Origin of the sequence: Flavobacterium sp. ASV13, assembly GCF_000745775.1 — a bacterium.
Classification (GTDB): domain Bacteria; phylum Bacteroidota; class Bacteroidia; order Flavobacteriales; family Flavobacteriaceae; genus Flavobacterium.
Genome location: NZ_JQJY01000002.1, coordinates 115,343 through 230,685, shown reverse-complemented (window position 1 = coordinate 230,685; position 115,343 = coordinate 115,343). Strand labels below are relative to the sequence as shown.

The 115,343-nt window shown below is 34.0% G+C and carries 91 protein-coding genes and 2 riboswitches (2 of these 93 running past the window's edge); of the genes, 54 read left to right on the top strand and 37 right to left on the bottom strand.

Annotated features, from left to right (window positions below):
• Together fbaA and GQ47_RS04755 are read right to left on the bottom strand one after the other, a co-directional pair.
• Positions 1 to 268, bottom strand: the 5' end (the start) of a protein-coding gene (gene fbaA / locus GQ47_RS04760; protein ID WP_035645669.1) for a class II fructose-bisphosphate aldolase. Its footprint begins 800 nt before the window's first position; only the first 268 of its 1,068 coding nucleotides appear in the window; the start codon lies at positions 266 to 268; its stop codon lies off the left edge, out of view.
• A gap of 60 nt (positions 269 to 328) precedes the next feature.
• Complete coding sequence (locus GQ47_RS04755) at positions 329 to 2,902, bottom strand: translocation and assembly module lipoprotein TamL (RefSeq protein ID WP_051951362.1); 2,574 nt, start codon at positions 2,900 to 2,902, stop codon at positions 329 to 331.
• Positions 2,903 to 2,939: 37 nt separating this feature from the next.
• Here GQ47_RS04755 and GQ47_RS04750 point away from each other — a divergent pair, with 37 nt between their 5' ends.
• Entirely contained in the window at positions 2,940 to 3,668 is a 729-nt protein-coding gene (locus GQ47_RS04750) for a TrmH family RNA methyltransferase (RefSeq protein ID WP_035645666.1), read from the top strand.
• 9 nt (positions 3,669 to 3,677) lie between these two features.
• Here the strand turns inward: GQ47_RS04750 and GQ47_RS04745 are convergent, their stop codons facing one another.
• The 4 genes from GQ47_RS04745 to GQ47_RS04730 all read right to left on the bottom strand — a co-directional run bounded on the left by GQ47_RS04745 (position 3,678) and on the right by GQ47_RS04730 (position 6,544).
• Positions 3,678 to 4,385, bottom strand: a complete 708-nt coding sequence (locus GQ47_RS04745) for a type IX secretion/gliding motility protein PorT/SprT (RefSeq protein ID WP_035645664.1) — start codon at positions 4,383 to 4,385, stop codon at positions 3,678 to 3,680.
• Between the two features lies 1 nt (position 4,386).
• Positions 4,387 to 5,118: a bifunctional demethylmenaquinone methyltransferase/2-methoxy-6-polyprenyl-1,4-benzoquinol methylase UbiE gene (gene ubiE / locus GQ47_RS04740; protein ID WP_035645663.1), complete on the bottom strand. Its 732-nt coding sequence runs from the start codon at positions 5,116 to 5,118 to the stop codon at positions 4,387 to 4,389.
• Between the two features lie 586 nt (positions 5,119 to 5,704).
• On the bottom strand, positions 5,705 to 6,187 hold the full coding sequence (locus tag GQ47_RS04735; protein WP_035645661.1) for a dihydrofolate reductase: 483 nt from the start codon (positions 6,185 to 6,187) through the stop codon (positions 5,705 to 5,707).
• An 18-nt stretch (positions 6,188 to 6,205) separates the two neighbouring features.
• Positions 6,206 to 6,544 (bottom strand): 2TM domain-containing protein, encoded by a 339-nt coding sequence (locus GQ47_RS04730; protein ID WP_035645659.1) that lies wholly within the window; start codon positions 6,542 to 6,544, stop codon positions 6,206 to 6,208.
• A 245-nt stretch (positions 6,545 to 6,789) separates the two neighbouring features.
• Here GQ47_RS04730 and GQ47_RS04725 point away from each other — a divergent pair, with 245 nt between their 5' ends.
• The gene (locus GQ47_RS04725) at positions 6,790 to 7,086 is read left to right on the top strand and encodes an isoamylase early set domain-containing protein (protein WP_035645657.1); all 297 of its coding nucleotides are present in this window, start codon (positions 6,790 to 6,792) and stop codon (positions 7,084 to 7,086) included.
• 41 nt (positions 7,087 to 7,127) lie between these two features.
• Here GQ47_RS04725 and GQ47_RS04720 read toward each other — a convergent pair whose 3' ends face one another.
• From GQ47_RS04720 to GQ47_RS04705, 4 genes are all read right to left on the bottom strand, one after another.
• Entirely contained in the window at positions 7,128 to 7,979 is an 852-nt protein-coding gene (locus tag GQ47_RS04720) for a thymidylate synthase (RefSeq protein ID WP_035645656.1), read from the bottom strand.
• An 82-nt stretch (positions 7,980 to 8,061) separates the two neighbouring features.
• Positions 8,062 to 8,685: a bifunctional nuclease family protein gene (locus GQ47_RS04715; RefSeq protein WP_035645654.1), complete on the bottom strand. Its 624-nt coding sequence runs from the start codon at positions 8,683 to 8,685 to the stop codon at positions 8,062 to 8,064.
• Between the two features lie 162 nt (positions 8,686 to 8,847).
• Complete coding sequence (locus GQ47_RS04710) at positions 8,848 to 9,816, bottom strand: electron transfer flavoprotein subunit alpha/FixB family protein (RefSeq protein WP_035645652.1); 969 nt, start codon at positions 9,814 to 9,816, stop codon at positions 8,848 to 8,850.
• Positions 9,817 to 9,891: 75 nt separating this feature from the next.
• A complete protein-coding gene (locus tag GQ47_RS04705) occupies positions 9,892 to 10,638 on the bottom strand; it encodes an electron transfer flavoprotein subunit beta/FixA family protein (protein WP_035645648.1) in 747 nt (248 codons plus the stop codon).
• 491 nt (positions 10,639 to 11,129) lie between these two features.
• On the opposite strand from GQ47_RS04705, the gene GQ47_RS04700 reads away from it, so the two are divergent.
• The 5 genes from GQ47_RS04700 to GQ47_RS04680 all read left to right on the top strand — a co-directional run bounded on the left by GQ47_RS04700 (position 11,130) and on the right by GQ47_RS04680 (position 18,711).
• Positions 11,130 to 12,107, top strand: a complete 978-nt coding sequence (locus GQ47_RS04700; protein ID WP_035645643.1) for a pyruvate dehydrogenase complex E1 component subunit beta — start codon at positions 11,130 to 11,132, stop codon at positions 12,105 to 12,107.
• Between the two features lie 65 nt (positions 12,108 to 12,172).
• Positions 12,173 to 14,677, top strand: a complete 2,505-nt coding sequence (locus tag GQ47_RS04695; RefSeq protein ID WP_371199616.1) for a DUF5686 family protein — start codon at positions 12,173 to 12,175, stop codon at positions 14,675 to 14,677.
• Positions 14,678 to 14,804: 127 nt separating this feature from the next.
• Positions 14,805 to 15,404 (top strand): DNA-3-methyladenine glycosylase family protein, encoded by a 600-nt coding sequence (locus GQ47_RS04690; protein ID WP_035645641.1) that lies wholly within the window; start codon positions 14,805 to 14,807, stop codon positions 15,402 to 15,404.
• A 111-nt stretch (positions 15,405 to 15,515) separates the two neighbouring features.
• On the top strand, positions 15,516 to 16,046 hold the full coding sequence (locus GQ47_RS04685; RefSeq protein WP_035645638.1) for an inorganic diphosphatase: 531 nt from the start codon (positions 15,516 to 15,518) through the stop codon (positions 16,044 to 16,046).
• A gap of 112 nt (positions 16,047 to 16,158) precedes the next feature.
• Entirely contained in the window at positions 16,159 to 18,711 is a 2,553-nt protein-coding gene (locus tag GQ47_RS04680; RefSeq protein ID WP_035645635.1) for a sodium-translocating pyrophosphatase, read from the top strand.
• Positions 18,712 to 18,798: 87 nt separating this feature from the next.
• Here the strand turns inward: GQ47_RS04680 and GQ47_RS04675 are convergent, their stop codons facing one another.
• The 4 genes from GQ47_RS04675 to GQ47_RS04660 form a co-directional block, all read right to left on the bottom strand.
• Positions 18,799 to 19,167: a helix-turn-helix domain-containing protein gene (locus tag GQ47_RS04675; RefSeq protein WP_035645633.1), complete on the bottom strand. Its 369-nt coding sequence runs from the start codon at positions 19,165 to 19,167 to the stop codon at positions 18,799 to 18,801.
• 1 nt (position 19,168) lies between these two features.
• Complete coding sequence (locus GQ47_RS04670; RefSeq protein ID WP_035645630.1) at positions 19,169 to 19,465, bottom strand: type II toxin-antitoxin system HigB family toxin; 297 nt, start codon at positions 19,463 to 19,465, stop codon at positions 19,169 to 19,171.
• Between the two features lie 144 nt (positions 19,466 to 19,609).
• Positions 19,610 to 20,224: a deoxynucleoside kinase gene (locus GQ47_RS04665; RefSeq protein WP_035645628.1), complete on the bottom strand. Its 615-nt coding sequence runs from the start codon at positions 20,222 to 20,224 to the stop codon at positions 19,610 to 19,612.
• The gene (locus tag GQ47_RS04660; protein ID WP_035645626.1) at positions 20,224 to 21,039 is read right to left on the bottom strand and encodes a hypothetical protein; all 816 of its coding nucleotides are present in this window, start codon (positions 21,037 to 21,039) and stop codon (positions 20,224 to 20,226) included. The genes GQ47_RS04665 and GQ47_RS04660 overlap by 1 nt, the downstream gene beginning before the upstream one ends.
• A 235-nt stretch (positions 21,040 to 21,274) precedes the next feature.
• On the opposite strand from GQ47_RS04660, the gene GQ47_RS04655 reads away from it, so the two are divergent.
• The 4 genes from GQ47_RS04655 to GQ47_RS04640 all read left to right on the top strand — a co-directional run bounded on the left by GQ47_RS04655 (position 21,275) and on the right by GQ47_RS04640 (position 28,984).
• Positions 21,275 to 22,189, top strand: a complete 915-nt coding sequence (locus tag GQ47_RS04655) for a GLPGLI family protein (RefSeq protein ID WP_035646805.1) — start codon at positions 21,275 to 21,277, stop codon at positions 22,187 to 22,189.
• A 64-nt stretch (positions 22,190 to 22,253) separates the two neighbouring features.
• Positions 22,254 to 24,908 (top strand): carboxypeptidase-like regulatory domain-containing protein, encoded by a 2,655-nt coding sequence (locus GQ47_RS04650; RefSeq protein WP_035646803.1) that lies wholly within the window; start codon positions 22,254 to 22,256, stop codon positions 24,906 to 24,908.
• 92 nt (positions 24,909 to 25,000) lie between these two features.
• Entirely contained in the window at positions 25,001 to 27,250 is a 2,250-nt protein-coding gene (locus GQ47_RS04645) for a hypothetical protein (RefSeq protein ID WP_035645624.1), read from the top strand.
• Positions 27,251 to 27,517: 267 nt separating this feature from the next.
• The gene (locus GQ47_RS04640; RefSeq protein WP_035645623.1) at positions 27,518 to 28,984 is read left to right on the top strand and encodes a M28 family metallopeptidase; all 1,467 of its coding nucleotides are present in this window, start codon (positions 27,518 to 27,520) and stop codon (positions 28,982 to 28,984) included.
• A 72-nt stretch (positions 28,985 to 29,056) separates the two neighbouring features.
• On the opposite strand, the gene metK is transcribed toward GQ47_RS04640, so the two are convergent.
• Positions 29,057 to 30,307: a methionine adenosyltransferase gene (gene metK / locus GQ47_RS04635; protein WP_035645622.1), complete on the bottom strand. Its 1,251-nt coding sequence runs from the start codon at positions 30,305 to 30,307 to the stop codon at positions 29,057 to 29,059.
• A 530-nt stretch (positions 30,308 to 30,837) separates the two neighbouring features.
• On the opposite strand from metK, the gene GQ47_RS04630 reads away from it, so the two are divergent.
• From GQ47_RS04630 to GQ47_RS04575, 12 genes are all read left to right on the top strand, one after another.
• Positions 30,838 to 33,684: a TonB-dependent receptor plug domain-containing protein gene (locus GQ47_RS04630; protein WP_035645619.1), complete on the top strand. Its 2,847-nt coding sequence runs from the start codon at positions 30,838 to 30,840 to the stop codon at positions 33,682 to 33,684.
• 525 nt (positions 33,685 to 34,209) lie between these two features.
• Positions 34,210 to 34,395, top strand: coding sequence for a hypothetical protein (locus GQ47_RS04625; RefSeq protein ID WP_035645618.1), 186 nt, complete (start codon positions 34,210 to 34,212; stop codon positions 34,393 to 34,395).
• Positions 34,396 to 34,474: 79 nt separating this feature from the next.
• Positions 34,475 to 35,779, top strand: a complete 1,305-nt coding sequence (locus tag GQ47_RS04620; RefSeq protein WP_035645616.1) for an O-acetylhomoserine aminocarboxypropyltransferase/cysteine synthase family protein — start codon at positions 34,475 to 34,477, stop codon at positions 35,777 to 35,779.
• 184 nt (positions 35,780 to 35,963) lie between these two features.
• The gene (locus GQ47_RS04615) at positions 35,964 to 37,052 is read left to right on the top strand and encodes a homoserine dehydrogenase family protein (RefSeq protein ID WP_035646801.1); all 1,089 of its coding nucleotides are present in this window, start codon (positions 35,964 to 35,966) and stop codon (positions 37,050 to 37,052) included.
• A 560-nt stretch (positions 37,053 to 37,612) separates the two neighbouring features.
• Positions 37,613 to 37,816, top strand: coding sequence for a hypothetical protein (locus GQ47_RS04610; protein WP_035645613.1), 204 nt, complete (start codon positions 37,613 to 37,615; stop codon positions 37,814 to 37,816).
• Between the two features lie 260 nt (positions 37,817 to 38,076).
• Positions 38,077 to 38,185, top strand: a riboswitch (SAM riboswitch).
• 79 nt (positions 38,186 to 38,264) lie between these two features.
• The gene (locus GQ47_RS04605; RefSeq protein WP_238567945.1) at positions 38,265 to 39,248 is read left to right on the top strand and encodes an alpha/beta fold hydrolase; all 984 of its coding nucleotides are present in this window, start codon (positions 38,265 to 38,267) and stop codon (positions 39,246 to 39,248) included.
• A gap of 1 nt (position 39,249) precedes the next feature.
• Entirely contained in the window at positions 39,250 to 41,664 is a 2,415-nt protein-coding gene (gene thrA, locus GQ47_RS04600; RefSeq protein ID WP_035645610.1) for a bifunctional aspartate kinase/homoserine dehydrogenase I, read from the top strand.
• An 82-nt stretch (positions 41,665 to 41,746) separates the two neighbouring features.
• Positions 41,747 to 42,172: an OsmC family protein gene (locus GQ47_RS04595; protein ID WP_035645609.1), complete on the top strand. Its 426-nt coding sequence runs from the start codon at positions 41,747 to 41,749 to the stop codon at positions 42,170 to 42,172.
• Positions 42,173 to 42,308: 136 nt separating this feature from the next.
• Positions 42,309 to 43,481, top strand: a complete 1,173-nt coding sequence (locus GQ47_RS04590; RefSeq protein WP_035645608.1) for a trans-sulfuration enzyme family protein — start codon at positions 42,309 to 42,311, stop codon at positions 43,479 to 43,481.
• Between the two features lie 94 nt (positions 43,482 to 43,575).
• On the top strand, positions 43,576 to 44,088 hold the full coding sequence (locus GQ47_RS04585; protein ID WP_051951359.1) for a hypothetical protein: 513 nt from the start codon (positions 43,576 to 43,578) through the stop codon (positions 44,086 to 44,088).
• A 71-nt stretch (positions 44,089 to 44,159) separates the two neighbouring features.
• Positions 44,160 to 44,660, top strand: a complete 501-nt coding sequence (locus GQ47_RS04580) for an RDD family protein (protein WP_035645604.1) — start codon at positions 44,160 to 44,162, stop codon at positions 44,658 to 44,660.
• Between the two features lie 133 nt (positions 44,661 to 44,793).
• Positions 44,794 to 45,204: an RrF2 family transcriptional regulator gene (locus tag GQ47_RS04575; RefSeq protein ID WP_035645602.1), complete on the top strand. Its 411-nt coding sequence runs from the start codon at positions 44,794 to 44,796 to the stop codon at positions 45,202 to 45,204.
• Between the two features lie 57 nt (positions 45,205 to 45,261).
• Here GQ47_RS04575 and GQ47_RS04570 read toward each other — a convergent pair whose 3' ends face one another.
• Positions 45,262 to 46,044: a sulfite exporter TauE/SafE family protein gene (locus GQ47_RS04570; RefSeq protein ID WP_035645600.1), complete on the bottom strand. Its 783-nt coding sequence runs from the start codon at positions 46,042 to 46,044 to the stop codon at positions 45,262 to 45,264.
• A 310-nt stretch (positions 46,045 to 46,354) separates the two neighbouring features.
• Here GQ47_RS04570 and GQ47_RS04565 point away from each other — a divergent pair, with 310 nt between their 5' ends.
• The 15 genes from GQ47_RS04565 to GQ47_RS04490 all read left to right on the top strand — a co-directional run bounded on the left by GQ47_RS04565 (position 46,355) and on the right by GQ47_RS04490 (position 65,793).
• Positions 46,355 to 47,242 (top strand): sulfite exporter TauE/SafE family protein, encoded by an 888-nt coding sequence (locus tag GQ47_RS04565; RefSeq protein WP_051951357.1) that lies wholly within the window; start codon positions 46,355 to 46,357, stop codon positions 47,240 to 47,242.
• Positions 47,243 to 47,268: 26 nt separating this feature from the next.
• Positions 47,269 to 47,979: a phosphoadenylyl-sulfate reductase gene (locus GQ47_RS04560; RefSeq protein ID WP_035645598.1), complete on the top strand. Its 711-nt coding sequence runs from the start codon at positions 47,269 to 47,271 to the stop codon at positions 47,977 to 47,979.
• Positions 47,980 to 48,118: 139 nt separating this feature from the next.
• Positions 48,119 to 49,018, top strand: a complete 900-nt coding sequence (cysD, locus tag GQ47_RS04555) for a sulfate adenylyltransferase subunit CysD (RefSeq protein WP_035645595.1) — start codon at positions 48,119 to 48,121, stop codon at positions 49,016 to 49,018.
• 143 nt (positions 49,019 to 49,161) lie between these two features.
• Complete coding sequence (locus GQ47_RS04550; protein WP_035645592.1) at positions 49,162 to 50,406, top strand: sulfate adenylyltransferase subunit 1; 1,245 nt, start codon at positions 49,162 to 49,164, stop codon at positions 50,404 to 50,406.
• Positions 50,407 to 50,569: 163 nt separating this feature from the next.
• Positions 50,570 to 52,660 (top strand): HEPN domain-containing protein, encoded by a 2,091-nt coding sequence (locus tag GQ47_RS04545; protein ID WP_035645589.1) that lies wholly within the window; start codon positions 50,570 to 50,572, stop codon positions 52,658 to 52,660.
• A complete protein-coding gene (gene cobA, locus GQ47_RS04540) occupies positions 52,653 to 53,426 on the top strand; it encodes a uroporphyrinogen-III C-methyltransferase (protein WP_035645586.1) in 774 nt (257 codons plus the stop codon). The genes GQ47_RS04545 and cobA overlap by 8 nt, the downstream gene beginning before the upstream one ends.
• 227 nt (positions 53,427 to 53,653) lie before the next feature.
• Positions 53,654 to 54,235, top strand: coding sequence for a precorrin-2 dehydrogenase/sirohydrochlorin ferrochelatase family protein (locus tag GQ47_RS04535; protein WP_035645585.1), 582 nt, complete (start codon positions 53,654 to 53,656; stop codon positions 54,233 to 54,235).
• A 93-nt stretch (positions 54,236 to 54,328) separates the two neighbouring features.
• Positions 54,329 to 55,381, top strand: coding sequence for an NAD(P)/FAD-dependent oxidoreductase (locus GQ47_RS04530; protein WP_035645583.1), 1,053 nt, complete (start codon positions 54,329 to 54,331; stop codon positions 55,379 to 55,381).
• Between the two features lie 341 nt (positions 55,382 to 55,722).
• Positions 55,723 to 55,837: riboswitch (SAM riboswitch) on the top strand.
• 338 nt (positions 55,838 to 56,175) lie between these two features.
• Positions 56,176 to 57,180 carry a homocysteine S-methyltransferase family protein gene (locus GQ47_RS04525; protein ID WP_035645580.1) on the top strand — a complete coding sequence of 335 codons (1,005 nt, stop codon included), beginning with the start codon at positions 56,176 to 56,178 and terminating at the stop codon, positions 57,178 to 57,180.
• Between the two features lie 51 nt (positions 57,181 to 57,231).
• The gene (locus tag GQ47_RS04520) at positions 57,232 to 58,152 is read left to right on the top strand and encodes an FRG domain-containing protein (RefSeq protein WP_035645577.1); all 921 of its coding nucleotides are present in this window, start codon (positions 57,232 to 57,234) and stop codon (positions 58,150 to 58,152) included.
• 233 nt (positions 58,153 to 58,385) lie between these two features.
• Positions 58,386 to 61,061: a methionine synthase gene (metH, locus tag GQ47_RS04515; protein ID WP_081909315.1), complete on the top strand. Its 2,676-nt coding sequence runs from the start codon at positions 58,386 to 58,388 to the stop codon at positions 61,059 to 61,061.
• A 90-nt stretch (positions 61,062 to 61,151) separates the two neighbouring features.
• A complete protein-coding gene (gene metF, locus GQ47_RS04510; RefSeq protein WP_035645574.1) occupies positions 61,152 to 62,108 on the top strand; it encodes a methylenetetrahydrofolate reductase [NAD(P)H] in 957 nt (318 codons plus the stop codon).
• A 232-nt stretch (positions 62,109 to 62,340) separates the two neighbouring features.
• Positions 62,341 to 62,994: a class I SAM-dependent methyltransferase gene (locus tag GQ47_RS04500; protein ID WP_035645567.1), complete on the top strand. Its 654-nt coding sequence runs from the start codon at positions 62,341 to 62,343 to the stop codon at positions 62,992 to 62,994.
• A 78-nt stretch (positions 62,995 to 63,072) separates the two neighbouring features.
• Positions 63,073 to 64,296, top strand: a complete 1,224-nt coding sequence (locus tag GQ47_RS04495; protein ID WP_035645564.1) for a dicarboxylate/amino acid:cation symporter — start codon at positions 63,073 to 63,075, stop codon at positions 64,294 to 64,296.
• 87 nt (positions 64,297 to 64,383) lie between these two features.
• On the top strand, positions 64,384 to 65,793 hold the full coding sequence (locus GQ47_RS04490) for a pyridoxal phosphate-dependent decarboxylase family protein (protein ID WP_035645561.1): 1,410 nt from the start codon (positions 64,384 to 64,386) through the stop codon (positions 65,791 to 65,793).
• Positions 65,794 to 66,118: 325 nt separating this feature from the next.
• Here the strand turns inward: GQ47_RS04490 and gldA are convergent, their stop codons facing one another.
• Positions 66,119 to 67,015, bottom strand: a complete 897-nt coding sequence (gene gldA / locus GQ47_RS04485) for a gliding motility-associated ABC transporter ATP-binding subunit GldA (protein WP_035645558.1) — start codon at positions 67,013 to 67,015, stop codon at positions 66,119 to 66,121.
• A 146-nt stretch (positions 67,016 to 67,161) separates the two neighbouring features.
• On the opposite strand from gldA, the gene GQ47_RS04480 reads away from it, so the two are divergent.
• From GQ47_RS04480 to GQ47_RS04465, 4 genes are all read left to right on the top strand, one after another.
• Positions 67,162 to 67,743: an outer membrane beta-barrel protein gene (locus GQ47_RS04480; RefSeq protein ID WP_035645555.1), complete on the top strand. Its 582-nt coding sequence runs from the start codon at positions 67,162 to 67,164 to the stop codon at positions 67,741 to 67,743.
• A gap of 189 nt (positions 67,744 to 67,932) precedes the next feature.
• A complete protein-coding gene (locus GQ47_RS04475) occupies positions 67,933 to 68,523 on the top strand; it encodes an outer membrane beta-barrel protein (protein ID WP_035645553.1) in 591 nt (196 codons plus the stop codon).
• Positions 68,524 to 68,704: 181 nt separating this feature from the next.
• Complete coding sequence (locus tag GQ47_RS04470; RefSeq protein WP_035645551.1) at positions 68,705 to 69,301, top strand: outer membrane beta-barrel protein; 597 nt, start codon at positions 68,705 to 68,707, stop codon at positions 69,299 to 69,301.
• Positions 69,302 to 69,706: 405 nt separating this feature from the next.
• Complete coding sequence (locus tag GQ47_RS04465) at positions 69,707 to 71,053, top strand: deoxyguanosinetriphosphate triphosphohydrolase (RefSeq protein ID WP_035645548.1); 1,347 nt, start codon at positions 69,707 to 69,709, stop codon at positions 71,051 to 71,053.
• A 77-nt stretch (positions 71,054 to 71,130) separates the two neighbouring features.
• Here GQ47_RS04465 and GQ47_RS04460 read toward each other — a convergent pair whose 3' ends face one another.
• The 4 genes from GQ47_RS04460 to GQ47_RS22795 are packed head-to-tail and all read right to left on the bottom strand — an operon-like array spanning position 71,131 to position 75,707.
• The gene (locus tag GQ47_RS04460; protein ID WP_035645545.1) at positions 71,131 to 72,132 is read right to left on the bottom strand and encodes a DUF3078 domain-containing protein; all 1,002 of its coding nucleotides are present in this window, start codon (positions 72,130 to 72,132) and stop codon (positions 71,131 to 71,133) included.
• Between the two features lie 39 nt (positions 72,133 to 72,171).
• The gene (locus tag GQ47_RS04455; RefSeq protein ID WP_035645542.1) at positions 72,172 to 73,959 is read right to left on the bottom strand and encodes a 1-deoxy-D-xylulose-5-phosphate synthase; all 1,788 of its coding nucleotides are present in this window, start codon (positions 73,957 to 73,959) and stop codon (positions 72,172 to 72,174) included.
• Positions 73,960 to 74,010: 51 nt separating this feature from the next.
• Entirely contained in the window at positions 74,011 to 74,874 is an 864-nt protein-coding gene (locus GQ47_RS04450) for an energy transducer TonB (RefSeq protein ID WP_238567944.1), read from the bottom strand.
• Positions 74,874 to 75,707, bottom strand: coding sequence for an energy transducer TonB (locus tag GQ47_RS22795; RefSeq protein WP_051951355.1), 834 nt, complete (start codon positions 75,705 to 75,707; stop codon positions 74,874 to 74,876). The genes GQ47_RS04450 and GQ47_RS22795 overlap by 1 nt, the downstream gene beginning before the upstream one ends.
• Before the next feature lie 61 nt (positions 75,708 to 75,768).
• Here GQ47_RS22795 and GQ47_RS04440 point away from each other — a divergent pair, with 61 nt between their 5' ends.
• The 3 genes from GQ47_RS04440 to pbpC all read left to right on the top strand — a co-directional run bounded on the left by GQ47_RS04440 (position 75,769) and on the right by pbpC (position 84,605).
• Entirely contained in the window at positions 75,769 to 76,212 is a 444-nt protein-coding gene (locus tag GQ47_RS04440; protein WP_035645540.1) for a nucleoside deaminase, read from the top strand.
• A 217-nt stretch (positions 76,213 to 76,429) separates the two neighbouring features.
• A complete protein-coding gene (locus GQ47_RS04435) occupies positions 76,430 to 82,099 on the top strand; it encodes an alpha-2-macroglobulin family protein (protein ID WP_035645538.1) in 5,670 nt (1,889 codons plus the stop codon).
• A 130-nt stretch (positions 82,100 to 82,229) separates the two neighbouring features.
• Positions 82,230 to 84,605, top strand: a complete 2,376-nt coding sequence (gene pbpC, locus GQ47_RS04430) for a penicillin-binding protein 1C (RefSeq protein WP_035645535.1) — start codon at positions 82,230 to 82,232, stop codon at positions 84,603 to 84,605.
• A gap of 213 nt (positions 84,606 to 84,818) precedes the next feature.
• Here pbpC and GQ47_RS04420 read toward each other — a convergent pair whose 3' ends face one another.
• Together GQ47_RS04420 and GQ47_RS04415 are read right to left on the bottom strand one after the other, a co-directional pair.
• Positions 84,819 to 86,363 (bottom strand): Rne/Rng family ribonuclease, encoded by a 1,545-nt coding sequence (locus GQ47_RS04420; RefSeq protein WP_035645529.1) that lies wholly within the window; start codon positions 86,361 to 86,363, stop codon positions 84,819 to 84,821.
• A 392-nt stretch (positions 86,364 to 86,755) separates the two neighbouring features.
• Complete coding sequence (locus tag GQ47_RS04415) at positions 86,756 to 87,046, bottom strand: HU family DNA-binding protein (protein WP_007805026.1); 291 nt, start codon at positions 87,044 to 87,046, stop codon at positions 86,756 to 86,758.
• Positions 87,047 to 87,186: 140 nt separating this feature from the next.
• Here GQ47_RS04415 and mutY point away from each other — a divergent pair, with 140 nt between their 5' ends.
• Genes mutY through gldD form a run of 4 tightly spaced genes read left to right on the top strand, consistent with a single transcriptional unit; the run spans position 87,187 to position 90,591 of the window.
• A complete protein-coding gene (gene mutY / locus GQ47_RS04410; RefSeq protein WP_035645528.1) occupies positions 87,187 to 88,233 on the top strand; it encodes an A/G-specific adenine glycosylase in 1,047 nt (348 codons plus the stop codon).
• 36 nt (positions 88,234 to 88,269) lie between these two features.
• Positions 88,270 to 88,710: a single-stranded DNA-binding protein gene (locus tag GQ47_RS04405; protein WP_026983816.1), complete on the top strand. Its 441-nt coding sequence runs from the start codon at positions 88,270 to 88,272 to the stop codon at positions 88,708 to 88,710.
• A 23-nt stretch (positions 88,711 to 88,733) separates the two neighbouring features.
• The gene (locus tag GQ47_RS04400) at positions 88,734 to 90,029 is read left to right on the top strand and encodes a gliding motility-associated protein GldE (protein ID WP_035645526.1); all 1,296 of its coding nucleotides are present in this window, start codon (positions 88,734 to 88,736) and stop codon (positions 90,027 to 90,029) included.
• Between the two features lies 1 nt (position 90,030).
• Positions 90,031 to 90,591, top strand: a complete 561-nt coding sequence (gene gldD / locus GQ47_RS04395; RefSeq protein WP_035645524.1) for a gliding motility lipoprotein GldD — start codon at positions 90,031 to 90,033, stop codon at positions 90,589 to 90,591.
• 59 nt (positions 90,592 to 90,650) lie between these two features.
• Here the strand turns inward: gldD and GQ47_RS04390 are convergent, their stop codons facing one another.
• Complete coding sequence (locus GQ47_RS04390; RefSeq protein ID WP_035645522.1) at positions 90,651 to 91,028, bottom strand: heavy-metal-associated domain-containing protein; 378 nt, start codon at positions 91,026 to 91,028, stop codon at positions 90,651 to 90,653.
• A gap of 100 nt (positions 91,029 to 91,128) precedes the next feature.
• On the opposite strand from GQ47_RS04390, the gene GQ47_RS04385 reads away from it, so the two are divergent.
• Complete coding sequence (locus tag GQ47_RS04385) at positions 91,129 to 91,995, top strand: DMT family transporter (RefSeq protein ID WP_035645519.1); 867 nt, start codon at positions 91,129 to 91,131, stop codon at positions 91,993 to 91,995.
• A gap of 241 nt (positions 91,996 to 92,236) precedes the next feature.
• Here GQ47_RS04385 and GQ47_RS04380 read toward each other — a convergent pair whose 3' ends face one another.
• Together GQ47_RS04380 and GQ47_RS04375 are read right to left on the bottom strand one after the other, a co-directional pair.
• Positions 92,237 to 94,285: an insulinase family protein gene (locus GQ47_RS04380; protein WP_051951353.1), complete on the bottom strand. Its 2,049-nt coding sequence runs from the start codon at positions 94,283 to 94,285 to the stop codon at positions 92,237 to 92,239.
• Positions 94,286 to 94,298: 13 nt separating this feature from the next.
• Complete coding sequence (locus GQ47_RS04375; protein WP_035645514.1) at positions 94,299 to 95,621, bottom strand: M16 family metallopeptidase; 1,323 nt, start codon at positions 95,619 to 95,621, stop codon at positions 94,299 to 94,301.
• A 276-nt stretch (positions 95,622 to 95,897) separates the two neighbouring features.
• On the opposite strand from GQ47_RS04375, the gene rplU reads away from it, so the two are divergent.
• Both rplU and rpmA read left to right on the top strand, forming a co-directional pair.
• Complete coding sequence (gene rplU, locus GQ47_RS04370; protein ID WP_026728576.1) at positions 95,898 to 96,335, top strand: 50S ribosomal protein L21; 438 nt, start codon at positions 95,898 to 95,900, stop codon at positions 96,333 to 96,335.
• Positions 96,336 to 96,359: 24 nt separating this feature from the next.
• Positions 96,360 to 96,620 carry a 50S ribosomal protein L27 gene (rpmA, locus tag GQ47_RS04365; protein WP_012023622.1) on the top strand — a complete coding sequence of 87 codons (261 nt, stop codon included), beginning with the start codon at positions 96,360 to 96,362 and terminating at the stop codon, positions 96,618 to 96,620.
• A 273-nt stretch (positions 96,621 to 96,893) separates the two neighbouring features.
• Here rpmA and GQ47_RS04360 read toward each other — a convergent pair whose 3' ends face one another.
• Together GQ47_RS04360 and GQ47_RS04355 are read right to left on the bottom strand one after the other, a co-directional pair.
• Positions 96,894 to 99,653 (bottom strand): AsmA family protein, encoded by a 2,760-nt coding sequence (locus GQ47_RS04360; protein WP_035645509.1) that lies wholly within the window; start codon positions 99,651 to 99,653, stop codon positions 96,894 to 96,896.
• Between the two features lie 53 nt (positions 99,654 to 99,706).
• Entirely contained in the window at positions 99,707 to 100,288 is a 582-nt protein-coding gene (locus GQ47_RS04355) for a MiaE family protein (RefSeq protein WP_035645506.1), read from the bottom strand.
• Positions 100,289 to 100,401: 113 nt separating this feature from the next.
• On the opposite strand from GQ47_RS04355, the gene GQ47_RS04350 reads away from it, so the two are divergent.
• Entirely contained in the window at positions 100,402 to 101,646 is a 1,245-nt protein-coding gene (locus GQ47_RS04350) for a glycosyltransferase (RefSeq protein ID WP_035645503.1), read from the top strand.
• On the opposite strand, the gene GQ47_RS04345 is transcribed toward GQ47_RS04350, so the two are convergent.
• From GQ47_RS04345 to porU, 9 genes are all read right to left on the bottom strand, one after another.
• Positions 101,643 to 102,521 carry a helix-turn-helix domain-containing protein gene (locus GQ47_RS04345; RefSeq protein WP_035645500.1) on the bottom strand — a complete coding sequence of 293 codons (879 nt, stop codon included), beginning with the start codon at positions 102,519 to 102,521 and terminating at the stop codon, positions 101,643 to 101,645. The two genes, GQ47_RS04350 and GQ47_RS04345, sit on opposite strands and share 4 nt — an antisense overlap.
• A gap of 11 nt (positions 102,522 to 102,532) precedes the next feature.
• On the bottom strand, positions 102,533 to 102,946 hold the full coding sequence (locus tag GQ47_RS04340; protein WP_035645497.1) for a nuclear transport factor 2 family protein: 414 nt from the start codon (positions 102,944 to 102,946) through the stop codon (positions 102,533 to 102,535).
• Positions 102,947 to 103,037: 91 nt separating this feature from the next.
• Positions 103,038 to 103,568 (bottom strand): carboxymuconolactone decarboxylase family protein, encoded by a 531-nt coding sequence (locus GQ47_RS04335; RefSeq protein WP_035645494.1) that lies wholly within the window; start codon positions 103,566 to 103,568, stop codon positions 103,038 to 103,040.
• A gap of 523 nt (positions 103,569 to 104,091) precedes the next feature.
• Complete coding sequence (locus tag GQ47_RS04330; protein ID WP_035645491.1) at positions 104,092 to 105,939, bottom strand: hydrolase/aminopeptidase; 1,848 nt, start codon at positions 105,937 to 105,939, stop codon at positions 104,092 to 104,094.
• A gap of 92 nt (positions 105,940 to 106,031) precedes the next feature.
• On the bottom strand, positions 106,032 to 107,678 hold the full coding sequence (locus tag GQ47_RS04325; RefSeq protein ID WP_035645488.1) for a pyruvate dehydrogenase complex dihydrolipoamide acetyltransferase: 1,647 nt from the start codon (positions 107,676 to 107,678) through the stop codon (positions 106,032 to 106,034).
• Between the two features lie 4 nt (positions 107,679 to 107,682).
• Positions 107,683 to 108,681: a pyruvate dehydrogenase (acetyl-transferring) E1 component subunit alpha gene (gene pdhA / locus GQ47_RS04320; protein ID WP_035645485.1), complete on the bottom strand. Its 999-nt coding sequence runs from the start codon at positions 108,679 to 108,681 to the stop codon at positions 107,683 to 107,685.
• Positions 108,682 to 108,839: 158 nt separating this feature from the next.
• Positions 108,840 to 109,322: a cytidine deaminase gene (cdd, locus tag GQ47_RS04315; protein WP_035645480.1), complete on the bottom strand. Its 483-nt coding sequence runs from the start codon at positions 109,320 to 109,322 to the stop codon at positions 108,840 to 108,842.
• 76 nt (positions 109,323 to 109,398) lie between these two features.
• Complete coding sequence (porV, locus tag GQ47_RS04310) at positions 109,399 to 110,601, bottom strand: type IX secretion system outer membrane channel protein PorV (protein WP_035645477.1); 1,203 nt, start codon at positions 110,599 to 110,601, stop codon at positions 109,399 to 109,401.
• A 43-nt stretch (positions 110,602 to 110,644) separates the two neighbouring features.
• On the bottom strand, positions 110,645 to 114,481 hold the full coding sequence (gene porU / locus GQ47_RS04305) for a type IX secretion system sortase PorU (protein WP_035645474.1): 3,837 nt from the start codon (positions 114,479 to 114,481) through the stop codon (positions 110,645 to 110,647).
• Between the two features lie 214 nt (positions 114,482 to 114,695).
• Between porU and gldJ the strand changes: the two genes are divergently transcribed.
• Positions 114,696 to 115,343: the beginning of a gliding motility lipoprotein GldJ gene (gene gldJ, locus GQ47_RS04300; protein ID WP_035645473.1), read on the top strand. It continues 1,038 nt past the right edge of the window; the window shows 648 of its 1,686 coding nt (coding positions 1-648); it begins with the start codon at positions 114,696 to 114,698; the stop codon falls past the right edge of the window.

Sequence of the window (115,343 nt, the reverse complement as noted above, 5' to 3'; positions counted from 1 at the left end):
TATGTTTTGCTCCAGCGATTCCTCCAGCGATAGCCGCTTTTTCACCTGCGTTAGATAATCCTTTTCCAGCGTTGAATTGTGCTCCTCCGTTAGAAAATTGAATAATAACTGGTGCGTTAAGTTTTGCTGCAGTTTCAAGTACACCGTTGATTGTGCTTGATCCAGTAACGTTTACTGCAGGAAGTGCAAATCCTTTTTCTTTTGCATAGTTAAAAATCTCCTGAACTTGGTCTCCTGTAGCAACTCCTGGTTTGATATTGTGTGCCATTGTAATTTTTTTTATAGTTGTTTTTAGTTTTTAGGTTGCAAAAATAAGAATTAATTAGCATTAGAATGGATAATTTATTCCAAAATTTAAAACCGAGTGACCAAAATTGTATTCTTTAAACCATCTGTCTCCCTTCTCATGTGCCGGATTATAGGTCTTGAAGCCTAAATCTAATCGAACAACAAAGAAGCTTAAATCGTATCGTAATCCAAATCCTGAGCCCAAAGCGATTTCAGCTAAATCGTTTACGCCAGAAAATTTTGCCTTCTCATCGATGACATTATCGAGCACATTCCAGATATTTCCGGCGTCTGCAAAAACGGCTCCTTTAACATCTCCAAGAATTTTAAAACGATATTCGGCACTAAAAGCAATCTTCATATTCGCCTCATTAAAATCATCCATTGCGTCTGTACTTCCCGGACCCAATGAGTAAGGTTGCCACGCACGGTTGTCATTTGAACCTCCTGAATAATAACTTCGTGAAAACGGAATATAATTAGAGTTTCCAAAAGGAATTGCAATCCCAAAGAAGCTTCGTACCGCAAGCACATTTTCTTTTCCAAAATCCCAATGCTTGATATAATCGAATTCGGTTTTAATGTATTCAGAATATTCTAAATTAAATATTTCATAATTGCCATTTGTATTTTTAGGCAGACTCGCAATGTTTGAAATGGCTGATAACAAAGTCCCCGCCGATTCTATTTTGGTTTTAAATTGATAGAAAGTATTATCTGCTAGGTCTTTTTTAGTTGTTTTAGTGAATGTATAATTTGTCGCTAAAATAAAGTCATTTTCAGTCAAACGAACTCTTCGTTCTTCAATACTTTCCACATCTCTATACAGAGGATCTCCAGGAAGCAAGGCTGTTTGCCCGGTTAATACATCATTAGTAAAGCCTGTAGTTCCTTTAGGTATAGTCAGATCTTTTCTCGCTTGTTCTTCTGGTGTATCTCCCCAGTTGATAGGTTTGGTATTATAGTCTTTACCAATACCGTTTAATTCATCATATGAAGATGTATAAACATTAAAATAGTTGTTTGGATTTAAGTTTCGAACATATTGTGCGTTAAGCAATTCTAATTTTGCAGTGTTATGACGTTTTGGGGACCAATTATACGCGATTCCTCCGGTAAAGTTTTCTTTATCTAAACCTATATTTCGTTGTTTAGAAAAACCGCTTGATATAGATGTAGAAGGAATCATCCTTTTCGGAATAATTTTTTCGGTTCCAAAAGGCATTAAAATTCTTGGGAAATTTAATTTCATATCAAGTCCATATTCTGAAACATTGAAGAAATTATTATTTGGATTCGCCATGTCTTTTGATGAACCAATATTCATTCTTGCCGAAATTTCCAGTGTTTCAGCACGGTTAAATACATTTCGGATAGTTTCAGAAATACTTGCCCCAATACCAAAATCCTGAATATTAGAGTGTGTCACGTCAAGTGTTGCTCCAAAACTGTATTTTTTTCTTGGTGTCAAATAGACATTGGCAATTAAAGACTGTGCGGTCGAGTCTCTTTTATCAACTTCGTATTGTATAGAAGGATAATTGAAGATTTTTAAATTGTTCAAATATCTAGAAGAAAGCGTTGTTCTCGTGTCAGAGAAAATACTTCCTTTTGTAATAAAAATAGCGTCGGTAATAGCTCTCGGTTTGTATTTGATTTTTTTATAACCATACAAATTAAAGTTGTTGTACGAAATACTATCGTTGATTTTTGATTTTGCATTAGCCGGTGAATAATCAGTATAAATATTTACATCGCTGATTTTGTACAATTTAAAAGGTTCTGTGCGGCTGGAATCTTTCTCTTGTATGCTATTGTTGTTGATGATTAAGTTTACATCGGCTTTATTTTGTTTGCCAATTGTATCAATATCAAAAGTCACATATGTAGGCTGAAAATAGTAAGCCCCATTATTTCTGAAATAAGTTGTAATACGATTTTTTTCTTCCTCAAAATCTGTTGTTTTGTATTGATTCCCAGATTTTAAGACAGAAGGTTCTTTACTATTGTGATACAAAGAATCTAAGGCTGGAGTCAAAATCGTAGTTCTGATCGAGTCTAATGTATATGCAGGCCCAGTCGTAATATTGTAATTAATTTTAGCTCTTTTAATTCCGATAGTATCAATAGTATAGTCTGTTTGTACTTTAAAAAAACCATTATTTAAATAGTAGTATTTTAAGCGAAGCAACGTTTTTTTTGTTTTTGCGGTATCAATAATTACCGGTGCTTCACCTGTGTTTTTTAAGAAATCATTCAATCCTTTATTTATAAAAGACTGACCAAGACGATCAACTTGCTTTGCTGAAAGTACTTTTGACCAACGTTCATATCGGCCAGGATGATTGTCAAATTTTGCCTGATAAGTAGAATCTGGGTTTAAATTGGCTAAATTGTATAAATTTAAACGTAATTTAAAGCCTAGTAACTTTCCGTTTGGCTTTTGATACATTTGATTTGAAGCAGTTTCGTCATTTGAAGACTGTCCGTTTACAAGAATATTATTTTTTACAAGAAGGTTTTTTCCATCTGGAACTCTTTTTACAGCATTACAAGCACAAATAAGTGTTGCTATTAGAATAAATGCTGTTATTTTTGTGGAATTATTTTTCAAGTGTTTATAAATATTTAATTCAAAAGTACATTATTTTATGGTTAGTAAAAACCAAATAAAACTTATCTCAGGCTTACATCAAAAAAAACAACGTTTTGCAAATCAATTATTTTTTGCTGAAGGAGTAAAAGTAATTCAAGAATTGTTGCAATCCAATTTTGAATTAGAGCATTTGTACACCACGCAAAATGATTTTGAAACAGTTCAGTCTTCAAAACGAACGCTCATTAATGAACAGGAGCTAAAAAAAATAAGTGCTTTGTCGACTCCAAATTCTTGTTTGGCTGTATTCAAAATCCCTGCCGAAAATAAAATAATCGATTCAGGTTTGATTTTGGCTTTAGACGATATTCGTGATCCTGGAAATTTAGGAACAATTTTACGTCTTTGCGACTGGTTTGGCATCAACCAAATTATTTGCTCTAAAGAGACTGTAGATATTTATAACCCAAAAGTGGTTCAGGCTACAATGGGATCTATAACCAGAGTAAATGTAAATTATGTTGATTTGAAAAACTTTATCGCCCAAACAAAACTACCAATTTTTGGAACTTTTATGGACGGCGAAAACATTTATAAATCAAATTTGCCTCAAAACGGAATCATTATCATGGGTAATGAAGCCAATGGAATTTCGGCAGAAATTGAAAAAATGGTCACAAGCCGACTCACAATTCCTAGATTTGGAGAGCTGCAAAAAACCGAAAGTTTAAATGTAGCCACCGCAACAGCAATTATTCTCAGTGAATTTAAACGAAATTGTTAGCTATTTGTTTTAGTGAAAAGTAAAATTTATTAAAATAGCTCTGGATTTCATAGAATCGATGTTTCCTGTCCACGGGCTATTCGGGTCATTGTCTCTTACTAATTCATCAGTTATTCCAAACATTCCCCTAATAGAAGGAGAAAAAATGAAATATTCTGTAAAGAAATCAATACCAACACCTATTTCATAAGCGGCTGTCCAAGGTTTTACTCTGAATTTTTGTTGTGAATTATCATCTTGAGACTTTGAATTGCTCGACAAATTCAGCGTAGTTGACATTCCGCCAACTAAATACGGACGTATATTTCCTGTGCGCAACGAAGAGAACTTCAATAATAAAGGGAAATGAATGTAAGTACTGTTCACTTCTCTCAAATAGTCATTTTGAGCAGTAAAATTTGGATAATATAAATCACGTTTCGTATAGTACAAACCTGGTTCAAAACGCAGATTTATGTATTCCTGCAATCTTAAATCTGCTACGACACCAACATTAAATCCGGTAGTTTTTTTTACTTGAATATCCTGGTTCACAACATTTTTATAGTCAAATTTAAAGTCAAAGCTGTTGAAGCCCAAATAATACCCAAAATAAAGGCGTTGTTTTTGCCAGTTTTCAAGATTAATGATAGGGTCTTTGCTGAACATGCTTTTAGCAAATTGCGAATATCCTTTTGTCGATAAGACTAATAAAATTAAGATTACTGTTTTTTTCATACTATTTTTTAGAAGCAGAATAAATGGTTGCAACTCCAAAGGTTTGAGGCATAGCCACAACATCTATAAACCCAATTTTTCTCAAAATATTGTTTAATGCTTCTCCGTAAGGAAAAACAGCAGCAGATTCTGATAAATAGCCATAAGCCGAGTTATCTTTAGAGAATAATTTCCCGATTATAGGAAGTATATTTTTGCTGTAAAATTTATATCCTTGTTTATATGGAGTTTTATCTGGAACTGAAGTTTCTAGAATAACGAATACACCATTTGGTTTTAAAACCCTTAAAATCTCAGCAAATCCTTTTTCTAAATTTTCAAAATTTCGAACACCAAAACCAACAGTTATAGCATCAAAATAGTTGTCCTCAAAAGGAATATTTTCAGAATCGCCTAAAACTAAATCAATTGTATTAGATAGTTTTCTTTCTTCAACTTTCTTTTTTCCAACTTCAAGCATTCCTGCCGAAATATCTAAACCAATTATTTTTTCGGCTTTGGTTTGCGCCATTAAAATTGCAAGATCACCAGTTCCTGTAGCAATATCAAGAATGATTTTTGGCTTAGTATCAGAAACTATTTTTAATACTTTTTTTCGCCATTTAACGTCAATCCCAAATGAGATGACACGGTTCAAATTATCATAATTACCAGAGATGTTGTCAAACATTTGGGCAACCTGTTCTTTCTTCCCTAAAGAAGAGTCTTTATATGGAGTTATTTTTTCAGACATTTTTTTTATTTAGGCAAATATAATACAATCTAACTTAACTGTAATTGGCTTTTTTAAATTGTAAATCAAATGTTTTAAAAGAAGGACTTTTATTGTTATAAGTCTTCTTGTTTTGCTGATTTAAGGCATCACCAAAAACGGGTATTTTTTTAAAATCACTAAAAGTGGGTATTGTGCAATGCTGGATTTATGTCCAAATTTGTCAAAGATAAAAAGATAGAAATTTAATGATTGATTAAATAATGACTTAAATCAGATGGTTGCTTTTTTTGCGCTGGTAATCCATTTGTTCTTGTAAGTAGTTTTGAAATGTTGTCCTTAAAACCAACATTCTTTTTAAAGTGCAAAGTACGTTCTTAGGATTAAATTTGTTTTTGGAAATTTTAATTTTCTTGCCTTTAATATCTTAGTGGTATTTGTTATTAAAGGCGTTTTTGAGACTTGCTCTCAATTAACATTTATGTTATTCAGTTATTTCAAATGTTTTTAAACATTTGTGATTTTTTTTACCAAAACTATTTCTCGAAAGAGTCAAAATCTAAAATCAATCTTTTTTAAAAAACATCCTTCAAAAGAGGATGTTTTTTTATTTACGGATATAAGTTTCGTAAGTGTAATCATAAAGATGTTTTTCATCTTTGAAATTTTCTTCAGATTCTACTAAAATCCATTCATTTTCGTCGATTTTTGGAAAAAAAGTATCCGCATCAAAAGTATGATGAACTTTTGTTATTTCAATAATATCAGTAAATGGTAAAGCAAGATTGTAAATTTCGCCTCCACCAATAATATAAGAATCTTCATTTTCAGGACAAACAGCAATAGCTTTTTCAATGCTGTCGACTATAATACAACCTTCGGGATTGTAATCATTTTGTCGGGTTATGATAACGTGAGTTCTATTTGGTAAAGGTTTCGGGAAGCTTTCAAAAGTTTTTCTTCCCATTATAATATGATGATTTGTTGTCAGAGATTTGAATCTTTTAAAATCATTTGGCAAATGCCATACTAAATCATTGTTTTTTCCAAGGGCATTGTTTTCGGCTACAGCCGCTATCATTATAATCATGGCATTCTAAACTAAAAATTATTTCTGAGTATCCTCATTTATTTTGGATTCTAATTGACTGATCCTTTTTTGTTGTAGTGCAACAAGTCTGTCAATTTGTTCTCTTTCCCATTTTTTGTTCATAAATCGATCTGTAATATAGACTTTTATAAAATGTAAAATGAATAAAAAGAGCCATATCGTAATTCCCCAAATACACCAATTTTGATTTGTTCCAGCTCCAAAACCAAAAAATCTATTAGCAACAAATAAAAATAAACTTCCTATCAGGAAAAGCACAAAATGAAAATATAGGATTTTCTTTTGTCTAATTCTTCTTCTGGCATATTCATACTGTTCTTGTACTTCTTTTTCCATAGGATCTTAAATGAAATGAGGTTATAAAGTTAAAATTTATTTTGAAAAGAAGGAATTTTGATCCTATAATATTTGCTATTGAATAAGTTAAGAATTTGAAATCAAAAAATTATCATGGATTAATTTATGGATATGATTAAAATAAATAAGCATTTTTGCTATTCTCGTAAATCGGATATGGAGATGCTGAAACTTCAGCTGATTTTGCGTAATTTTAGATATATCAATCTAAAAACTAATTAGTTATGTCTTTAAAGAAACAATTTATCAAAACAAAACCAGTAGTAAAAGTTACCTTTTCTGTCGAAGCTAAAGATGCAAGTAAAGCTGCTGTAGTTGGAGATTTCAATAATTGGAATCCGGAAGAAGGAACTTTGAGTAAATTAAAAAACGGAACTTTTAAAGCTACTTATGACTTAGTAAAAGATGCCATTTACGAATTTAAGTATTTAATTGACGGTGTTTATGTGAACGAGCCTGAAGCAGATTCTTATAAATGGAATGATTTTGCCGGAAGCGAAAATAGTGTTGTGACGGTATAAAAAAATCCGCTTAAATTTTTAAGCGGATTTTTTTATGTTTTTTATACAGCAACACTTCCTTTTATTCCCGGATGCGGTTCATAATCGACAAGAGTAAAGTCATTGTAATCAAAATCAAAAATGTTTTTAATCGCTGGATTTAAAATCATTTTTGGCAATGGTTTTGGTTCTCTCGAAAGCTGTAATTCCAATTGATCAAAATGATTGTTGTAAATATGTGCATCTCCAAAAGTGTGAATAAATTCACCAGCTTCCAAATCGCATACCTGTGCAATCATCATGGTTAATAACGCGTAAGAAGCAATGTTAAACGGAACTCCTAAAAAGATATCAGCGCTGCGTTGATAAAGCTGACAAGAAAGTTTGCCTTTTGTTTCTCCTTTTTCAGTATCGGGACTCGATACATAAAACTGGAAAAAGGCGTGGCAAGGAGGCAAAGCAGCTTTGTTGTTTGCTACATTTTCTTCAAAAGATTTTTTTGTATCAGGAAGAACAGAAGGATTCCATGCTGAAACCAGCATTCTTCTACTGTTTGGGTTTGTTTTTAATTCGGTAATCAATTCTGAGATTTGATCGATTTCTTCGCTGTTCCAATTTCTCCATTGATGTCCGTAAACAGGTCCTAAATCACCGTTAGAATCAGCCCATTCATCCCAGATTTTTACTCCGTTTTCTTGTAGATATTTAATATTGGTATCGCCTTTTAAAAACCAAAGCAATTCATAAATGATTGATTTTAAATGAAGTTTTTTAGTTGTAACCATCGGGAAACCTTCACTTAAATCAAAACGCATTTGGTAACCAAAAACACTTTTAGTTCCGGTTCCGGTTCTATCTCCTTTTTGATTGCCGTTTTCTAAAACGTGTTTTACTAAATCTAAGTATTGTTTCATTGTTGTTTAATCGTTTAATCGTTTATTCGTGTAACTGTTTAATCAATTAAACGATTAAACAAATCCACGATTAAACATAAATTTATCTTCTAGAGATTTCGTCTCTAATTTTAGCGGCCTTTTCGTAATCTTCCTGAGAAACAGCTTGGTCTAAAAGTTCGTTTAGTTCCTGAAGGCTGTGTTTTGCATATACATCACCAGATTGATTGGTTTCTTCTTCGTGACCAAAAGTTTCCGGATTCGAAAGTACATCATCAATTTCCTGTGAACCCTGATCCGTGTCCGCAGTATTTGATTTCAAATAAATTCCGGCTTTATCTAAAATATTTTTATAAGTAAAAATTGGTGCGTTGAAACGTAATGCTAATGCAATTGCGTCTGAAGTTCGGGCATCAATTATTTCTTCGATTTTATCTCTTTCACAGATTAAGCTGGAGTAAAAAACACCATCAACAAGTTTGTGAATGATTACTTGTTTTACGACAATATCAAATCTTTCTGCGAAATTTTTGAATAAATCGTGCGTTAATGGGCGAGGAGGTTTTATTTCTTTTTCTAGGGCAATAGCAATCGACTGGGCTTCAAATGCGCCAATTACGATAGGCAATTTTCTTTCACCATCAACTTCATTCAAAATTAAGGCATAAGCGCCATTTTGAGTTTGACTGTATGAAATTCCTTTTATGGATAATTTTACTAGACTCATATATCATTGTAAAAAGGGCACTTAGCGCCGCATTTTAATACTATTTTTGATTGGAAAATAAAGGTGCAATTTTAATCAAAAAATATGGAACAAAAAAGCTGCCTTAAAACAAAGATACGATTATCTTGTTTTTAGGCAGCTATAATATTAAGAATTCTTAGATTAAGAATGTTGTGCTTTAAAAGCTTTTAATTTCTCAGTTAATTGAGGTACAATTTCAAATGCATCACCAACAATTCCGTAGTCAGCCACTTTAAAGAAAGGCGCTTCAGGATCGTTGTTGATTACCACTTTTACTTTTGAAGAGTTGATTCCGGCAATATGCTGGATTGCTCCAGAAATTCCTATTGCAATATATAAGTTTGTTGCAACTGGTTTTCCTGTTTGTCCAACGTGTTCGCTGTGAGGTCTCCATCCTAAATCAGAAACTGGTTTAGAACATGCTGTCGCAGCGCCTAAAACTTCAGCTAAATTTTCAACTAATCCCCAGTTTTCAGGACCTTTTAATCCACGTCCGCCAGAAACTACGATATCAGCATCAGCGATAGAAACTTTTCCAGTTACTTTCTCTACAGATTCCACTTTTACACCAAAATCATTATCTCCAATTGATGGGTTGAAATCTTCTGCAGCTGCAGCTCCTGCGCTTTCGAAAATTCCGTAAGAGTTTTTAGCCAAACCAAGAACTTTTACATCGGTATCGATTTGTGTAATATTGAAAGCTTTGTTAGAAAAAGCATTTCTTTTTACTTGAAAAGGTGAAGTGCTTAACGGCAATCCAACAACATTTGAAGCAAAACCAGCATTTAAAGCTACTGCCACTAATGATGAAAGATAAATACTATCTGTTGTAGAAGAAAGTAAAACTACTTTTGTTCCTTCTTTTTCAGCAGCTTGTTTGATTACATCGGCGTAAGCCTTAGCAGTAAAACCAGCTAATTTATCGTTGTTTACTTTTAAAACTTTATCAACTCCGTATTTACCTAATTCGCTTACGTCGCTAATGTTTACAGTCAAAGCTGTAACTGTTGTTCCTAATGATTCAGCTACTTTTTTAGCGTAAGAAGCTAATTCGAAAGCTACTTTTTTAAATTTTCCTTCTGCAGATTCTGCATATATTAATATTGACATAATTTTTTGTTTAAAAGTTTAAAGTTTTAGGTTTAAAGTTTTTGCAAACTGAAACCTGCGACTAAATACTGATTACTAGATTACTTTCGCTTCGTTGTGTAATAAATTGATTAACTCATCTAAATTATCTGCAGAAACTAATTTTACTGCCGATTTTGGAGCTGGTTTTTCAAATTTCACTGCTTTTGTATTAACTGGAGCATCAACTGGCTCAAGAATAGTTAAAGCTTTAGTTCTTGCTGTCATGATTCCTCTCATGTTCGGGATACGTAAATCTTTTTCTTCAACAAGACCTTTTTGACCACCGATAATTAAAGGTAGCGTAGTACTTACAGTTTCTTTTCCACCGTCGATTTCACGAACTGCTTTTACATTATTTCCGTCAACAGTAACACTAGTACAAGAGTTTAAGAAGTTAGAACCTAAAATTCCAGCAATCATTCCTGGAACCATTCCACCATTATAATCTAAAGATTCTTTTCCGGCAATTACAAGATCGTAACCACCATTTTTAATTACTTCAGCTAATTGTTTTGCAACGAAAAAACCGTCAGTTGGATTGGCGTTTACACGAATCGCTTCGTTTGCGCCAATAGCTAATGCTTTACGTAAAGTTGGTTCAGTATCTGGTCCTCCAACATTCACAACAGTTACAGTTGCTCCTTGTTGTTCTTGAAACCAAATTGCACGTGTTAAACCAAATTCGTCATTTGGGTTTATTACATATTGTACACCATTGGTATCAAATTCTGAATCACCATTGGAGAAGTTAATTTTTGAAGTAGTATCAGGCACGTGGCTGATGCAAACCAATATTTTCATAAGTATATATTTTGAATTTGTAATATGCTTTGACAAATTTAGAAATTAAAATTGGAATAATATACTATGCACGCATAATATTTTTTAAAAACTATTACGTTTTCGAAGATTCTGAAATTTGACACGTCTTTTGGGGTTTTTCAAAAATGAAAATTTAGCTATTTTGTCTGATTCTTAGGAATTTCGTAATCGTGAAAAGCTGTTCAACTCTTAAAATCGGACGGAATTTATACTAGATTTTGATTTTTTACGTTTGAAAGAATCTAAATTCAAAATCAGAATTACACAAATAAGAGTGTATTTGTATAAAAAGTGTTTTTGCAGATAGAATAATAACAATTATATCGATTTCGTATATATCACAACACGTTTTAAAAGTTAAAAGCAGAAGAAGAGAAGAAAGTTCCTGTGATTTTAAATTTAATTTATGCTTTTAAGTGATTTAAAATATTTATTTTTGCTCTTCAGAAAATTCAACATACAATATAAATATGAGAACAATACAATTTAGAGAGGCCATTTGTGAAGCGATGAGCGAAGAAATGCGTCACGATGAATCCATATATTTAATGGGCGAAGAAGTTGCAGAATACAACGGAGCATATAAAGCTTCAAAAGGAATGCTTGCTGAGTTTGGTGAAAAAAGAGTAATCGATACTCCAATTGCTGAGCTTGGTTTTACTGGAATTGCAGTAGGTTCTGCAATGAATGGTAACAGACCGATTGTAGAATATATGACATTCAACTTCTGTTTAGTTGGTATTGATCAAATCATAAATAACGCTGCTAAAATGCGTCAAATGACTGGTGGACAATTTAATGTGCCAATCGTTTTCCGTGGACCAACTGCTTCTGCAGGTCAATTAGGAGCAACTCACTCTCAAGCTTTAGAAAACTGGTTTGCAAATACTCCAGGTCTTAAAGTTGTTGTGCCTTCAACTCCTTATGATGCAAAAGGACTTTTGAAATCTGCGATTCGTGATAACGATCCAGTTATTTTCATGGAATCTGAGCAAATGTATGGTGATAAAGGTGAAGTGCCAGACGGAGAATATACAATTCCATTGGGAGTTGCTGATATCAAACGTGAAGGAAAAGATGTAACGATTGTTTCTTTTGGAAAAATCATTAAAGAAGCTTTTATTGCTGCTGATGAATTAGCTAAAGAAGGAATTTCTTGTGAGATTATCGATTTAAGAACAGTTCGTCCTATGGATAAAGATGCTATTCTTACTTCTGTTAAAAAAACAAACCGTTTAGTAATTCTTGAAGAAGCTTGGCCATTTGCAAGTATTTCTTCTGAAATTACATATATCGTTCAGGAGCAAGCTTTCGATTTCCTTGATGCGCCAATTCAGCGTATCACAACTGCTGATACTCCTGCGCCTTACTCTCCTGTATTGCTTAAAGACTGGTTGCCAAACGCTGGTGATGTAGTAAAAGCAGTAAAGAAAGTAATGTATAAATAAAAGAATCAACAATACTTATAAAACTTCATCAGTCATATTAATTGATGAAGTTTTTTTTTTGCCAAATGATAAAAAGAATAATTTTACTCAGCCTATTTTTTGTATTCGCCTTTGTGAATCTTGGAACTGCACAAACAAAAGTGAGTGGAATTGTTTTGGATAAATCAAATCAGCCAGTACCTTTTGCAAATATTGTTTTCAAAGGTTCTAATACCGGAATCGTTTCTAATGAAGACGGCCGTTTTTATCTTGAATCGCCTAATACTTATACAGCATTATTAGTTACATCAGCAGGATTTTCAGATAAGGAAGTTCCTCTGGAAAAAGCAGTCAATTACAATTTCAAAATTGTTTTATTTGAAGAACAAGTGCTAAACGAAGTTGTAATTTATACCGGAAAAACTTCTAAGAAGAATAATCCTGCATTGGATATTTTGAGGAAAATTTGGGAAAGAAAACGTAAAAACGGACTTTATCAATTCAGTCAATATCAAATGCAGAAGTATGAAAAAGTCGAGTTCGACATGAACACGATTGATAGTGCTTTTATGAAGAACAAACTTTTCAAAGGAATGGAGTTTGTATTTGAACATGTTGATACTTCTGATGTTACAGGAAAAACGTATCTGCCAATTTTTATCAACGAATCGGTATATGATGTTTATGGCGACAATAAATTAAAGAAAGTAAAAGAAAATCTGACTGGAAATAAAATGTCTGGTTTCAACGGAAATCAGCAGATTTTATCTTTCGTAAAAGATCTTTATTCTGATTATAATATTTACGATAATCACCTTAAGTTTTTCGATAAAAGTTTCACAAGTCCGCTTTCTAAAACCGGAATTGATGTCTACAATTATGTGTTGAAAGACAGTGCTTATATTGACAAGAAATGGTGTTATAACATTGTTTTTTATCCAAGAAGAAAAAATGAACTGACGTTTAAAGGTGATTTTTGGGTAAACGATTCGACTTTTGCCATCAAGAAAATTAATATGGGTGTTACCAAAAGTGCCAATATTAACTGGGTAAAAGATATTTATATCGAGCAGGAATTTGAAGTTGAAAATGATTCTGTTTTCCTTTTGACTCGTGATTATATGATGTCTGATTTTGCTTTGAATAAGAAAGAAAAATCAAAAGGAGTTTATGGAAAACGAACAACTCTATATCGAAATCATAAATTCAACATTCAAAAACCAGAGAAGTTTTATAAAGAAGAAGTCAATTTTATAGACAATGCCGTTTATGACCGACCGCCCGAATTTTGGGATGAAAATCGTTTTGAAAAATTAAATAAAGACGAAGCTGGAATTTATAAAATGCTGGATACACTGCAGACGGTCAAGCGATTTAAGCAGTTGTACAGTCTCGTCTCGATACTAGGAAGCGGTTATGTCGAGTTTAAAAATTTCGATTATGGACCTATATTTTCAACTTTTGGTTATAATGAAGTCGAAGGCTTGAGGGTAAGAGTTGGTGGAAGAACTTATTTTGGGCCAAATGATCCATGGCGTATACAGGCTTATACGGCTTATGGTTTTGATGATAATAAATTTAAATATGGCGTTTCTGGAAAATGGATGGTTGACAAGAAAAAAAGAATCATTATTTCTGGAGGAAACAGGCGTGATATTGAACAAATAGGAGCGAGTTTAACCACGACGAATGATATTTTAGGACGAAGTTTTGCGTCTTCTGCTTTGTTTACAACTGGAAGCAACGGAAAATTGACTAATATTAATTTGAGTAATGTTTCTTTTGAAATTGAACCCAAAAAGAATTTTATTGTACAGACTGGATTTTCATATAGAACTTTAGAATCGGCATCAAAAACATTTAGTTTAGATTATTACACGACTTTACCGACGCCTGAAAACCCTGCAGGGGTTGTTGAAAGTAAAGTTAGACAGTCTGAAGCCAATATTCAGTTTGAATATATGCCAAACCGCAAAACGATTGGTTATGGGGTTGAAAGAGATTTAGTTGATAGTCCGTTTAGCCATTTCTTTGTGAATTTCAGTTACGGATTAAAAGGTGTTTTTGAGAGTGATTTTGCTTACGAAAAAATACAGGTTTATTACAAACAGCCTATTATTATTGGCCCATTAGGAAGAACCGATATTATTGTAGAAACTGGAAAGACATTTGGTACAATTCCGTTAGGTTTGATGAGTGTTATTCCTGGAAACCAGACCTATTGGACAATTGAAAATACGTTTAGTAATTTAAATTTTTATGAATTTATTGCTGATCAATATACCACCTTGCAATGGCAACATAATTTTCAAGGAAGATTATTTGCTCGAGTTCCATTTATGAGGAAATTAAACTGGAGAGAATTTATCGGAATCAAAGCGGTTCACGGAACTATTTCAGATGCAAACAGAGCAATTAATGCTTCTGGTCTTCCATATAACGCGCCAGAAAATGTTTATTGGGAATACAATGCCGGAATTGGAAATATCTTCAAAGTTTTCCGAATTGATTTCTCTTGGAGAGGAAGTTATTTAAACATGCCTGATGCCAATAAATTTGCAGTAAAAGGATCTTTTGGGTTCTATTTTTAAAGTTGCAAAGATTCAAAGTAACAAAGTCGCAAAGGTTTAAAATCTTTGCGACTTTTTTTGTGAAATAAAATTTTGCGTCTTTGCGAGATTCTTTTTTATTTAATTTTGAATAAACACTTAAATACTCATGCAAGAAGCCATCGATTTTCTAACCAATAAAAATCCGATATTTCAGGAAATAATCGAAAAGTATGGATTGCCTCCAATTCCGAAACGACCTCAGGGTTTTGAGACTTTGGTATTGCTGATATTGGAACAACAAGTTTCTGTAGATTCGGCGAAAGCCACATTCTTAAAAATAAAAGCTTATAAAGCCTGTAATCCAGAAAATATGGCAGTTTTATCTGATGAAGAATTTAGAAATCTTGGAGTTAGTCGACAAAAAACAAAATATATTAAAGTTTTAGCAGAAGCTGTTTTAAACAAAGAATTAGATATTGAAAGTCTGCCATCGAAATCGGCAAAAGAAGTTCGGGAAGAGCTTATCAAATTAAAAGGAATCGGTAATTGGACAATCGATATTTATTTAATGTTTTGTCTGCAGGAACCCGACTTGATTCCGCTTGGCGATATTGCAGTGATAAATACAATCAAAGAATTACTGAATATTCATGACAAACAAGAAATGGAAATTCATGCCGAACAATGGAGTCCATACCGATCTTATGCAACTTATTTGCTCTGGCATTATTACTTAAAAAAGCGAAATCGAACAATTACTTATTAAATGCTTGTTTTTTAATAGATAATGCAGATAATTTAACCTGTTTTTTTATTGTAAAAATAGAATGTTTGGTTACTTTTGCAACCGAAATTATAGATATAATAAAAAACGAAAATGACCGCAGACAAACTAACGACTTTCGATGTATTAATCGAAATACCAAGAGGAAGCAGAAATAAATACGAGTACGATTTTGAAATCAAAAGAATGCGTTTCGACAGAATGTTATTCTCTTCAATGATGTACCCAGCTGATTATGGATTTATTCCAGAAACTTTAGCACTTGATGGAGATCCTCTTGATGTATTGGTTTTAGTAAACGAACCAACTTTCCCTGGATGTGTAATGGAAGTTAAGCCAATTGGTGTTTTCCACATGGCAGATGATAAAGGACCAGACGAAAAAATTATTTGTGTACCAGTTTCAGATCCAATCTGGAATTCATTAAATGATCTTTCAGATATCAACCCACACTTAGTGAAAGAAATCGAGCATTTTTTCCAAGTTTATAAAGATCTTGAAAACAAAAAAGTTGATGTTGAAGGATGGGGAGACGTAAACGAAGCTTATGCAATTATTGCTGAGTGCACGAAGCGTTTTGATGATATTGAAAATAAACCAGAGGGATTATTTAGCATTAAATAATTTTAGCATTCATATTTTATAAAAAAAGCAATACTCCGTTAGGAGTATTGCTTTTTTGTTTAAATTCGTTTTAGTTAGATTGTTGACTATTAACCAAAACCATTAAAATATTATGAATGCATTTATGATTTACCTGCCAATAGTTATGGCAGTTTTAGGATTACTTTTCATGGGAATAAAAAGGACTTGGGTTTTAAAACAAGATGCCGGAGACGGTAAGATGAAAGAGATTTCAGATTACATCTACGAAGGAGCCTTAGCCTTCCTAAAAGCCGAATATAAACTATTAACCATCTTTGTAATTGTTGCAAGTTTAGCTTTGGCAGGAATTACTTTTATTCCGGGAGTAAAAACACATTTATTTATAGTAATTGCATTCATTTTTGGAGCGTTATTTTCAGCTTATGCAGGAAATATAGGAATGAAAATCGCAACCAAAACAAACGTTAGAACAACACAGGCAGCACGTACAAGTTTGCCGCAAGCTTTGAAAGTTTCATTTGGCGGAGGAACTGTAATGGGACTTGGTGTTGCAGGATTAGCAGTTTTAGGTTTAACAGCCTTCTTTATAATTTTCTTTAATTTATTATCTGACGGAGTTTGGAAAGATACTGAAACAATGACTGTTGTTTTAGAAACTTTAGCGGGGTTTTCATTAGGAGCAGAATCAATTGCGCTTTTCGCGAGAGTTGGAGGTGGAATTTACACTAAAGCAGCTGACGTTGGTGCCGATTTAGTTGGTAAAGTTGAAGCCGGAATTCCAGAGGATGATCCAAGAAATCCAGCAACAATTGCAGACAATGTTGGAGATAATGTTGGAGACGTTGCCGGAATGGGCGCCGATTTATTTGGTTCTTATGTTGCAACCGTTTTAGCAGCGATGGTTCTGGGGAATTATGTTATAAAAGATATGGGTGGAAGTATCAATGATGCTTTCGGCGGAATTGGTCCAATTTTGCTTCCAATGTCAATTGCCGGTTTCGGAATCTTGTTTTCGATCATCGGAACAATGTTAGTAAAAATTTCAGATGATAATGCAAAAGAAGCTCAAGTTCAAAAAGCACTAAATATAGGAAACTGGGTTTCGATTGGATTAACTGCGATTGCTTGTTATTTCTTGGTGCAGCACATGTTGCCGGAAGTTATGACAATGGAATTTTTTGGAGAAGGGTCACAGCAAATTTCTTCAATGCGTGTTTTCTATGCTACATTAGTAGGATTAGTTGTTGGCGGCGCTATTTCGTCAGTAACAGAATATTATACAGGATTAGGAACAAAACCAGTTATGGCAATTGTTCAAAAATCTTCAACAGGAGCGGGAACAAATGTAATTGCAGGTTTGGCAACCGGAATGATTTCTACTTTTCCAACAGTTTTATTATTTGCAGGCGCCATCTGGATTTCGTATGCTTTGGCAGGATTTTATGGAGTTGCATTAGCGGCTTCAGCAATGATGGCTACAACGGCAATGCAATTAGCAATTGATGCTTTCGGACCAATTTCTGATAATGCCGGAGGAATTGCAGAAATGAGCGAATTGCCAAAAGAAGTCCGTACAAGAACTGATATTTTAGATTCTGTTGGAAACACAACTGCTGCAACTGGAAAAGGTTTTGCTATTGCATCTGCAGCATTGACTTCACTAGCATTATTTGCTGCATACGTAACTTTTACAGGAATTGATGGAATTAATATTTTCAAAGCACCAGTTTTGGCAATGTTATTTGTCGGCGGAATGATTCCTGTGGTTTTCTCAGCTTTAGCTATGAATTCTGTTGGAAAAGCAGCGATGGATATGGTTTATGAAGTGCGTCGTCAATTTAAGGAAATTCCAGGAATTATGGAAGGAACCGGAAAACCAGAATATGGAAAATGTGTTGAGATTTCTACAAAAGCTGCGTTACGCGAAATGATGCTTCCGGGAATTTTAACGATTGGATTTCCAATCGCAATCGTACTTTTAGGAAAATTAGTTTATTCAGATAACAATCAATTAATAGCTGAAATGTTAGGTGGATATATGGCTGGAGTTACCGTTTCTGGGGTTCTTTGGGCAGTTTTCCAAAACAATGCAGGAGGTGCTTGGGACAATGCTAAAAAATCTTTTGAAGCTGGAGTTATGATCAACGGCGAAATGACGTATAAAGGTTCTGATGCGCATAAAGCAGCCGTAACCGGAGATACAGTTGGAGATCCGTTTAAAGATACTTCTGGGCCATCAATGAATATTTTGATTAAATTGACTTGTTTGATCGGATTGGTTGTTGCACCAATTTTAGGTGAAGGACATTCATCTACAGGAATGACAGAAAAAGGTTCTTGTTGTGTTAAAACAGAAGTAAATGTAGGTGGAGTTTCTAAATGTGGCGATATGTCTGGAATGACTAAAGAAGAATGTGCTAAAATGTGCAAAGAAAAAGGTTGCACAGTAGAAGAAACTGCAAAATGTCTTGCACATTATGACGCAAACGGAAAATACATTCATCAAAAAACAGATTGTTTTGACACTAGTAAATACGAGAAAAAATCTGTTCGTGTTGAACTGAAAAATATAAACGGAAAAACTACCGGAACAGTAACTAAAACAGAAAATGGTAAAACGACAACTGAAGTTTATGAAGGAACGGAAGAAGAAGTGAAAGCTAAGATTGATGCTGTAAAATAAAACCAATTTTTTATCCTAATAGTTTCTAAAACCTGTTAGGATATCATAAATAAAAATGCCTCTAAAATTATTTAGAGGCATTTTTATTTATGGATTTAAGCTGTATTCTTTAATTAAAATTGATGCTGGAATATGAAGAGCTTCGGTTAAAACTCTAATTTGTTTAATTGTTAGAGCTCTCTTTCGGTTAAACAATTCCGATACTCTTGAACGACTGTTTAGAATAATTCCTAAATCGGCATCCGTTAATCCATTCTGCTCCATCATAAATTTTATAGCTTCTATAGGATCAGGTTCCGGAATTGGAAAATGAATTTGTTCATACTTTTCTATAAGAGTTACAAGAATATCCAGCTCATCTCCTTCAATAGTATTTGGCTTAGCATCAAAAATAAAGTTGACTCTTTCTAATGCTGCGTTATAGTCTTGTTCTGTTTTTATGGGCTTTATATTCATCTTATAAATTTTTTATATCTTTTAAATTATCATATTCGCTATGCGTCCCAATAAAAAGAATATATACAATTTGTGTATAGTAATTTATTTTTACAATTAAGCGATAATGATTTCCGCAAATATTAAAGACTACTTTATTGTTACCTACAAAATCTGCAGTACCAAAAGAAGATTTTATAACGTTAGAATTTGCAAAATCATTTTTATCAAAAACTTGATACCAAGCTAAAAGCTGTTGTTTAGAATTTGGAAATCTTTCCCAAAAATTTTGCAGTGTTCTTTTTGCTATTATTCTCATAATTAGTTTGACAAATATATTGGTTTTTTCCCAAATAGGGAAATTTATTTAACTATCGCAAAAGTAGGAAAATTTTTAAATAAAAATGCCTCTAAAATTTTTTAGAGGCATTTTGTATTTCGTATAAATCTATGAAATCTGTTTTTAAAACAATCCGTTTAATTCAGCATCAATTCTATTAATAATGTTTCCTAAATCTTCAGGATTGTCAACAAAATTAATATTATCAACGTCAATAATCAATAATTTTCCTTTGGTATAAGTCTGAATCCAGGCTTCGTATCTTTCGTTCAAACGGCTTAAATAATCAATCGAAATTGAGTTTTCGTATTCGCGTCCGCGTTTGTGGATTTGCCCAACAAGATTTGGAATAGAACTTCTTAAATAAATCAATAAATCCGGAGCCTTTACTAAAGATTCCATCAATTCGAATAAAGAAGTATAGTTTTCAAAATCACGGCTTGTCATCAAACCCATTGAGTATAAATTGGGAGCAAAAATATAAGCATCTTCATAAATCGTTCTATCCTGAATGATTTTTTTGCCACTTTCGCGAATTTGAAGCACCTGACGGAAACGGCTATTTAAGAAATAGATTTGTAAATTAAATGACCAACGTTCCATTTGGTGATAAAAATCGTCTAAATACGGATTATCAACCACATCTTCATAATGAGGCTCCCATTTAAAATGTTTGGCTAATAATTTGGTCAAGGTGGTTTTTCCTGCGCCGATATTTCCTGCTATTGCTATGTGCATTACGGTGTTACGATTTTATAATTTACAATTTCTTTAGCTGTAAAAATAGATAAAATTTGGTCTTTATAATAGAAATTGTCAAACGATTTTTCTAAAATTTCAATTTCAGAAATTATAGCTATTTTCTCTTTACTAATCTCTCTTAAATACAACTGGTTACCTTTGCTGAAAATGTACTTTTGAGCATCAATTATTTCAATTTTATCAAAATCCGAAACATTTCCAAGACTTGTGATTTTTCCGAAAATATCACAGGAAAACCAATTGTTTTTTTTATCGATCCAATAAAAAGTGTTGAAATCTGTCTGATAATGTTTTATAGGTTCTGTTAATGGAATAGAAACCGTTTTGTATTCATTTTTTAAATAATCAAACAACCCAATTTGTTGATTAAGGGCATTGTAAATCCATAATTGATTTTGAGTCGACATTCCGATGGCGCTCACGACAATTGGAGTTGCATTTAATGAAAAATTGATTTCGGTAATTTTATTTAATTGGTTATCTAATAAAACAACAGTATTGAAATCTTCATAATACAAAACTATTTTTAGCGGATTCTGCAAGTCAGTTTTTGTGATTCTTCCTAAAGAAACATTTTTGTATTCAAAAACTTCACTTCCTTTAAATTTACTAAAAACATTGTTGCTAATCTGATAACTAAATCCGAATGAATCTTGGCCTAAATATTCATCAGCAGTATTGTTTAAATGAGAAATTTGGGTTGCATTTATTTTTGGATTTTGTGCCGAAAGAACAGTGGGAATAACAGCAATTAAAAGGAAAAATAAAATATTTATTGCTGTTTTAGTCATGATTTTTTGGGTTTCGGTCGTGCCAAATTACAAAAAACCTTACGATAAAAGTTTAAAAAGAAGAGATTTTGATGATTTTGCCATTTAAACCTTTTTCAATCGTAATAGTCTAAAAAATAGCGCATTCTGTCTATGCCTTCAAAGCATTGATATATTATATTTTTGGTATTTTAAAAATAATAATACATTTGAGTGTAAGTTTTATACGATTTGCCCAATTTAAAATAAAATGAAAATGAAAAAAGTGATTTTTTATATGTCTTTAATGCTTGTGTTTACTCAAATGCAGGCGCAAAAAGATTTTCAGGGAATGGCCGTTTATGAGTCAAAAACGCAGGCTCCAAAAATGGATGGAATGCGTGCCAATAGAGATATTACGCCCGAAATGCAAAAAAACATGGAAGAGCGAATGAAAAAAATGCTTGAAAAGACTTTTGTTTTAAATTTTGATAAATCGGCTTCTATATATAAAGAAGAAGAAAAACTAGAAACTCCTGGACAACAAGGAGGAGGAATGCGTATTATGATGAATTCCTTCATGGGAGGCGGAGGTACTTTTTATAAAAATGTAAAAAGCAAATCATATACGGTTGACAAAGAATTTATGGGGAAAGAGTTTTTGGTGGTTGATTCTTTGCCAAAACTTAACTGGAAAATGGAATCTGAAACCAAAATAATTGGTGGTTATACTTGTTATAAAGCAACAGCGGTAAAAGAAGCCAGCAAAACTGATTTTAGAAATTTCAGACCAAAAAATGCTGATGATAAAAAACCTGAAGAGAAAAAAGATGATGTAAAGAAAACTTCGGGCGAAACTAAAACGAACTTTCAGGATAACTTCGAAATTCCTAAAGAAATTATTATAACTGCTTGGTATTCTCCGGAAATTCCAGTTAACCAAGGGCCAGAAAATTATTGGGGTCTGCCTGGTTTGATTCTGGAAGTAAATGACGGAAGAACAACTATTTTATGTTCTAAAATTGTTTTGAATGCCAAAGATAAAGTCGAAATAAAAGCGCCTACAAAAGGAAAAACTATTTCTCAGAAAGATTACGACGAAACCGTAATCAAAAAAATGGAAGAGTTTAGAGAAATGAACCGCGGTCGTGAAGGTGGTCCTGGCGGTGGTCCTGTATTGATCAGACGATAATTGTAAGCACATCATCTTTTAGATTTTCTCCATGAAAAATATACTTTTTTTTGTCATTTTTTTAATGACCTCGATATCTTTTGCTCAAAGTGTCCGTTTTGACGGCGTTATTCAGGACGAACAAAAAAATCCGTTGGAAATGGCTAATATCATGGCTGTAAACAACGGAACCAAAGCAATGGATTCTTACGGGATTACAAATGACAAAGGGAAATTCCAGCTGACTTTGAAGCCAAATACTTCTTACACCGTTAAAATAAGTTATCTGGGAATGAAATCTAAAGAAATAGCAATTTCTACCAATACAGAAAATATTGTTCAGAATATTGTTATGGACGGCGCCGGAATAGAACTTGAAGGTGTTGAAATCGTACGCGAAATGCCGGTTTCTATAAAAGGAGACACAATTGTTTACAATGCCGATTCTTTTAAATCGGGAACAGAAAAAAAGCTGGAAGATGTTTTGAAAAAATTGCCTGGCGTTGAGGTAAATGCCGATGGAGAAATTGAAGTTGAAGGGAAAAAAGTTAGCAAATTGATGGTGGAAGGGAAAGATTTTTTTGACGGAGATACCAAACTTGGTGTTAAAAACATTCCTGCCGATGCTATTGATAAAGTTCAGGTTTTAAGAAATTATAATGAAGTAAGCCAATTGAAAGGTCTAGAAAATGATCAGGATAATGTGGCTATGAACATCAAATTGAAATCGGGTAAAAAGAACTTTTGGTTTGGAGATGTTACTGCCGGGGTAGGCGTTGCAGAGCTCGATAGCCGTTATATAATTAATCCAAAATTATTTTATTACAGTCCAAAATACAGTATTAATTTAATTACCAATTTTAATAATATTGGTGAATTGCCACTGACGGTGCAGGATTATTTCAAATTCACCGGAGGTTTCAAAAACATGATGAAAAAAGGCGGAAGTAATTTTAATGTTTCGTCAAATGATTTAGGAATTTCAGTTTTGAGAAACAATCGGGCTAAGGAAATTGAAACTAAATTCGGCGCGACGAATTTCTCTTACAATCCCACAAAAGCCTGGAATATTAGCGGTTTCGGAATTCTTTCGGTTTCAAAAACAGATTTAGAAACCAAATCAAAAACTACGATTTTAGATTCTGGCGATCAGCAGAAACGTGATGAAATGACGCATCAAAAAAATAACTTGGGACTTTTTAAATTGAGTTCGAGTTACAAACCAAGTGATAAATTTCAGTTCGATTACGACATCTTAACCAAGTTGTCAAAACAAAATGAAGATACCGATTTGCTTCGAGAATCGGTGGTGAATAATGTTTCGACAGTTGAAACTATCTTGACTCAAAAGAAACAAGATCCAACTTCAGTAAATCAGAATTTGAGCTTGTATTATACGCAAAGCGACAAAAACATTTTTGCTTTTGAGGCACAACATTTGTATCAGGACGAAAATCCGTTTTATAATGCCAACCTGCGTTCGCAACCTTTTGATTTGGCCGGATATATTTCAGGACAAAACCGAAATGATTTGAATCAGGATCGTTTTGTGAAAACAAATAAATTAGATGCAAAACTGGATTACTATTATATGGTAACGCCAAAAAGCAATTTCAATGTTACTTTAGGAAATACGTATTCCTACCAAAATTTTAATTCGCATATTTTTCAGATGCTCGATAATGGCAATAAAAATGACTTAAATGCCGCAGAAAACAATAATGATGTTGATTATAGATTTAATGATGCTTTTATTGGATTTCATTATAAAATCCTGACAGGAAAATTTACGTTGACACCAGGAGTAAGTTTGCATACCTATCAAATGACAAACGGGCAACTGGGAACAGATTATTCTCAAAGTTTTACCAAAGTACTTCCTGATTTCTTTGCTTTATATCAAATCAAAAAATCGGAAACGTTGACGTATAACTTCTCTTTGTCAAATGATTTTACAGATATAAATCAATTGGCGGCAGGTTATGTTTTGTCTGATTACAGCAGTTTGTTCAGAGGAAACCGTTTCTTGGAAAATGCAACTTCACAAGTACATTCGCTTCGTTATTTTAAATACAATATGTTCAATTTTGAAAATATTTTTGCCAACGCAACATACACTAAAAAAGTTGACGCCATAAAAACAAAGGCAAATTTTGATGGAATCAACCAATCATCAGTTCCTTACAATTCTAATTTAGCCGATGAGACTTTAAGCGGAATGGGAAGTTACGGACGTTCTTTCTTGAAAAATTATAAAGCATCAGCAACAGTAAGTCTGAATTGGTCGAAATTCAATAATATTCAGAATAATGTTTTGGCAACAACAGAAAGTTTTGTCCAGAGTTATACTGTAAAAGCAGCGACAAATTATAAAAACTTACCAAATTTAGAACTTGGATATAATGCCTTAATTAATCAATACAGCGGTTCGACTTATTATACTGACAAACCTTTTGCAAGATTAGATTATTATTTCTGGAACAGTTTTTCATTTGTTTCGGAATATGAATTCTACCATTATTATAATGGAAACAAAACGGTAGATAATGAATATGATTTTTTAAGCGCCAGTTTGGTTTACCAAAAAAAGGACAGCAAATGGGAATATAAAATTTCGGCAACGAACATTTTAAATACAACATATTTGAATGATGACAGTTTTTCACAGTTTTCTACACGAGTTTCACAATACACTGTCCAGCCTCGTTACATCATATTTTCAATGAAATATAATTTGTAGTATTTTAATTGCTAAATCATCAATTTTAATGACTTGTTTCGATAAGAATCGAATATCTTTGCTTGAAATTATTAACAGCAAAAAAAATAGTCATGCGCAAGTTTGTGTGGAGTGTATTACTCGTGATTACAGGAATTTCCTATTCATTTTGTCAAGTGAAAGGAATAGAAAAAGGAACTTATTTATCTACAAATAAAGGCGGAAAAATCAAACTGAATTTATTAGATGATAATAAATATGAGCTGGTTTTTTATACGGGTAATTATGAAATTAAAGGCGATTCTTTAATTTTTATTCAAAAAGAAAAATCAGAAAGTAATTTTAATCTTGCTTTTGCAACCGATAAAAAGGCAAAAAAAGTTAAAATCAAGTTTCCAGACTCGTCTTATTATTCCTTTTATATCGGAACTCAAAATGGGACTGAAGATGTTGTTTATCAAAGATTATCAGACATCAAAACCAAAATAGATCCAAATTGGGAAAAAACTGATTTAGAATTTGGAATCGAAAAAACAAATTACTTGTATTTGGTTTATGAGGATTATGATGGAAAAAGCAATGTTTGTAAATATGCTTTGCCAAAAGATGTTTCTGAAGTAACGGTCACTTATGATTTTGCGCCATTGGGTGATTTGAAAATTGGCGGTTTTTTTGACAGAAAAACAAATGAATTGAAAATTTCGGAGCCTGCCGGTAAAGATCCTTTGGTATTTTTAAACGAAAAAGACCCACAGCCTGTAAAGGAAAAAAAAGTAATTCCTCTTGAAAGTCAAATAATTTCTAATTGGACTTATCCAGGCAAAGAAACAATTTCTCCAATTGAAGAATTTGATCCAGCTGCCGCGGTAGTGGATAGCGCTGCTGTAGTTGATTATGCTGTTGCTCCTCCTGCAGTTCCTTTACAATACGATTTTAAACTCAAAATCGAGAATAATTTAAAAAGTGCTTTATCAGCAACAAAAGAAGCTAAACTGAAATTTTTGGTATTTTATTCTAACGCAAATAAAACTGTTGGGAAAGAAAGTTTTGATGCCTTTGTAAAAGATCAGAAAACGCAAATAGCTTATAATATGTATGATGCATATAATCCTGTATATGATGTTTATAATTATTATTTAGCTGGAGCCGATGATAAAAAATGGCTTAAAAACAATAAGATAACAAATGATCCAATCATATTGGTTTTAAATGGTGAGGGAGATATTTTGGCATCGGCAAAATCTGATTTATCAGACAAGAGTTACCAGTTTGGATATTATGGTGATTTATATAAAAAACTCCAGCGAGCGAATGCTTTTGTATACATAAATAAGACATTCAAAAATAAAAAAGCGACGGATGCAGATTTGATCAGAGCATTTAATAGAGCTGCGGTTTTGGAAATTTCATACGATTACGATTCAGATTCTGGAGCAGAAGTTGCTAATTCTACAGAATTTGTACTGACCAAAATTTCATCAGATAAAAAAGAAGTTGCTCAAACTTGGAAAAACTTGATCGAATCGCATCAAAAAGATTCAAAACCAGATATGTATTTGGTTGAGACTATTTTAAGAGAAATCAAAAATCAAGGTTTTACGAAACAACTTTTTAATGAAGATCGAGTTTTGAATGATACTGACTTTCTTTCTATCGATTACCTTTTAAAGTATGCAGATAAAATTGAAGAGAATCGTTTAGATTTTAATAATAAGGAAGGCGAAGTTCATAATTTAGGGATTGTGATTTCTGAAATTTCTGCAGCATTACAGGCTAACAGTTATATTGCTCAGGAGAAATCTTCTTCAGATATAAATAAGGATAAGAACATTTCGGTTTATAAAAAGATCATTGCTTTAGGAAAAGGAAATTTTGAATCGTACAGTAATTATTTCCAATATTTAAACAATGCAGAAGATGCAACTGCTTCAAACATCGATTTCTTAAAAGAGTTCAGTACCTATTTTGATTCTAATTTAGCGTCATCGAGTCCAATTGAAAAATTAGATGCAATGTTTTCGGCTTTAGATTCATCTTCGTCATATGCTTATGATGGATGGAATTCTTTTAAAGATTATCATTCAAATCTTTGTAATAATGCTGCATGGTCAGTTGTGTTGCAACCACAAAATGCTAATTTTTTAAAAGAAGCTATTAAATGGTCTGAATATAGTTTAGTTGTGACCAAGAACAACCCTTACTATTTAGATACTTTGGCGCAATTGTATTATAAAGACGGTCAGAAACAAAAGGCGATTGAAACACAGACTTTGGCAGTTAAATATTTGAATACGGTTACGGAGCCTGAAACAGCAACTGATATTCAGGAAACTTTGACCAAAATGCAAAACGGAACCTATTAAGGTTTTACAAGTAAAATAACTAAATCAAGCGCACAGATAACGCGGATTAAACGGATTTTCGCTGATTTAATATAAAAATCCGTTTTCATCGGTTTAAATCTGTATTATCCGTGTGCCATAAAATATTAATACTTGTGAAAAATGCAATGGCTGTCTGTATTGACGGCCATTTTTGTTTATTAATCGTTGCTATTCGCTGTTTTTGATGTTAAAAAATCAAAGATTTTGCCTCGAAATGATTAAGTTTGGATTATAAAATTAAAAAGTATGAAAAACAAAATGATCCTTGGTTTACTTGCCTCTGGAGCAATGACTTTTGCTCAGGCAGTTAAAAAACCATTAGTTGCGGCAATAACTGATAAAGATCTTAGAACCGATATGTATCAAATGGCGGGCGACCACTTTAACGGCCGTGAAGCTGGAACGCTTGACGAATTAAAAGTTTCAATGTGGCTTGCCAATAAAGCTAAAGAAGCCGGAATGGCTCCAGCGGGTGACGACGGAACGTATTTTCAGTTTTTTGATTTATACAGGCATCAGGTAACGCCAAATACAAAGTTTAAAATTGGCCAAAAAGAATATAAATTATGGAAAGAAGTTTTGGTTGCAGAAACGACTAACATAAAGGTTGAAGGTTCATTAGTTTATTTAGGAGCGGCAACAAAAGAAGAAATTGAAAAAGCCGACATTAAAGGAAAAGCAGTTGTTTTATTGGCTTCAAAAGAAGGAATTGCAGATGATATTTCGCTTTTTGACAGAAGATATCCTGGTTTAGTTCGAAACAAATACTACGATCTTGTTGTAAAAAAAGGTGCTGTAGCGCTTATTATGGTTGCTGATGAATTAGCTGAACAAAGCTGGTCTCAAGTTGAACCACAAATGACAAGAGGTATTTACGGAATTGAAGGTTTCCGTGATAAAATTGGAGCAACAATGCCAGTTTTTTGGGTACACGGAGATCAATTGGAATATTTAAAAACCACTAAAGATATTTTGTCAACTGAAGTGGTTTCTGAAACATACAAATATCCTTCAGTAAATGTTGTGGGTACAATTGCCGGAACAGATCCTAAATTGAAAAATGAATATGTACTTTTCAGTGGACATCAAGATCATGACGGAGTACGTCAAAAATACGGTCAGGATTCTATTTATAATGGAGCAGATGATAATGCAAGTACCTGCGTAGCGATGTTGGCAATTGCAAGAGCATATAAAAAACAACCAGGAAAAAGAACCGCTTTATTTGTATTTCATGGTTCTGAAGAACGTGGTTTGTTAGGTTCAAGATGGTATGCAGCGCATCCTACTGTTCCAGAAAAAGATATCGTAGCAGTTTTAAATGGAGATATGATTGGAAGAAATAATGTAAATCAAGCAGCATTGCTAGGTTCTAGTTCTCCTCACGAAAATTCATCTGATTTGGTAGCAATTGCGAAAAAAGCAAATGATGAAGGGCCAAAATTTGATTTGGATAAACTTTGGGACAGACCGGAACATCCAGAGTATTTTTACTTCCGTTCCGATCATTTGCCTTATGCGAGAAAAGGGATTCCTTCGGTTTTCTTTACAAGCGTACTTCACAGTCAATATCACACGCCAATGGATGAATCTGAAAATATTGATTACGTGAAACTCCGTAAAATGACAGAATGGATGTACCGCACAGGATGGATTTTGTCAAACGATGCTAATCGCCCGAAAACATTGCCAAATGTACAATTAGAAAGATAAGTTCATAATAAAATAAAAAACCCGATTTCAAATTTGAAATCGGGTTTTTTTATGTTTAAGATTTAGATTGAATTACAATCCGAATGCAGCTTTAACTTGGTCAACAAAATCAAGTTTTTCCCATGTAAACAATTCAACAGTAACTGTTTTTTCATTTCCACCTGGAGCAGAGAAAGTTTTAGTTACAGTTTCTGGTTTGCGTCCCATGTGTCCGTAAGCAGCAGTTTCGCTATAGATAGGGTTTCTTAATTTCAAACGTTGCTCGATAAAGTAAGGACGCATATCAAAGATAGCTTCTACTTTTTTAGCGATTTCACCGTTAGTTAAGTTTACTTTAGAAGTTCCATAAGTTTCAATGAAAATACCCATTGGCTCAGCAACTCCAATTGCGTAAGAAACCTGAACTAAGATTTCATCAGCAACACCTGCAGCAACTAAGTTTTTAGCGATATGACGAGTTGCATAAGCAGCACTTCTATCTACTTTACTTGGATCTTTTCCAGAGAATGCACCACCACCGTGAGCACCTTTTCCACCGTAAGTATCAACAATAATTTTTCTTCCTGTTAAACCAGTATCTCCGTGAGGTCCTCCAATAACGAATTTTCCTGTTGGGTTAATATGGTAGTTGATTTTATCGTTGAATAAATGTGCGTGTTCTGGGTTTTTAGCGATAATTCTTGGAATAAGAATTTCGATAATATCTTTTTTGATTTTAGCTAACATTGTAGCTTCTTCATCAAAATCATCATGTTGAGTTGAGATAACAATCGCGTCAATACGAGTTGGTTTGTTATCGTCGCTGTATTCTAAAGTTACCTGAGATTTAGCATCTGGACGTAAGTACGTGATTTCTTTGTTTTCACGTCTTAAAATAGCTAACTCTTGTAATAATTTGTGAGATAAATCAAGTGCCAATGGCATGAAGTTTTCCGTTTCGTTTGTAGCGTAACCAAACATCATTCCTTGATCTCCTGCACCTTGCTCTTCTGGCTTAGCTCTGTCAACACCTTGATTAATGTCTGCAGACTGCTCGTGAATTGCTGAAAGAATTCCACAAGAATTCGCTTCAAACATATATTCACTTTTAGTATATCCAATTTTACGGATTACCTCACGTGCAATTTGCTGAACATCAAGATAAGTATTCGATTTTACTTCACCTGCTAAAATAACCTGACCTGTTGTAACTAATGTTTCACAAGCTACTTTTGAATCAGCGTCAAATGCCAAAAAGTTGTCAATTAATGCATCCGAAATTTGATCTGCAACTTTGTCTGGATGCCCTTCACTAACAGATTCTGACGTAAATAAATAAGCCATAATAATGTATTAAATTAAAATTAAGCGAGGAAAATAATTGCTAAAAAGGGCTAAAGGAGAGTTTCTGCTTTAGCATTTTTTACTGCCGAAATTAATCTCCCGGCACTCATAACGAACCATTTCATTATGAAGAGGTTGCAATCAGTTCAAATTTTTCCTCTGTATTCGGGTGCAAAGGTATAAAACCATTTTGATTTGCAAATTAAAGTTCAACTTTTTTTATTTTTTTAAAGAGAAATTTAACAGAAGTATATTAGTTTGATAGGGTAATAGAAAATATTTTGCTTTTTGTTTGGCTAGTTGAAAAATAGTTCGCAACTTTGCCTCGTTAAAATAACAGAAACAAATGAAATTAACAGTTTGTAATATGATGTCTTGTATGATGCCGGAACTTTCCGCAGAGACTCTGTTGTAATTTTTTTTCAAAAATAGATATAGAAACCTCTGCAGGTCGCAGAGGTTTTTTTTTGCTCAAAATGAAAAACTTTAATTTTTTTAAGCCAAAACATTAACTAATCCAGTAAAAAGAAATGAAAAAAAATGTACTAGCCTTTTTAAGTATCTTGACATTTTCAGGAATTTATGCACAGGAAAACAAAACTGAGCAGGATACGCTAAAAAATAATGAATTATCAGAAGTTACGATTGTGGGATCTAGAAGTAAAAACAGAGTAAAAACGGATGTTCCGGTTCCCGTTGATGTTTTTAGTATTACTGAAATTACAAAAGGAGCGCCGCAAACAAGCGTAACTCAAATTTTAAATTATGTTGCACCGTCATTTACTAGTAATCCTACATCAACGGCAGATGCAACAGATCACGTTGATCCGGCTCAATTAAGAGGATTGGGACCCGATCAGGTTTTGATTTTAGTGAACGGAAAACGAAGACATACAAGTGCTTTGGTAAATATAAATGGTTCACCAGGAAGAGGTTCTGTTGGTACAGATTTAAACGCTATACCATCTTTTGCAATTGACCGAATCGAAGTTTTAAGAGATGGAGCAGCTGCACAATATGGTTCTGATGCAATTGCGGGAGTAATTAATATTGTTCTTAAAAAGAATGCTAATTTTATTTCGGGCGGAATTCAGTACGGAGCTAATTTATCTTCTGGATCTAATGATTTCAAAGGCGGAGCTGATGGGCAAACACTGCAAGTTGATTTAAATTACGGAACTTCATTAGGAAAACCTGGAAGTTTCCTAAATGTTACGGCAAGTGCCGTAACTAGAGAAGCAACAAGCAGAGCCGGCATTAGAAGTAATGCTATTTTTAACGCTTACAATGCCGTTGAAAATAGAGCTGCACAAAACGGTGTTCAAATCAACTCGCTATTCAGTAATATTAACTCAACTCCAAATTCGGCGCAAATTTTAAGCTCTTTAAAACAATATGCACCACAGGTAGGCTATTTTACTACTGCTCAGCAAAATGCAATCGCGGGCGCAACAACAATTGCACAAATGCAGACAGCATTGAATTTTGATGTAACCAATAATGAGCTTCAATACAGAGGTCAGCAGAGAAGTGATTATAATATGAGCGTTGGACAGTCAGAATTGGCATCGGGTCAGGCTTATTATAATGCAAAATATCCTTTGACAGAAACGACTTCTCTTTATTCTTTTGGAGGGATATCGTATAGAAATGGGAAATCATATGCTTTCAACAGACTTCCAAATGGTTCAGGAACTTTTACTCAGGTGTATCAAAACGGATTTCTGCCAGAAATTGAGTCAAAGATTTTAGATGCTTCTGCTGCCGTTGGAGTGAATACAGAATTATTCGGATTTGATACTGATTTCAGCACGAACCTCGGAACAAATTCTTTTCAATATGATGTAAACAATACCATAAATGCAACTTTGGGAACCAATTCTCCTTTTAGTTTTGATGCAGGAAAAGTTTCGTTTTTGCAAAGTACAACCAATTTAGATTTTACCAGAAAATATGATGTTCTTGCTGGTTTGAATGTTGCTTTCGGAGGGGAATTTAGATATGAAAATTACCAAATAAAACAAGGAGAAGAAGCTTCTTATGGTTTGTATGATGTAAATGGAGCTTTGGTTTCGGGAATTCTGCCAAGTAATTCGCCATTAATTGTTACCGACTTTTTTGGGAACAAACGTGGAGCAGGGGCGCAGGGATTTTCAGGGTTTCAACCATCAGATGCGAAAGAAAAAAATAGAAATAGTGGCGCAGCATATCTTGATTTGGAATTAAATGTAACAGAAAAATGGCTTGTAAATGGAGCATTGCGTTATGAAAATTATTCTGATTTTGGAAGCACAACTATTTTCAAATTAGCGTCTCTTTTAAAACTGAATGAAAATATCAACTGGAGAATTTCTGGACAAACTGGTTTTAGAGCGCCATCATTACAGCAAAAATATTTTGAATCAAGTTCGACTCAATTTATAAATGGATCGCCATATCAGGTGGGTTATTTTACAAATGATTCAGAAGCAGCAAAAAGTATTGGTGTTGAAAACCTAAAACCTGAAAAATCAAAAAGCATCAGTACAGGATTTACATTTAAAATTCCGGAGGCAAACATAACAATTGCAACAGATGCTTATTTTACAAGAATCGACGACAGAATCGTTTTGACTGGTCAATATTCTAGACCAACAGATGCTCAAATTGCTGCAGCTACAAGTCCTGAACAAGCGGAAGCACTGACTTTATTCCAACAAGCATTTGACACAAAAGGAGTTGAAAGAGCGTCATTTTGGACGAATGGAATCAACTCTGAAACAAAAGGAATTGATTTGGTAATTTCTCAGAAATATGATGTTATTCCAGATTTTATTATCAGAAATGATTTGGCTTTAAGCTACAATGAAACGAAAAGAGTAGGAGATTTAAATGTACCGCAATCTATTATTGATGCAGGTGGTGAACCTTATAAATATTCATTTTTTCCGGAGTCAAGCAGAGTGTATTTAGAAGAAGCAATTCCGAGATTGAAAGCGAACTTAATGACAACTTTCAGTATTAAGAAACTGGACATTTATTTAAGAAACAGCTATTTTGGAAAAGTGACAGATCCAGGAGCGACTGATGTGAATTTAGATGGATTTTCATCTGTGTATGAGCACCCGGAATACAGCGCAAAATTAGTTACAGATTTATCTTTAGGATATCAAATCAACGAACATTTTAGAGCAACAATTGGGTTTAATAATATAGGAGATGTTTATCCGGACAGAAATAATCCAGCAACTCCGGCCTTTACAAATACAACTCCAACGTTGTCTCCGGCACCAAGTACAGATTTAAGCAATGCAAATCAGTTTGCATATTCAAGAGCAGTATCGCAATTTGGACTGAACGGAAGATTTGGTTTTGCACGTTTGAGCTTTAAATTCTAAAAAAAATATAGGCCACAGATTTTACTGATTAAATGAATTAGCACTGATTTTTAAAATCAATGTAATCTTTTTATCCCGATAGCTATCGGGAGTGGCTAAATTTTTCAACTTATAAATGGTTTTGATAATACATAGGTTCAGTATTACATTAAATAAAAGAGAAAACCTGTCATAATCGGTTTAATCAGTATAATCTGTGGCCAATTTTTAAAAGGGAAGTCAGTATTTACGTGGCCAAATAAAATTTTAACGTTAAATATCAAAATTTTATTTGGCTGTTAAATAAATAAATATTACATTTACTCTATCGAATTAGTCGAGTTTAAAAAAGAAACAATTCAATTATTATATAAATGAAAACAATAGCAAATAATATGGTGATGTGTTGTCAGATGATGCAAATGTGCATCCCAATTTGCTGTTGCCAAAAGTAAAAGTTAAATCTTGGTTTTAGTTAGAACTAAAAGCCCTTTTGGTAGCCATCCGAAAGGGCTTTTTTAATTTCAACACTTAAATTTTCAAATTATGAAAACACTAAATTCAATCGCAATAGAGTATTTATTGAGAAACGATTCTCAGAAAAATAATAATAAATCAGAAGATATAAGTAGAGAAGTTGTACGAATAAATGCAGAGCAGAAGATAAAAGCCCAAAGATCATTATTATTCCAAATGTATGATCTCGAAGAACAAGAAAGCTTTTTTGTTTAAAGGAGTTTCAGCATCAATTTCAAAAAAACAATATCAATATAATATATAGTATCAACAATATTTAAAAAATTAAGAAATCATGAGTACACAAAAATTTGCAACAAACGCACTACACGCAGGACACGATATTACTAAAAATGCAGGAACAAGAGCAGTGCCAATTTATCAAACGTCATCATATGTATTTAATAATGCTGATCATGCCGCCAATTTATTTGGTCTTGCTGAAGCCGGATTTATTTACACAAGATTAAATAACCCAACAAATGATGTTTTAGAACAGAGGCTAGCTGCGCTTGAAGGTGGTATTGGAGCTGTAGTTACAGCATCTGGAGCATCGGCAATTTCAACAACTTTATTGACTTTGTTAAGAGCAGGTGATCATATCGTAGCATCAAACAGTTTATACGGCGGGACTTATAACTTACTAAGTGTAACATTACCGCGATTAGGAATCACAACCACTTTTGTAGATCCTTCAAAACCAGAAAACTTCACTAAAGCAGCAAAAGAAAATACCAGAGCTTTCTTTGTAGAATCATTAGGAAATCCAAAATTAGATGTATTGGATCTAAAAGGAATTTCGGCGGAAGCCAAAGCATTCAAAGTGCCTTTTATAGTAGATAATACAGTTGCGACACCTTATTTATTAAACCCTATTAAATATGGTGCCGATATTGTGATTCATTCCTTAACAAAATATATAGCCGGAAACGGAACGTCATTAGGAGGCGCTATTATTGATGCCGGAACTTTTGACTGGTCTAACGGAAAATTCCCTGAATTTACAGAACCTTCTGCAGGATATCACGGATTAGTATATCATGAAGCTTTAGGAAATGCAGCTTTTATTGCAAAAGCACGAATTGAAGGTTTGCGTGATTTTGGCGCAGCTTTGAGTCCGTTTAATGCTTTTCAGATTATTCAGGGATTAGAAACTTTGCCAATCCGAATTAAAAAACACAGTGAAAATGCTTTGGCCTTGGCTGAATGGCTTGAAAAACAAGATGAGGTAGTTTGGGTAAATTATCCAGGTCTGAAATCGAATAAATATTATGATTTAGCGAAGCAATATCTTCCTGAAGGACAAAGCGGTATTATCACTTTTGGATTAAAAGGAGGTTTTGATGCGGCGAAAAAAGTGGTTGACGAAACGAAGTTGTTCTCATTATTAGCCAATATTGGTGACACAAAATCATTGATTATTCACCCAGCAAGCACAACGCACCAGCAATTGTCTGAAGAAGATCAATTGGCAACAGGTGTTTCTAAAGATTTAGTCCGACTTTCTGTTGGAATCGAAGATATTGAAGATTTAATCGCTGATTTAAAAGCGGTTTTTGAAAGCGTGACAGTAGCGCAATACAGTATCAATAAAAATTAGGTTTTTTTGTTTTTTGTTTGAAAAATTGCCTTTAGCAGTGTGGTGCTGCTAAGGGTGATTTTTTATGAAAAAGAACTATAAATAAAAATGGAACCATATAAGGTATATATAGGAGTAATGCATTAAGGTGTGTTAAAATGAACTTATATACTTATATGGTTAAATAGTTAAAATGCGAGAAATTATGTCAAAGCTTAAAATAAATATTATTCTTTTTGGGATTGGAAATATCGGAAGCACGCTGATCAATCAGATTATTGAAAGTCAGGAGTTTTTTCTGCAAAGCAAAAATGTCGATTTTCATTTTCCGATAATAACGAATTCAACCGTTGCTTTTTTCGAGAAAGAAGGCGTAGGTTATTCATGGGAAACCAATTTCAGAGAATTAGCCGTGCCTTTCAGAGTAGAAGATATTATAACGTTTGCTAAAGAAAATGAATTCGAAAATTTAATAGCCGTTGATGCTACTGCAAGCGACGAACTAATAAGTCATTACAATACATTGATCGAAAACGGATTTAATATTGTTGCGGTAAATAAGAAAGCCAATACGCTCCCAATAGATCTTTATAAACAGCTGAGAGAAAATCTAAAAAAATACGACAAAGAGTTTTTGTATGAAACATCGGTTGATACAGGATTTCCGGTTTTGCAGACCTTGAGAGATTTGTATTATTCGGGCGAAAAAATCACGAAGATCAGAGGCGTTTTTTCAGATCATTTAAGTTATGTATTTAACCGATTTTCGGCTGAAGAAAATTCTTTTTCGTCAATTTTGAAAGATGCCAGCCTTCTTGGATTAATGCGTTCGACTTTTAAAGAAGATTTATCAGGAAATGATACCGCCAGAAAATTACTGATTCTGACACGTGAAATCGGGAAAGAATTTGAATTTTCTGATATAAAAATCAATTCTATAATAAGAGAAGAACATCTGGAAAAAAATGGAATACTAAATAAGGAGGCAGTCGATCGATCGTATAAAATTGCAAAAATCACTCAAGCAGAAAATCATGTTTTGCGATATGTGGGCGAATTTGATGTCGAAAAAAATACTCTGGAAGTAAAATTGGTTTCTGAACCTGTAACATCTCCAATTGGACAATTAAAAGGTTCAGATGCGATTTTCGAAATTTATACCCAATCTTATGCAGATGTTCCAATTGTGATACAAGGAGCATCACCTTGTAGACAGGCAATTTCGAGAGGAATTATAACCGATATTTTAAAAGTAGCTGATAAAATCAAAAATAAAGAAGCAGTCTGGCTATAAGTGGTTTTTTAATATTAAGAAAAAAAGTTCTTTGACAGATTGAAACAGAAAAAGTTAGTTTATTTTTTGTAAGTTAATACTGTATTTTTACTAAATCTTCATTTTGTAAGATGTTTTTTGACGATAAAAAGACGTTTTTTAACGTTTTTTTAGAAAAATTAGGCTTTTGTAACTTGGAATATTAAAAAAAAAGTTGCAAATTTGTAAGACAAGTAAGATCTGTTAAAAACAGATGCTTAAATGTTAAATAAATGATTTATCGCGTTTTAGATCCTAATCAAATCTGAAAGCTTATTAAAGAGAATTAAATGCAGAATTTTTTTAAAATAAAAGTCAAATCACAGATGAATAAATCCCTACAGATGAACAAGATGTTTAACGTCGCACGTATTTGTGTACGCGTCTGTTGATACTAAAAGTATATATAAGTTCTATAAAAACTTAAACCCTTTTGGTATTAAAAACCCAAAAGGGTTTTTTTATTCATTTTGATTAGCATAACAAAAATTTAAAGAAAAAGTAAATATTATAAAACGCAAACTAACTTAAACTTAAATATCATGAGCACATTAAACTACTTAAGAAAAAAAATCTCAACTTTCAAAAACATCAAAAATGAAAGAAACAATCCGCCGCCAACAAATGAATTAATTCATCCAAGCTTCGGAATAACGGAAACGGATAATAAAAAAGAAGTTAAAAAAGAACCAAATTCTTTATTATTCTTGATGTATTCAAAAGAGAATGAAACGCTTTTTATCTAAATCAAAAAGCAGCATAAAATAGGGTAAAACCCGCTTAATTTTACTGGGCATTCTGTTCGGTAATTTTTTGCGTATAATAGTTTTAGTAATAGACAAAGAGATTATTGCATTAATGATGCTAATTCTTTTGACTTTATGACTTTAAACTTTCGACTTGTTTTAAAGTATGTTTAAGAAATTGAGGAATCAGTTTCGATAAAATTTGTTTGTTTAAGAAATTAGTAGTTAATTTGCACCTTTAAGTTCAAAAACGTATTGAAATGTTATAAAGAAAGGAGGAGGGATTAGACCCGATGAATCCTTAGCAACCCTTCGTTAATTCGAAGAAGGTGCTGCATTCTACCACGCCCAAACGTGGAAAGATAACAACAAGAATTTTTCTAGTTTCAAACTCTAGACTTTCTTTCTAATATTTCCACATACAAATCAATAATAAAAAGATTTGAAATTGGAAAATATACCAAATCCCATTATAATTAATAATTTCATCACAGAGAGTGGTGCACTATTTTCATCGTTACCGTTAAGTTTTACGCTTTCTGGTTTGCCTTTGCATACCGCTCCAATTGTTTTGGTCAATCATGCTTTGACAGGAAATGCGCAAGTGACCGGCGAAAACGGATGGTGGAATGATTTGATTGGTAACAACAAAACAATCGACACAAATAAATATACCGTTCTGGCATTTAATGTTCCAGGAAATGGTAACGATTCGTTTGTAATCGAAAATTATCAGGATTTTACAGCCAGAGATATCGCGAGAATTTTTATCAAAGGTTTGAAAGCGCTTACTATCGAAAAAGTGTTTGCTGTAATTGGAGGTTCTGTTGGAGGCGGAATTGCATGGGAAATTCTGGCATTGGAACCAAACATCACAGAACATTTAATTCCGATTGCAACCGACTGGAAATCCACCGACTGGATGATTGCAAATTGTTATCTGCAAGAGCAAATTTTGAATAATTCGTCCAGACCGGTAGAAGATGCCAGAATTCATGCTATGCTTTGTTACAGATCTCCAGAATCATTCAAAGCGAAATTTAAGCGAACTGTTCATTCTGAACTTTCCATTTTTAATATCGAAAGCTGGCTGGCGCATCACGGAAATAAATTGCAAAAACGTTATCAATTATCGTCGTACAAATTGATGAACCAATTGCTGAAAACCATAGATATTACGAGAAATAGTGAGGATTTCGAGACTTTAATATCAAAATCAAACGCAGCGATTCATATTGTTGCAATCAATTCAGATTTGTTTTTTACACCACAAGAAAATCTGGAAACTTATAATGAATTAAAAAAGTTTAAAGAAAATGTTTTTTACAGCGAAATTGATTCGGTTCACGGACATGACGCTTTTTTAATCGAGTACAAACAATTAGATCATTTACTTGCCGATATTTTTAAGGCAGAAACAATAGCAAAATAAAATGAAAGTATTAAAATTTGGAGGTAAATCGTTATCAAACGGAGAAGGACTTAACAAAGTAGTTTCAATCATTTCAGATAAAGTAAATCAAGGCGAAAAAATTGCCGTAGTTGTTTCTGCGCGTGGTAACGCGACAGATGAATTAGAAGATATTTTAAGAATTGCCGCTAAAAACGGAAATTATAAACCGCTTTTAGAAAGTTTTAAAGCGTATCAGACTTCAGACTATGGTCAAGTTGATTTGTCTGAAGAATTCAATATTCTGGATAAACTTTTTGAAGGAGTTAGTTTGATTGGTGATTATAGCAACAAAATCAAAGATCAGATTTTGTCGAAAGGTGAATTGCTTTCGGCTAAATTATTGACTTCGATTTTACTTGAAAAAGGAATTCCTGCCAATTTTGTTGATACAAGAGAATTGCTAAAAACCGATTCAAAATTTGGTGATGCTCAGCCTTTGGAACAACTTTCAAAGAAAAACGTAATCAATTATTTTAAGCTTCATAACGGAGAAACTGTAAATATTGTTACAGGTTTCATTGGTTCAAATAATAACAACGACACTACAACTTTAGGAAGAAACGGAAGTAATTATACCGCTTCGTTAATTGCAAATTATTTAGATGCTGAAGAACTTCAAAACTTTACGCACGTTGATGGAATTTACACAGCAAACCCAGATTTAGTTGCCGACGCGAAAAAAATCGAATATTTATCGTTTAACGAAGCGAATGAGTTGGCCAATTTTGGAGCAACCATCCTTCATGCAAAAACGATTATTCCATTATTGGAAAAAAATATTCCGCTTCGTATTTTAAATACATTTAATCACGAAAATCACGGAACCTTAATCACTTCAAATTCTCAAAAAGAAGGAATTAAAACACTTTCTGTTTTAGAAAATGTTTCTTTAGTAAATCTTGAAGGACGCGGATTACTTGGAAAATCCGGAGTTGATGCCAGAATTTTTAAAGTAATGGGTGATCACAACATCAGCGTAAGTATAATTTCGCAAGGTTCTTCAGAAAGAGGAATTGGTTTGGTTGTGGCCAAAGACAAAGCGACGCTTGCAATGGTTGAGCTAGAAAAAGAGTTTGAAAATGACTTTTATTCTAAAGATGTAAACCAAATTACGGTTACAGATAATGTTTCAGTAATTTCGATTATTGGACAGGATTTGAGTACTTTCCATAAACCTTATACGGCTTTAATTAAAAACAAAATAGTTCCGATTTTATTCAACAACACGGTTACAGGTAAAAACGTGAGTTTGGTTGTAAAGAAAGAAGAACTAAACAAAGCTTTAAACGTAATTCACGGAGAAATCTTTGGAGTTTCTAAAAAAATCAACATTGCGATTTTCGGCCACGGATTAGTTGGAGGAACGTTGATTAATCAAATTTTGGAATCTGCATCTTCAATTGAAAAACGTAAAGATATTAAGCTGAATGTTTTTGCAATTGCAAATTCTAAAAAGCTTTTATTAAACAGAAATGGCGTAACTTCAAGCTGGAAAAATGATATTCAGACAAAAGGCGAAGAATATTCAATCAATGATATTATCGCTTACGCAAATGAGCATCATTTAGAGAATTTAATTGCGATAGATAATACGGCAAGTGCATCATTCGTAGAAAACTATATTCCGCTTGTAGAAAGTAGTTTTGATTTGATTTCTTCGAATAAAGTGGCTAATACATTAACGTATGGTTTTTATAAAGAATTGAGAAAAGCTTTGGCAGAAAATCAAAAGAATTATTTATATGAAACCAATGTTGGTGCAGGTTTACCTTTAATTGATACGATTAAATTACTTCATCTTTCTGGTGAAAACATCACAAAAATAAAAGGAGTTTTCTCAGGAACATTGAGTTATTTATTCAATAATTTTTCTGCAAAAGATGTTCCATTTAGTGAAATTCTGAAAGAAGCAATTGATAATGGATATACAGAACCAGACCCGCGTGAAGATTTATGCGGAAATGATGTTGGAAGAAAATTATTGATTTTGGCAAGAGAATTAGATTTACAGAATGAGTTTGAGGAAATCTCAATTCAGAATTTAATTCCGGAACATTTACGTGAAGGAAATGTTTCTGATTTCTTAACGAAGTTAAAAGAATTCGATCCAATTTACGAGAAAATAAAAGCAGATCAACAACCAAATCACGTTTTAAGATACATTGGTGAATTGTCTGGTGATTTGCAGAATGATAAAGGAAATTTAGAAGTAAAATTAGTTTCAGTACCAAAAGATACTGCATTAGGCGGATTAAAAGGTTCAGATTCATTCTTCGAAATTTACACAGAATCTTACGGAGATCGTCCAATTGTTATTCAGGGAGCCGGTGCAGGTTCTGCGGTAACAGCGAGAGGGGTTTTTGGAGATATTTTGAGATTGTCTGATAAAGGATAATTGATTTTGGAATTTTAGTCCCGATAGCCATCGGGATAGATTGAATATCTGAAACCAAACAAAAACAAAAAATAACAACACAATGAAAGTAACTTTAAACAGAGTAAATGACGCATTTCATTTTAAAGTAAAAAATGAACGCGGACACGTAGTTGACGTTGACAGCAGAGCTGAATTTGGCGGAAGCGATTTAGGCGCAAGCCCAATGGAATTGGTTTTAATGGGTGTTGCAGGATGTAGCGCAATTGATATGATTTCGATTTTGAAAAAACAGCGTCAGGAAATAACATCTTTTAACGCTGAGGTTGAAGGAACACGCGTTCAGATTGAAGAAGCAAAACCTTTTAAAGAAATCGATGTGGTTTTTTATTTAGAAGGAGAAATCAATCCGGATAAAGCAAAAAAAGCAGCACAGCTTTCTTTTGAGAAATACTGCTCAGTTGCGAAAACTGTTGAGCCAACTGCAACCATCAAATACAAAGTTGTCTTGAACAACGAAGCTTTATAAATTAGATAATTAGTCAATTAGATAATTAGAAAATGCTCAGATTGTGCATAAATAATTGACTTGTTTTAGTTTAGATTTCAGTTTTTAAAACTTGAAACCTGAAACTTGAAACAAAAAACAAAAACAAAACAACACAATGAACACAGAAGAATTTGGTTTTGAAACACAGGCCATTAGAACACAATTAGAAAGATCTCAATATTTAGAACATTCGGTACCTTTGTACCTATCGTCAAGCTTTGTTTTTGAAGATGCCGAAGATATGAGAGCTTCTTTTACAGAAGAAAAAGAAAGAAATATTTACAGCCGTTTCAGTAATCCAAATACGACTGAGTTTGTGGAGAAAATCTGCAAAATGGAAGGCGCTGAATCTGGTTATGCATTTGCAACCGGAATGGCAGCGGTATATTCTACTTTTGCCGGATTATTAAATTCGGGAGACCATATTGTGTCTGCAAGCAGCGTTTTTGGTTCTACGCACGCTTTGTTTATGACTTATTTTCCAAAATGGAATATCGAAACTTCTTATTTTGAAATCAATAAGCCAGAAACTATCGAAAGTTTCATCAAGCCAAACACTAAAATATTATACGCAGAATCGCCTACAAATCCTGGAGTTGATGTGATTGACTTGCAATTATTAGGAGATATTGCTAAAAAACACAACTTAATTTTAATTATCGATAACTGTTTTGCAACGCCTTATTTACAGCAACCAATTAAATTTGGGGCACACTTAGTAATCCATTCTGCAACAAAATTAATCGATGGACAAGGTCGTGTTTTAGGAGGAGTTACAGTTGGAAATGCAGATTTAATCAGACAGATTTATTTATTTTCAAGAAATACTGGTCCGGCTTTATCTCCGTTTAATGCGTGGGTTTTGTCAAAAAGTTTAGAAACTTTAGCGGTTCGTGTAGACAGACATTGTGAAAATGCATTAAAAGTAGCTGAATTTTTAGAAAGCCATCCAAATGTAAATAGCGTTAAATATCCGTTCCTGAAATCGCATCCGCAATATGAAATTGCTAAAAAACAAATGAAAGCTGGTGGAAACATCATCGCATTTGAAATTAAAGGCGGAATCGAAGCTGGAAGAAAATTCCTGAATGCAATTCAACTTTGTTCATTATCAGCAAATATTGGAGATACAAGAACAATTGTTACGCATCCAGCTTCTACAACGCACAGCAAATTATCTGAAGAAGATCAATTAGCTGTTGGAATCACGCAAGGTTTAGTTCGTGTTTCTGTAGGTTTAGAAACCGTAGAAGATGTAATTGCTGATTTGAAGCAAGCGTTGGCTTAAAAGCAAAATATAATAAAATTAAGGGCTGTTTTTTTAAATAGCCCTTTTTTGTATATCAAGGATTTTTTTTGAAATAAATTTTAGTTTTGAAAATATGATAAAACCAAGATTGTTGTTGTTATCAGATTTGTTTGGAGGTAATCCGGAATGGATTGAATATTATATTCAGATATTAGAATCAAAATTTGATGTTCATTATTATGATGTCTTAAAATTGGCTGAGGTTGATTTTTCGACAGATGAAAAAGAAATTCACAATCAATTTTTAAATGTAGGCATTGAAAAAGCTGTTGATAATTTATTAGCTTCTGAAAAAAGCGAGGTTGCTGTTTTAGCTTTCAGCATTGGAGGAACAATTGCATGGAAAGCATCATTAAAAGGATTAAAAACAACAAAGTTAATTGCAATTTCCTCAACAAGATTAAGATTTGAAACTGAAATTCCTAATTGTGAAACCAAACTTTATTTTGGCGATCAGGATCTAAATTCGCCCACTAGTGAATGGTTTTCAAAGTTAAAAATAGAAAAACATATTCTCGAAAATCAAAAACATCAATTGTATTTAGATGAAAAGAATGTTTTTTTGATTTGTAGTAATTTATTGTAATTCATTCGTCAAAAATTATATTTTTGTCCTAACCAAAACCTAATTAATAATAAAAAACAACGAACTAGTTTATGGGTAATTCTGGATACATACTTGATGATCGACTGTTGGCTTCCGTAGGAATCCGTTTTTTAAATTATATTTTAGATACAATATTTGTAATTGCTATTTTTATGGGACTTTGTCTTTTTGCCGGAGTTCTTATTGGTTTGTTTGAATTGACAGGTCTTAGCGAGTGGATGGATGGTTTAGGAGATTGGGGCTGGAATATCGTAATATTTACGATCTACTTTTTTTATTTTTTAATCACCGAAGGATTGTTTGGAAGATCGCTTGCGAAGTTCATTACAGGAACCATTGTTGTTAATGAATATGGTGAAAAAGCTGATTTTGCTGCCATTGTAAAACGATCTTTTTGTCGATTTATACCTTTTGATATGTTTTCATATTTAGGATCAAGAGGCTGGCACGATTCTCTTTCGGATACATACGTGGTAAATAAAAAAGACTTGGTTGAAGAAATAAAAACGTTTCAAGAGTTTAATTTAATCGGAAGTAACGAAGTAATCTGATAGAATAAGTAGAATATAATTTCCTTTCTGTTACTATTCTCATTTAAAAAGCCTATTTTTGTTGCAGAAATAAATGTAATCATTTTCGGGGCATTAATTTCGGAACAAATATTTTGCAATTTAAAATTTAAAGATGCTTTCAAAAAAAACAAAATACGGAATAAAAGCGTTGACTTATTTGGCCAGACGAGAAAATAATGATCCTGTTCAAATTGCCGAAATCGCGAAAAACGAACATATTTCGATTAAGTTTTTAGAAAGTATTTTATTGCTTTTAAGGAATTCCGGTTTTCTTGGAGCAAAAAAAGGAAAAGGCGGCGGCTATTATCTAATCAAAGATCCGAAAGATATAAGCATGGCAAAAGTCTATCGAATTTTAGAAGGGCCAATTGCATTATTGCCTTGTGCAAGTCATAATTTTTATGAAAGATGTGACGACTGCGATGACGAATCTACGTGCGCAGCCCGAAGATTAATGACAGAAGTTAGAGATAATACACTTAAAATATTAGAAAGTAATTCTTTAGCAGATATTGCTTTTTAAGAAATAAAAAAGACCATTTCAAAATAGAAATGGTCTTTTTTTATAATGATGTTTTAGTTAAAAAATCAATTTATATCCAGTAAAGAATAGCATTACTGCGATAGCATTTCTAAGAAATTGATCTGGAACTTTTCCGCTCAGCATACTTCCCATATATATCCCGGGAAGTGATCCCATTAACAATTGGCCAAGTAATCCTAAATCTAAATTTCCCATTGAAGCATGTCCGATTCCGGCAACAAGCGTTAATGGAACCGCATGAGCAATTTCAGTTCCAACTAAACGCGGTAAAGGAAGTAAAGGATAAAGAAAAAATAATGTTACTGTTCCCAGCGCGCCTGCTCCAATTGATGTTACCGTTACGGTTGCGCCAAGCAGAACTCCAATTCCAATAGTCAGCATATTTTGAGTGTGGCTTTCGCTGTGGAATTTATCTCCTGCATGTTTTTGAGAAAATTTCAAAATTTTGTTTTTGAATATAATAGCAATTGATGTAAATAATAATGCCCAACCTAAACTAAATTTTATAACACGATTAATGGTCTCAATATCTGTTTTGATGCTGTTTAGTATCCATAAAGTTACTAAAGCGGCTGGAACACTGCCTAATGTAAGCCAGCCCGTAATTTCCCAGTTTATGTTTCCTTTTTTATGATGAACAAATATCCCTCCAGCTTTCGTAAAAGCGGCATAAAGCAGATCTGTACCGACTGCAGTTGTTGGCGGAATATTAAAAAATAGCAAAATAGGAGTCATTAAAGAACCACCACCTACGCCAGTCAACCCAACAATAAAACCAACTGCTAATCCGGCAATTACAAGACCAATTTGAAAATCCATAAAAAAAGTTTGGCGCTAAAATACAACATTTTTATAATTATCCTATAGATATTGTAGAGATTAAAAAACCTATTTAATAAGCAAGTTTTTTTGCTATTTATATTGTTCAAAATATGTTGCGAAATGATCTTATTTGTGAAATTAATTTACCAAAATCTTAAATAGCTCTTTTATAATGTAATGAATGTGTAAATGAGCTTTAAAAAAATCAAAATAATGTTTTGATTATTATAAATAAGTAGTATTTTTGCAAAGTAATCTATTAACCCGATAGGGTAATAGGTTTTGGAAACAAATACAATTATTTAATATGGAGAAAGAACTGAAAATAAATAGTGCAGATTCGTTCAAAGAAAAGCTTTGGATTGGAATTCCGGTTGTTTTACTAGTAGGTTTGTTAACAGTTTTGATCTATAATCATCATGCCGAGTTTTCTTGGGATGGATTTGTGAATGGATTTAATGAAGAGTTTTTAGTGTTTTTTGCTATTGGTGTTTTTGCTCAATTGGTTGATGGAACTTTAGGAATGGGCTACGGAGCAACTTCGACGTCATTTTTATTGGCTTATGGAGTTCCGCCGGTTGTGAGTAGTACGGCAGTTCACGTTTCTGAAATGTTTACGACTGGAGCATCTGCACTTTCGCATCATAGATTCGGAAACATCAATAAAAAACTGGTAAAACATTTATTAATTCCGGGAGTTTTAGGTTCTATAACAGGAGCTTATTTATTGTCAGATGTTATTAATGGAGATATTATTAAGCCATTTATTGCGGTTTACATGATTGTTTTGGCGGTTATCATTATCAGAAAAGCGTTAAAAAAGAATATTGTAAAAAAGAAAACTAAAAAATTAGGCGCTTTAGCCGTTTTTGGAGGTTTTATGGATTCTGTTGGAGGTGGCGGTTGGGGGCCAATTGTAACTTCAACTTTATTAGGAAGAGGAAGAAACCCAAGATATACAATTGGTTCTGTAAATGCAGCTGAGTTTGCAATTTCATTTGCAAGTGGTATAACATTCATGCTTTTTGGAGGAATCCACGGCTGGCAAGTTATCATCGGATTGATTTTAGGAGGAGTAATTTCAGCGCCATTAGCGGCTTATTTGGTAAATAAAATCAAAAGAAAACCAATGATGGTTGCGGTTGGAGTTCTAATTATAATATTGAGTTTAAAAACATTATCTAAATTATTATAAAATAATTTTAGAAAGGAAGAGAGATTATGAGTGCGATTATTGTACAAGAATTATTAGATAAAACAAAAGATTTTTCGCTTGATGAAGCCTTGGTTTTTTTAGCAGAAAAATTTCCGGGGAAAGTAATTTTCTCAACTTCTTTTGGACAGGAAGATCAGGTAATTACAGATTTTATTGCGAAGAGCAATACTGATATTACCGTTTTCACCTTAGACACGGGAAGATTATTTCAGGAAACGTATGACGTTTTCCATAAAACATTAAAAAAGTATAAAAGACCAATTGAAGTTTTTTTTCCGGAAGCGACTGCGGTAGAAAATTTACTAAAAACAAAAGGGCCAAACAGCTTTTATGATTCGGTTGAAAACAGAAAAGAATGTTGTTTTATTCGAAAAGTGGTTCCGTTACGAAAAGCTTTGGCAGGAAACTCAGTTTGGATTACGGGATTAAGAGCCGAACAATCAGAAAACAGGCACGATTTAAGTTTGTTTGAATACGACGGAAACTTCGAAATCATAAAATTCAATCCGTTACTAAAATGGACTTTAGAAGAAGTTGAAGTTTACCTTTCTGAAAATAATGTTCCGCAAAATGCATTACACAAGCAAGGTTTTGTCAGCATCGGCTGCGCACCATGTACAAGAGCCATTTTTCCTGGTGAAGATATCAGAGCCGGAAGATGGTGGTGGGAATCAAGCCATAAAGAGTGTGGGCTTCATAGCGCTAAGAGTAAGTAGAAGAAAGAAGCAAGATGCAAGACTTCTGCTAGAGAATAGAATATAGATTATAGAATAAAGAGTGAAGATTTTTTAGATCAGGGAACTTGAAACCTGAAACTTAAAACTTGAAACTCACAAAATATCAAACAAAAAAACAATGAGTTCAGTATTAAAAACAAACGCTTTAGAGAGTGAAGCGATATACATTTTCAGAGAAGTAATTTCACAGTTTGACAAACCGGTTTTACTTTTCTCAGGAGGAAAAGATTCTATCACATTAGTGCGTTTGGCGCAAAAAGCATTTTTCCCTGCTAAGATTCCGTTTCCTCTATTGCACGTTGATACGGGACACAATTTTCCTGAAACTATTGCTTTCAGAGATAAATTGGTAGAAGAATTAGGTTTAGAGTTGATCGTTCGTAATGTTCAGGATGCTATTGATGAAGGAAAAGTGGTGGAAGAAACAGGAAAATATTCTAGTAGAAATAGCCTGCAAACGACAACACTTTTAGATGCAATTGAAGAATTTAAGTTTGATGCTTGTATTGGAGGCGCACGTCGTGACGAAGAAAAAGCAAGAGCGAAAGAACGTATTTTCTCGGTTCGTGATGATTTCGGACAATGGGACGAAAAAAATCAAAGACCTGAGTTGTTTGATATTTTGAATGGAAAAATTGAAAATGGACAAAACGTTCGTGTTTTCCCAATTTCAAACTGGACAGAATTAGATGTTTGGAGTTATATCGAAAAAGAACATATCGAGATTCCTTCAATCTATTTTTCACATAAAAGAAAAGTTTTTTTGAGAGACGGTTTAATCTGGTCGCATTCTCCTTTTGTGTACCAAGAAGAAGACGAACAAATCGAAGAAAGAATTGTTCGCTTCAGAACCGTTGGAGATATGAGTTGTACAGCAGCAGTTGAATCTTACGCAGCAACAATCGAAGAAGTTGTAGGTGAAATTAGAGAATCAACGATTTCAGAAAGAGGAGCCAGAATTGATGATAAACGTTCTGAAGCTGCGATGGAGAAGAGAAAACAACAAGGTTATTTTTAATTGATAATTAATAATTGACAATTGATAATTAAAAAGTAGAATCAAGAAAACAAAAAACATACAGATTTAAATTTTAGACAAAGTTTTTCCACTTGAAACTTGAAACTTGAAACAAAAATTAAACCTGAAACAAAATATTAAGAATGGACGTTTTAAAAATAGCAACAGCAGGAAGTGTAGATGACGGAAAAAGTACTTTGATCGGGAGATTATTGTATGATACAAAATCATTGACGACTGACAAAATAGAAGCAATCGAAAAAAGCAGTAAACAAAAAGGATACGATTATCTTGATTTTTCTTTGGCTACAGATGGTTTAGTGGCAGAAAGAGAGCAAGGAATCACGATTGATGTTGCGCATATTTATTTTTCGACTGCAAAGAAAAGTTACATTATTGCCGATACTCCGGGTCACGTAGAATATACAAGAAACATGGTTACAGGAGCTTCGACTTCTCAGGTTTCTATCATTTTAATTGATGCCAGAAAAGGAGTTATCGAGCAGACTTACCGTCACTTTTTCATCAATAATTTATTGAGAGTAAAAGAGGTAATTGTTGCGATTAATAAAATGGATTTAGTTGATTATTCTGAAGAAGTTTTCAATAAAATCAAAGCCGATTTTCAGGCGTTAAATGCAAAAAGTACTTTCAAAGAGCAAAACGTAAGTTACATTCCGTTAAGTGCAATCAACGGTGGAAATGTGGTTGATAAATCAGAAAATATGCCTTGGTATGATGGACAAACAGTTTTAGAACATCTAGAAGGATTGCATTCTCACGATGTTTACGAAGCAGGAAAAGCACGTTTCCCAGTTCAGACGGTTATTCGTCCAAAAACTGAAGAATACCACGATTTTAGAGGTTACGCAGGAAAATTATATGGAAACTCAATCAAAGTTGGAGATGCTGTAACAGTTCTTCCTTCTTTAACAGAATCAACAGTTACTAAAATTCACTTTTTCGATAAAACATTTGACGAAGCTACAGCGGGTTCTTCAATCACAATCGAATTAGAAAATGATATCAATGTAACAAGAGGCGATATGATTGTAAAATCTAGCGAGCTTCCAAAAATTGAAAAAGACATTACCACAACAGTTTGCTGGATGGACAGTAAAAAATTGGTTGCAGGAACTAAATATTTGGTGCAACACAATACCAACAGAGTTTTAGCAAAAGTAGAAAGCATCAAAAATACAATTGCAACAGATTACTCTGGAACGACAGAAGCTTCACAATTGGCCATCAACGAAATTGGAGAAGTAACGATCAAATTAAGCAAACCGTTATATTTTGATTCATACAATGAAAACAAATCAAACGGAGCTTTTATCTTAATTGATACAGCAACAAACACAACAGCAGGAGTAGGATTCATTAGGTAGTTTCACTGCTGTAAGCAATAAGCTATAGGCTGTAAGCTTTTAGCAAAAACGTATAAAAGGCACGCAAGAAAGCTTATAGCTTATTGCCTAAAGCCAAAAGCAAGAAAAACACAAAGTTTAAAAAGCTTATAGCCTAAAGCTTAAAGCCTAAAGCGAAAGAAAAATGGAAAGTTTTAGAACAGAAATAGAAAATCCGGTAGTTCAGAAGGAGATTATCGAATTAGAAAAAAAGATTCACTTATTCCGTGGAGGAAAAATTGATGATGAGCGTTTTCGTAGTCTTCGTTTAGCGCGTGGAATCTACGGTCAGCGTCAGGAAGGTGTGCAGATGATTCGTATCAAACTGCCATATGGTAAAGTAACCAGCGAGCAATTAGTGCGTATCACACAAGTTTCAGACAAATATTCTACGGGACGTTTGCATATTACAACGCGTCAGGATATTCAGATTCACTATGTGAGTTTAGACCGAACTCCTGAACTTTGGGCAGATTTGGCTAAAGACGATATTACGCTTCGTGAAGCTTGCGGAAACACAGTTAGAAATATTACAGGAAGCGAATTGGCTGGAGTTGACGTAAACGAACCATTTGATGTTTCGCCTTATGCACACGGACTTTTTCAATATTTGTTAAGAAATCCAATCTGTCAGGAAATGGGACGTAAATTCAAAATTTCGTTCTCATCTTCAGACGAAGATACTGCATTGAGTTATTTGCACGATTTAGGATTTATTCCGAAAATAAAAGACGGACAACGCGGATTCAAAATCATGTTTGGAGGAGGTTTAGGATCTCAGCCAGCTCATGCCGAATTACTTTCGGAGTTTGTTCCCGTAAACGAAATCATTCCAACGGCAGAAGGAATCATCCGTATTTTTGACCGTTATGGAGAACGTGCAAAAAGAATGAAAGCACGTATGAAATTCTTAATCAAAGAAATGGGACGAGATGTTTTCCTTGATTTGGTTGAACAAGAGAAAAAAGCCATCGCTTTTGAAACATACGAAATTGATACAACCGCTTTTGATGGTCCAATTCCACAACCATTATTAGAAGTTCCGCAAGTTACCATCGAAGATACAGAAGCGTATGAAGCGTGGAAAAATTCGAATGTAATCAAACAAAAACAAGACGGTTATTATGCTATTGGGATCAAAGTTTTGTTAGGAGATTTTTATACGGATAAAGCGAGATTATTAGCTGCTTTAATTAAAAATTACGGAGCTAATGAATTACGTTTTTCATTGCGTCAAAATATTGTAATACGTCACATAAAAGAAGAGAATCTTCCTTTCTTTTATCAAGAATTAGCCAAACTTGACTTTGTTCAATTAGGATATAATTCAGTTGGAGATATTACGGCATGTCCGGGTACTGATACTTGTAATTTGGGGATTGCAAGTAGTACCGGTATTGCAGAAGAATTAGAAAGAGTTTTAACGGCAGAATATCCTCAGTATTTAAACAACCGCGAAATTGAAATTAAGATTTCAGGTTGTATGAATGCCTGCGGACAGCACAATATGTCTGCAATTGGATTCCAAGGAATGTCTATCAATTCAGGAAAACTGGTGGCTCCGGCTTTACAAGTTTTGTTAGGTGGAGGAAGATTAGGAAATGGAGCTGGACGTTTTGCTGATAAAGTAATCAAAGTACCGAGTCGTAGAGGTCCTGATGCGTTGCGTACCATTTTAAATGATTTTGATGCTAACGGTAGCGGACAAAAATTCCTTGATTATTATGATACAAAAGGAGAAAAGTATTTCTACGAAATCTTAAAACCGTATGCTGATGTTACGAATTTAACAGAAGCTGATTTTGTGGATTGGGGTAATGCAGACAATTATGTAAAAGCAGTTGGAGTTGGAGAATGTGCCGGAGTTGTGATCGATTTAGTAGCAACATTATTGTTTGAAGCTAAAGAGAAACTGATTTTGGCTCAGGAATCTTTCGACGAGAAAAAATGGTCAGATGCAATTTACCATGCTTACGCTGGATTTGTAAATGGAGCAAAAGCGTTGTTATTGTCAGAAAACCAAAAAACAAATCATCACGCAGGAATTGTAGACTTGTTTGATACTGTTTTCATCGACACAAATAAAATAGAATTAAACTCAACTTTTAAAGACTTGGTTTACCAAATCAATAAAAATGAACCATCAGAAGCTTTCGCTAAAGATTACATTGCTCAGGCAGTAGTTTTCTTTGATAAAATCGAAACTTTCAGAGCTCAGGAATTAGAAAATGCTTAATATAAAACCCAAAATAACTTTAGTCGGTGCAGGTCCGGGCGATCCCGATTTACTTACGCTCAAAGCTGTAAAAGCATTGGCTGAAGCTAATGTGGTTTTATATGACGCTTTGGCCAATGAAGAAATTCTGGATTACGCACCTAAAAATGCTATTAGAATTTTTGTTGGAAAAAGAATCGGAAATCATGCTTACACGCAGGATCAAATCAATCAATTGATTGTGGATAATGCATTGACATACGGAAACGTGGTAAGATTAAAAGGCGGAGATCCATTCATTTTTGGAAGAGGCGGAGAAGAAATTGATTTTGCAGAAAGTTTCGGAATTGAAACAATCGTGGTTCCTGGAATTTCATCAGTAGTTTCGGTTCCTGCAAGCCAAGGAATTTCAATTACAAAAAGAGGTGTTTCAGAAAGCTTTTGGGTCATTACAGGAACAACGTCTGACAGAAAATTATCTTCGGATATTGCCTTATCAGCGAAATCATCAGCAACCGTTGTGATTTTGATGGGAATGCGCAAATTGCCTCAAATCATCGATTTGTTTCAAAAAGAAGATAAAGGAAATTTACCCGTTGCCATCATCCAAAACGGAACAACAACAGAAGAAAAAGTAGGCGTTGGAACAGTAGATTCGATTTTAGAAGTTGTAAAACAAAAAGAATTGGGTTCACCAGCAATAATTGTTTTAGGCGAAGTTGTAAGAGAAAGCAATAAGCTAAAAGGATTTTACGAAGAATTTCTATCAAAAGAAATTGCAAGATAATAAAACATAGCCTTGGGTTTCAACCCAAGGGAGAAGGAACTATTCATATTGTAGCGTCGAGTTTTAACTCGATGTACGCATGGTAATAACGTCGGATTTTAATCTGGGAAATAAAACGAAAGATTGGAATACATAGCCCGAGGTTTCAACCTTCGGGAACGCATGGATATTTAATTCAATACGCATCAAAAAATCATCTAATTTTGTTTAGATGAAATTAAATTAAAATGGAACAAAACGAATTATATCCCATATTCCTAAAACTTCACAATTTGAACGTTTTAATTGTGGGCGGAGGAAATGTAGGTCTGGAAAAGCTTTCTTTCTTGCTAAAATCAAGTCCGAATGCTAATGTTGAGGTAGTGGCGCCTGATTTTCATTTAGAAATTAAGGTTTTAGCAGAAAAACATCCTTCAGTTAAATTGACGGAAAAAAAGTTTAAAAAGAAAATGCTCAAAAAGCGCCACATGGTAATCGCTTGCACAGACAAGTTGGAAGTCAATAAAAAGGTTTACGATTTAGCGAGAAAACGCTATTTGATTTGCAATATCGCCGATACGCCAGATTTATGTGATTATTATCTAGGCGGAATCGTAACAAAAGGAAATGTAAAAATAGCCATTTCAACAAACGGAAAATCGCCAACGACAGCCAAAAGACTTCGAGAGTTTTTTGAGGAAGTAATTCCGGAAGATATTAACCAAATGGTTGAGAACCTTAACGAATATAGAAAAACCCTTAAAGGTAATTTTGAGGATAAAGTGAAACGAATGAATGAGATCACGTCTTCACTCAAAAACAAGGAGTAAAAACAGCATAGAAATGAATGATAAAAATCATTGTCAGTAGAATAAATTATTCGTTTCTTTGTATTATTAAGAATGATTATAAACAATAACATAATGATTAAAACTGATATACTTATAATTGGAGCAGGCCCAACAGGTTTATTTGCCGTTTTCGAGGCAGGACTATTAAAATTAAAATGCCACATTCTTGACGCTTTACCACAGCCAGGAGGACAACTTTCAGAGTTATATCCAAAAAAGCCAATTTATGATATTCCTGGATTTCCAGAAGTATTAGCCGGAGATTTAGTTGATGGTTTAATGGAGCAAATTAAACAATTTGAACCAGGTTTTACATTAGGAGAACGTGCTGAAACCATCGATAAACAAGAAGATGGATCTTTTATTGTAACATCAAATAAAGGAACTAAATTCCACGCCCCAGTTATCGCAATCGCTGGAGGTTTGGGAAGTTTTGAGCCTCGTAAACCACTTATCGAAGATATCGAGTTTTATGAAGATAAAGGAGTAAAATACTTCATCAAAAATCCTGAGAAATTCAGAGATAAAAGAGTTGTTATTGCAGGAGGAGGAGATTCAGCGTTAGACTGGTCAATTTTCTTAGCAAACGTAGCTTCAGAAGTAACTTTAATCCACAGAAGAAACGAATTTAGAGGAGCTTTAGATTCTGTAGAAAAAGTACAGGAATTAAAATCAGCTGGAAAAATCAAATTGGTTACTCCAGCAGAAGTTATCGGAATCAATGGTGCTGAGCATGTAGAATCATTAGATATCGAAGAAAACGGAGCACACCGTAAAATCGAATGTGACTATTTTATCCCACTTTTCGGATTAACACCAAAATTAGGTCCAATTGGCGACTGGGGATTAGAAATCGAGAAAAATGCTATTAAAGTAAACAATGCATTAGATTATCAAACTAATATTCCGGGAATCTTTGCAATTGGAGATATCAACACATACCCAGGAAAATTAAAGTTAATTCTTTGCGGATTCCACGAAGCAACTTTAATGTGCCAGGCCGCATACGGAATCATCAATCCAGGTAAAAAATATGTATTAAAATATACAACAGTTTCAGGTGTAGACGGTTTCGACGGAACTCGTAAAGAAGCTCCAAAAGCGGTTGTGAAAGCAATCGTCTAGTTTCTGAGATTCTAAGTTTCTAAGACACTAAGATTTTCTTATATAAAGCTCAAACTAAAAGTTTGAGCTTTTTTTATTCATCACGAAGAATCCCAGAGGGATCAAATATTTATAGAAAAGAAATTATTCGTTTGCAAAAGAGCTCCAGCGGAGCGAAATATATCGCTCCGCTGGAGCTTTTGTGTTGTGCTCGTCGTTTTTCTATAAATATTATGCTCCTCCGGAGCTAAATCACACAAAAGATAAAACCTTAGCACCTAAGTACCTCAGAACCTTACAAAAAAAACATTTGCAAATCGAAAGCCTATTTCATACCTTTGCACTGTTCTTAAAATTATTGTCAGTTATCACGAAAGGCGGAGGGATAGACCCGATGAAACCTTAGCAACCCTTTATCATAAAGAAGGTGCTAAATTCTACTTTATACTAGTTCATAGTATTTAAGATAGATAACACAAATACATCAAGTATTTCCTCAACTTTTCCAGACAACATACAATATTTACTGAAACAGATTCTGTATCAGGAGCGAATCATTGGCGCATTTTTGCAAGCAATAGTTCCCGCTTTACGTTGCAATCATTTTGCTTTTTAAAGGAAAAAGCAAAATAATTTCCACTTCAATCGGGGCTAATTAGCCAGCAATAGTGTGTTTTTGGAATTAATGTGAAAAAAAAATATCCGAAGCAAACCTAACAGGTTTTAAAAACCTGTTAGGTTTAAACTTCACAATCATAATAAAAAAAACTTAGCATCTTAGAACCTTAGCGTCTTAGAAGCTAAAACAAAAGAATATGGCAATTACGATACAAGAAGCAATAAAAAAAAATATCCTAATCCTTGACGGAGCAATGGGAACAATGTTACAGCGCTATAACTTCTCAGAAGAAGATTTTAGAGGAGAGCGTTTCAAAGATTTTCCGCATCCATTAAAAGGAAACAACGATTTATTATCCCTAACACAACCACAAGCGATTCGCGATGTGCACGCCGCTTATTATGAAGCTGGAGCCGACATCGTAGAAACCAACACTTTCTCAGGAACTACAATCGGTATGGCCGATTATCACATGGAAGATTTGGTTTACGAATTAAACTACGAATCGGCAAAAATTGCAAGACAAGTAGCTGATGAGTTTACTGCTAAAAATCCAGAAAAACCACGTTTCGTAGCCGGTTCAATCGGACCGACAAACCGTACAGCAAGCATGTCGCCAGATGTAAACGATCCGGGTTACAGAGCCGTAACGTTTGACGATTTACGAATTGCCTACAAACAACAAGCAGAAGCTTTAATGGATGGCGGTTGCGATTTACTTTTAGTAGAAACAATTTTTGATACACTAAATGCAAAAGCTGCGCTTTTTGCAATTGAAGAAGTAAAAGAAGAACGCAATCTTGATATTCCAATCATGGTTTCAGGAACGATTACAGATGCTTCAGGAAGAACACTTTCAGGACAAACAGTTGAAGCATTTTTAATATCCGTTTCACATATTCCGTTATTAAGTGTAGGATTCAATTGCGCTCTTGGAGCCGATTTGTTGAAACCGTATTTAAAGACATTAGCGCATAATACAAGTTTTAATGTTTCAGCGCATCCTAACGCAGGATTGCCAAACGCTTTCGGACAATACGATGAAACGCCAGAACAAACTCAGGCCTTCATTAAAGAATATTTAGAGGATAATTTAATTAATATTATCGGTGGATGTTGCGGAACAACTCCAGATCATATTCGATTAATGGCTGAGGTTGCGAAGGATTATAAGCCACGTGTTGCGCCTGTGTTGGTTTAAAATAAATAATATTTGAACCATAAATAATTAATTATTGTTTATTAAAGTAAAATGGATAAAAAAGCTGAAAGTCTTTCTGAAATAATAGAATTAATTAAAAATGAATTCAAATCACTAACCCGTGAGGGAGATATACAAAACTTATGGTTTAGAGCAGAAAGAGACTTTATTCCTTTAGAAAGTAAAGTTCCTTTAGAAGATAGTTTTAATGCAGTGCCATTTACTCCATTACTTCCAAATGCATATCGATGCTATGGTCGTGTTGAAGAAAGTGATTACGAAAAGGTTTATAAAAACACGAAAGATATTGAGGATAATCTAAAGGCTGAGTTTTCAAGAAATTCAATGATGTTTTTAAATCAAAATAGAATTGAAAATAATGATTGGAATAATTATTTTTTAATGCAACACTATGGTCTAAAGACTCGATTGTTAGATTGGACAGAAAGTGCTTTAATAGCAATATATTTTGCGATAAAAGATAATACTAAAAAGGAAGATGCTAAAATATGGATTTTAGATCCTCATCATTTAAATAGATTGACATATAAAAAGTATGCAAACATTAATTCGACTATGATTTATTTTCCTCAAACTTCAAAAAAGAAAAGTTTGTTTGATGAAGATAAAAAATTTGATATAGATGAATTTTGTAGAATGTATTTAAAAATGGATTTTGAGCTTAATAAAAAGGCTTTTCCTTTAGCAATATATCCTTATTTGTTTGACGAAAGAATGAAAGAACAAAAATCGTGTTTTACTATTTTTGGAAATGAGATAGATGGCTTGTTTAACAATCCGAATAAACGTCACTTCTTAAAAAGCATTGTTATAGATGGAAGTAAAAAAAGTGATATTAAAAAAGAATTAAAATGGTTAGGTATTTCAGAAGAAAGCGTTTATCCAGGTTTAAGTAGTAATTGTAAATCTATTCAAGAAAAATATTATACTGACTATTTAGAGAAGATATAATTGTCTTATGAAACCGAGTTCGCGTGAGGGATAGAAGTGAAAAGCCCACAGCCTGACGAAGGAAGAGCGAGGACTTGTAACGGATAGCCCGGTTCGCCGCGGCGAATCACGCCCAAATTAAAATATTGAAAACGAATATACCTACAAGGTTTTAAAAACCTCGCAGGAAAGAAGATAGAATTAAAAAAACTTAGAACCTTAGAATCTTAGGGCCTTAGTAACTTTAAAAAGAAATGACAGAAAAAAGAAGAGACCTTGTATTATCAGGATTAGAACCGTTGATTATTACGCCCGAAAGTGTTTTCGTGAATGTTGGTGAGCGTACAAACGTAACGGGTTCAAGAAAATTCCTAAGATTAATCAAGGAAGAGAAATATGACGAGGCGCTTGATATTGCAAGACAACAAGTAGAAGGAGGAGCACAGATCATCGATATTAATATGGATGAAGGAATGCTTGACGGTGTTACTGCAATGACTAAATTTTTGAATTTAATTGCTGCAGAACCCGATATTTCGCGAGTGCCAATTATGATTGACAGTTCGAAATGGGAAATCATTGAAGCCGGTCTGAAAGTAGTACAAGGAAAAAGCGTTGTAAACTCGATTTCGTTAAAGGAAGGAGAAGAAGCTTTTATTCATCACGCTAAATTGATCAAACGTTACGGCGCGGCTGCAATTATTATGGCATTTGACGAAGTAGGTCAGGCCGATAATTACGATCGTCGAGTGGAGATTTGTCAGCGTTCTTATGATATTTTGGTGAACAAAGTAGGATTCCCTCCTCAGGATATTATTTTCGATTTAAATATTTTCCCGGTTGCAACGGGAATGGAAGAACATAGGTTGAACGCTTTGGACTTTTTTAGAGGAACAAAATGGGTTCGCGAGAATCTTCCTCACGCGCATATCAGTGGTGGAGTGAGTAACGTTTCGTTTTCTTTTAGAGGAAACGATACGGTTCGTGAAGCCATGCACTCGGTGTTTTTATACCACGCAATTAAAAACGGAATGACGATGGGAATCGTTAATCCTGAAATGTTGACGATTTACGATGATATTCCGAAAGACTTATTAGAACACGTTGAAGACGTAATTTTAGATAGACGCGACGATGCTACAGAACGACTTTTAGATTTTGCAGAGAACGTAAAAGGCGAAGCAAAAAGCGATGAAAAAGTAGTTCAAGAATGGCGTTTTGGAACGGTTCAGGAGCGTATTACACATTCATTGGTAAAAGGAATTGATGCTTTTATTGAAGAAGATGTAGAAGAAGCTCGTTTGGCTGCAGCAAAACCAATTGAAGTTATCGAGATCAATTTGATGACGGGAATGAATGTCGTAGGAGATTTATTCGGAAGCGGAAAAATGTTCTTACCTCAAGTAGTAAAATCGGCACGTGTAATGAAAAAAGCGGTGGCTTATTTACTGCCTTTTATTGAAGCGAGCAAACAAGCCGGAGACAAACAAGGAAACGGAAAAATCCTGATGGCGACTGTAAAAGGTGACGTTCACGATATTGGTAAAAACATCGTTTCGGTGGTTTTGGCTTGTAATAATTACGAGATTGTAGATCTTGGTGTTATGGTGCCTCCGGAAAAAATTATTTCGGCGGCGATTGAACATAATGTAGACATTATTGGATTAAGCGGATTGATCACGCCTTCGCTTGACGAAATGGTTTATTTAGCCAAAGAATTAGACAAACAAGATATTAAAATCCCGATTATGATTGGTGGGGCAACGACTTCGCGCGCGCATACAGCCGTGAAAATTGCGCCTCAATACAGAGAAACTGTAATTCACGTAAACGATGCTTCAAGAGCCGTTACTGTTGCAGGAAACCTGTTGGATCATAACCGAAAAATATATGCGGCAGATATTCGTGCAGAATATGATTCTTTTAGAGAAACATTCTTAAATCGTTCAAGAGATAAAAATTTCCTGACGATTGAAGATGCCCGTAAAAACAAATTACCATTAGATTGGTCTGAATATACTCCGACTAAACCAAAAGTAATTGGCGCACAAACAATCGAAATAGAATTGGATGTTTTGGTACCATATATCGACTGGACGCCATTTTTTCAGACTTGGGAATTGTACGGAAAATATCCTGCGATTTTAACGGATGAGGTTGTGGGAGAACAAGCAACATCTGTTTTTAATGATGCTCAGGCAATGCTTAAAGTAATTCTGGAAGAGAAAAAACTAAAAGCAAAAGGTATTTACGGAATTTTCCCTGCGAATCAGGTTGATGATGATGATATCGAATTGCGTGATGAAAACGGAAAAGTTTTGGAGAAATTCTTAACGCTTCGTCAGCAGTCACAAAAAACAAAAGGTGCCCCGAACATAGCTTTAGCCGATTTTATTCTGCCAAAAGAAAGCGGAATAACCGATTATATGGGGGCTTTTTGTGTAACTACCGGTTTTGGCGTAGATGAATGGGCAGCAGAATTTGAAAAGAATTTAGACGATTATAATTCTATTATGGTGAAAGCGCTTGCCGATCGTTTTGCTGAGGCTTTCGCCGAATATCTTCACGAAAAAGTACGTAAAGATTTCTGGGGTTATGATGCAGAAGAATCTCTGACCAATGAAGAATTGATTAAAGAAAATTATAAAGGAATTCGTCCGGCTCCAGGTTATCCGGCTTGTCCAGACCACTTGGAAAAACCAACAATCTGGAAACTTTTAAATGTAGCGGAAGAAATTGGAGTTACTTTGACAGAAAGTATGGCGATGTGGCCAGCTTCATCGGTTTCAGGATACTATTTCGGAAACCCAAAAAGCCGCTATTTCGGACTCGGAAAAATAAAAGAAGATCAGGTTGTAGATTACGCCAAACGACGCAATGTTCCAACGGATTACGCAATGAAATGGTTAAACCCTAATATAGCAGATTAATAAAAGTTATTTTGGTTTCAGGTTTCAGGTTTCAAGTTCTCTACAGCAACTTGAAACTTGAAACTTAAAACTTGAAACAAAAAACAAAGAATGAAAGTAACAGAACATATAGAAAACGCCAAAGGAAAAACATTATTCTCATTTGAAATTATTCCGCCTCAAAAGGGGAAAAGCATTCAGGAATTATACGATAATATTGATCCGTTAATGGAGTTTAATCCGCCGTTTATTGATGTAACAACTTCTCGTGAAGAATATATTTACATTGACCGCGGTAACGGACTTTTGGATAAAAAGTTAACTCGTATGCGTCCGGGAACGCTTGGAATTTGCGCTTCTATAAAACATAAATACAATGTAGATACGGTTCCGCATTTACTTTGTGGTGGTTTCACTAAAGAAGAAACCGAGTACATGCTGGTTGATTGTCATTATTTAGGGATCAACAATGTAATGGCACTTCGCGGGGATGCAATGAAAGATGAACAATCTTTTGTACCGAAAGCAGGAGGAAATCATTACGCAGTTGATTTGGTTCGTCAAATTAAAGATTTGAATTGCGGAAAATATCTGCATGAAGTGATGGATATCGATAACAAAGCTGATTTTTGTATTGGAGTTGCGGGTTATCCGGAAAAACATTTAGAATCACCTTCTTTACAATCAGATTTAAAAAGATTAAAAGAAAAAGTAGACGCAGGAGCAGATTATGTGGTAACACAGATGTTTTTTGACAACTCGAAATATTTTGCCTTTGTAGAAAAAGCAAGAGAAATGGGCATCACAATTCCGATTATTCCTGGAATTAAACCAATTGCGGTTCAAAGACACTTGCAAGTTTTACCACAGATTTTCAGAATCGATTTACCAGAAGATTTAATCGATGCTGTTGACAAATGCAAAAATAACGCTGAAATCAAACAAGTCGGAATTGAATGGGCGATTCAGCAGTCATTAGAATTAAAAGCGGCTGGAGTTCCGTTTTTACACTATTACTCAATGGGTAAATCGGAGAATATTCGCCAGATCGCGAGTCAGGTTTTTTAAGATTTGACAAAGTTGATCGAGTACAGTTTGTCATTCCGAGGAACGAGGAATCTCCGCAAGTAGCTCCATCCAGTGAATCGCCAATCTTTGTCGAGTTTCTTGCGGAGATTCCTCGTTCCTCGGAATGACAAAAATGACATTGAAGCCGTTAGTGAGGTTGCTTCGTTCCTCGCAATGACAAACGAGGCTTGGAATTTGGATTTTTTTAATTTGGAATTTAACTTTAAAGATCATGAAACAAGAAGAATTACAAGCCATAGCCTCTCAATTAAAACATCCAACGGGAGAAAAAGGAATCGAAATGGGCAATATGATGAACGAAACGAACATCAATATGACCAAACATTCGATTCAGAATCTTAATATATCAAACGAAAATAGAATTCTGGAATTGGGGCACGGGAACGCAGGTCACGTTGAATTTTTGTTTGAACAAGCGGAAAAACTAAAATACTACGGACTGGAAATGTCGGAATTGATGTTTCAGGAAGCACGCCAGATCAATCGAAATTTTGTTTCTCAAAAACAAGCTTTCTTTTCACTTTATGACGGAAATACGATTCCGTTTGAAGAGGAGTTATTCGATAAAATTTTCACTGTAAATACAATTTACTTTTGGCAGAAGCCTGAAGAATTACTTTCGGAAATTTATAGGGTTTTAAAACCAAACGGGAATTTCTGCTTGACGTTTGCTCAGGAAGATTTTATGAAGCAGCTTCCGTTCACTCAATTTGAATTTGAGCTTTACAACACTGAAAAAGCACAAAAACTAATTGAAAAAACAGCTTTTAAAATTGTTTATATTGAAAGTCAGACAGAACAAGTAAAAAGCAAAACAGGCGAACTTGCCGATAGGGTTTTTACTACGATTGTTTTGGAAAAGTAACGAATCAATTTTCGTAATCTTTTTTTGAGTACTTTCATTCTTTATTACTAATCTTTCTGAATTATAATCCTAGCAATTATGGAAGTTAAAAAAATCAATTTTTTACAGAATTATAGCAGTATACTTTTACTTCTTGGCGGAATTATAGTAGGAAGCATTTTCGGATTAGTATTTGGAGAAGATGTTTTGATCATAAAACCGCTTGGTGATATATTTCTGAATTTGCTTTTTACAGCAATTATTCCACTTATATTTTTTACAATCGGTTCTTCGATTGCTAATTTGGAAAGGACAGAAAAATTAGGAAAACTATTCGTTGTAATGATTTTGGTTTTTCTCACCACAATTCTTATTTCGGCAATTGTTATGATTTTTGCCGTTTATCTTTTTCCCATTCATCAGGATATAGCGATTACTAAAATTCCGTTTGAAAAGATTGAATCAGGATCAGTTGGAGATCAAATTGCAAAATTGCTTACAGCAAATGATTTTTTTGAATTGCTTTCGCGAAAAAGTATGCTGGCACTTATTGTTTTTTCTTTTTTAATTGGCTTTGCAACATTGCAATCTGGTGAAAAAGGAAATGCTTTCAAGAGTTTTCTGGATTCAGGAAACGAGGTTATGAAACAGCTTTTGAATATTATAATGAAATTCGCTCCAATTGGTTTGGGAGCATATTTTGCTTATCAGGTTGGTATTTTCGGACCGCAATTGTTTGGCGTTTATGCAAAACCAATGGCCGTTTATTATGCAGCTTGCATCTTTTATTTCTTTTTATTTTTTAGTTTATATGCGCTTGTGGCTGGAGGGAAAAGAGCTTTTAAAGTTTTTTGGAGTAACAATATTACGCCTTCGTTAACCGCAATAGGAACGTGCAGTAGTATTGCCACGATTCCCGCAAATCTTGATGCAGCGCAAAAAATGGGAATTCCGGCGCATGTTCGTAATTTGGTGATTCCGCTTGGAGCGCCTTTGCATAAAGATGGTTCAAGTATGTCATCCATCTTAAAAATAACCTTTTTGTTTGCCATGTTTGGAAAGGATTTTACAGAGCCGTCAACCATTCTTTTGGCTTTAGGAATTACCGTAATTGTTTCGATTGTTGAAGGAGGAATTCCAAACGGAGGTTATATTGGAGAAGTTTTAGCGATTACAGTTTACGGTTTTCCGATGGAACAAGCTTTGCCAGTTGCCATGATTTTAGGAACTTTGGTCGATCCAATCGCTACTTTATTAAATGCCAATGGCGATGTAATATGCTCGATGTTGGTTTCCAGATTCTCCGAAAAAACCAAATGGTAGCTTTTAGCTAAGTTTTACATTTTTACATTAAATATTAATTAACCTGTTTTCTACTGAAAAATCAGTAGAGAATCAACATTGTATAATATGAATTCAATACTACAACATGATCTAAACAATTTCGAAGTTATCTTAGAAAAAGCAAAACAACAAGGAATTAATTTTTTGAATGACCTTGACAATATTCCAACTTCAAATAAAAATACAATTGATCCTGCAAATAATCTAAACGAATTTGGTTTAGGTTCGATTGAAGCTTTAAAGGAATTTAATGAACGTTTGGCTCCTTTAATGGTTTCTTCGCCTGGACCGCGTTATTTAGGTTTTGTTACGGGTGGTTCAACGCCAGCATCTATTGTTGGTGACTGGCTTGCTTCGGTTTACGATCAAAATACGCAGGCTATAAAAGCACAGGGTGGTGCGTCGGCATTGATTGAGTTTGAAACGATTAATTTGTTATTGCAATTACTAGAATTGCCAGATTCATTTATTGGTGGATTTGTAACTGGTGCAACCATGTCGAATTTCACCTCTCTAGGTGTTGCCAGACAATGGTTTGGAAAACAGCTCGGAAAAGATTTTGCCAAAAACGGAATTTCAGAAACGATAAATATTTTAACAGCAACACCACATTCTTCTTCAATTAAATGTTTATCAATGCTTGGAATTGGAAGCCAAAATTATACGACCGTAAAAACATTAGAAGGCAATCGTGAAGCTCTTGATCTTGTTGATTTAGAAGAAAATATTCAGAAATTAAATGGAAAACCATTTATCTTGATTTCAAGCGCAGGAACTGTAAATACAGCAGATTTTGATGATTTTGAAGCCATTTCAAAACTGAGAAAAAAATACAAATTCTGGTGGCATATTGATGCCGCTTTTGGTGGCTTTGCAGCGGTTTCGGAAAAGTTTAAACATTTAGTTGAAGGTTGGGAAGGAGCAGACAGTATTACAATTGATTGTCATAAATGGCTGAATGTCCCGTATGAAAGTGCTTTTTATTTGATTAAAAAAGAACATGCCAATCTGCAGGTTGAAACATTTCAAAATTCGAATGCGCCTTATTTAGGAAATCCGTTGGAGAATTTCAATTATTTGAATGTGCTTCCTGAAAATTCACGTCGTTTGAGAGCGCTTCCAGCTTGGTTTTCTTTGCGTGCTTATGGAAAAGAAGGATTTAAAGATATTGTTGAAAATAGTACTTCGTTAGCATTGCATTTTGGAAATGCCTTGATTGCAACTGGAAGTTTTGAGTTATTGGCTCCAATTAGGCTGAATAATGTTTGTTTTACTTTAAAAGGAAATCATAATCAAGACAAAGTAAGCGAGTTTTTGACTATTTTGAATGATAAAGGGAGAGTCTTCATGACGCCGACAGTTTATGAAGGCCGAAAAGGAATCAGGGCTTCTTTTGTGAATTGGCGTACAACAGAAGAAGATATTAAAATCATTATAGAAGAATTAAAAACGTCTATTCTTGATTTAGAAATATAATAGTTTCAATAAAATAAAAAGAGCCTGTTAACTACAATCAGGCTCTTTACTAACACAAAAAAAAACAAAAAACAAGAATCGAAAGGTTGATTAAATCATGAAATTATTATAATTTCCTGTGCAAATATAATACTATTTATATCAAGTCTAAATAAAAATAGTTAAAAATAAATAATAAAATTTTAATCGTTTGAAAACGAGTTAATAAGCTGTGCTTAAAAAGTAAAAAGGTTAGAAAAGGTTTTTTTAGAAGTTGTTTGAAAAAGAAAAGCCAATTTATTCTGTGAAAAGAACAAATTGGCTTTATATGTTTTTATGAAAAATATTACTTGGTGATTTCTCTGAAAACAGCTTCCAGATTTTTATTCTTCTGATTTAATTGAAGTGTTTTCAAGCCATTTTCATTAGCAAAATCAAATATTGCAGGGCGCATATCTTTTTCGGTTACAAAAGTAAGTTCCCATGTCATGTCATGTGTATTTACATAAGAAGCTATGTTTTCTAGTTTCGCCAAAAGTTGTTGTTCTACTTGGTAATCAAACTCAACTTCAATGACTTGCTCTTTATCTGTAGCAACTAAATGATCTAATTTGTTATCGGCAACAATTTGTCCTTTGTCAATAATTATGACACGATCGCAAATTGCTTCGACTTCCTGCATAATGTGTGTTGATAAAAAAACGGTTTTATCTTTCCCTACATTTTTGATTACATTTCGAATTTCCATTAACTGATTCGGATCCAGTCCGGTAGTTGGTTCGTCCAAAATTAAAACGTCTGGATTATGCAGTAAAGCATTGGCAAGGCCCACACGCTGGCGATATCCTTTTGACAATTGGCTAATCTTTTTATGGCTTTCCGGTGTCAGTCCTGTCAGTTGAATAACTTCTTCGATTCTTGCTTTCGGAACATTATAAACATCGGCATTAAAAGCCAAATATTCACGAACATACAAATCTAAATACAACGGATTGTGTTCTGGTAAATAGCCAATCGATCGTTGCACTTCTTTAGTGTTTGTCATGACATCGTGGCTATTTACAAGGGCTGAACCGCTATCGGCAAGTAAATACGTAGTCAAAATTTTCATTAAAGTAGATTTTCCAGCTCCGTTTGGACCAAGAAATCCCACGATTTCTCCTTTCTCAATTTTAAAAGAAATTTCATTTAAAGCTTTTTGCTCTCCGTAACTTTTTGATATGCTGTTTACTTCTATCGACATGGACTTTTTATTTACTGCAAAAGTAACGAGAAATAGTTTCGATTACTACATTTTGTCTTTTAAAAATAATGATAAAAAATAGGAGAGCCCTTTATTCGCGGCATCGTTATTGTTAAAGGATTGCTAAATTAAAATATACCCAAATCATGAAAAAATTTTTAGTGATAGCTGCCCTGGCTATCTGCAGTTTTGCAAATGCTCAAAAAGGAACAATCTTAGTAGGTGGAAACATTGGCTACACTTCTGAAAAATCAGAATTCCAATTTAGTGAAGCAAAAGCAAGCACATTTAGCTTTTCTCCAAAAGTAGGTTACCAATTTAATGATAACTGGACAGTAGGTGGAGAGTTTACAGTTAGTTCAGCTACTACTGACAATGGAAGTGTTGAAGAAAAAGACAACAGATTCAAATTAGGAGGATTTGTACGTTATTCAGTGCCATTAAGCCAAACGTTTTCTGTTTTTGCTGATATGGGAGCAGGTTTCCAAAACTTAAAAAATAAAACGTACGGTCCTGGAAATGCTTTTTCAAAAGACAAAGCTGATGGTGTGTATGTAGGTATTACTCCAGCTCTTTTTATTAACATGAAAAAAGGTTTCGGATTAAACTTCAGCATTGGTGGTTTAGGATACGAGACTTTAAGTTATGACAATAATGGTCCTGATTACAGTAAGTTCTACTTCAACTTCGGTCAAACTTTTAATATTGGAGTTTCTAAAAACTTCTAGTCTTAATTTTTATTCAATTTCAGAAAGCATCCGCCATGGCGGATGCTTTTTTTATATGGTATTTGTTTGGGATATTATTTTGTTTTCTTAATGATTTGGTAATAAAAAGTTTACTTTTTGTATGGGGTTTTTAAAAGCCGCGGCATTGTTCTTGTTAAACAATAGCTTGAATTTAAATCTCAAACCATTATGAAAAAAATGTTACTTATTGCAATGTTAACTGTTTTTGGCGCCATGCATGCCCAAAAAGGATCTGTTTTAGTTATGGGAAGTATTGAATATAATTCTCAAAATGCATCAGCCACGAATTCAGAAACTAAATCTAATTCTTTTATTTTTTGGCCAAAAGTTGGATATCAATTTCATGAAAACTGGACAGCAGGTATTGAAGGAGGAATTGGAACTTCAAAAAATGAGTCAAGATATGCTGAAAGTTCTGAAAACAAATCTAATGTTTTTTCAGTAGGAGGGTTTTTGCGTTATTCTAAACCTTTAAATGAAACTTTTGCTGCCTATGTGGATTTAGGATCTGGATATCAGAATCAAAAAAATACAAGTATTAACGGGCCAATTTCGACGGTTAATAAAGGTAACGGATTTTATGTTGGTCTTACTCCAGCAATTTTTATCAATGTTCATAAAGGTTTTGGTTTGAACTTTAATATTGGAGGTTTAGGATATAATACTTTTAATAATGAAGATGATAACTATAACGATTCTAAAAACTTTAATTTTTCTTTCGGAAAAGCATTCTCGGTTGGTATTTCAAAGAATTTTTAATTTTGAAACCATATAAATTCAATTTAAAAAAGCATCCGATAAGGGTGCTTTTTTTGTTTTTATATGATGTTAATTTAATTTGTAATGTGTTGTTTTTGAATGTATTTTGTTAAGAATACAACAAATTGATTCATTGGCATCTTTCTTGTTAAATAGATTACAAATTTAACAAATATCACTTATGAAAAAAATTCTAGTTGTTGTTGCACTGGCAATGTTCAGTTTTGCAAATGCCCAAAAAAAAGGGTCGATTTTGGTTATGGGAAGTGTAAGTTATAATTCTCAAAAAAGATCAAATATCCCAGGAGATAATACATATAATTATTTTGGTTTTTCACCAAAAGTTGGATATCAATTTCATGAAAATTGGGCGGCGGGTATTGAAAGTGGAGTATCGACAGTAAAAGATAAGATTCCAAATTCGTATTCTAATAAAACAAATGCGTTTTCTGTTGGAGGTTTTTTGCGTTATACTAAAACTTTAAATCAGACTTTTGCGGCTTATGCTGATTTGGGCATGGGGTATCAAAATACAAAACATACATATAATAACGAAGCAATAAATTCAAGTACAATTGACAAAGGAAATGGATTTTACACAAATCTTACACCAGCAATTTTTATTAATGTCCATAACGGTTTTGGCCTGAATTTTAATATTGGAGGACTTGAATATGGAACTTTAAATTATGATGGCGATAGTGGAGAAACAACTTCCAAAAACTTTAATTTTACTTTTGGACAGTCTTTTTCTGTGGGCGTTTCAAAGAATTTTTAATCTCGAAATTATATATAAAAAAAAGCATCCGTGTGCGCGGATGCTTTTTTGTTAAATAGAGATTTTTTGAAAATTAAAATTTCTCGTCTAGCCCCGATAGGAGCGGCATCCTTTTTCTGGCTTCTTTAGCCAGGAAAAGATATAGCGGATAGCGGGACTATACTTGTTTTGAAACCAAAAATTTTCTGCTTCTAAAAAAATAATGCCGCGATTATGATTTTATGCTTAATGACTAAATTATTCGCCACGAATTCACGAATTTTTACAAATCATTATGTTTAAATAATTCGTGAATTCGTGGCGAATAAAACTTAATAAGTGACATATTTTATCCTAAAATAAAACGTATTTTTGACGGTTAAATGAATAATCTAAAGTCTAAAATCAGAAATCTAAAATATTAAAATGAACTGGGAACAACTTTTATCATTAAAACGTCAGGGCGATACAAGCAAAAGATTACGAGTAGAACAAGATGACACACGTTTAGGTTTTGAGGTTGATTATGACCGAATTATTTTTTCTTCTGCGTTTAGAAGTTTACAGGATAAAACCCAGGTTATTCCACTTTCAAAAACAGATTTTGTGCATACCAGATTAACGCACAGTTTAGAAGTTTCGGTTGTTGGAAGGTCATTAGGACGTTTGGTCGGGAAGAAAATTCTTGAGAAATATCCTTATTTAAAAGAAATTCACGGCTATCAGATGAATGATTTTGGTGCGATTGTGGCTGCGGCTTCTTTGGCACATGATATTGGGAATCCGCCTTTTGGACATTCAGGTGAAAAAGCAATTGGAGAATATTTTTCTAGCGGAAAAGGATTGAAATACAAGGATAAATTAACGGCAAAACAATGGCAGGATTTAATTGATTTTGAAGGAAATGCCAATGGTTTTTCTGTTTTAACCGCAAGCCGTCCGGGAATTGAAGGCGGACTTCGAATTTCATATGCTACTTTAGGCGCTTTTATGAAATATCCAAAAGAAAGTCTTCCTAAAAAACCAACAAACAATATTTCGGATAAAAAATATGGTTTTTTCCAATCAGATAAATTGTTTTTTGAAGAAGTAGCTCAGGATATGGGATTGATTGCCAATAAAGAAGATGGCGATATTGGTTTTGAAAGACATCCTTTAGCTTATTTAGTAGAAGCTGCAGATGATATTTGCTACACGATAATCGATTTTGAAGACGGAATAAATCTTGGTTTGGTTTCTGAAGATTATGCTTTAGAATATTTAATTAAACTGGTAAAAGATAATATTGGTGTTGCAAAATATAAATTATTAGAGACCAAAGAAGACCGAATTAGTTATTTACGGGCTTTGGCAATTGGTGCTTTAATCAACGACGCTGTTGATGTTTTTATAGAAAATGAAGAAGCGATTCTGGCTGGAAATTTTCCTTTTGCTTTAACCGATAAAAGCAAATACAAGGCGCAAATGAATGATATCATCAAATTGAGTGTTGATAAAATCTACCAAAGCCGTGAAGTTATTGAGAAAGAAATTGTAGGCTATCAAATCATCCAGACTTTACTAGATAAATTTATTACGGCATTCAACAATAAATATGAAGGAACAGCATCAAATTATGATAAACTGATTCTTAAAATGCTTCCTGAAAAACATCATTTAGAAAAAGGTAATTTATACGAACGCTTGCTTCATATTTGCCATTATGTTTCCCTTTTAACAGATGGAAATGCACTTGAATTATATGAAATGATCAGCGGTCGAAAAAAGAGATAATATTCCTTTTGCTATAAAAGAAACAGCCGATAAAACATTTGTTTTATCGGCTGTTTTTTTATGAGGTGAAAAGTTATTTATTGAAAAGCATAAACTAAACCAACACCAAGAACTTGACGTAATTGCATTCTCGGGCCGTCATTAACTTGTGTTTTTGCTCCTGTAGCAGGATCAATAACGTCTTTTTTTGTTTTGATATCGTCGTCATATACTAAATGAACGCCAATATTTGCTTTTACATAAGCATTAACAACTAGATCCAGTTTTGTGTCGTAGTCGATATCTACGTTTCCAAATTTGTTTAAATAATCGGTGTACAAGCTCAGTCTGTTTTCATAAAAGACGTTTTTGTAAATTTCGTTTTTCATGTAAGCTGTAAACAAAATACCAAATTCGGCTTTTACTTTCTGGCCTTCTTCAACCAAGATTTGACTAGTAGGGTCAACAGGATCAGCTATATAAACTGCTTTTTTAACCCCAAATGCACCTTGATTCGCTAAATATTGATCAAGAACTAAAGTAGTCTTTAAAGTTATTGGTGAGAAATAAAATACTCTGTCTTTTTTCTTATTTGAGTTTTCAGCTCCGGCTCCAAGGAAAATATAAGCTGGTGCAAATGGTTTCGAAATTGCAACATCGCGATTTGGATAATTATAACCATTTGTAAACTGCGTATTGAAATTTAATTTTGCTGAGTAATACCAGTTTGAAAGGGTATCTTTTCTAAAACCGTAAGTTGAGTTGAATTGAACAGCATCGTCTGTTTTTCTTAATTCGATTCCGTCCTGTTTATTTAAACCATATTTTACAATAAGTTCATTTACCCATTTGTGATTTCCTTTGATATAATTTCTTCCAAATTCACCCTTAAAAAGCCCAGAAATCGAGCTGGTTCCCCCGGCGCTCCAGTTCACAAAAGCAATTTCAGAAATATCAAAACCCAATTTGTTTTTTGCACTCCAGTTTGAAGGAAGTTTTGGAATCTGATTTGGATCCAAAGTCGTTTGTATAATCTGAGCAAAATTATTTGAAGTACTCAATAATAACAACAGCAAAAGGGCAGAACGTAATAATTTCATTAGGCTTAATTTTGGTTTTTTTTTGGTTGTGCAAAATAATTATTTTGAACGATTAGAAAAAAGATTTATCAAACTTTTAACGTCAATTTTACATAAATGTTGCAGTTGCAGCACGCTTCCATGCTCAATAAAATGGTCCGGAATGCCTAAAATTTCAATGTTGTTTTTAAAATTATTTGCTGCTGCATATTCTAAAACAGCACTTCCAAAACCACCATTTTTAACCCCGTCTTCGATTGTAATAATATGTTCAAAGGTTGAGAATATGTGTTTTAATGTATTGATGTCTAATGGTTTAATAAAGCTGAAGCTGTAATGAGCAAAAGAATCTGAATTGCTACATTCTTTTAAGGCTTCAATAACATTATTTCCAATTGTTCCGGTCGAAAGCACAGCAATTTCCGTACCATCTTTTAAACATTTTGCGGGACCAATTTCAATTTTTTCATATTGTCCGAAATTTTCTACTTCCCATTTAGGTAAAACGCCGCGTCCGCGAGGATATCGTATCGCAATCGGATGATTTAATCCTAATTGTGCCGTATATAAAATGTTTTGAAGTTCAATTTCGTTGAGTGGAGCATAAATAATGATATTTGGAATAGCTCTTAAATAGGCAATATCAAAAACACCGTGATGTGTTGCGCCATCTTCCCCAACTAAACCAGCTCGGTCTAAACAGAAAATTACGGGTAAATTTTGCAACGCTACATCATGAATAACCTGATCGTAGGCGCGTTGTAAAAAAGTCGAATAAATATTGCAATATACCATCATGCCTTGCGTAGCCATTCCAGCGGCAAGTGTTACGGCATGTTGTTCTGCTATTCCAACATCAAAAGCACGTTCCGGCAATTCATCCATCATGAATTTTAAAGAACTTCCAGATGGCATTGCGGGCGTGATTCCGATTATTTTTTTGTTCTTTTTGGCCAAATCCAAAATAGTCAAACCAAAAACATCCTGATATTTCGGCGGAAGATTTTCTTCTGATTTTAAATGAATTTCTCCGGTAGAAGCATCAAATTTTCCAGGAGCATGATATTTTACCTGATTTTCCTCAGCTTGTTGCAAACCTTTTCCTTTTGTGGTTACAATATGAAGAAATTTAGGGCCTTTTATTTTCTTTAATCGATTTAATTCTTTGATCAATGTAGGGAAATCATGTCCGTCGATTGGGCCAGAATAATCAAAATTCAGCGATTTTATAATGTTATTCTGCTTCGGATTTTTTCCATTTTTAACTGCAGTCAGATATTTTTTTAAAGCACCAACACTTGGATCAATTCCGATAGCATTGTCGTTTAGAATGACTAAAATATTGGCATCAGTAACTCCGGCGTGATTCAAGCCTTCAAAAGCCATTCCGCTGGCAATCGATGCATCGCCGATTACTGCTATATGTTCTTTTTCAAAACTACCTTTTAGTTTAGAAGCAATCGCCATTCCGAGCGCTGCAGAAATAGAAGTCGAAGAATGTCCAACTCCGAAAGTATCATAAATGCTTTCACTTCTTTTTGGAAAACCAGAAACGCCGTCTATTTGTCTGTTTGTATGGAAGTTTTCTCGTCTTTCGGTAAGGATTTTGTGACCGTAAGCCTGATGTCCAACATCCCAAACCAATAAATCGTCTGGAGTATTAAAAACATAATGCAAAGCAATTGTAAGTTCTACAACGCCTAAACTCGCTCCCAAATGTCCTTCTTTTACAGAAACTATATCAATGATGAATTGACGTAACTCCTGGGCAACTTGTGTTAGTTGCTCTTCTTTTAAAAGACGTAAATCGGCAGGATTGTATATGTTTGAAAGTAAATCGCTTTTCATTGTATGGTAAAAAGCAAATTTACGGTTTTAAATTTAATTTTATTGTGAGATCTATTGCAATACTATTGGTAAAGAATATTGTCTTTTTACTTTTTTGCCATTAATTTCTCCCGGTTGCCATTTCGGACATAAACTTAAAACTCGGATAAGTTCTTTTTCTAAAGATTCATCAACAGCAGGTTGAGATTGAAGATAAGATACAGAACCATTTTTTTCTACTGCAAATGCGAGAATGATTTTCAATTTTCCAATATTTGAGCCTTCTGGTTTTTTAAATTCTTTCTCAAAAAAAGTGTAGAATTGATCAATTCCGCCAGGAAATTCTGCATTGGTTTCAACAGCGATTCCACCATTATAAACTGGTTCCTCTATTTTCTTTTTAGAATCAATATTTGGAGATTTCTCTTTTTTTGTATTTTCTACAGGATTTTTTACAAATTTAACCTGATCAACTTTTGGTGGAGGTGGTGGCGGTAAAGGGTTATGAAGAGAATCATTTGGATTGATTTTAATGTCTCCAACAGTAACATGCTCTTTTGTAATAGTATCTGTTACAACTTCAACTTTATCAATTTTCTGTTTTTTTCCTTCTTTATTTTGACAACTAAACAAAGTCGTACCCATTGCAATAAACAAAGCCAGCAAAAACATTTTATAATAATTAGTTTGTGTATACAAAACACGACTCGGAATTTGAACAATCACAGAATCTAATTGCGATTTTCTAAATCTTCCGCAAATTTTATTATTTTGATTTTGGATGAAAAAATGCTGGATTTCTTCTGATAACATAGAAGTAAAATCAACAACTGTTTTAGAGCAGCTTAAACAGAAACGATCATTTCCACTTGGAGTCATTTTGTTCCAGTCTTGATGGCAAGGTTCAGGAATTGTAATTATATGTTTTCTTTCCATTATTTAATTGTGATTGGTAAGGTATAAGAAGAACGGACAATTTTGCCGTTAAGTTTTCCGGGAATCCAGTTTGGAGCTGTTTTTAAAACTTTAATTGCTTCTTCTCCAATTTCTTTTGGTGTATTTTTAGCAATGTTGAAATTGCTCAAAGTGCCATCTTCCTCTACAACAAACACCATAGATATTTTTCCCTGAAATTTTTCTGATCGATCTGGCTTAACATAATTTTTATCGAAAAACGCATAGAAGTTTTTCATTCCATTTTCTGGAACTGGAGAAACCTCTAAATCAGTTGAATTGTATATTATACTATATTTAAAACTTCCTGTCTCAATAATATTAGGAGGAACTACCGCACCCATCATAATTCTTTCACTATATTTTTTTGTTTTTACTTTTTTAGATTCGACCTGATGTCCATAACAAGAGGAAATATTCTCGCTTTCATCTTGATCTTGAGTTGAATTTTCAACAATCTCGATATTGTTAATTTTATTTTTGTTCCCATTTTTATCTGCACAGCTAAACAAAGTTGTTCCCATGGCAACAAATAAAGCAAGCAAAAACATTTTATGATAATTGGTCTGCGAATAAAGAACGCGACTCGGAATTTGAATTGTGATTGTTTTTAATTGCGAATTTTTAAATCTTCCGCAAATTTTATTATTTTGATTTTGAATGAAATAATGTTGAACTTCTTCAGGAAGCATGGACGTAAAATCAACAACGGTTTTAGAACAGTTCATACAAAAACGGCCATTATCTTTTGGCGTCATTTCGTCCCAGTTTTCATGGCATGGTTCGGGAATTGTTATTTTGTATTTTCTTTCCATATTCAAATATCAAAAAATAAATGTAATAAAAAATAAGTTCTAAAATCTTATTTTTGCAACTATGATAAATCCTTTCACAGACGAATACTTCATGAAAAAAGCTTTGCAGGAAGCTGAAATGGCTTTTGAAAAAGGCGAAATTCCTGTTGGAGCCATCATCGTTGTTGCTGATAAAATAATCGCAAGAAGTCATAATTTGACGGAATTATTAAATGACGTAACTGCTCACGCCGAAATGCAATCCATAACTGCAGCAGCAAATTTTCTTGGAGGAAAATATCTAAAAGATTGCACACTTTATGTTACGCTCGAGCCTTGTCAAATGTGTGCAGGAGCTTTGTATTGGAGTCAGATTTCAAAAATTGTTTTCGGTGCGCGCGACGAGCAACGTGGTTTCATTGCTATGGGAACTAAACTTCATCCAAAAACTACCGTCGTTTCTGGTATAATGGCCAATGAAGCGGCAGATTTAATGAAACGTTTTTTTCTGGAAAGACGTAAATAATCTTTTGAAATTTACTCTAATTCATCTCAAAATTGCTTTTAAACTTCAACAAAAGTTAAATATTTTTACTAAAGAAATTTCTTCTTAAAAAAGCTCAGAAAATATTTTATATTTACTACAATATATTAATCATTTGATAGTTATAGGATGTAACAGTCAAATGTTAAAATGTTCTCTGATTTCTTTAAAAATTGTAACCCATTAACTCTAAATAAAAGTGAAAGCAAAAGGATTAGTTCTCGTGTTTTGTGTGTTTTTTATTTTTCAATCTTGCGGCCGAAAATCAGCAGCCGATTTTAATTCCGATTTTTCATTATTTAAAGAGTATATAGTCAGTTTCACCGGAGGAATAGTCTCGGCGGAATCAGATATTAGGGTGGTTTTGGCTTTTGATAAAAAAGATTGGAAAGCCAATCAGGTTTTAGACAGCGATTTATTTGATATTTCGCCAAGCGTCGATGGAAAAGTGGTTGCACTTTCGCCAAATACAATTGCTTTTATTCCAGAAAAAAAGTTGAAACCCGGTACCGAATATCAGGTGACTTTAAAGCTGGATAAAATTATTACACTTCCAAAAGAGAAAGAAAAAACACTTTCTGAATTCAATTTTACAGTCAAAACCATAAAGCAGGATTTTACAATCAATACGGCCGATATTCAGTCGTATAGTAAAGAATATCAGTATTTGAATTGTGTTTTAAAAACTGCAGATAATATTGATATTGAAACAGCTAAAAAATTAGTCGAGGCCAAACAAAAAGGGAATAATCTTAAAGTCAAATTTGAGCAAAAGTCAGGTTTTGGTAAAGAATTTCGTTTTATTATCGACAGTATTCAGCGTTATTCTGAAGCTTCAAATTTGGAAATTTTATATGATGGAAGTGATTTTGATATCGAACAAAAAGGACAAATTGATTTTCCGATTACCAACATAAATGAATTTAAAATTGTAAAAGTTGAAGTTCCGGATGGAAGTAATCAGTCGGTTTTAATTAATTTTTCGGAGCCTTTGGAAAAAGGACAAGATTTTAAAGGTTTGGTTTCGATTCAGAACACCAATAATTTAAAATTTTCAACTCAGGGAAATTTGCTGAAAGTTTATTTTAATAATGAAAAAGAAGCCCCCGCAAAAAAAGAAGTTGTAGTTCCAGTTGAAGAAACGGCGGTTTCACTTGTTGATTCGGCGGCTGTTATAGTAGATAGCGCTGCTGCAGCTGTTTCTGAACCAGTAGAAGTGGTTCAGGAAGAAGAATCGGAGCCAGAACAAATTACGGTGGGAGATTTATTGATTGAAGTTTTTCAGGGAATCGAAAGTCAGTACGGTAAAAAAATGGATGCCAATTATTCTGAAAAAATTTCTTTTGATCAGATAAAACCAAATGTCCGATTTATTAAAAACGGAACAATCTTACCGAGTTCAAACAATTTGAAACTAAATTTTGAGGCTGTAAACCTAAGTGCAGTTGACGTAAAAGTGTATAAAATTTACAAAAACAATATTCTTCAGTTTCTTCAGTATAATGAATTAAATGGAGGCCAAAATCTCAAGAAAGTTGCACAACCCATCGCCAAAACAACGCTGAATTTAATTGAAAGCAAACTTATAAATCCGAGTAAATGGAACACTTTTGCATTGGATTTATCCAAAATAATTACGCCAGAACCAGGAGCAATTTATAGAGTAGAATTTGTTTTTAAAAAGAAATACTCTTTGTATAAATGTGAAACTTCTGAAGGAAATGATGATGAAACAGAGGAAGAAGAAGTTGACGAAAATGATGTGAATTACAGCGGCAACTCTTATGACGATTATTATTATGATGATTATGAATGGAGAGAAAGTCAGGATCCTTGCTCAAGTTCTTATTATTACAGCGCAAAAATTGCAACAAATATTTTAGCTTCAGATTTAGGTGTGATAGCTAAAAGAGGGGAAAACAAATCGTATTTATTTGCTGTGAATAATATTGTGACGACAAAACCAGTTTCAAATGCGCGAGTTGATTTGTATAATTTCCAACAGCAGAAAATTGGAACTCAAGCAACAAGTAGTGAAGGAATTGCTTCTTTTCAACTAGATAAGTTTGCCTATTTTGCGATTGTAACTTTAGGACAACAATCTACTTATGTGAAACTTGATGACGGACTTTCATTATCTGTAAGTAATTTTGATGTGGCAGGAGAGACTTTGCAAAAAGGCTTAAAAGGATTTATTTATGGCGAACGAGGCGTTTGGCGTCCGGGCGATAATTTGTATTTGTCTTTTATTTTAAATGATGCTTCGAATAAATTGCCAAAATCACATCCGATTAAATTCCGATTAAATGATCCGAACGGAAAAACGGTTTATCAAACAGTTCAAAAAACAAACGAACTGAATCATTATGCTTTCACAGTTCCAACAAATCAAGATGCGCCAACAGGAAATTGGGAAGCAATGGTAAGCGTGGGCGGAGCTAAATTTTACAAAAGCATTAAGATTGAAACGATTAAACCCAACCGTTTAAAAATTAAAAATACGTTTAGCAGAAAAACGCTTTCATCATCTTATCCAAACACAGATAATCTTGAAGTGACTTGGCTTCACGGAGCAATTGCAAAGAATTTGAATGTTGAAATGCAAGCGAAATTCTCTCAGCAGACAACTACTTTCAAAGGTTATGAAAAATTTACTTTTGATGATTTGGTTCGTCAATTCAATACTGAAGAAATTAATGTTTTCTCAGGGAAATTGAATGAAAACGGGAAAGCATCAGTAAACATTCAGCCAAAATTGCAAGGTCAGGCGCCGGGAATGCTTCGCGCTTCATTCATCACAAAAGTATATGAAGAAGGAGGAGATTTCAGTACTGATGTAATTTCTACGACTTATTCTCCGTATAAAACCTATGTCGGAATTAAAGCGCCAGAATTAAACAAGTACAATATGCTTGAAACAAGAACTAATAATCGTTTTGATATTGTGACAGTTGATGAAAACGGAAGACCAAAATCAGTTCGAAATTTAGAAGTAAAAGTGTTTAAAGTTGATTGGCGCTGGTGGTGGGATGCTTCAAGTGATAATTTATCGAATTATAATTCTTCGAACGCGACGACTTCATATAAAACTTTTATAGTTAATACGGATTCAAGTGGAAAAGGAAATATTCAGTTTGCTTTAACTGATGAAGAATGGGGCCGTTATTTAATTCGTGTTTCTGATAATCCAGATGGACACGCAACTGCTTTGACTGTAAATATTGATTGGCCAATCTGGTCTGGAAAAACGCGCAATAGAGATGCCTCAACAGCAAATATGTTGGTGTTTTCTACAGATAAGAAAAATTATGCAGTTGGAGAAAAAGCACAGATTTCTTTCCCTTCAAGCGAAGGCGGACGTGCATTGATTTCAATTGAAAACGGATCAAAAGTAGTACAGACAATTTGGGCCGAAACTAAAAATGGAGAAACCAAAGTGGAAGTCCCAATTACAGGAGCAATGGCACCAAACGTATATTTTAATATTACATTATTACAGCCTCATGCTTCAACCAAAAATGATTCCCCAATTCGTATGTACGGAATTGTTCCGATTGAAGTTGTAGATAAAAATACGATTCTGGCACCGACAATCTCAATGCCAGATGTTTTGAAACCAGAACAAGCTTTTACAGTGAAAGTTGGTGAAAAATCAGGTAAAGAGATGACTTATACAATTGCAGTTGTCGATGAAGGGCTTTTAGACTTAACCCGTTTTAAAACACCAAATGCTTGGGACAGTTTTTATGTTCGTGAAGCTCTTGGCGTAAAAACTTGGGACGTTTACGATGATGTAATTGGCGCTTATGGCGGAAAAATAAATCAGATTTTCAGTATTGGTGGTGATCAGGATTTAGGAGGCGGAAAAGCTAAAAAAGCAAATCGTTTTAAACCAGTTGTGTTGTATTACGGACCTTTTAAATTAGGAAAAGGGCAAACAAAATCGCATCAATTAAAATTGCCAAAATATATTGGTTCAGTTCGAACAATGGTTGTTGCTGGAGATGCTGCAACAAGTGCTTATGGAAGTGTGGAGAAAGCAACGCCAGTAAAAAGTCCGCTTATGGTTTTGGCTTCTTTGCCGAGAAAAATTTCACCTTCGGAAAAAGTAACGCTTCCGGTAACGGTGTTTGCAACGGAGAACAAAATCAAAAATGTTTCAATTCAAATTAAAACAAGCAACGGATTGAAAGTAATGGGAAGTGCTGTTCAGAAACTAAGTTTTGCACAACCAGACGAAAAAATGGCTTATTTTAATTTAGTTGTAGGATCTGCAACAGGAATTGCAAAAGTTCAGGTAATTGCTACTTCGGGAAGTGAGAAATCAGTTTATGATGTTGAAATTGATATGACAAATCCTAATCCGGTTACGAGTACTTTTACAGATCTTGTTTTAACACCAAATAGTTCAAAAACAATTTCGTGGAAAACCTTTGGAGTCGCGGGAAGCAACAAAGCAAGATTAGAAGTTTCGTCAATGCCGTCAATGAATTTGAATGGAAGATTGCAATTTTTAATTCAATATCCTCATGGTTGTGTGGAGCAGACAACTTCATCTGTTTTTCCACAATTGTACTTAGGCGATGTGGCTGATATTGATGCAATTCGTAAAGGATTAATCCAAAAAAATATAACTGCTGGAATTGCGAGATTAGGTAATTTCCAATTGTCGAACGGCGGAATGCCTTACTGGCAAGGAAATGCAATAGCTGATGATTGGGGAACTTCATATGCTGGACATTTCTTGATTGAAGCAGAGAAAAAAGGATATGTGTTGCCAATAAACTTCAAATCTAAATGGTTGTCGTATCAGCAGAAAGAATCGAAACAATGGCGTTTTGAACCGAAATATGGAAATGATTTGGCACAGGCGTATCGTTTGTACACATTGGCTTTAGCCGGAAATGCCGATTTATCTTCAATGAATAGATTGCGCGAAACTAAAGGCATTTCGAATGAAAGTATGCTTCGATTAGCCGCAGCTTATGTTTTAGCAGGTCAGAAATCAGCGGGACAAAGCTTGTTCTTACGTACAAGTATTGATGGAAGTTCAGACGGCTATAGCTATTACTATTATGGTTCAAGCGAAAGAAACAGAGCAATGGCTTTAGAGACGATGCTTCTTTTGGATCAGAAACAAAAAGCATTTGCAACCGCGACTAAGTTAGCTAAAGAAATGTCGGCCAATCAATGGATGAGTACACAGACAACGGCATATTGCTTGTATGCAATGTCGAAATTTGCAGTAAGCAATGGTCCAAAGGGAATTAATATTCAGTTTAGTAAAAACGGAAAAGGAGAAACGATTAATACTCAAAAATCAGTTGCAGATCGTAGTCTTTCTGTTGCTTCTGGTATAAACAGTATTACATTGAAAAACAATAAAGCGAATATAGTTTATGTTCGTGTGCTGAATACTGGAATATTACCAATCGGACAGGAAAATGTGGTTCAAAATGATGTTTCTGCAACTATTGTTTTCAAAAACAGAAAAGGAAGTGTTATTAATGTTTCTAAAATAAGTCAGGGAACTGAGTTTATTGCTGAAGTTACGATTAAAAACCAAAGAGGAGAAAGTATTCAGAATGTTGCCTTATCTCAAATTCTGCCTTCCGGATTTGAAATTGTAAATACTCGTTTCACCGATTATGGAGATGCTGTAAACAATATTGCAGATTATATTGATATTCGCGATGACAGAACTAATTTCTACTTTGGAATGAAATCTAGAGAAACCAAAGTTTTCAGAATTCTGTTAAATGCATCTTATTTAGGAAACTATTACTTGCCAGGTTTGCAGTGTGAAGCCATGTATGATAATACTTTCTTAGCAAGAACAAAAGGATTCTGGGTTGAGGTGGTGAAGTAAAATAGATGGTCCACGGATGTTACGGATTTAGACGGATTTACACTGGTTTTAGTTTTTTCAGATTTGATAAAAAAAGATCTGTGTAAATCCGTCTAAATCTGTGTGATCCGCGGGCTAAAATTCAAAAGTCTTGAAAAATAAATTGAAAGCGTTTCTTCAACGCATTATAAACTGGATAAAAAGAAACAAAATTAAATCGGCAATTGCATTTCTGCTCTTGCTGATTTACTGTTTTTCTATACCACGAACTTTGTTCAAAGAGCCTTATTCAACTGTGATTGAAAGCAAAGAAGGAGAATTGCTCGGGGCTAAAATCGCTCGTGACGGGCAATGGCGTTTTCCGGCACAAGATAGTGTTCCTGATAAATTCAAAAAATGTATTGTTTATTTTGAAGACGAGTATTTCTATAAACATCCCGGATTTAATCCCGGAGCGATGATGAATGCCTTTAAACAAAACAGAAAAGCTGGAAAGGTAGTTAGAGGAGGAAGCACCTTAACACAGCAAGTAATTAGGCTTTCGCGAAAAGGAAAAAACAGAACGTATTTTGAAAAACTGATAGAAATTATTCTCGCTACCCGATTAGAATTAGGTTATTCTAAAAATGAAATTCTCGAAATGTATGCTGCTCATGCGCCGTTTGGAGGAAATGTTGTGGGATTAGAAATGGCTTCGTGGCGTTATTTTGGTGTTCAGGCCAATCAATTATCTTGGGCAGAAAATGCTGTTTTGGCCGTGTTGCCAAATGCTCCAAGTTTAATTTATCCTGGAAAAAATCAAATAAAATTACTGAACAAGAGAAACCGACTTTTATTAAAATTACATCAGGAAGGGATAATCGATAAACAGACATATGAACTTTCGATAGAAGAGCCTCTTCCTCAAAAACCGTATGATTTACCTCAAATTGCTCCACATTTGCTTCAAAGAGTGGCTAAAAATGAAGAAGGTACAAGAGTAAAAACAACAATTGATTATGCTTTGCAGAATAGAATTAATCAGATTGCAAGATATTATTACAATCAATGCAAACAGAATGAAGTGCATAATCTGGCTATTTTGGTAATAGATGTTCAAAACAGAAATGTAATGAGTTATGTTGGAAATTCTCCAGCCGATGCAGATCATCAAAAAGATGTTGATATTATTGATGCGCCAAGAAGTACAGGAAGTATTTTGAAACCACTTTTATACGGTGCGATGCTTGATGACGGTGAATTACTTCCAAATACTTTAATTGCTGATATCCCAACGCAAATTTCTGGTTATACACCGCAAAATTTTAATCTTACTTTTGATGGCGCAGTTCCGGCACATCGGGCATTATCACGTTCATTAAATATTCCAGCGGTCTTGATGCTGCAGGATTTTGGCGTAAATAAATTTTATGAAGAATTGCAGAAATTCAAATTAAAGAACATCAACAAAACACCAGATCATTACGGTTTATCGCTTATTTTGGGAGGTGCAGAAAGTAATTTGTGGGATTTATGTAGAACCTATGCAAATCTTTCTTCTACGGTTAATTATTTCAATAGAAACAATGGTAAATATCGAACTAATGAATTTGCAGAATTAAATTATAAAAATGATTTTAAACCCGATTTTGGATCAGAAACTGATCAAAAGAATATTTTGGGTGCAGGATCAATTTGGCTGACTTATAACGCAATGGAAGAGGTAAACAGGCCAGAAGGAGATGAGGCTTGGAAGTTTTATGACAGTTCGCTGAAAATTGCATGGAAAACAGGAACAAGTTTTGGGAATCGAGATGCTTGGGCAATTGGAACCAATTCAAGATATGTAGTTGGGATTTGGGTTGGAAATGCAACCGGAGAAGGAAGACCAACATTGACAGGAGTAACTAGCGCAGCACCAATATTATTTGACGTTTTTAATTTACTTCCTAGACAAAGATGGTTTGATACGCCTTACAAAGATTTAGCCGAAGTTGAAGTTTGCCGTTTAAGTGGTTATTTGGCAAAAGATAATTGCCCCAAAATCAAGCAATGGATTCCTAAAAAAGGAAAATCGACTAAAGTTTGTCCGTATCATAAAGCCATTCATTTAGATAAAACTGAACAATTTCAGGTTAATAGCAGCTGCGAAAGTATAGATAATATTGTGACTAAAAATTGGTTTGTTCTGCCTCCGGTTATGGCTTGGTATTACAAAAGCCAACATATTGAATATTTGCCTTTACCGCCATTTAAAGAAGGTTGTGAAGGAACACAAAGCACCACAATGGATTTTATTTATCCAAAAGCAAATAGTAAAATCTATTTAACGAAGGATTTTAATAGTAATGTTCAGCCTGTAATTTTAAAAGTTGCTTATTCTGAAAGAGATAAAGAATTGTTCTGGTATGTTGATGACGTTTATAAAGCTACAACAAAAACATTTCATGAATTACCCATTACGGCAACAACAGGAATACATTATATTACAGTTGTAGATGCTTCTGGGAATGAGATTAGACGCAAAATTGAAATTGTGAGGGAATAAAATTAAAAAGGAAATAAATAATTATTTCGTTATGAAAGCATTGTTTGTCAGGCTGAGCGAAGTCGAAGACCAAGTGCCAATTGGAGCGCTCTTCGACTTCGCTCAGGTTGACATCAGTTTTCAGAAATATTGGAAAAAAAAATTCGTGAATTCGTGGCTATTAAAAAAAGGCACAAAAAAACCGCCAATCTTTCGAAAGGCGGTTTTGTTTTTTTATTCTGAAATAACATTTCCTTTTTTATCATAGAAATGGTATTCTAAGTACGTGTAAGCGTCACGAGGTATGATTTTCACCCATTTCTTATGTTCAAAAAACCATTTTGAACGTAATGATGGAAAACCTTTGCTGAGGTATGCAGCCACAAACGGATGTGTATTTAACACAACTTTATTGTGGGTTTTTAAAAGTCTTTCTAAGTCAGAGGTGATCTTGTCAATTATTAATATTGGCGCTTCAATTTCGCCATTGACTTTATTAGGATCTTCTTCTCTGGTTTTGATATTAACTTCTGGTCTTACGCGCTGTCTTGTAATCTGAACAAGTCCAAATTTACTTGGCGGTAATATTTTATGCTTTGCTTTATCGTCGCTCATTTCTTCTCGCAAGAAGTCGAACAAAACTTTCCTGTTTTCTGGATTAGACATATCGATAAAATCAACTACGATAATTCCGCCCATATCTCGCAGACGAAGTTGTCTTGCGATTTCTGCAGCGGCAATCATATTTACTTCCATGGCTGTGTCTTCCTGGTTGGTTGCTTTGTTTGAACGGTTTCCGCTGTTGACGTCAATAACGTGCAACGCTTCAGTGTGTTCAATGATAAGATAAGCACCTTTACTCATGGAAACGGTACGTCCAAAAGAAGTTTTGATTTGTCTCTCTATATTGTATTTCTCGAAAATCGGAGTGTCATTTGATTGATAAAACTTAACAATCGATTGTTTTGAAGGTGCAATTTCTTGCAGATATTCCTTCGTTTGATGGTACAACTCTTCGTCATCTATTTGAATACCGCTGAAGGTATCATTGAATACATCTCTTAATATTGAAGAAGCTCTGTTAAGCTCTCCTAATACTTTTGATGGATGATGAGCAGTTGGTAATTTTTTACACATTGCAGACCATCTGCCAAGCAGGTTCTGCAAATCTTTTTCTAATTCGGCTACGTTTTTGCCTTCGGCTACTGTACGAACAATAACACCAAATCCTTTAGGTTTGATCGATAGAACAAGTTTTTTTAGACGATCCTTTTCTTTTTTGTCTTCTATTTTTTGAGAAATAGAAACACGATCAGAAAAAGGAACTAGAACGATAAATCTTCCGGCAAGAGAAAGCTCAGCACTTATTCTTGGACCCTTGGTCGATATAGGTTCTTTAACTACTTGAACTAAGACAGATTGATTGGCACTTAAAATATCAGTAATGATGCCATCTTTGTCAATCTCTTTTTCAAACTGAAAGGTTTTTAGGGAGAAATCTTTTATTTTACCTGCGCTTACAAGTTTTATGAATTTCAGTTGGGAAGCTAAATTTGGACCCAAATCGTGATAATGTAAAAAGGCATCTTTTTCGAAACCTACATTCACAAAAGCAGCGTTAAGTCCGGCAACTGGTTTTCTGATTTTGGCAATAAAAATATCACCAACCTGAAAGTTGCTTTTTTCTTCTTCTTTGTGTAATTCAATTAGTTTTCCATCTTTTAATAAGGCAAAATCTACTGCTTCAGAACTAGATCTAATGATTAATTCTTTATTCACACTGTAAATTTTTATCCAGACTTTTAGTTTCAGGTTTTAGGTTTCAAGTTTCAAGTTTTACAACTCATAACTCAAAGCTCATAACTCATAACTGAATTGTAAGGATGGATTAAACAATATTTTTAACAGGTATTAACCCGGTGAAAAGAAGATTAGTAGAGAATTGAGTAAAGAGAATAGACTTTTTGTTGTCTATATTCTATTTTCTTTTCTCTTTCATCTTTTTTCAATTTCAATGAACGTTTAAAAAGAAAAAAGTAGTTTAAAACTACTTTTTCTTTTTGTGACGGTTAGCTCTCGCTCTTTTTTTACGTTTGTGAGTAGCTACCTTATGTCTCTTTCTTTTTTTACCACTTGGCATATCGTGTCAGATTTTATGTTAATTAATAGTATTATTTTGCTTCGTTGTTCGTTTTTACTCCTTCTACAAAAACTTTTGCAGGCTTAAACGCAGGGATGTTGTGTGCTGGAATTTTGATAGTTGTGTTTTTAGAAATGTTTCTACCAGTCTTTTCAGCTCTTGTTTTAACGATAAAGCTTCCGAAACCTCTTAGGTAAACATTGTCACCAGTTTCTAATGAAGTCTTAACTTCTTCCATAAAAGTTTCTACTGTTGCTTGAACATCTCCTTTTTCAAGACCAAGTTTCTCTGAAATTTTCGCTACGATATCTGCTTTCGTCATTTTCTTTCCTATTTTATTTTATAAATGATGTACTATTTTTTTGAGTTTGCAAATATAGGAATTAAAAAAATAATTAATCAAGCTAAATCGTTAAATTTTAATTACATAAACATTTACTTTTGTTTTCTAAGTATTTTTCAATGGATTTTTATAACGTACTGATAAATTGGTATTTACAAAACAAACGCGATTTGCCATGGCGTAAAACGGCCGATCCTTACCTGATTTGGCTCTCAGAAATTATGCTTCAGCAGACTCGTGTCGCTCAAGGAATGCCTTATTTTTTTGCATTTACAAAGGAATTTCCTACTGTTTTTGATTTGGCAAATGCCTCAGAAGAGCAAGTTTTGAAACTTTGGCAGGGATTGGGGTACTATTCTCGTGCTCGAAATTTGCATAACACAGCTCAATATGTAGCAAATGAGCTCAATGGCGTTTTTCCGGAAAATTATAAAAGTTTGTTACAATTAAAAGGAGTAGGAGAATATACTGCCGCCGCGATTGCATCTTTCTCTTATAATGAAGCTGTTCCTGTTGTTGATGGAAATGTTTTCAGAGTACTTTCTCGTTATTTTGATATAGAGTCCGATATTGCATTGCCAGCGACTAAAAAAGAGTTCGCCGAATTGGCTTCTGAATTAATGCCGAAAGATAATCCAGCAATCTTCAATCAGGCCATAATGGAATTTGGTGCTTTGCAATGCGTACCGAAAAGTCCTAATTGTATGGTTTGTGTTTTTAACGAAAGTTGTGCCGCATTGCAAAAAAAGAAAGTAGCCGATTTGCCGGTAAAATTGAAAAAGACAAAAGTCACAAATCGTTACTTTAATTATTTGGTTTTAGAAGATATTATAGGTAATACATTAATCCAAAAAAGAACGGCTAAAGGAATTTGGCATAATTTATATGAATTCCCTCTTTTTGAAACGGATGAAATTGTGGGTTTTGAAGCAGTATCAAAAGCGGTGCAAAAAGACATTTTTCCTTCTTATACTATTATAGGCATAGAAGAATGTGCAGAAACTACTGTTGTACACAAACTTTCACACCAACACCTTCATATACAGTTCTGGAAGGTTAAAATTAATTCTGAAATAGAGAATGGTTTGAGTTCCAGTGAGTTAAAAACGTTTCCTTTTCCAATTGTGATTTATAATTTTATTGAAAAGCAAGAAATAAATTGCTAAAAAAATGTATCTTTGGGAGAAATACTACCAAAAACTATGAACGGAACATTAAATAAGGTGATGCTAATTGGCCATTTAGGTGATGATGTAAAAATGCATTATTTTGATGGAGGAAACTGCATAGGACGTTTTCAGTTAGCTACAAATGAAGTTTACATTAATAAAACCACTAATGAAAAAATAACTTCGACGGAGTGGCATAATTTAGTTGTACGAAACAAAGCTGCTGAAATTTGTGAAAAATATTTATCAAAAGGAGATAAAATTTATGTCGAAGGACGTATAAAATCCCGTCAATGGCAGGCAGAAGACGGTACGACAAAATATACTACAGAAATTCAGGTTACAGAGTTTACTTTCCTGACAACCAAAAAAGAAACCGGAAATCATAAGCCACATCAGGATCAGGAATCGGCAAAAAATACTAACTTTGACGCTTCGAACGAAAGCTTGCCTATAAACGACTTGCCTTTCTGATTGTTTAACTAATCTTTTTTAATTTGGACCCAGAGCCCAGTTTACTTTTATCTACAACTTTAGACATCAATTTAATAATTGGTTTTGTCGGAATATTTATTTTGCTGTTTTTATCAGCCATTGTTTCAGGTGCCGAAGTCGCTCTTTTTTCTTTGTCTCAAAAAGACATTGATGAAGCACTGAACGAAAATCTTTCAAAAGGAAAAATCATTTCAAATCTTTTAGATAAGCCGAAGAAATTGCTGGCAACCCTTTTAGTCGCTAATAATTTTCTGAATATCGGAGTTGTTATTCTGTTTTCGTTTATTGGCAGAAATATTTTTTCTCATATCACTTCGCCTGCTTTTAAATTCTTTTTAGAAGTAGTTTTGGTCACTTTTCTGATATTATTATTTGCAGAAGTATTGCCGAAGGTTTACGCCAGCCGAAACAATTTAAAATTCGCAAAACGTGTTGCTTATCCCATCGCTTTTTTAGATAAATTACTTTCGCCAATAAGTTTGCCGATGCGCGCTGTTACCTTATATTTGCAGCGTAAATTAGGGAAACAGAAAAACAGTTTTTCAATAAATCAGATTTCGCAGGCCTTGGAGCTTACAGATTCTGAAGGAACGTCAACCGAAGAACAGAAAATATTAGAAGGAATTGTTTCTTTCGGAAATACAGATACCAAGCAGGTTATGAGTCCGAGGATTGATATTTTTGCTTTGGAAATTTCAGAAACATTTGCAGAAATTTATTCTAAAATTATTGAAAGTGGTTTTTCAAGAATTCCGATTTATAGAGATAATATTGATCAGATTGAAGGCGTTTTGTTTGTAAAAGATTTACTGCCTCATATTGACAAAGAAGAATTTGACTGGACTACATTAATGAGAGAAGCGTTTTTTGTTCCCGAGAATAAAAAATTGGATAATTTATTAAAGGATTTTCAGAGTCTTAAAAGCCATTTGGCAATTGTAGTTGATGAGTATGGAGGAACGTCAGGTTTGGTTTCTTTAGAAGATGTAATTGAAGAAATAGTAGGAGATATCAGTGATGAGTTTGATGATGAAAATCTGAATTTCTCGCAGATTGATGAAAAGAATTTTCTTTTTGAAGGAAAAATCAACCTGAAAGATTTTTACAGAATTGTAGATGTTGATGAAGATGTTTTTGATGCACGCAAAGGTGAGGCCGAAACATTGGCGGGATTTATCCTGGAAATCTTAGGAAATTTTCCGAAAAAAGATCAAAAAATAGCTTTTGAAAACTGTGTTTTTACAATTGAAACGGTTGACAAAAAGCGTGTAAAACAAATAAAAGTAACGATAGATTAAGATGTTAAAAAAGATAATTTCAACGGCAGTAATTTTACTGACTCTAACTGTGGTAAGCTGTAAAGATGACGTTTTGCCAAAACCGTCAAGTTTTCTGCGTTTGGATTATCCGGAAGCAAAATATGTTCATTTTGAAAATACTTGTCCGTTTGTTTTTGATATGAATGAAGCGGCAATTATTAAAGGTGAAAAAGATTGCGGATTTGCGATTACGTATCCAAAAATGAAAGCCACAATTTATCTGACTTATAAACCTGTTCACGGAGATATTAATAAGCTTTTAAAAGATGCTCAAAAATTGACATACGAGCACGTTATCAAAGCCGATGATATTTTAGAACAACCGTATCTTAATCCTCAAAAGAAAGTATACGGAATGTTTTATCAAGTTGATGGAAACGCCGCCACAAACTCACAATTTTATGTTACAGACAGTACAAAACACTTTTTAATCGGTTCGGTTTATTTTTATGCAAAACCGAATTTTGATTCTGTTATGCCGGCGGCGAGTTATATTAAAAATGATATGCAGCGTTTGATGGAAACGATAAAATGGAAATAAAAGATATTAAAAAAGGCGTTCAAATTTGAACGCCTTTTTTAATTATATGATTTCAGGATTTAAGACTTAAAATTCGAAACTTTATACGTTTTTCCATCTCCGGTTCCTTGAACAATTCTAGTTAAAGATTCTTGATTTTGGATTGTTTTGTCAAAAGTTACAGTTGCTATTTTTTTGTCAAAATCAACAGTTGCTTTTTCAACGCCATCAAGATTTGATAATTCTTTTTCAATTGTTTTGGCACATCCCATTACGCAAGTCATTCCTTCAATTTCGAAACTTGCTGTTTGTACGTTTTCGGCAGCAATTGCTTTGTGTTCTTTTGAAGTTGTTTCTAATGGTTTTATGTTAGCCAAATTTTTATCTTCTTCTTTCTTGCAGCTAACGAATACTAAACCAGCAATAGTTAATGATGCAAATATTTTAGTGAATTTCATATTTATGATTTTTAAATTGTCAATATGTTTGTTGCAAAATTAATAAAATTCAAGAGGTCAGTTCGTAAAAATAGTACAAATTTGCAGTAAAATGGTGTTTATGGATGCAAAACAATTAAAGTGGGCGTATTTGTTAGTTCTTTCTCTTATTTGGGGAAGTTCTTTTATTTTAATTAAAAGAGGATTGGTAGGTTTAACCGCAATTCAGGTTGGATCTTTCCGAATTATTTTTGCAGCCTTATTTTTGTTGATTGTTGGATTTAGAAGTTTGAAGAAAATTTCGCTTCGCCAATGGAAATTTGTTGCCATAACTTCATTTTTCGGAACCTTTACGCCGGCCTATCTTTTTGCTATTGCAGAAACGGAAGTTGATAGTTCAATTGTAGCGATTTTAAATTCACTTACGCCTTTAAATACATTGGTTTTAGGAATTCTCATTTTCGGAATTCAGTTCCAAAAACGACAAGTATTAGGTGTTTTTGTTGGATTGGTTGGTTGTCTTTTGCTGGTTTTGAGCGGTGCATCAGCGCATCCGGGACAAAACTACTATTATGTGGTTTTGGTTGTAATTGCAACGCTTTGTTATGCAATAAATGTGAATTTGATTAAAAAGTATTTGTCTGATTTAAATTCGCTAAGTATTACAACTGGAAATTTTATGGTTTTGCTTTTGCCTGCATTAATTATTTTGAGCACGACCGATATTTCTCAAAGAATAAATATTGATATCACGCAGCATTCCATATTTTTTGTAATGATTTTAGGGGTTTTAGGAACCGGAATTGCAAATGTTTTGTTCTTTAAATTGATCCAAATATCTTCTCCTGTTTTCGCAACCTCTGTTACTTATTTAATTCCGATTGTTGCTTTCTTCTGGGGATTGTTAGATAATGAAATGCTGACCCCAATTCAGTTTTTTGGAGCATTTATTATTTTGATTGGAGTTTATTTGTCGGCTAAGAAATAAGATTTTTCTAAAATTATAGATAAAGTTGTCATTTCGACCGAAGGGAGAAATCGCACGCGGAATTCGATAAAGATTGGCGACACACAATGTGGAGTTTCTATTGTGATTTCTCCCTTCGGTCGAAATGACAAACTTTATGGACTAATTCAATAAAAAAAAGCTTCGTCAAAGTTTAAACCTTTGACAAAGCCTATTAGAAAAGAAACCTTAGCAACTTAGCGCCTTAGAATCTTAGCATCTCTTAAAGAAAATCCGCATCAGAAACTCCTTCATTTATTTTGATATCAGACATTTTGATATCTAATTCAAAACCAACATTCTGAATTAAATTAAAAGGAACTTTTACACCTTTTACTTCTTTATAATCATTGAAGTTTGTGATTTGCGTAACCGATTTTCCGCCTTGCTCGCGAACTTTAGATTCTGCCACTTTTAATCCAGATTTAATATCGTAGAAATAAGTTGTTTTACCGTCTTTAATTGCATAAGCATCGCTTCCGTTGATAGGTTCAATGCTGTCAACTTTTAAATCAGTTCTTTTTGCTAATTGAAGCTCTTCAAAAGGAGCCGCATTTGCTTTCATTTCTTTTAAATCATCACCTTCTAAATTTTTGCGCTGACCTTGCTGTTCAATATAAGCACCTTTTTCATTTACAACTTGTTTCATCAAACTCATAGTTCCCATAGCTAGCGAAACCATCATTTTTCCTTTTGAATCCAATTTTGAAGTAAAAGTCAGTGGAGTAGGAGCTTGCGGAATAGTCGTGCTTCCATTCATATAAAGCGTTTTTACTGAAGTCACTGCTTTTTCGCCTCCAATTGCTTTAATATAATTTTCGAAAACTGTTTTTGCAGTAACATTCGCAGGAGCTTCTTTTTTAGTTGCTGGTTTTTCAACCGGATTTCCGTATTTATCAAAATAATAAATCGGAATTTGAAGTTTCTCTATACCTGAAATTACATCAGAACCTTTTCCAACAATAACAATTCGCATATTGTCAAGTAGGAAATATTTGTTTGCAACACGATAAATATCATCGGCAGATACATTATTTATTGTTTGAATGTATTTCTCATAGAAATCCGCAGGAAGTTTTTCTGTTTCGATATTTAAAGCATAACGCGCAACAGCCTGAGGTTTTTCAACCTGCATTACAAAGCGCCCAATATATCCGGCTTTTACATTTTTTAAGACATCTTCAGAAACTTTTTCTGTTCTGATTCTTTTGATTTCTTTGATAAATTGAACAACAGCACTGTCTGTAACCGAGTTACGAACAGCAGATGAAGCTTTAAATTTACCAACGTATTTTCCGGTTCCAATACTTGAATTTGCGCCATATGTCCAAGCATGTTGTTCGCGTAAATTCATATTCAAATAACTATTGAAATCACCTCCTAAAATTTGATTTGCAATTACAGCAGGAAAAAAATCAGGATCACTCATTTTTAAGTTTACAGTATTTACCAATGAAATTTCAGACTGAACTGCATTTGGAACATCTACAAAATCAATTTGAAGTTTAGAAGCGTTTTCAGGATTCGGGTAGGTGTTTTTTGGAGCAGACTGTTTTTTCCATCCGCCAAAAAGCTTTTCAACTGAGGTTTTTACATCTTTAAATTTTACATCTCCTATAACAACCAAATAAGCATTTTCTGGAACGAAATACGTATTGTAATTTGTCTGAACATCAGCAAGAGTTACATTTTTCACTGTTTCTTCAGAAAGATATTCTCCAGAAGGATGGTTTTTTCCAAAAGCCAAAACATCAACAACGCGATTTGCAATTGCCGGAACACTTTTTTCTTCGGCCTTTAATCCTTCAATCAATTTTGCTTTTTCTTTGTCGAATTCAGTTTGAGTGAAATTTGGCTGTAAAGCGCCTTCCGCCAAAAGTTCTAAAACGCGTCCAGAATATTTAGAAAGCGAACTCGCAAAAGCGCCTTGTGAAGTAAAGTTGATGTTTGCGCCGTAGAAATCAATTTCTTCGTTAAAAGCTTCTTTAGTTGTTTTTTTGGTTCCGTTTCCAATTAAACTACTGGTTAATTCGTCAACACCTTTTTTGTTGCCTTCGGTAAAAGGGGCGTTGTCTAGTGTTAGATTGAAACTAACTCTTGGTAATTTATGGTTTTCGACAACTAAAACTTTCATGCCGTTTGCCAACACAAAAGTTTGCGGCTTTTTAATGTTGACTACTGGGGCGTTTCCTGGTTTCGGTTGTGGACGATCTTGTGCTATCATAATTCCTGTTAGGAAAAAAAGGATTAAAAAAGGATATATTTTTTTCATGATTCGATACTTCTTAGTTTTGAGATTTTGCAGTTGGAATATAATCTAAAATCAAGCGTTGGTTTGGATTTAAATATTTCTTTGCAACTTCTCTGATTTCTTCTCTCGTTATAGAGTGGTAAATATCAATTTCAGTATTAATTAAATTTACGTCTCCATAAAGCAAATAATAAGAAGCAAGATTTTCTGCAATTCCTTCTACGCTTGAATTCGCATTCACAAAATTATTATCGAATTTATTCTGTAATTTTTCGTAATCTTTTTCAGAAATCAAATCGGTTTGGATTTTTACGATTTCTTCATCCATTTCTTTTAAAATGTCTGTTGTTGTATTTGGAGCCATTGGCAATCCATATAATATATAAGTTCCATAATCTTCCTGACTAAAACCAACAGCACCAATTTGAAGCGCCATTTTTTTGTCATCAACGATTTTTTTGTAAAGTTTAGAACTTTTTCCGTCACTTAAATACGAAGAGATTAAATCTAAAACTCTCGCGTCTCTGGTTTTCATTGACGGCGTTCTGTACGAAGCAACAACCATTGGGATTTGAATATTTGGATCTTCGTAAGTCGCTTTTATAGTTTGTGTAATAGGTTCTTCAGTATAGACTTGTTTTTTTACTGTTTCGCCTTTTGGAATTGGTCCGAAATATTTCTGAACCCATTCTTTAGCTTTTGCTTTATCGAAATCTCCGGCAACTACTAAAACAGCATTGTTTGGCGTATAGAATTTTTTATTGAATGCCTGAAATTCTTCAAGAGTTGCGGCGTCTAAATCTTTCATTGAACCAATAGTTGTCCAGCGATACGGATGATTTTTGAACATATTCTTTTTAACCTCTGGAAGAATATTTCCGTAAGGCTGATTGTCGTAACGCATTCTTTTTTCTTCTTTTACAACTTCATTTTGCGTATCAACTCCAATTTTATTAATAATAGGATGCATTAATCGTTCTGATTCCATCCATAAGCCCAATTCTAAATTGTTTGATGGGAAAACTTCATAATAATAGGTCCTGTCATCAGAAGTATTGGCATTGTTGACACCTCCGTTTGCAGTAACGATTTTCATCCATTCACCGCGTTTGATATTTTGAGTGCCTTCAAATAATAAATGTTCAAAAAAATGTGCAAAACCCGTTCGGTCAGGACGTTCGTCTTTTGAACCTACGTGATACATTACAGATGTAATAACCACAGGCGCCGATGGATCGTTATGCAAAATTACGTGCATTCCGTTATCTAGATTGTATTCTTCAAAAGCCACCTTTTGAGCATGTGCTACTCCGCCAAGCATTAGTGCTGCACTTAACATCATTATCGAATTTTTCATATTAAGATTAATAAATTTATGATACCTAAAATAAGTAGGTAGCAAAAAGTTGAATATAGTTACTCCAAAAATAGTGTTTTTTGTGTATTATTTTAGAATTTATGCCTTTATCATTAAAAATTAGTAAAAATTTACTTATAATTTTGATTTTAAAAACATTAAAAAGAGTTGAAAAACAGCTGTTAAACATGAAAAAAATATTTTTGCATCGAGGGATTGCGTAGTAAATTATTAGTTGTATATTTGCAACCTTAAAAATCAATAAATCAATTTGATATGTATGCAATCGTAGAGATAGCAGGGCAACAATTTAAAGTAAGCAAAGACTTAAAGGTTTATGTTCACCGTTTAGCTAACGAAGAAGGTTCAAAAGTTTCTTTTGACAAAGTTCTTTTGTTAGACGATAATGGAAATGTAACTTTAGGCGCCCCAGCTATAGAAGGTGCTTCAGTAGAAGCTAAAGTGTTACAACACTTAAAAGGTGATAAAGTTATCGTTTTCAAAAAGAAAAGAAGAAAAGGATACAAAAAAAGAAATGGTCACAGACAATATCTTACTCAAATTGTAATTGAAGGTATTACTGCAGCAGGAGGAACTAAAAAAGCAGCGGCTAAAAAAGCAGTTGTAGCAGAAGAAGCAGCTACTGAAGAAGTAGAAGCTCCAAAAGCAAAAAAAGCAGCTCCAAAAGCAAAAAAAGAGACTACTAAAGAATAATAACAATATTTAAACTCATACGTCATGGCTCACAAGAAAGGTGTCGGTAGTTCGAAGAATGGTAGAGAATCAGAATCAAAACGTTTAGGCGTTAAGATTTATGGTGGTCAAGCTGCTATTGCTGGTAACATCATCGTTAGACAAAGAGGTTCAAAACATAATCCAGGTGAAAACGTTTACATCAGTAAAGATCACACACTACACGCAAGAGTAGCTGGAGTTGTTAAGTTCCAAAAGAAAAGAGATAACAAATCTTATGTATCTATTATCCCATTCGAGGCATAATAATCATAGATTACTTTTTATAAAAAACCCGTTCAGAAATGATCGGGTTTTTTGTTTTATCAAGATAAAGTATGTCATTTCGACGAAAGGAGAAATCACACTTCTATTTCGACAAAGATTGGTGATTCTCTTTGAGAAATTACTGGTGCGATTTCTCCTTTCGTCGAAATGACAAAAAAGAAAAAACCTTTATCAAAGTTTTAAACTTTGATAAAGGTTTTTTATGTTATTAGCAATAATTGGAATTTGGAATTTAAGATTTGTTTGAAATTTTTATTCCTCAGTATCTTTAGTTTCTTCCAAATCCTGAGATTTCTTTCCAACTTTTATTTTTGGATTATCCTGAGTTCCGGTAACCATAAGAGGAATTCCGAAAATGCCCAAAGGAGGTAATCCTAAGCGCATTTTTAAGTTCAGTTTTCCGTCTAAGCTCGTTGTGCCTTCAATTCTCGGTCTAAAGCCTGCAAATTTGAATTTAAAGCGTTCTACGGTCATGATATTGTTCTTGATTGTAGTTTTAATATCCACTTTAGAAACATCAGGGTTTTTCATTGATTCCGAATTGGTTTCTTTGCTTACTGCACTAAACATTTTCAGTCCTCGAACTTTCACATCTTTTACAGAAAGTGTTCCGCCTCCCGTTAATGAAGGATAAACAGGTTCCATTTTTCCGTTCAAACGACCTTTTAATTGGTAATCTAAAGAAACAATTCCTTGTGCTTTTTCAGCGGCGCTCGCCATTTTTCTGAAAACTTCTATTTCATTGTAAGCTCTTTTGATATCAAAATCAGAAGCTTTTATAGCATAATCGAAATTTGCTTTTTGAGGCGTTACAGCCTGATAATTGGCATTCATGGCTACTTTACAGCCAATTAAATCAAAACCAGTGTTCTGCATTGTCAGTTTGCCATTTTTCATGCTTAAATTTCCAGTCGCATTTTGAAGATTCAATTTGTCGAAATTGACTTTCTGTGCATTTGCTGTAAACTGTAAATTCAAGTTTGATGGAATTATGATAACTCCTGTTTGGGTAGTTTCTGTTTTTTTAGATTCTTCTTGTGAGCCTGAATTTGTTTTTACTGATGCATTCGGATCTGTGCTAGACATGAATTCGTCTACATTAATATATCGGGAAGTAGAAGTAAAAGCGCCTTTTAAAATGCCAGTATTTGTAGTTGCGTAGTTAAATACATTCTGCAAATAACCGTTCATTCTAAAATCAGATTTTCCATATGCGGCCAAAAAGTTGTTGAAATACATCTTGTCTTGGTTAATCTTGAAAATTCCCTCTTTGATAATGAATTTTTTAGGAAGATATTCGGATGTAATGCCAATATTTCTTAATTCAAGAGTTCCTTTGTTATGCAGTTTGCTGTAATTTCCTTTTTCGGCATCACTTTGTTTTCCTTTTAAAACAACATCAGCTTTTACGAATCCATCTAAATCCAAACCTTTTTGAGAAAAAACTTTATAGATTTTGTTCACATCCAATTCTCCTTTGGCTTTGATGTCATAGGTTAAATCATCAAAATTGCTTAAATCGGCTTCTACAAAAACGGGTTTTCCTTCAAAAGTAAATTGCGCTGGCTTCAGTTTTACTTTCAAATCGTCATAGGTTCCTTTTTGATTGTCAATTCTGGATTTAACAGTGATATTGGTAATTGGATTTGGATAATAAGGCGTTTTTAGATAACCGTTTTCTAAATTAATTGTTCCTTGCGTTTTTGGGAAAAGTCTGTTTTTTTGGTCGAATTTTCCGTTTACAACAGCATCTCCGTCAAGATTCCCTTTTAATACTATGTCTGGAATTCCAAGAGCTGACATCAATTTCCCAAGATCTATTTTTGCTTTTAAATCCGCGTCAATATTTGGAGTATTTACACCAACTACGTGAAATTTAGATTTTAAATAATCCTTATTGATGTTTAGTGACAGATTTTTGGCGTCAATATCAGCCAAGTCCGGATTTAGATTTGGAACTCTGGTTTTAATATCTAAATTCAGGTTTGAAACCGGAAATGCACTTTTGTTATAATTTACAAATCCGCTATCAATTTTTACGTCCAAATCTAATTCTGGCGCAATATTTTGAGAAGCGATATAATCTCCTTTTAATGTCAAAAGAAGATTTGTGTTTCCTTTTAATTCGGTTTTAGAAAGCCATGTAATGTATTTTGGTGGAAATGCAGTGAAAACGTCATTAAGTTTGCTGTTTTCTGATTTTATAACAAAATCCATATTGTAGCCATCTTTAAGGAAATCAAATTTCCCTTTAAAATCGACTACAAGTTGATTGATTTTTAAGTTGTTTTGTTGAAAAAAGAAAGAAAGCGAGTTTACGTTTACTTTGGTAATCAAATCAGCATCGACCTTTTTATTCATCAAATATGGTTCGCCTTCATAAACTACATTCAGTTTTTCAATTTTAGCTTTCGAATACAGATCAAAAATCGATTTGTTTAAATCTCCTTTTCCTAGATAATTAAAACCAAAAGCATCAAAATGAACTTTTGTCGACTGATCATCATAAATTATTTTGCTGTTTAAAATTTCAATTCGCTCTAATTTTAAAGCTGTTTCGGTGCTGTCTTTAGGATTTGAAGGTTTTGAAGATTTATAAATGTTATAATTAGCTTCACCTTTTGGATTCACTTTTACATTGATAAAAGAATCGGATAGGTAAATTTGATCAATTTTTACAGTTTTGCTGAAAACCAGACTGGCAACATTTATTCCGAAAGAAACTTCTTTTGCAGTAATGAATTTTTCCTTTGCATAAGGTGCAGAACCATTAAGATTTAAGTCGCTTAGTGTCAGTGTCAGTGAAGGAAAATGATGGAAAAACGAAACAGAAACATCAGAATAATTTAATTCTGCGCTAAGCTTTTCATTGGCTGTTTTTTTAATTTGTTCTTTGATTTTATCGGCAAAAACAATCGGAGTCAAAAAAAGCAGGGCGATAATAACGGCGAAAGTTATTCCAAGATATTTTGCGGTTTTTAATAAAATGGATTTGGTTTTGCTTTTGGACATGATAAAATATTTAGATTAGAAAAAGGGTAAAAAATGGTAAAACTGGAGTTGTTTTATCCGTGAACAGTTTCATTTTTACCATAATTGGTAATGATAGAACCTTCGTATTCAATCCACTCTTTCCAGCGTTTGTCAATGTCAATATTGTCTTGGTATTTTCTGGCAAATCCTAAAAATGTAGTATAATGCCCAGCTTCAGAAATCATTAAATCACGATAGAATTTTGCCAATTCTTTATCTTTGATATTTTCTGAAAGTACTTTAAAACGCTCACAACTTCTGGCTTCGATCATGGCTGAAAATAATAATCGGTCGCAAAGAGCGTCTCTTCGGCTTCCGTCTTTTTTCATGAATTTAAAAAGTTCATTTACATAATGATCTTTTCTTTCGCGTCCTAAAGTAAGTCCGCGTTTTTTGATTACATCATGAACCATTTGTAAATGCTCTAATTCTTCTCTGGCAATTACGAGCATTTCTGTTACTAACTCCTCTAATTCAGAATTATACGTTACGATACTGATCGCGTTTGAAGCTGCTTTTTGTTCGCACCATGCATGATCCGTTAAAATTTCTTCGATATTCGATTCGACGATATTTACCCAGCGAGGGTCTGTAGCTAATTTTAATCCCAACATAATTTTCCAGCATTTAGATTTTGCAAAATTAGTGTTTTTTTACAACCGAATCTCGGGAAATTGGGTGCAAATCCGCGGAAAAAAGCATTATTTTGTAATATGAAACAAATATTATGAATCAGATAAAAAAACTGTTAATTATTGGGTTTGTTTGGCCTGAGCCAAATTCTTCTGCTGCGGGCGGAAGAATGATGCAATTAATTTCGATTTTTAAGCAAAACGGATTCGAAATTACTTTTGTCAGCGCCGCGCAAGACAGTGATTTTATGGTTGATTTGGCTGAATTTGGGGTAACGAAAAAGAGTATCGAGCTCAATTCGTCAAGTTTTGATGATTTTGTGGCGGAATTAAATCCAGACGTTGTTTTGTTTGATCGTTTTATGATTGAAGAGCAATTTGGCTGGCGCGTTGTCGAAAAATGTCCAAAAGCAATCCGAATTTTAGATACTGAAGATTTGCATTGTTTAAGAACAGCAAGACAAAAAGCTTTTAAAGAAAATCGAACTTTTGAACTTTTAGATTTATTGTCTGAAGAAGTGGCGAAACGTGAAATTGCCAGTATTTTAAGATGTGATTTGTCTTTGATTATTTCTCAATTTGAAATGAATGTTCTCAAAGATGTTTTCAAAATAAGCAGTGATTTGTTGTTCTATCTTCCGTTTTTGGTTGAAAAAATGAATGAAGAAGATCTTCAGGAATTGCCTTCTTTTAGTGATCGAAAGAACTTTGTTTTCATTGGAAATTTTCTTCATGAACCGAATTGGAATACCGTTCAATATCTAAAAGAAGCAATTTGGCCTTTAATAAAAAAGAATTTTCCAGAAGCCGTTTTAGAAGTTTACGGCGCTTATCCGTCACAGAAAGTACTGCAGTTGCATCAGCTTAAAAATGGATTTTTTATAATGGGAAGGGCAGAAGACGCTAATGAAGTGGTAAAAAAAGGCAGAGTTGTTTTAGCTCCAATTCGTTTTGGTGCAGGTTTAAAAGGAAAATTATTAGAAGCCATGCAATGCGGAACGCCTAGCGTTACAACTTCAATTGGTTCTGAAGCAATGCATGAAGATTTAGCTTGGAATGGTTTTATTGAAGATAATTCAGAGGAGTTTGCAAAAAAGGCAATTGCACTTTATCAAGATGAAAATCTCTGGAAAGAATCGCAAAAAAACGGAATTGCAATTATTAATAAATGTTATCAAAAAAGCAGTTATTCAACTGAATTAATTTCGCTGGTAAATTCACTTTTTACTGATTCTGAAAGTCATCGTCTTCATAATTTTATGGGAAATTTGCTGCAACATCACGCCTATAAAAGCACCATGTATATGTCAAAATGGATTGAAGCGAAAAACAAAAATTAAGCTTGTATTTTTCCAAAACCTACCGTTTCGCGATACATTTGAGGCGAAACATCAGCATTGGTTTTAAAGAATCGACTGAAATAATGTTCGTCGTCATAACCTAATTCATAAGCAATTTCTTTGACGGTTTTGTTGGTGAGATATAATTCTCTTTTAGCTTCGATAATTATTCTTTCCGATATTAAATCGGTAAGCGTTTTGTTGAAATAATTCTTCGATAATTTGGCTAAAGCTTTTGGAGAAATATTCAACAAATCAGCATAATTTCCGGCGGAATGTTTTGTTTTAAAATTCAATTCAATAGCGTCTTTTAAATTTTGAAGAATAATAGGTTCTTTAGCATCCGGAACCGATTTCATTTCTTCTAATTGTTCTGTTTTTAATCTTGAAGCTGTAATTAAAAAGATTTTCAAATACGAAATAAGCAATTCATATTGTGCTAATTCTGCATTTTGAATTTCGGCTTTCATTTGTTCTAAAACCATTTTGAAAGTTTGAGAAGCATGCTCTGTTACTTTTACATAAGGGGGCTGATAAATGTTGTTAAACAGAACGCCATTGCACGAAACCTCTTTTTGGTGCATGTGAATGCAATAAAAATCAGGGTGAAAATGAATTGCTATTCCTTCAATTGGTTCGTTTACACAAAGCATAAAAGGTTGATAAGGCGAAAAAGCAAGAAGTGAGTTTTCTTCAAAATAATGCTCTGAAAAATCGGCTTTTACTTTGCCTTTTCCTTTTGTTACCCAGATTAACGAATAATAATTATTACGTTGCAAATGATCAAAATGAATATTGTCCTCAAACGGAAGAATTTTAAAAGCCAAATTACCAGTTTGTGGATTTATTAAAGTGGAAACATTTTGAGAACTCATTTGGTACTGTTTTATAATTTACGATCTTCTTCTTTAATTGGCAAATCATTAATGCTGGCAAATCTTTTCTGCATATAACCGTTTTCATCAAATTCCCAATTTTCGTTGCCATAACTACGGAACCATTGCCCTGAATGATCTTGCCACTCATATTCAAATCGAACGGCCATTCTGTTTTCACGAAAGCCCCATAATTCTTTTTTGAGTTTGTAATGAAGTTCTTTTTGCCACTTTGCAGTAAGAAATTGTTTAACTTCTTCACGTCCATTGATGAAGTCGGTTCTGTTTCTCCACTCGGTATCAATAGTATAAGCGAGAGCTACTTTTTCAGGATCTTTTGTGTTCCATGCATCTTCAGCTATTTGAACTTTTTGGAGAGCAGTTTCCATTGTAAATGGAGGTAAAGGATGTCTTTGTGGTTCCATGATCAATTTTTTATGATAAAGATAGTCATGAAAAGAATTCACAACTATCTTTATAAATTGTTTTTTGTTATAGTGACTACGTAATATTTAATTACACTGTTGGAAAATCAATTTCAGTGTTGGCAACGTTGTTGAAGTAGTTTGTTAAAACATTTAAGGCAACGTGAGCAATAGTTTCTGCAATTTCGGCATCAGAAACTCCTGCGTTTTTAGCTTTATTTACATCTTCATCGTTTACTAAACCATTTTTGCTGATTAATGTTTTAGCCAATTGTAAAATAGCTTCTGTTTTAGCATCGTCAGAATTTCCTGATCTTGCCGCTTTTAAAACTGCTGGATCTGCTTTTACTAATTTTTCTCCAATAAATGTGTGAGCTGCTAAACAGTAATCACAAGAATTGCTTTCTGAAACTGCCAAGGCAATTAATTCGCCAGTTTTTGCGTTTAGTTTTCCGTGGCTCAAAGCACCGCTTAAATTCAAATATCCTTCAAGAACTGCAGGAGAGTTTCCCATTGTTCTCATCATGTTTGGTACAACGCCTAATTTAGCTTGAACAGCGTTGAATAAATCTTTAGTTTTTCCTGTTACTTCGTCTGGGTTTAATGCTGTTAATCGTGTCATTTTATTTAATTTTTTAAGTTGTTATTTGTTGTTGTCTTTTGACATTACAAAGTTGCGACGATTACAGATTTTAGAACATGGAGAATGTACGCTATGTGATGGATAATTTTCCCTCTTCTTTTTTTGAGTACAATCTTGGTTTTTAGATTTCAATTATGGGGGACTTTTTTAGGAGCTATTCCCGCTATCCGTTACAATCTTTTGTGGCGAACCCCGCCACAAAAGGATTTCCACTTCTATCGGGGCTAGGGCACTCAGTTTCATAAGATTGTTTTTGTTTATTTTATCAGCAATGAAAAGCTTTGTGTGTAGTAAACTTTGTCAAAGTTCGTAGCAAAGCTTTTTCGCAATCTTGTCATTCCGAGGAACGAGGAATCTCCGCAAGTAGCTCGACAAAGATTGTCGATTCTGATTGAGGAGTTTCTTACGGAGATTCCTCATTCCTCGGAATGACAAATAATACTTAAAAAAAAATAGGCTGTTCCTTAGGAGCAGCCTATTTTGAAATTATATTATTGAAAGTTTATTTCAAAACACCTTCAACAGCCTGAATTGTAGTAGCATGATAACCAGATTTCGCTTTGTCAAAAATCTGTTTTGCCCAAACTTTTCCTTCAGGAGTTTTTACCATCTCTTTGTAAAGCATCATCACAGATCCAGTTCTACTGATTCCAATTAAAAATTGCTCAATGGCAGGATACGCTGGTTTGTATTGATGACGCAATGCCTGAACAAACCATTGACGCTTGATAATAAAGTTTCCGCCTTTTGTAAAGTTGAATTCTTTATCAATTGTTTCCATTTCTTTTGTTGTAATATCAGCTGGAAGATGATCTATAAAGTGCTGTTTTTCTGCAGTTGTTGTAATTTTTTTACTCAAGCCAGCAACGCCGGTTTCTCTCCAGCTTTTTTGAATTGCGTCAATAGCATCAAAATCGGCTGAGCTAACTGGAAGTATATTTGATGGAATTCCTGGTTTGTAGATCCAGTCATCTAATTTGATTTTATCAGCTAAAGCTTTGTCGCCTTTGATTAAATTCTCATTTAAATATTTCACAAAATCTTCTGTAGTAATTGATTTGAAAGCATGCGAATCAAAATAATTCTTAATAAACGGATCGAATTTATCGCGTCCAACAGCGTTTTCAATAACTCTTAAAAACGCATATCCTTTAACATAAGGGATTTGGCTGATTCCATCATCCGGATTTCTTCCTGTCAAACTAACTTTTAATCTTGTGTCTGGATTTGTATCGCCATATTCTGCAACGTTATCAGTTAATTCTTTGTTTGTGATAACATTTTGCATTTCAAATTCTTTCTTACCGAAAATAGCTTCTCCAATTCTGTGTTCAACATAAGTTGTAAAACCTTCGTTCAGCCAAATGTCATCCCAAGTTGCGTTTGTAACTAGGTTTCCGCTCCAGCTGTGACCTAATTCATGTGCTAATAAACTCGTTAGCGAACGATCTCCAGCAATAACTCCCGGAGTTAAGAAAGTTAAGTTTGGATTTTCCATTCCGCCATAAGGGAAACTTGGAGGTAAAACTAAAACATCATAACGTCCCCAACGATAAGGTCCGTAAAGTTTTTCTGCAGCATTTACCATTTTTCCAAGTTCAGCAAATTCCCAAGCCGATTTTTTCAGCATTGATGGTTCTGCATAAACGCCAGTTCTATTATCGATTGCTTGAAATTCGATATCTCCAACTGCAATTGCCATTAAATAAGAAGGAATTGCTTTATCTTGTTTGAAAGTATAAACGCCAGTATCATTCTTTTTCTGTGGATTTATAGCGCTCATAACCGCTAATAAATCTTTAGGAACCGTAACTTTTGCATTATAAGTAAAACGAATTCCTGGAGAATCCTGACATGGAATCCAAGTTCTTGACCAAACGCTTTCTCCTTGAGAGAAAACAAAAGGTTTCTTTTTGTCTGCTGTCTGTTCTGGTTTTAGCCATTGTAGTGCTACACCATCTTTAGTAGTGTTGTAGTAAATGTTTACTTTAGTTGTATTTGGTTCTATAGTAATATGGAGCGGTTTTCCATGAAATTCTGTGTCTGCACCAAGTTCGAATTTTGTTTCTTTTTCATCATCGCCTAAAGTCACTTTTGTAATATTTAAAGTGTTTTCGTCAAAGATAATTTCATTTCCTTTGCTGATATTGTCGATCGTCCAAGATGCTTTTCCTGAAATAGTTTGTGTGTCAAAATCAACTTTAATATCAAGATCAAGATGTTTAACAACAGCAAGTTCTGGCTTTGAATAACTGTGTTCATCGACAATGGCTGTTGCTTTTTCGGTTTGTTCTTTTTTCTGGCAGGCAATTGCTGTCAGAAATAAAGTAACAAGAATTAGTTTCTTCATTTTATGAGGTTTTGAATTTGAGGATGAAAATTAAACAAAAAATCCCGTTTCGAATAAACAAAACGGGATTTAATTATAAAATTAACAACTAATTACGCCAACATTGTAACTGGGCTTTCGATGTATTGTTTTAATGTTTGTAAGAATTGAGCGCCAGTTGCACCGTCAATTGTTCTGTGGTCACAAGCTAATGATAACATCATTGTGTTTCCAACTACGATTTGACCGTTTTTAACTACTGGTTTCTCAACAATTGCACCTACAGAAAGGATAGCAGAGTTTGGTTGGTTGATAATTGAATTGAATTCAGTAATACCAAACATACCAAGGTTAGATACTGTAAAAGTACTTCCTTCCATTTCTTGTGGTCCAAGTTTTTTGTTTTTAGCTCTTCCAGCAAGATCTCTTACTGAACCGCCAATTTGAGATAAACTCATAGCATCTGTAAATCTTAATACAGGAACTACTAATCCGTCTTCAACAGCTACAGCAACACCAATATTTACGTGGTGGTTGATGATGATAGCATCTTCTTTCCAAGTAGAATTGATTTTTGGGTGTTTTTTCAATGCTAAAGCACAAGCTTTGATTACCATGTCGTTGAAAGATACTTTTGTATCTGGAACGCTGTTGATAGCAGCTCTTGCCTGCATTGCTTCGTCCATGCTTACTTCGATCACTAAGTTGTAGTGAGGAGCAGTGAATAATGATTCTGCAAGACGTTTAGCAATGATTTTACGCATTTGAGAGTTTTTGATCTCTTCTGTGAAAACTTCACCAGCAGGAACAAATACTTTTGGTGCGGCAGGAGCAGCAGTTTCAGCTTTCGGAGCAGTAGAAGTTGCAGCTGCGGCTGGTTGTGCTTGCGCAGATGGAGTAAAGTTTTCGATATCGCTTTTTACGATACGTCCGTTTTCTCCAGAACCTTTAACTTGGTTCAATTGAATTCCTTTGTCAGAAGCAATTTTCTTAGCTAAAGGTGAAGCTAAAATTCTTCCATCTGAAGTATTGTTTACAGCTTCTGGTGCTTTTTCAGCAGCAGGAGCAGCTTTTGTTTCTTCAGCAGCAGGAGCACTTGCAGGTGCAGCACCTCCGGCAGTATAATTTTCAGCAATTCCAGAAATATCAGTTCCAGCTGGCCCAATGATAGCTAATAAACTGTCAACAGGAGCTGTGTTTCCTTCTTGAATTCCGATGTATAATAATGTTCCAGCATTGAAAGACTCAAACTCCATAGTAGCTTTGTCTGTTTCAATTTCTGCTAAAATATCGCCTTCAGCTACAGCATCACCAACTTTCTTTAGCCAAGTTGCTACTGTACCTTCAGTCATTGTATCGCTCAAACGTGGCATAGTTACTACTACAACACCTTTTGGTAATTCAGTTGCCGCTTTTGCAGGAGCAGCAGTTTCAGTTTTTGCTTCTGCAGCAGGAGCATCCGCTTTTGGAGCTTCAGCAGCAGGAGCATCACCACCAGCTAAAAGAGCAGAAATATCTTCTCCTTCTTTACCAATGATTGCTAATAATGAATCAACAGGAGCAGTTTCCCCAGCTTGAATTCCGATATGTAAAAGAGTTCCTTCGTTAAAAGATTCGAACTCCATTGTTGCTTTGTCTGTTTCAATTTCAGCTAAGATATCTCCTTCGCTAATTTTGTCGCCTACTTTTTTTAACCAAGTCGCTACCGTTCCTTCCGTCATAGTATCGCTCAAACGAGGCATTGTTACTTTAATCGCCATGATGTTATAGTTTATGAGGTGTAAATGGATAGTCTTCTTGTGCGTATACTACATCGTATAATTGTTGTAAGTCTGGGTACGGAGATTCTTCAGCGAATTTCTGACATTCCTCAACTAAGTCTTTAACTCTTTGGTCAATAACTTCAATTTCTTCTTCTGTAGCATATTTTTGATCCAGGATTACATCAAGAACTTGTGTAATTGGGTCAATTTTTTTGTACTCTTCAACCTCTTCTTTAGAACGGTATAATTGTGCATCAGACATTGAGTGTCCTCTGTAACGGTACGTTTTCATTTCAAGGAAAGTTGGTCCGTCTCCGCGACGTGCTCTTTCGATAGCTTCGTGCATTGCTTCGGCAACTTTTACTGGGTTCATTCCGTCAACAGGTCCGCAAGGCATTTCATAACCTAAACCTAATTTCCAGATATCTGTGTGGTTTGCAGTTCTTTCTACAGAAGTTCCCATTGCATAACCGTTGTTTTCAACGATAAATACAACTGGAAGTTTCCATAACATAGCCATGTTGAAAGCTTCGTGAAGAGAACCTTGTCTAGCAGCACCATCACCAAAGTAAGTCATAGTAACACCGCCAGTGTTGAAATATTTATCAGCAAAAGCTAAACCAGCTCCAACTGGAATTTGTCCACCTACGATTCCGTGTCCTCCGTAAAAACGGTGTTCTTTAGAGAAAATGTGCATAGAACCTCCCATACCTTTAGAAGTTCCTGTTGCTTTTCCTAAAAGCTCAGCCATTACGTTTCTTGGATCAACGCCCATTCCAATTGGCTGAACGTGGTTTCTGTAAGCAGTAATCATTTTGTCTTTAGTCAAGTCCATAGCATGCAATGCACCTGCTAATACAGCTTCTTGACCATTATATAGGTGTAAAAAACCTCTAACTTTTTGTTGAATGTATAATGCTGCAAGTTTGTCTTCAAACTTTCTCCAAAGTAGCATGTCTTCGTACCACTTTAAATATACTTCTTTTGTAACTTCTTTCATCTGAATTCTTTCTTTTGCTAAAGTTTGTTTGTGTTATCAATTGTTGCCTATAACGCAAAATAGTTTCCTCCCACAAATTTGCGCCCGAAAGGTCGGGATGCAAAAATAAGACATTACATTTAAGAACTAAAATTTAATGGCTACTTTTTGGCTTTTTTTTACAAGAACTTTTTGTCGAACATAAAAGGAAGCAAATTTTTGAGGGATGCCGATTTGTAAACTTCGCCTATTTCGCCCATAAAATAGATTTCTATAGGGGTATCTTGTTTGATTTCGTATTCTGCAATTGATTGGCGGCAAGAACCACAAGGCGGAATAGGAGCAGTGGTTTGGTTTGTGTCTGAAGCAGCTGTAATCGCTATTTTTAAGATTTTAGCTTCAGGATAAATACTTCCCGCATGAAAAATTGCCACGCGTTCTGCACATAATCCTGATGGATATGCTGCATTTTCCTGATTAGAGCCTAAAACTATTTTTCCATTATCTAATAATAAAGCTGCTCCAACTTTAAATTGTGAATAGGGAGCATAGGCTTTTTTCCGAATCTCCACAGCTTGGCTCATTAAATCCTGAATTTCCTCTGAAAGTTCTTCAATGCCGCTGTAAACTAAAAAGGATGACGTAATATTTATTTCTTTCATTGTTTTTATGGGAAAAAAAATCCAAATTCCTAAAAATAGAAATTTGGATTGTTATTGTTTTTTTTATTTAGATCGTTTAATATTCTTCGTATTTGTCGCCAAAGTTAAACGTTAAAGAAAAACGAAGCGTGTTTTCTAACGGATTTTTAACTTTTGAAGTTGAGAATAAGTATGAAACGTCAACTTTTACGATGTTGTATTTGAAACCGGCGCCTAAAGAAAAGAATTGACGAGCTCCTTTTTGAGGGCTTTCATGGAAATATCCTGCACGAAATGCAAACGAATCTTGATACATATATTCTCCGGCAAGGCTATAAGTTACTTCTTTTATTTCTTCACTAAATCCTCCTGGTGCATCTCCAAAAGATTTAAACATTCCTTGAAACCAACCTATGTCATTATATTTGTTGTAGGCAATTGTGCTTTGATCCTGTGCGCTTTCTCCTGGGTCTGTAAAATCACCATCTCCGTTTAAATCTATTGCTGTTTGTTGTCCTGGAGGAGTTGGTACAAGGAGTTTTGTGAATTCAAGACTAACGGCAAATTTATTATAGTCATCAAGAATAAAGTCAAAACCACCTCCCAAACGCATATTTGCAGGCAAAAAGTTAGAACTCAAATCGTCATTGTCGTAGCTGATTTTAGGTCCCATATTCTGGAAGTTGAACCCTGCTCTCCATCTTCCGTTGAAATCACTATAAGCAATTTCTTCAGATTGATAAAATCCGGCAACATCAACAGCAAATGATGTTCCTGCGGTTGCATCTACATCTTCTGAGGCAACTCTTAAGTTAGAGCGTATATATCTTGCTCCAACTGCCATCGAGAAGGTTTCGCTTAATTTTTGCGAATAAGATCCATCTAAAGCAAATTCGTTTGGCGATACAATATTCGGAACTTCATTTGGGTCACCAGTTTTTCTTAACTCAATATCTCCAAAGCCAAAATAGCGAAAACTTCCTGCAAAGGCGCTTCGGTCACTGATTTTGTTGTAATAGGTTAATTGACCAAGTGAAATATCATTGGCTAAATCAGTTAAATAAGGAGTATAACTGATAGAAAGTCCTTGTGCATCTTTAGAAAATGCATATTTCGCAGGATTCCATTGTTGAGAGAAAACGTCAGCAGAGGTAGCAACGCCCTGATCAGCTAAACCTGCCGCTCTTGCATCAGCAGCAACTAATAAGAAAGGAACTCCAGTAGTAATTGGCCTGGTTTCTTGGGCTTTAGCGTAGGTAATAATTAAAAGACAAATTAATAAAAGTGATATTTTTTTCATTTATGGGACTAATGTTTTTTGGTGGTGCAAAATATATATAATATTATAAGATGACAAGTTTTTCGTACTTTTCTGCTTTTTTATTTGTTAAATTTGATTTAACGGTCAATTTATAAATATAAACTCCTTTACCTATCCGGTCTCCAAAATCGTCTCTTCCATCCCAGGTAATTTCTCTTGAAAGAAATCCTTCTGTTGTAATAATTTGGTTTTTTGTCCAGACTACTTTTCCTGTAATAGTCATAACCTGTACCTGAACTTCCAGTGGTTCATAAGGTCTATTGTGCGAAAACCAAAATTGTGTGTAAGTTGAAAATGGGTTGGGATAATTAAGAACGTGGGTTAAAGATAATGATTCATCTCCAACAACAATAAATTGTATTTCACTTGTTACAGGATTATTATAAACATCCCATGCTGTGAAAGTTATCGTGTGCAGTCCAGCTTTTAAATTTCGAAGCGGAAAGCGTAAATTACCATTTGTATAATCATCTAGTTTTGTCTGATAATAATCATTCAAAATGTACGGATTGCTGACGTCTCCATCTAATACTGCTACGATATCATGCCCAATTCCACTGGCTGTATTAATTCCGTTTTCGTCTTCCAGAAACGCCAAAAGAAAAGGCGATTCATTTGTAATGCCACCAGAAACAAATGTTTCATCGTTCATATATAACTTCACTTTTGGACTAATATTGTCCTGTGGTGCATTTTCATTTATTCCTCCAATTTTAATGGTGGTGTTATAACCGGACTGGTTTTCTAAAGCCTGATTTTTCTTTGAATAAAAACTGATTCGGCCATAATCGACATTAATTCGAATGTCTCTTGGAACAACAAAGCTAAATTCAAACTGGCCGTTTGTGACTGAAGCGTTGCCTCTGAAAATAGTTTCTCCTAGAGTTTTAAATGACATTGGCGGACTGAATCCATCATTATTAAGAGTCGATGTTGTAATGAGTTTATCAAAAATTGCCGTTGCTAATTCGCCGTTATAATTGCTTAAAAGCGTATTGTTTTCATCTGTAATTTCTCCTGAAATTTTGATTTTTGAAAGTGATTTTAAATCTGGAATGGTTTGCGAAATCACAACATCATTTACTTTTGTTAAATTAATTCTCGGTTTTGGAATTGCAAGCATCAGTGCTGGATCTCCAATATAAAATATGACGTTGCTGGATGAGCTCGGATTTTCATTTTTTGAAATTCGAAGTGCTTCTGCAATAGTGGTGTATTGGTTTGATCCGTAAGAAAGTAAATTTTTGCTTAGGCTGTCATTGAAATTCTCGGCATTAAACTGACCAATTGACCGAATGGTGGTCAACATTGAAATTGCACCACCTTTAGGGTTCCAAAAAGTATATTCTCCGGCTGTTGGTCGGGTAGGATCATCAAATCTGGAAAATTCGCAAGTGATTGTTATAAATAAAGGATACTTGTACTGATTGTTCAGATTTTGCCCATCTGATTTTTCCCAAATTCTTTCGCTGGCTAATCCATCTTCACCGCCATGTCCTAAATAATTAAAGACCAAAGCGCCTTTTTCAAAAGCATCAAATAAATCGGTACGGGCTTTAGGATATCTTGATCCTCCCGCAGAAGCTTCCTGAGTGTAGGAGTCTAAAATGATTTTGTCGATATTAAAAAAAGGTTTTTGAGTTGCAATAACATCTGCGAGGGCATTTTGACGTGATTGAAGCGTTGCATCAGAACTTTGATCTGCGTCATCACTCACTAAAACAAAATTATTTCTCCAATTTCCATAAGATTTAGTGTCGTGATATTCTAAAACCTTATTTACCATTTCATTTGCCTGTGTATTGTCAGAAACAAGCATTCTGCCTGTGGCAATGTCAATTCCTCCAAAGAAATTGGTAATGTTTCCTTCGTCGGCATCCATCAATCCATAAAAATCATCAGATGCGAAAGAAGCTTCTCCTGTTGTGTTGCTAATTAAGGAATGATATATAGGTACAATATTGGTATTGTTTGAAATTCGATCTTTATAATCATAAGATGCATCTCCAAATAAATTCACATATTTGACTCTTTTGTCTGGCGAAGAAGCGTTTTCGTAAATATATCGTATACAGTTTCTAATCGCGGCAATATCTTGCTTTCCTGATGAAAATTCCTGATAGATATCTTCTAAAGTAATTACTTTTACATTTAAATTGGAATAGGTGCGACGAAACGCAGCTAATTTTTCAGCTTGAGAGGCAAGAGATTTAGGAGAGATAATAACATAATCAATATCTTGAATACTGTTTTGAGCATTTCTAAAAAGTGTTCCTTTTAAATTTTGATTGGCAACTTTTGACTGATTTTCTTTTAAAGGTGTAAAATAATCTGAAGCGTCAATAGCGATATATTTTCTGATTTCTCCCAATGAAGCTTTAAAGCTTAAAGTTGCCTGATTTGAATTTTCAATTTTGGAAACATTATAAGGATCTGTGATGTCCCAAACTTGAGATATTCCTGCAGCGTTTCCAACGGTATAATTTGCAATTCCAGGTGTTGAGCCGGCCAGATCATATTGGAATTTGAACTGTTTTCCGGTTCCAAGCAGTTTTCTTTTTGCGATAATATTAATGTAATCAAGATAGCCTTTTGATCCTGGTACACCATTATTATTATAGGTAAGTTTTATTTTTACACTTTCGGCAGCTGTAAATGTTGAATTTGCAGGTAATTTGCCAGTATAGAATTTAATGTCAGAACTAGAGACCAAAGAATTGAAGTTAATGTTTCCAATATTTTGCCCGTTTGCGCTTATAGTAAAAGATGTCGGAGTAAATGCAGCAGCAGCGCCAACAACTTCTATTTTTGCAGGAACAGAGTTGTCTACGTTTGGAAATGTAAAAGTAAATTCTTGTTCCTGATTGATGTCAAATGATTCTCCAAACCACTGGCGGCCTAAATGCGCTATATTAGTCTGGTCAATTTCGTGGTATTGATAGTCATCAAACGTATTTAGTTCTAAAGTCGTACTTCCTGAAGGCTGATTTAGAATCGGGATTCTTTTTCCGTCACCGCCAGTCGTTGTGATGTAATAATACGATTTGGAGTCAAATAAATTAAGATTGGTCTGGCTTTCTGAATTCCAGTTTTCGACTCCTTCGGCATAAAAAAGAATATAGTCTTCATTGTTAAAGATTCCGTCGCTTTCTCCAATAATCTGTATTGCATTTTCAGCCAAATCATCTGGATAATAAGTACTGTTTGCTAAAGGAAGCATTCTTCCTCCGTTTCCGTATATTTTGATTCTTTTCGGATCGGTTTTGCTTGGATCAAAGCCTAAACTTTGTAGAAATGATTTTGATATTTTATAAATACCTGATTTTTCTACATAAAAACGATACCAATCTCCAGATGCTAAAACAGAATTAGAAATTACGCTTGATTTTTGAAAAGCAGAAGTGTTGGTGTTTTTTGACGTTGAACCGTTTGAAGAATAGGAAAAAGATCGGATCCTTTTAAAGCCATTTCCGTCTTTGAGAATTGGTGAAAGCGAAAGAAAAAGTTGCTTTTGATCTCTTGAAGAAGCAATTTTTAACGTTTCATTTGGTTTTTCAGGAAGGTTTTCCGGATTTAAATCGCCAAGATCATTAATTGAAATTGTTTCGTAAACAACATTAAAAAGTTGCACAGAATTGTTCGTTCCAGAGCTCGATTGAGTGATGTTAAGCAGCAGGGTTAGGCTTTTTTTAGTAGTATCGTATCGAAAACTGCTTCCGGAAAAATAAGGAACTGTGGTTTTGAAATCACCGAAACTCATTTCTTTTTTGCCTTGCCAATCTATTGCGAAGCTCCTATTTATCTGGGAAAACGCAAGAATTGGAACTAAAAAAAAGTATAAGATTAGGGCTTGTTTCATAGGTTAAGAAAACGAAATTGTTAACAAATTATTTTACTAAGTAAAAATATAGTATTTCATGTTATAGTAAATAATAAAAAGTATATTTTTGCGTTCGTAACTATAGGTTATTTTCTGGTAAAAAAACAGCTAAATAAAATTATTAGAACAGATGTTGCTAATTAAATGTTAATTATTATATTGCAACACCTAAATTTATCACCTAAGAATGAGTATGAAAGTAAACAAAATTGTAGTCCTGCAATTAATGATGTCAATGGTATTGATGTTGGGCACGGCTAGTTGTAGCAAAAAATCGAGTTCCTCTCACGCTTCTCGAGCGACAGGTTGGGATGTAGATAGTCAGAATGGAACGGCTGCTAGAAATGCAGGAAAAAAACAACAGGCTGGTCCTGGTTTAGTTTTTGTTGAAGGAGGTACATTTACAATGGGTAAAGTACAGGATGATGTTATGCACGATTGGAATAACACACCAACCCAACAACACGTTCAGTCATTCTACATGGATGAAACCGAAGTTACTAATGGTATGTACTTAGAATACCTAGAGTGGTTGAAAAAAGTTTTCCCTCCAACAGAAGAAAATTACAAAAACATTTACACAGGGGCGTCTCCTGATACATTAGTATGGAGAAATCGTTTAGGATATAACGAAACGATGACTAATAACTATTTAAGACATCCTTCTTATGCTGAATATCCTGTAGTTGGTGTAAACTGGATTCAGGCTGTTGAGTTCAGTAAATGGAGAACAGACCGTGTAAACGAAGCTGTTTTGGAAAAAGACGGATACATTAAAAGAGGTGCTAAAACTAACGATGTTACTGCTGAAAGTTTGTTTAATACTGAGGCTTACTTGGCA

What these genes read in the sequence shown, in the direction of transcription:
- GQ47_RS04750 (WP_035645666.1), top strand. Translation starts at nt 2,940, where the DNA reads ATGGTTAGTAAAAACCAAATAAAACTTATCTCAGGCTTACATCAAAAA.
- GQ47_RS04745 (WP_035645664.1), bottom strand. Translation starts at nt 4,385, where the DNA reads ATGAAAAAAACAGTAATCTTAATTTTATTAGTCTTATCGACAAAAGGA.
- ubiE (WP_035645663.1), bottom strand. Translation starts at nt 5,118, where the DNA reads ATGTCTGAAAAAATAACTCCATATAAAGACTCTTCTTTAGGGAAGAAA.
- GQ47_RS04735 (WP_035645661.1), bottom strand. Translation starts at nt 6,187, where the DNA reads ATGATTATAATGATAGCGGCTGTAGCCGAAAACAATGCCCTTGGAAAA.
- GQ47_RS04730 (WP_035645659.1), bottom strand. Translation starts at nt 6,544, where the DNA reads ATGGAAAAAGAAGTACAAGAACAGTATGAATATGCCAGAAGAAGAATT.
- GQ47_RS04725 (WP_035645657.1), top strand. Translation starts at nt 6,790, where the DNA reads ATGTCTTTAAAGAAACAATTTATCAAAACAAAACCAGTAGTAAAAGTT.
- GQ47_RS04720 (WP_035645656.1), bottom strand. Translation starts at nt 7,979, where the DNA reads ATGAAACAATACTTAGATTTAGTAAAACACGTTTTAGAAAACGGCAAT.
- GQ47_RS04715 (WP_035645654.1), bottom strand. Translation starts at nt 8,685, where the DNA reads ATGAGTCTAGTAAAATTATCCATAAAAGGAATTTCATACAGTCAAACT.
- GQ47_RS04710 (WP_035645652.1), bottom strand. Translation starts at nt 9,816, where the DNA reads ATGTCAATATTAATATATGCAGAATCTGCAGAAGGAAAATTTAAAAAA.
- GQ47_RS04705 (WP_035645648.1), bottom strand. Translation starts at nt 10,638, where the DNA reads ATGAAAATATTGGTTTGCATCAGCCACGTGCCTGATACTACTTCAAAA.
- GQ47_RS04700 (WP_035645643.1), top strand. Translation starts at nt 11,130, where the DNA reads ATGAGAACAATACAATTTAGAGAGGCCATTTGTGAAGCGATGAGCGAA.
- GQ47_RS04695 (WP_371199616.1), top strand. Translation starts at nt 12,173, where the DNA reads ATGATAAAAAGAATAATTTTACTCAGCCTATTTTTTGTATTCGCCTTT.
- GQ47_RS04690 (WP_035645641.1), top strand. Translation starts at nt 14,805, where the DNA reads ATGCAAGAAGCCATCGATTTTCTAACCAATAAAAATCCGATATTTCAG.
- GQ47_RS04685 (WP_035645638.1), top strand. Translation starts at nt 15,516, where the DNA reads ATGACCGCAGACAAACTAACGACTTTCGATGTATTAATCGAAATACCA.
- GQ47_RS04680 (WP_035645635.1), top strand. Translation starts at nt 16,159, where the DNA reads ATGAATGCATTTATGATTTACCTGCCAATAGTTATGGCAGTTTTAGGA.
- GQ47_RS04675 (WP_035645633.1), bottom strand. Translation starts at nt 19,167, where the DNA reads ATGAATATAAAGCCCATAAAAACAGAACAAGACTATAACGCAGCATTA.
- GQ47_RS04670 (WP_035645630.1), bottom strand. Translation starts at nt 19,465, where the DNA reads ATGAGAATAATAGCAAAAAGAACACTGCAAAATTTTTGGGAAAGATTT.
- GQ47_RS04665 (WP_035645628.1), bottom strand. Translation starts at nt 20,224, where the DNA reads ATGCACATAGCAATAGCAGGAAATATCGGCGCAGGAAAAACCACCTTG.
- GQ47_RS04660 (WP_035645626.1), bottom strand. Translation starts at nt 21,039, where the DNA reads ATGACTAAAACAGCAATAAATATTTTATTTTTCCTTTTAATTGCTGTT.
- GQ47_RS04655 (WP_035646805.1), top strand. Translation starts at nt 21,275, where the DNA reads ATGAAAAAAGTGATTTTTTATATGTCTTTAATGCTTGTGTTTACTCAA.
- GQ47_RS04650 (WP_035646803.1), top strand. Translation starts at nt 22,254, where the DNA reads ATGACCTCGATATCTTTTGCTCAAAGTGTCCGTTTTGACGGCGTTATT.
- GQ47_RS04645 (WP_035645624.1), top strand. Translation starts at nt 25,001, where the DNA reads ATGCGCAAGTTTGTGTGGAGTGTATTACTCGTGATTACAGGAATTTCC.
- GQ47_RS04640 (WP_035645623.1), top strand. Translation starts at nt 27,518, where the DNA reads ATGAAAAACAAAATGATCCTTGGTTTACTTGCCTCTGGAGCAATGACT.
- metK (WP_035645622.1), bottom strand. Translation starts at nt 30,307, where the DNA reads ATGGCTTATTTATTTACGTCAGAATCTGTTAGTGAAGGGCATCCAGAC.
- GQ47_RS04630 (WP_035645619.1), top strand. Translation starts at nt 30,838, where the DNA reads ATGAAAAAAAATGTACTAGCCTTTTTAAGTATCTTGACATTTTCAGGA.
- GQ47_RS04625 (WP_035645618.1), top strand. Translation starts at nt 34,210, where the DNA reads ATGAAAACACTAAATTCAATCGCAATAGAGTATTTATTGAGAAACGAT.
- GQ47_RS04620 (WP_035645616.1), top strand. Translation starts at nt 34,475, where the DNA reads ATGAGTACACAAAAATTTGCAACAAACGCACTACACGCAGGACACGAT.
- GQ47_RS04615 (WP_035646801.1), top strand. Translation starts at nt 35,964, where the DNA reads ATGTCAAAGCTTAAAATAAATATTATTCTTTTTGGGATTGGAAATATC.
- GQ47_RS04610 (WP_035645613.1), top strand. Translation starts at nt 37,613, where the DNA reads ATGAGCACATTAAACTACTTAAGAAAAAAAATCTCAACTTTCAAAAAC.
- thrA (WP_035645610.1), top strand. Translation starts at nt 39,250, where the DNA reads ATGAAAGTATTAAAATTTGGAGGTAAATCGTTATCAAACGGAGAAGGA.
- GQ47_RS04595 (WP_035645609.1), top strand. Translation starts at nt 41,747, where the DNA reads ATGAAAGTAACTTTAAACAGAGTAAATGACGCATTTCATTTTAAAGTA.
- GQ47_RS04590 (WP_035645608.1), top strand. Translation starts at nt 42,309, where the DNA reads ATGAACACAGAAGAATTTGGTTTTGAAACACAGGCCATTAGAACACAA.
- GQ47_RS04585 (WP_051951359.1), top strand. Translation starts at nt 43,576, where the DNA reads ATGATAAAACCAAGATTGTTGTTGTTATCAGATTTGTTTGGAGGTAAT.
- GQ47_RS04580 (WP_035645604.1), top strand. Translation starts at nt 44,160, where the DNA reads ATGGGTAATTCTGGATACATACTTGATGATCGACTGTTGGCTTCCGTA.
- GQ47_RS04575 (WP_035645602.1), top strand. Translation starts at nt 44,794, where the DNA reads ATGCTTTCAAAAAAAACAAAATACGGAATAAAAGCGTTGACTTATTTG.
- GQ47_RS04570 (WP_035645600.1), bottom strand. Translation starts at nt 46,044, where the DNA reads ATGGATTTTCAAATTGGTCTTGTAATTGCCGGATTAGCAGTTGGTTTT.
- GQ47_RS04565 (WP_051951357.1), top strand. Translation starts at nt 46,355, where the DNA reads ATGGAGAAAGAACTGAAAATAAATAGTGCAGATTCGTTCAAAGAAAAG.
- GQ47_RS04560 (WP_035645598.1), top strand. Translation starts at nt 47,269, where the DNA reads ATGAGTGCGATTATTGTACAAGAATTATTAGATAAAACAAAAGATTTT.
- cysD (WP_035645595.1), top strand. Translation starts at nt 48,119, where the DNA reads ATGAGTTCAGTATTAAAAACAAACGCTTTAGAGAGTGAAGCGATATAC.
- GQ47_RS04550 (WP_035645592.1), top strand. Translation starts at nt 49,162, where the DNA reads ATGGACGTTTTAAAAATAGCAACAGCAGGAAGTGTAGATGACGGAAAA.
- GQ47_RS04545 (WP_035645589.1), top strand. Translation starts at nt 50,570, where the DNA reads ATGGAAAGTTTTAGAACAGAAATAGAAAATCCGGTAGTTCAGAAGGAG.
- cobA (WP_035645586.1), top strand. Translation starts at nt 52,653, where the DNA reads ATGCTTAATATAAAACCCAAAATAACTTTAGTCGGTGCAGGTCCGGGC.
- GQ47_RS04535 (WP_035645585.1), top strand. Translation starts at nt 53,654, where the DNA reads ATGGAACAAAACGAATTATATCCCATATTCCTAAAACTTCACAATTTG.
- GQ47_RS04530 (WP_035645583.1), top strand. Translation starts at nt 54,329, where the DNA reads ATGATTAAAACTGATATACTTATAATTGGAGCAGGCCCAACAGGTTTA.
- GQ47_RS04525 (WP_035645580.1), top strand. Translation starts at nt 56,176, where the DNA reads ATGGCAATTACGATACAAGAAGCAATAAAAAAAAATATCCTAATCCTT.
- GQ47_RS04520 (WP_035645577.1), top strand. Translation starts at nt 57,232, where the DNA reads ATGGATAAAAAAGCTGAAAGTCTTTCTGAAATAATAGAATTAATTAAA.
- metH (WP_081909315.1), top strand. Translation starts at nt 58,386, where the DNA reads ATGACAGAAAAAAGAAGAGACCTTGTATTATCAGGATTAGAACCGTTG.
- metF (WP_035645574.1), top strand. Translation starts at nt 61,152, where the DNA reads ATGAAAGTAACAGAACATATAGAAAACGCCAAAGGAAAAACATTATTC.
- GQ47_RS04500 (WP_035645567.1), top strand. Translation starts at nt 62,341, where the DNA reads ATGAAACAAGAAGAATTACAAGCCATAGCCTCTCAATTAAAACATCCA.
- GQ47_RS04495 (WP_035645564.1), top strand. Translation starts at nt 63,073, where the DNA reads ATGGAAGTTAAAAAAATCAATTTTTTACAGAATTATAGCAGTATACTT.
- GQ47_RS04490 (WP_035645561.1), top strand. Translation starts at nt 64,384, where the DNA reads ATGAATTCAATACTACAACATGATCTAAACAATTTCGAAGTTATCTTA.
- gldA (WP_035645558.1), bottom strand. Translation starts at nt 67,015, where the DNA reads ATGTCGATAGAAGTAAACAGCATATCAAAAAGTTACGGAGAGCAAAAA.
- GQ47_RS04480 (WP_035645555.1), top strand. Translation starts at nt 67,162, where the DNA reads ATGAAAAAATTTTTAGTGATAGCTGCCCTGGCTATCTGCAGTTTTGCA.
- GQ47_RS04475 (WP_035645553.1), top strand. Translation starts at nt 67,933, where the DNA reads ATGAAAAAAATGTTACTTATTGCAATGTTAACTGTTTTTGGCGCCATG.
- GQ47_RS04470 (WP_035645551.1), top strand. Translation starts at nt 68,705, where the DNA reads ATGAAAAAAATTCTAGTTGTTGTTGCACTGGCAATGTTCAGTTTTGCA.
- GQ47_RS04465 (WP_035645548.1), top strand. Translation starts at nt 69,707, where the DNA reads ATGAACTGGGAACAACTTTTATCATTAAAACGTCAGGGCGATACAAGC.
- GQ47_RS04460 (WP_035645545.1), bottom strand. Translation starts at nt 72,132, where the DNA reads ATGAAATTATTACGTTCTGCCCTTTTGCTGTTGTTATTATTGAGTACT.
- GQ47_RS04455 (WP_035645542.1), bottom strand. Translation starts at nt 73,959, where the DNA reads ATGAAAAGCGATTTACTTTCAAACATATACAATCCTGCCGATTTACGT.
- GQ47_RS04450 (WP_238567944.1), bottom strand. Translation starts at nt 74,874, where the DNA reads ATGGAAAGAAAACATATAATTACAATTCCTGAACCTTGCCATCAAGAC.
- GQ47_RS22795 (WP_051951355.1), bottom strand. Translation starts at nt 75,707, where the DNA reads ATGGAAAGAAAATACAAAATAACAATTCCCGAACCATGCCATGAAAAC.
- GQ47_RS04440 (WP_035645540.1), top strand. Translation starts at nt 75,769, where the DNA reads ATGATAAATCCTTTCACAGACGAATACTTCATGAAAAAAGCTTTGCAG.
- GQ47_RS04415 (WP_007805026.1), bottom strand. Translation starts at nt 87,046, where the DNA reads ATGACGAAAGCAGATATCGTAGCGAAAATTTCAGAGAAACTTGGTCTT.
- mutY (WP_035645528.1), top strand. Translation starts at nt 87,187, where the DNA reads ATGGATTTTTATAACGTACTGATAAATTGGTATTTACAAAACAAACGC.
- GQ47_RS04405 (WP_026983816.1), top strand. Translation starts at nt 88,270, where the DNA reads ATGAACGGAACATTAAATAAGGTGATGCTAATTGGCCATTTAGGTGAT.
- gldD (WP_035645524.1), top strand. Translation starts at nt 90,031, where the DNA reads ATGTTAAAAAAGATAATTTCAACGGCAGTAATTTTACTGACTCTAACT.
- GQ47_RS04390 (WP_035645522.1), bottom strand. Translation starts at nt 91,028, where the DNA reads ATGAAATTCACTAAAATATTTGCATCATTAACTATTGCTGGTTTAGTA.
- GQ47_RS04385 (WP_035645519.1), top strand. Translation starts at nt 91,129, where the DNA reads ATGGATGCAAAACAATTAAAGTGGGCGTATTTGTTAGTTCTTTCTCTT.
- GQ47_RS04380 (WP_051951353.1), bottom strand. Translation starts at nt 94,285, where the DNA reads ATGAAAAAAATATATCCTTTTTTAATCCTTTTTTTCCTAACAGGAATT.
- GQ47_RS04375 (WP_035645514.1), bottom strand. Translation starts at nt 95,621, where the DNA reads ATGAAAAATTCGATAATGATGTTAAGTGCAGCACTAATGCTTGGCGGA.
- rplU (WP_026728576.1), top strand. Translation starts at nt 95,898, where the DNA reads ATGTATGCAATCGTAGAGATAGCAGGGCAACAATTTAAAGTAAGCAAA.
- rpmA (WP_012023622.1), top strand. Translation starts at nt 96,360, where the DNA reads ATGGCTCACAAGAAAGGTGTCGGTAGTTCGAAGAATGGTAGAGAATCA.
- GQ47_RS04360 (WP_035645509.1), bottom strand. Translation starts at nt 99,653, where the DNA reads ATGTCCAAAAGCAAAACCAAATCCATTTTATTAAAAACCGCAAAATAT.
- GQ47_RS04355 (WP_035645506.1), bottom strand. Translation starts at nt 100,288, where the DNA reads ATGTTGGGATTAAAATTAGCTACAGACCCTCGCTGGGTAAATATCGTC.
- GQ47_RS04350 (WP_035645503.1), top strand. Translation starts at nt 100,402, where the DNA reads ATGAATCAGATAAAAAAACTGTTAATTATTGGGTTTGTTTGGCCTGAG.
- GQ47_RS04345 (WP_035645500.1), bottom strand. Translation starts at nt 102,521, where the DNA reads ATGAGTTCTCAAAATGTTTCCACTTTAATAAATCCACAAACTGGTAAT.
- GQ47_RS04340 (WP_035645497.1), bottom strand. Translation starts at nt 102,946, where the DNA reads ATGGAACCACAAAGACATCCTTTACCTCCATTTACAATGGAAACTGCT.
- GQ47_RS04335 (WP_035645494.1), bottom strand. Translation starts at nt 103,568, where the DNA reads ATGACACGATTAACAGCATTAAACCCAGACGAAGTAACAGGAAAAACT.
- GQ47_RS04330 (WP_035645491.1), bottom strand. Translation starts at nt 105,939, where the DNA reads ATGAAGAAACTAATTCTTGTTACTTTATTTCTGACAGCAATTGCCTGC.
- GQ47_RS04325 (WP_035645488.1), bottom strand. Translation starts at nt 107,678, where the DNA reads ATGGCGATTAAAGTAACAATGCCTCGTTTGAGCGATACTATGACGGAA.
- pdhA (WP_035645485.1), bottom strand. Translation starts at nt 108,681, where the DNA reads ATGAAAGAAGTTACAAAAGAAGTATATTTAAAGTGGTACGAAGACATG.
- cdd (WP_035645480.1), bottom strand. Translation starts at nt 109,322, where the DNA reads ATGAAAGAAATAAATATTACGTCATCCTTTTTAGTTTACAGCGGCATT.
- porV (WP_035645477.1), bottom strand. Translation starts at nt 110,601, where the DNA reads ATGAAAAAAATATCACTTTTATTAATTTGTCTTTTAATTATTACCTAC.
- porU (WP_035645474.1), bottom strand. Translation starts at nt 114,481, where the DNA reads ATGAAACAAGCCCTAATCTTATACTTTTTTTTAGTTCCAATTCTTGCG.